Origin of the sequence: Azospirillum humicireducens, assembly GCF_001639105.2 — a bacterium.
GTDB classification, from domain to species: domain Bacteria; phylum Pseudomonadota; class Alphaproteobacteria; order Azospirillales; family Azospirillaceae; genus Azospirillum; species Azospirillum humicireducens.
The window spans coordinates 309118-421611 of the sequence record NZ_CP028907.1 but is presented as its reverse complement, the minus strand read 5'-3'; the positions used below and the strand labels follow the sequence as shown (position 1 = coordinate 421611).

The 112494-nt window shown below is 67.9% G+C and carries 107 protein-coding genes (1 of these 107 only partly in view); 40 read left to right on the top strand and 67 right to left on the bottom strand.

The genetic code is table 11. The features are described 5' to 3' along the window. A protein-coding gene (locus A6A40_RS29095; RefSeq protein ID WP_108549306.1) for an efflux RND transporter periplasmic adaptor subunit crosses the window boundary here: on the bottom strand, positions 1-1036 show its 5' portion. The gene continues 83 nt to the left of window position 1, outside the view; only the first 1036 of its 1119 coding nucleotides appear in the window; the start codon lies at positions 1034-1036; its stop codon lies off the left edge, out of view. Positions 1037-1126: 90 nt separating this feature from the next. Between A6A40_RS29095 and A6A40_RS29090 the strand changes: the two genes are divergently transcribed. Next, positions 1127-1768: a TetR/AcrR family transcriptional regulator gene (locus A6A40_RS29090; RefSeq protein ID WP_108549305.1), complete on the top strand. Its 642-nt coding sequence runs from the start codon at positions 1127-1129 to the stop codon at positions 1766-1768. Between the two features lie 50 nt (positions 1769-1818). Further along, entirely contained in the window at positions 1819-2292 is a 474-nt protein-coding gene (locus tag A6A40_RS29085; protein ID WP_108549304.1) for a YchJ family protein, read from the top strand. A gap of 22 nt (positions 2293-2314) precedes the next feature. Here the strand turns inward: A6A40_RS29085 and A6A40_RS29080 are convergent, their stop codons facing one another. The 5 genes from A6A40_RS29080 to A6A40_RS29065 form a co-directional block, all read right to left on the bottom strand. Then, entirely contained in the window at positions 2315-2944 is a 630-nt protein-coding gene (locus A6A40_RS29080; RefSeq protein ID WP_108549303.1) for a YitT family protein, read from the bottom strand. A gap of 17 nt (positions 2945-2961) precedes the next feature. Next, a complete protein-coding gene (locus tag A6A40_RS29075; RefSeq protein ID WP_108549302.1) occupies positions 2962-4134 on the bottom strand; it encodes an amino acid aminotransferase in 1173 nt (390 codons plus the stop codon). Positions 4135-4298: 164 nt separating this feature from the next. Beyond that, positions 4299-4454: a hypothetical protein gene (locus A6A40_RS31045; RefSeq protein ID WP_167562552.1), complete on the bottom strand. Its 156-nt coding sequence runs from the start codon at positions 4452-4454 to the stop codon at positions 4299-4301. A 22-nt stretch (positions 4455-4476) separates the two neighbouring features. Next, complete coding sequence (locus A6A40_RS29070) at positions 4477-4773, bottom strand: cytochrome C oxidase subunit IV family protein (RefSeq protein ID WP_236784129.1); 297 nt, start codon at positions 4771-4773, stop codon at positions 4477-4479. Between the two features lie 17 nt (positions 4774-4790). Continuing rightward, positions 4791-5390, bottom strand: coding sequence for a cytochrome c oxidase subunit 3 (locus A6A40_RS29065; protein ID WP_108549301.1), 600 nt, complete (start codon positions 5388-5390; stop codon positions 4791-4793). 220 nt (positions 5391-5610) lie between these two features. Between A6A40_RS29065 and A6A40_RS29060 the strand changes: the two genes are divergently transcribed. From A6A40_RS29060 to nirK, 6 genes are all read left to right on the top strand, one after another. Further along, positions 5611-6063 carry a c-type cytochrome gene (locus A6A40_RS29060; protein ID WP_108549300.1) on the top strand — a complete coding sequence of 151 codons (453 nt, stop codon included), beginning with the start codon at positions 5611-5613 and terminating at the stop codon, positions 6061-6063. Between the two features lie 13 nt (positions 6064-6076). Then, the gene (locus A6A40_RS29055; RefSeq protein WP_108549299.1) at positions 6077-7426 is read left to right on the top strand and encodes a cbb3-type cytochrome c oxidase subunit I; all 1350 of its coding nucleotides are present in this window, start codon (positions 6077-6079) and stop codon (positions 7424-7426) included. Positions 7427-7501: 75 nt separating this feature from the next. Next, entirely contained in the window at positions 7502-8311 is an 810-nt protein-coding gene (locus A6A40_RS29050) for a CbbQ/NirQ/NorQ/GpvN family protein (protein ID WP_108549298.1), read from the top strand. A gap of 28 nt (positions 8312-8339) precedes the next feature. Next, positions 8340-10256: a nitric oxide reductase activation protein NorD gene (locus A6A40_RS29045; RefSeq protein ID WP_108549297.1), complete on the top strand. Its 1917-nt coding sequence runs from the start codon at positions 8340-8342 to the stop codon at positions 10254-10256. 20 nt (positions 10257-10276) lie between these two features. Beyond that, the gene (mog, locus tag A6A40_RS29040) at positions 10277-10831 is read left to right on the top strand and encodes a molybdopterin adenylyltransferase (protein ID WP_108549296.1); all 555 of its coding nucleotides are present in this window, start codon (positions 10277-10279) and stop codon (positions 10829-10831) included. A 319-nt stretch (positions 10832-11150) separates the two neighbouring features. Further along, positions 11151-12218, top strand: coding sequence for a copper-containing nitrite reductase (nirK, locus tag A6A40_RS29035; protein WP_108549295.1), 1068 nt, complete (start codon positions 11151-11153; stop codon positions 12216-12218). A gap of 335 nt (positions 12219-12553) precedes the next feature. On the opposite strand, the gene A6A40_RS29030 is transcribed toward nirK, so the two are convergent. From A6A40_RS29030 to A6A40_RS29005, 5 genes are all read right to left on the bottom strand, one after another. After that, positions 12554-13831 (bottom strand): TRAP transporter large permease, encoded by a 1278-nt coding sequence (locus A6A40_RS29030; RefSeq protein ID WP_108549294.1) that lies wholly within the window; start codon positions 13829-13831, stop codon positions 12554-12556. Further along, complete coding sequence (locus tag A6A40_RS29025; RefSeq protein WP_108549293.1) at positions 13828-14346, bottom strand: TRAP transporter small permease; 519 nt, start codon at positions 14344-14346, stop codon at positions 13828-13830. Before A6A40_RS29025 ends, A6A40_RS29030 begins: the two co-directional genes overlap by 4 nt. Before the next feature lie 140 nt (positions 14347-14486). Further along, positions 14487-15461 carry a C4-dicarboxylate TRAP transporter substrate-binding protein gene (locus tag A6A40_RS29020; RefSeq protein ID WP_236784128.1) on the bottom strand — a complete coding sequence of 325 codons (975 nt, stop codon included), beginning with the start codon at positions 15459-15461 and terminating at the stop codon, positions 14487-14489. 514 nt (positions 15462-15975) lie between these two features. Beyond that, a complete protein-coding gene (locus A6A40_RS29010) occupies positions 15976-16542 on the bottom strand; it encodes an isoprenylcysteine carboxyl methyltransferase family protein (RefSeq protein ID WP_108549291.1) in 567 nt (188 codons plus the stop codon). Positions 16543-16544: 2 nt separating this feature from the next. Beyond that, positions 16545-17603 (bottom strand): type III polyketide synthase, encoded by a 1059-nt coding sequence (locus A6A40_RS29005; RefSeq protein WP_108549290.1) that lies wholly within the window; start codon positions 17601-17603, stop codon positions 16545-16547. 440 nt (positions 17604-18043) lie between these two features. On the opposite strand from A6A40_RS29005, the gene hypF reads away from it, so the two are divergent. Then, positions 18044-20284, top strand: a complete 2241-nt coding sequence (hypF, locus tag A6A40_RS29000) for a carbamoyltransferase HypF (protein ID WP_108549289.1) — start codon at positions 18044-18046, stop codon at positions 20282-20284. Between the two features lie 145 nt (positions 20285-20429). On the opposite strand, the gene A6A40_RS28995 is transcribed toward hypF, so the two are convergent. The 13 genes from A6A40_RS28995 to A6A40_RS28935 form a co-directional block, all read right to left on the bottom strand. After that, positions 20430-22715: an FkbM family methyltransferase gene (locus A6A40_RS28995; RefSeq protein ID WP_108549288.1), complete on the bottom strand. Its 2286-nt coding sequence runs from the start codon at positions 22713-22715 to the stop codon at positions 20430-20432. A gap of 104 nt (positions 22716-22819) precedes the next feature. Further along, positions 22820-23614: a Ni/Fe-hydrogenase, b-type cytochrome subunit gene (gene cybH, locus A6A40_RS28990; protein ID WP_108549287.1), complete on the bottom strand. Its 795-nt coding sequence runs from the start codon at positions 23612-23614 to the stop codon at positions 22820-22822. Between the two features lie 25 nt (positions 23615-23639). Continuing rightward, the gene (locus tag A6A40_RS28985; protein ID WP_108549286.1) at positions 23640-25454 is read right to left on the bottom strand and encodes a nickel-dependent hydrogenase large subunit; all 1815 of its coding nucleotides are present in this window, start codon (positions 25452-25454) and stop codon (positions 23640-23642) included. A 2-nt stretch (positions 25455-25456) separates the two neighbouring features. Next, positions 25457-26530 (bottom strand): hydrogenase small subunit, encoded by a 1074-nt coding sequence (locus A6A40_RS28980; RefSeq protein WP_174718559.1) that lies wholly within the window; start codon positions 26528-26530, stop codon positions 25457-25459. Between the two features lie 193 nt (positions 26531-26723). Further along, the gene (locus A6A40_RS28975) at positions 26724-27272 is read right to left on the bottom strand and encodes a HupE/UreJ family protein (RefSeq protein ID WP_108549523.1); all 549 of its coding nucleotides are present in this window, start codon (positions 27270-27272) and stop codon (positions 26724-26726) included. A 75-nt stretch (positions 27273-27347) separates the two neighbouring features. Further along, entirely contained in the window at positions 27348-28835 is a 1488-nt protein-coding gene (locus tag A6A40_RS28970; RefSeq protein ID WP_108549285.1) for a sigma-54-dependent transcriptional regulator, read from the bottom strand. Positions 28836-28851: 16 nt separating this feature from the next. Continuing rightward, a complete protein-coding gene (gene hypA / locus A6A40_RS28965; protein WP_108549284.1) occupies positions 28852-29193 on the bottom strand; it encodes a hydrogenase maturation nickel metallochaperone HypA in 342 nt (113 codons plus the stop codon). Next, a complete protein-coding gene (hybE, locus tag A6A40_RS28960; protein WP_108549283.1) occupies positions 29186-30022 on the bottom strand; it encodes a [NiFe]-hydrogenase assembly chaperone HybE in 837 nt (278 codons plus the stop codon). The genes hypA and hybE overlap by 8 nt, the downstream gene beginning before the upstream one ends. After that, on the bottom strand, positions 30019-30888 hold the full coding sequence (locus A6A40_RS28955) for a hydrogenase expression/formation protein (RefSeq protein ID WP_108549282.1): 870 nt from the start codon (positions 30886-30888) through the stop codon (positions 30019-30021). The genes hybE and A6A40_RS28955 overlap by 4 nt, the downstream gene beginning before the upstream one ends. Beyond that, complete coding sequence (locus tag A6A40_RS28950) at positions 30885-31313, bottom strand: thioredoxin domain-containing protein (protein ID WP_108549281.1); 429 nt, start codon at positions 31311-31313, stop codon at positions 30885-30887. Before A6A40_RS28950 ends, A6A40_RS28955 begins: the two co-directional genes overlap by 4 nt. A gap of 4 nt (positions 31314-31317) precedes the next feature. Then, positions 31318-31629 carry a HypC/HybG/HupF family hydrogenase formation chaperone gene (locus tag A6A40_RS28945; protein ID WP_108549280.1) on the bottom strand — a complete coding sequence of 104 codons (312 nt, stop codon included), beginning with the start codon at positions 31627-31629 and terminating at the stop codon, positions 31318-31320. Positions 31630-31644: 15 nt separating this feature from the next. After that, complete coding sequence (locus A6A40_RS28940; RefSeq protein ID WP_108549279.1) at positions 31645-32295, bottom strand: HyaD/HybD family hydrogenase maturation endopeptidase; 651 nt, start codon at positions 32293-32295, stop codon at positions 31645-31647. Between the two features lie 213 nt (positions 32296-32508). Next, positions 32509-33801 carry a hypothetical protein gene (locus tag A6A40_RS28935; RefSeq protein ID WP_236784127.1) on the bottom strand — a complete coding sequence of 431 codons (1293 nt, stop codon included), beginning with the start codon at positions 33799-33801 and terminating at the stop codon, positions 32509-32511. Positions 33802-34202: 401 nt separating this feature from the next. On the opposite strand from A6A40_RS28935, the gene A6A40_RS30865 reads away from it, so the two are divergent. Continuing rightward, positions 34203-34361 carry a hypothetical protein gene (locus A6A40_RS30865; protein WP_158279386.1) on the top strand — a complete coding sequence of 53 codons (159 nt, stop codon included), beginning with the start codon at positions 34203-34205 and terminating at the stop codon, positions 34359-34361. A 35-nt stretch (positions 34362-34396) separates the two neighbouring features. Here A6A40_RS30865 and A6A40_RS28930 read toward each other — a convergent pair whose 3' ends face one another. The 7 genes from A6A40_RS28930 to A6A40_RS28900 all read right to left on the bottom strand — a co-directional run bounded on the left by A6A40_RS28930 (position 34397) and on the right by A6A40_RS28900 (position 42109). Then, entirely contained in the window at positions 34397-35860 is a 1464-nt protein-coding gene (locus A6A40_RS28930; RefSeq protein ID WP_108549278.1) for a nickel-dependent hydrogenase large subunit, read from the bottom strand. A gap of 4 nt (positions 35861-35864) precedes the next feature. Beyond that, complete coding sequence (locus tag A6A40_RS28925; RefSeq protein WP_108549277.1) at positions 35865-36890, bottom strand: NADH-quinone oxidoreductase subunit B family protein; 1026 nt, start codon at positions 36888-36890, stop codon at positions 35865-35867. Then, complete coding sequence (locus A6A40_RS28920; protein WP_108549276.1) at positions 36887-38242, bottom strand: sensor histidine kinase; 1356 nt, start codon at positions 38240-38242, stop codon at positions 36887-36889. The genes A6A40_RS28925 and A6A40_RS28920 overlap by 4 nt, the downstream gene beginning before the upstream one ends. Positions 38243-38310: 68 nt before the next feature. After that, the gene (locus A6A40_RS28915) at positions 38311-38520 is read right to left on the bottom strand and encodes a DUF1656 domain-containing protein (RefSeq protein WP_108549275.1); all 210 of its coding nucleotides are present in this window, start codon (positions 38518-38520) and stop codon (positions 38311-38313) included. Next, a complete protein-coding gene (locus tag A6A40_RS28910; RefSeq protein ID WP_108549274.1) occupies positions 38517-40628 on the bottom strand; it encodes an FUSC family protein in 2112 nt (703 codons plus the stop codon). The genes A6A40_RS28915 and A6A40_RS28910 overlap by 4 nt, the downstream gene beginning before the upstream one ends. A 10-nt stretch (positions 40629-40638) precedes the next feature. Then, positions 40639-41568 (bottom strand): efflux RND transporter periplasmic adaptor subunit, encoded by a 930-nt coding sequence (locus A6A40_RS28905; protein WP_167562550.1) that lies wholly within the window; start codon positions 41566-41568, stop codon positions 40639-40641. Between the two features lie 94 nt (positions 41569-41662). Then, positions 41663-42109, bottom strand: a complete 447-nt coding sequence (locus A6A40_RS28900; protein WP_108549272.1) for a MarR family winged helix-turn-helix transcriptional regulator — start codon at positions 42107-42109, stop codon at positions 41663-41665. Between the two features lie 247 nt (positions 42110-42356). Here A6A40_RS28900 and mazG point away from each other — a divergent pair, with 247 nt between their 5' ends. Continuing rightward, a complete protein-coding gene (mazG, locus tag A6A40_RS28895; RefSeq protein ID WP_108549271.1) occupies positions 42357-43166 on the top strand; it encodes a nucleoside triphosphate pyrophosphohydrolase in 810 nt (269 codons plus the stop codon). A gap of 4 nt (positions 43167-43170) precedes the next feature. Here mazG and A6A40_RS28890 read toward each other — a convergent pair whose 3' ends face one another. The 5 genes from A6A40_RS28890 to crtI all read right to left on the bottom strand — a co-directional run bounded on the left by A6A40_RS28890 (position 43171) and on the right by crtI (position 49409). After that, positions 43171-44010, bottom strand: a complete 840-nt coding sequence (locus A6A40_RS28890; protein ID WP_158279385.1) for a sulfotransferase family protein — start codon at positions 44008-44010, stop codon at positions 43171-43173. 321 nt (positions 44011-44331) lie between these two features. Then, on the bottom strand, positions 44332-45477 hold the full coding sequence (locus A6A40_RS28885) for a glycosyltransferase family 2 protein (protein WP_108549269.1): 1146 nt from the start codon (positions 45475-45477) through the stop codon (positions 44332-44334). After that, positions 45474-46289, bottom strand: coding sequence for a lysophospholipid acyltransferase family protein (locus A6A40_RS28880; protein ID WP_108549268.1), 816 nt, complete (start codon positions 46287-46289; stop codon positions 45474-45476). The genes A6A40_RS28885 and A6A40_RS28880 overlap by 4 nt, the downstream gene beginning before the upstream one ends. 16 nt (positions 46290-46305) lie before the next feature. After that, a complete protein-coding gene (locus tag A6A40_RS28875; RefSeq protein ID WP_108549267.1) occupies positions 46306-47859 on the bottom strand; it encodes a phytoene desaturase family protein in 1554 nt (517 codons plus the stop codon). Continuing rightward, a complete protein-coding gene (gene crtI, locus A6A40_RS28870) occupies positions 47856-49409 on the bottom strand; it encodes a phytoene desaturase family protein (RefSeq protein WP_108549266.1) in 1554 nt (517 codons plus the stop codon). Before crtI ends, A6A40_RS28875 begins: the two co-directional genes overlap by 4 nt. A gap of 63 nt (positions 49410-49472) precedes the next feature. On the opposite strand from crtI, the gene A6A40_RS28865 reads away from it, so the two are divergent. After that, positions 49473-50945: an aldehyde dehydrogenase family protein gene (locus A6A40_RS28865; RefSeq protein WP_236784125.1), complete on the top strand. Its 1473-nt coding sequence runs from the start codon at positions 49473-49475 to the stop codon at positions 50943-50945. Between the two features lie 26 nt (positions 50946-50971). Continuing rightward, entirely contained in the window at positions 50972-51433 is a 462-nt protein-coding gene (locus A6A40_RS28860) for a DUF4126 family protein (RefSeq protein ID WP_108549265.1), read from the top strand. A gap of 13 nt (positions 51434-51446) precedes the next feature. On the opposite strand, the gene A6A40_RS28855 is transcribed toward A6A40_RS28860, so the two are convergent. Continuing rightward, positions 51447-52628 carry an acetyl-CoA C-acyltransferase family protein gene (locus A6A40_RS28855; protein WP_108549264.1) on the bottom strand — a complete coding sequence of 394 codons (1182 nt, stop codon included), beginning with the start codon at positions 52626-52628 and terminating at the stop codon, positions 51447-51449. Positions 52629-52659: 31 nt separating this feature from the next. Beyond that, positions 52660-53463: an enoyl-CoA hydratase/isomerase family protein gene (locus tag A6A40_RS28850; RefSeq protein WP_108549263.1), complete on the bottom strand. Its 804-nt coding sequence runs from the start codon at positions 53461-53463 to the stop codon at positions 52660-52662. Between the two features lie 250 nt (positions 53464-53713). On the opposite strand from A6A40_RS28850, the gene A6A40_RS28845 reads away from it, so the two are divergent. Further along, positions 53714-54961, top strand: a complete 1248-nt coding sequence (locus tag A6A40_RS28845) for an MFS transporter (RefSeq protein WP_108549262.1) — start codon at positions 53714-53716, stop codon at positions 54959-54961. Between the two features lie 10 nt (positions 54962-54971). Here the strand turns inward: A6A40_RS28845 and A6A40_RS28840 are convergent, their stop codons facing one another. Together A6A40_RS28840 and A6A40_RS28835 are read right to left on the bottom strand one after the other, a co-directional pair. Beyond that, positions 54972-55253, bottom strand: a complete 282-nt coding sequence (locus A6A40_RS28840) for a GNAT family N-acetyltransferase (protein WP_108549261.1) — start codon at positions 55251-55253, stop codon at positions 54972-54974. 53 nt (positions 55254-55306) lie between these two features. Then, positions 55307-56092, bottom strand: a complete 786-nt coding sequence (locus A6A40_RS28835) for an SDR family oxidoreductase (RefSeq protein ID WP_108549260.1) — start codon at positions 56090-56092, stop codon at positions 55307-55309. Between the two features lie 342 nt (positions 56093-56434). Between A6A40_RS28835 and A6A40_RS28830 the strand changes: the two genes are divergently transcribed. Beyond that, complete coding sequence (locus A6A40_RS28830; protein WP_108549259.1) at positions 56435-56629, top strand: hypothetical protein; 195 nt, start codon at positions 56435-56437, stop codon at positions 56627-56629. A 194-nt stretch (positions 56630-56823) separates the two neighbouring features. Then, positions 56824-57183, top strand: coding sequence for a hypothetical protein (locus A6A40_RS28825; RefSeq protein WP_108549258.1), 360 nt, complete (start codon positions 56824-56826; stop codon positions 57181-57183). A gap of 39 nt (positions 57184-57222) precedes the next feature. On the opposite strand, the gene A6A40_RS28820 is transcribed toward A6A40_RS28825, so the two are convergent. The 6 genes from A6A40_RS28820 to A6A40_RS28795 are packed head-to-tail and all read right to left on the bottom strand — an operon-like array spanning position 57223 to position 62775. After that, positions 57223-58032: a quinoprotein dehydrogenase-associated SoxYZ-like carrier gene (locus A6A40_RS28820; protein ID WP_108549257.1), complete on the bottom strand. Its 810-nt coding sequence runs from the start codon at positions 58030-58032 to the stop codon at positions 57223-57225. Between the two features lie 26 nt (positions 58033-58058). Continuing rightward, on the bottom strand, positions 58059-58973 hold the full coding sequence (locus A6A40_RS28815) for a quinoprotein relay system zinc metallohydrolase 2 (protein WP_108549256.1): 915 nt from the start codon (positions 58971-58973) through the stop codon (positions 58059-58061). Continuing rightward, a complete protein-coding gene (locus A6A40_RS28810) occupies positions 58958-59842 on the bottom strand; it encodes a triphosphoribosyl-dephospho-CoA synthase (RefSeq protein ID WP_167562549.1) in 885 nt (294 codons plus the stop codon). Before A6A40_RS28810 ends, A6A40_RS28815 begins: the two co-directional genes overlap by 16 nt. A 4-nt stretch (positions 59843-59846) precedes the next feature. Next, the gene (gene mch / locus A6A40_RS28805; protein WP_108549255.1) at positions 59847-60812 is read right to left on the bottom strand and encodes a methenyltetrahydromethanopterin cyclohydrolase; all 966 of its coding nucleotides are present in this window, start codon (positions 60810-60812) and stop codon (positions 59847-59849) included. Next, positions 60812-61729 carry an NAD(P)-dependent methylenetetrahydromethanopterin dehydrogenase gene (locus A6A40_RS28800; protein WP_108549254.1) on the bottom strand — a complete coding sequence of 306 codons (918 nt, stop codon included), beginning with the start codon at positions 61727-61729 and terminating at the stop codon, positions 60812-60814. The genes mch and A6A40_RS28800 overlap by 1 nt, the downstream gene beginning before the upstream one ends. Before the next feature lie 29 nt (positions 61730-61758). After that, complete coding sequence (locus A6A40_RS28795; protein WP_108549519.1) at positions 61759-62775, bottom strand: beta-ribofuranosylaminobenzene 5'-phosphate synthase family protein; 1017 nt, start codon at positions 62773-62775, stop codon at positions 61759-61761. A gap of 326 nt (positions 62776-63101) precedes the next feature. Between A6A40_RS28795 and A6A40_RS28790 the strand changes: the two genes are divergently transcribed. From A6A40_RS28790 to pqqA, 9 genes are all read left to right on the top strand, one after another. Continuing rightward, positions 63102-64370 (top strand): molybdopterin-binding domain-containing protein, encoded by a 1269-nt coding sequence (locus A6A40_RS28790; RefSeq protein ID WP_108549253.1) that lies wholly within the window; start codon positions 63102-63104, stop codon positions 64368-64370. Further along, the gene (locus tag A6A40_RS28785) at positions 64364-66031 is read left to right on the top strand and encodes a formylmethanofuran dehydrogenase subunit A (protein WP_108549252.1); all 1668 of its coding nucleotides are present in this window, start codon (positions 64364-64366) and stop codon (positions 66029-66031) included. Before A6A40_RS28790 ends, A6A40_RS28785 begins: the two co-directional genes overlap by 7 nt. Then, positions 66031-66942 carry a formylmethanofuran--tetrahydromethanopterin N-formyltransferase gene (fhcD, locus tag A6A40_RS28780; protein WP_108549251.1) on the top strand — a complete coding sequence of 304 codons (912 nt, stop codon included), beginning with the start codon at positions 66031-66033 and terminating at the stop codon, positions 66940-66942. The genes A6A40_RS28785 and fhcD overlap by 1 nt, the downstream gene beginning before the upstream one ends. Further along, positions 66939-67694, top strand: a complete 756-nt coding sequence (locus A6A40_RS28775; protein WP_108549250.1) for a formylmethanofuran dehydrogenase subunit C — start codon at positions 66939-66941, stop codon at positions 67692-67694. Before fhcD ends, A6A40_RS28775 begins: the two co-directional genes overlap by 4 nt. A gap of 97 nt (positions 67695-67791) precedes the next feature. After that, positions 67792-68931, top strand: a complete 1140-nt coding sequence (locus A6A40_RS28770; RefSeq protein WP_236784124.1) for an ABC transporter substrate-binding protein — start codon at positions 67792-67794, stop codon at positions 68929-68931. A 16-nt stretch (positions 68932-68947) separates the two neighbouring features. Continuing rightward, the gene (locus tag A6A40_RS28765) at positions 68948-69919 is read left to right on the top strand and encodes a PQQ-dependent catabolism-associated beta-propeller protein (protein WP_108549248.1); all 972 of its coding nucleotides are present in this window, start codon (positions 68948-68950) and stop codon (positions 69917-69919) included. A gap of 121 nt (positions 69920-70040) precedes the next feature. After that, positions 70041-70439 (top strand): hypothetical protein, encoded by a 399-nt coding sequence (locus A6A40_RS28760; protein WP_108549247.1) that lies wholly within the window; start codon positions 70041-70043, stop codon positions 70437-70439. Between the two features lie 309 nt (positions 70440-70748). Next, a complete protein-coding gene (gene fae, locus A6A40_RS28755; protein ID WP_174718558.1) occupies positions 70749-71276 on the top strand; it encodes a formaldehyde-activating enzyme in 528 nt (175 codons plus the stop codon). A 219-nt stretch (positions 71277-71495) separates the two neighbouring features. Beyond that, on the top strand, positions 71496-71795 hold the full coding sequence (gene pqqA, locus A6A40_RS32525) for a pyrroloquinoline quinone precursor peptide PqqA (RefSeq protein WP_418208642.1): 300 nt from the start codon (positions 71496-71498) through the stop codon (positions 71793-71795). Positions 71796-71841: 46 nt separating this feature from the next. Here pqqA and A6A40_RS28745 read toward each other — a convergent pair whose 3' ends face one another. From A6A40_RS28745 to A6A40_RS28735, 3 genes are read right to left on the bottom strand one after another with little or no spacing between them, the layout of a single operon-like run. Further along, positions 71842-72678, bottom strand: coding sequence for a RibD family protein (locus A6A40_RS28745; protein WP_108549246.1), 837 nt, complete (start codon positions 72676-72678; stop codon positions 71842-71844). Further along, positions 72675-73583 carry a RimK family alpha-L-glutamate ligase gene (locus A6A40_RS28740; RefSeq protein WP_108549245.1) on the bottom strand — a complete coding sequence of 303 codons (909 nt, stop codon included), beginning with the start codon at positions 73581-73583 and terminating at the stop codon, positions 72675-72677. Before A6A40_RS28740 ends, A6A40_RS28745 begins: the two co-directional genes overlap by 4 nt. After that, entirely contained in the window at positions 73580-74719 is a 1140-nt protein-coding gene (locus A6A40_RS28735) for an ATP-grasp domain-containing protein (RefSeq protein ID WP_236784123.1), read from the bottom strand. The genes A6A40_RS28740 and A6A40_RS28735 overlap by 4 nt, the downstream gene beginning before the upstream one ends. A 153-nt stretch (positions 74720-74872) precedes the next feature. On the opposite strand from A6A40_RS28735, the gene A6A40_RS28730 reads away from it, so the two are divergent. From A6A40_RS28730 to A6A40_RS28710, 5 genes are all read left to right on the top strand, one after another. Next, positions 74873-75676: an ABC transporter ATP-binding protein gene (locus tag A6A40_RS28730; RefSeq protein ID WP_108549243.1), complete on the top strand. Its 804-nt coding sequence runs from the start codon at positions 74873-74875 to the stop codon at positions 75674-75676. After that, positions 75673-76488 (top strand): ABC transporter permease, encoded by an 816-nt coding sequence (locus A6A40_RS28725; RefSeq protein ID WP_108549242.1) that lies wholly within the window; start codon positions 75673-75675, stop codon positions 76486-76488. The genes A6A40_RS28730 and A6A40_RS28725 overlap by 4 nt, the downstream gene beginning before the upstream one ends. Positions 76489-76898: 410 nt before the next feature. Then, a complete protein-coding gene (locus A6A40_RS28720; RefSeq protein ID WP_108549241.1) occupies positions 76899-78725 on the top strand; it encodes a methanol/ethanol family PQQ-dependent dehydrogenase in 1827 nt (608 codons plus the stop codon). Between the two features lie 96 nt (positions 78726-78821). Beyond that, the gene (locus tag A6A40_RS32035) at positions 78822-79415 is read left to right on the top strand and encodes a c-type cytochrome (RefSeq protein ID WP_236784122.1); all 594 of its coding nucleotides are present in this window, start codon (positions 78822-78824) and stop codon (positions 79413-79415) included. Between the two features lie 7 nt (positions 79416-79422). After that, on the top strand, positions 79423-80781 hold the full coding sequence (locus A6A40_RS28710; protein ID WP_108549240.1) for a quinoprotein dehydrogenase-associated putative ABC transporter substrate-binding protein: 1359 nt from the start codon (positions 79423-79425) through the stop codon (positions 80779-80781). A gap of 9 nt (positions 80782-80790) precedes the next feature. On the opposite strand, the gene A6A40_RS28705 is transcribed toward A6A40_RS28710, so the two are convergent. Next, on the bottom strand, positions 80791-81330 hold the full coding sequence (locus tag A6A40_RS28705; RefSeq protein ID WP_108549239.1) for a hypothetical protein: 540 nt from the start codon (positions 81328-81330) through the stop codon (positions 80791-80793). A 198-nt stretch (positions 81331-81528) separates the two neighbouring features. On the opposite strand from A6A40_RS28705, the gene A6A40_RS28700 reads away from it, so the two are divergent. The 5 genes from A6A40_RS28700 to A6A40_RS28680 all read left to right on the top strand — a co-directional run bounded on the left by A6A40_RS28700 (position 81529) and on the right by A6A40_RS28680 (position 85334). After that, positions 81529-82017: a DUF3280 domain-containing protein gene (locus A6A40_RS28700; protein WP_108549238.1), complete on the top strand. Its 489-nt coding sequence runs from the start codon at positions 81529-81531 to the stop codon at positions 82015-82017. A gap of 44 nt (positions 82018-82061) precedes the next feature. After that, entirely contained in the window at positions 82062-82502 is a 441-nt protein-coding gene (locus tag A6A40_RS28695; protein WP_108549237.1) for a dihydroneopterin aldolase, read from the top strand. 124 nt (positions 82503-82626) lie between these two features. Further along, positions 82627-84012: a DUF6513 domain-containing protein gene (locus A6A40_RS28690; RefSeq protein ID WP_108549236.1), complete on the top strand. Its 1386-nt coding sequence runs from the start codon at positions 82627-82629 to the stop codon at positions 84010-84012. Positions 84013-84021: 9 nt separating this feature from the next. Beyond that, the gene (locus tag A6A40_RS28685) at positions 84022-84600 is read left to right on the top strand and encodes a DUF447 domain-containing protein (protein WP_108549516.1); all 579 of its coding nucleotides are present in this window, start codon (positions 84022-84024) and stop codon (positions 84598-84600) included. Further along, the gene (locus A6A40_RS28680) at positions 84597-85334 is read left to right on the top strand and encodes a (5-formylfuran-3-yl)methyl phosphate synthase (RefSeq protein ID WP_108549235.1); all 738 of its coding nucleotides are present in this window, start codon (positions 84597-84599) and stop codon (positions 85332-85334) included. Before A6A40_RS28685 ends, A6A40_RS28680 begins: the two co-directional genes overlap by 4 nt. Here the strand turns inward: A6A40_RS28680 and fdhF are convergent. From fdhF to A6A40_RS28630, 10 genes are all read right to left on the bottom strand, one after another. Further along, positions 85294-88065, bottom strand: a complete 2772-nt coding sequence (gene fdhF / locus A6A40_RS28675) for a formate dehydrogenase subunit alpha (protein ID WP_108549234.1) — start codon at positions 88063-88065, stop codon at positions 85294-85296. The two genes, A6A40_RS28680 and fdhF, sit on opposite strands and share 41 nt — an antisense overlap. A 10-nt stretch (positions 88066-88075) precedes the next feature. Beyond that, complete coding sequence (locus A6A40_RS28670) at positions 88076-89833, bottom strand: NAD(P)H-dependent oxidoreductase subunit E (protein ID WP_108549515.1); 1758 nt, start codon at positions 89831-89833, stop codon at positions 88076-88078. A gap of 213 nt (positions 89834-90046) precedes the next feature. Further along, positions 90047-91084, bottom strand: a complete 1038-nt coding sequence (gene fba, locus A6A40_RS28665) for a class II fructose-bisphosphate aldolase (protein WP_108549233.1) — start codon at positions 91082-91084, stop codon at positions 90047-90049. Positions 91085-91106: 22 nt separating this feature from the next. Beyond that, the gene (tkt, locus tag A6A40_RS28660; protein WP_108549232.1) at positions 91107-93161 is read right to left on the bottom strand and encodes a transketolase; all 2055 of its coding nucleotides are present in this window, start codon (positions 93159-93161) and stop codon (positions 91107-91109) included. A gap of 54 nt (positions 93162-93215) precedes the next feature. Further along, positions 93216-94091: a phosphoribulokinase gene (locus tag A6A40_RS28655; RefSeq protein ID WP_108549231.1), complete on the bottom strand. Its 876-nt coding sequence runs from the start codon at positions 94089-94091 to the stop codon at positions 93216-93218. Positions 94092-94105: 14 nt separating this feature from the next. Next, positions 94106-95233 carry a class 1 fructose-bisphosphatase gene (locus A6A40_RS28650; RefSeq protein WP_108549230.1) on the bottom strand — a complete coding sequence of 376 codons (1128 nt, stop codon included), beginning with the start codon at positions 95231-95233 and terminating at the stop codon, positions 94106-94108. Between the two features lie 45 nt (positions 95234-95278). Further along, complete coding sequence (cbbX, locus tag A6A40_RS28645) at positions 95279-96199, bottom strand: CbbX protein (protein WP_108549514.1); 921 nt, start codon at positions 96197-96199, stop codon at positions 95279-95281. Next, positions 96196-96918 (bottom strand): ribulose-phosphate 3-epimerase, encoded by a 723-nt coding sequence (gene rpe, locus A6A40_RS28640; RefSeq protein WP_108549229.1) that lies wholly within the window; start codon positions 96916-96918, stop codon positions 96196-96198. The genes cbbX and rpe overlap by 4 nt, the downstream gene beginning before the upstream one ends. Further along, positions 96908-97348: a ribulose bisphosphate carboxylase small subunit gene (locus A6A40_RS28635; RefSeq protein WP_108549228.1), complete on the bottom strand. Its 441-nt coding sequence runs from the start codon at positions 97346-97348 to the stop codon at positions 96908-96910. The genes rpe and A6A40_RS28635 overlap by 11 nt, the downstream gene beginning before the upstream one ends. A gap of 15 nt (positions 97349-97363) precedes the next feature. Then, entirely contained in the window at positions 97364-98860 is a 1497-nt protein-coding gene (locus A6A40_RS28630) for a form I ribulose bisphosphate carboxylase large subunit (RefSeq protein ID WP_108549227.1), read from the bottom strand. 123 nt (positions 98861-98983) lie between these two features. Here A6A40_RS28630 and A6A40_RS28625 point away from each other — a divergent pair, with 123 nt between their 5' ends. After that, positions 98984-99931, top strand: a complete 948-nt coding sequence (locus A6A40_RS28625; protein WP_236784121.1) for a LysR family transcriptional regulator — start codon at positions 98984-98986, stop codon at positions 99929-99931. Between the two features lie 20 nt (positions 99932-99951). Here the strand turns inward: A6A40_RS28625 and A6A40_RS28620 are convergent, their stop codons facing one another. The 7 genes from A6A40_RS28620 to A6A40_RS28590 all read right to left on the bottom strand — a co-directional run bounded on the left by A6A40_RS28620 (position 99952) and on the right by A6A40_RS28590 (position 108855). Continuing rightward, the gene (locus A6A40_RS28620; RefSeq protein ID WP_108549225.1) at positions 99952-100323 is read right to left on the bottom strand and encodes a ribbon-helix-helix domain-containing protein; all 372 of its coding nucleotides are present in this window, start codon (positions 100321-100323) and stop codon (positions 99952-99954) included. A gap of 47 nt (positions 100324-100370) precedes the next feature. Beyond that, complete coding sequence (locus A6A40_RS28615; RefSeq protein ID WP_108549224.1) at positions 100371-102485, bottom strand: sigma-54-dependent Fis family transcriptional regulator; 2115 nt, start codon at positions 102483-102485, stop codon at positions 100371-100373. 224 nt (positions 102486-102709) lie between these two features. After that, positions 102710-104350 (bottom strand): molecular chaperone GroEL, encoded by a 1641-nt coding sequence (gene groEL / locus A6A40_RS28610; protein WP_108549223.1) that lies wholly within the window; start codon positions 104348-104350, stop codon positions 102710-102712. A 100-nt stretch (positions 104351-104450) separates the two neighbouring features. Next, the gene (locus A6A40_RS28605) at positions 104451-104807 is read right to left on the bottom strand and encodes an MmoB/DmpM family protein (RefSeq protein ID WP_085086548.1); all 357 of its coding nucleotides are present in this window, start codon (positions 104805-104807) and stop codon (positions 104451-104453) included. 34 nt (positions 104808-104841) lie between these two features. Then, positions 104842-105981, bottom strand: coding sequence for an aromatic/alkene monooxygenase hydroxylase subunit beta (locus tag A6A40_RS28600; protein ID WP_108549222.1), 1140 nt, complete (start codon positions 105979-105981; stop codon positions 104842-104844). A gap of 33 nt (positions 105982-106014) precedes the next feature. Next, the gene (locus A6A40_RS28595) at positions 106015-107073 is read right to left on the bottom strand and encodes an NADH:ubiquinone reductase (Na(+)-transporting) subunit F (protein WP_108549221.1); all 1059 of its coding nucleotides are present in this window, start codon (positions 107071-107073) and stop codon (positions 106015-106017) included. Positions 107074-107190: 117 nt separating this feature from the next. Next, positions 107191-108855, bottom strand: a complete 1665-nt coding sequence (locus A6A40_RS28590; protein WP_108549220.1) for an aromatic/alkene/methane monooxygenase hydroxylase/oxygenase subunit alpha — start codon at positions 108853-108855, stop codon at positions 107191-107193. A gap of 525 nt (positions 108856-109380) precedes the next feature. Here A6A40_RS28590 and A6A40_RS28585 point away from each other — a divergent pair. Genes A6A40_RS28585 through A6A40_RS28570 form a run of 4 tightly spaced genes read left to right on the top strand, consistent with a single transcriptional unit; the run spans position 109381 to position 112426 of the window. Further along, positions 109381-109773, top strand: coding sequence for a c-type cytochrome (locus A6A40_RS28585; RefSeq protein ID WP_108549219.1), 393 nt, complete (start codon positions 109381-109383; stop codon positions 109771-109773). A 32-nt stretch (positions 109774-109805) separates the two neighbouring features. Then, entirely contained in the window at positions 109806-110201 is a 396-nt protein-coding gene (locus A6A40_RS28580; protein ID WP_108549218.1) for a VOC family protein, read from the top strand. A 44-nt stretch (positions 110202-110245) separates the two neighbouring features. After that, positions 110246-110800 (top strand): twin-arginine translocation signal domain-containing protein, encoded by a 555-nt coding sequence (locus A6A40_RS28575; protein ID WP_108549217.1) that lies wholly within the window; start codon positions 110246-110248, stop codon positions 110798-110800. 54 nt (positions 110801-110854) lie between these two features. Further along, positions 110855-112426: a GMC family oxidoreductase gene (locus A6A40_RS28570; RefSeq protein ID WP_108549216.1), complete on the top strand. Its 1572-nt coding sequence runs from the start codon at positions 110855-110857 to the stop codon at positions 112424-112426. Positions 112427-112494 lie beyond the last annotated feature (68 nt).

Here is a 112494-nt window from a genome sequence, read left to right as displayed (position 1 = left end):
CCTTCAGCCCGCCGCCGATCAGCGCGAGGTCGCCGGCATAGGCGGCGACGCTGACCGGGCGCAGTTCCAGCCGGTCGTCAGGGGCGGCCAGCACCCAGACCGCCGGCTTCTGCTCGCGCTGGGTCAGCGCGCTGAGCGGCAGGCGGGCAACAGGCGCCCCGTGATCGGCGGCGGCGGTGACGGTGGCGGTCATGCCGAGCTGGACCGTCGGCGGCGGATCGGCCAGCGCGATCTTCGCCTGGAAGGTGCGGGTGCTGGCGTCGGCGCTGGGCGAGACCTCGCGCAAGCTGCCAGCGATGCTCTGGCCGGGGTGGGACCACAGCTCAACCGACAGTTTCTGCCGGGGCAGGGCGCCCACCTGCTGTTCGGGGATGTTGGCAACCGCCTCGAGGGCACCCAGCCGGGCGACGCGCAGGGCGGTTTGGCCGGATGCAACCACCTGGCCCGGCTCGATCAGCGTCGCGGTGACGATGCCGGCCTCGTCCGCCACCAGCGTCGCATATTGGGCGGAGTTGTTCAGGACCCGCAGCTGCGCCTCCACCTCCCGCACCTTGGAATCGGCCTTGTCGAGGGTCGTCTTGCGGCGGTCATATTCCTGCCGCGTCGTCCATTCGCCGTTGCGCAGGCTGGCATAGCGTTGGAAGTCGCTGCGCGCATTGGCCGCGTCGGCCTGCGCCGAGGCGAGTTGCGCCTGAGACGCGCGAATCTGCAGTTGAAGATCCGTGGGATCGAGGCGGGCGAGCGGCATGCCGGGTTCGATGCGGGTGCCGACATCCACCAGCCGGGCAGTGACCTTGCCGCCGACGCGGAAGCCGACATCCGCCTCCACCCGCGGCCGAATCACCGCCGGGTAGCGCACGCTGTCGACCAGCGGTTCGAGAGCGACCGTGGCGACCCGCACCGGCCTGACTTCCGTCTCGGCGGGAGTGGACGCGGAGTGCGTTTCGTTGCAGCCGGTCAACAAGCCCGCCACCGTCAGCATGGCGGCGGTCGCCATCACGGTGGACGCAAACCGTCGTTTGCGGAATTGGGCCATACCACGTCTCCCCACTGGACTGGACTGTATCGTACTGTTACCGTCCTACTCCGGCATCCGATCAACGTCAAGAGTGAACGGTACAGTTCAGTGCAGTCATTGCAGCAAAAAACCGCTCTACCGCCCGCGTCCCACGATGCGAAGGCGGAACAGATCCTTGCCGCCGCGCGGGAGGTGTTTCTGGAGCTTGGCTACGCGGCGACCTCCATGGATCAGGTGGCCCAGCAGGCGCGCGTCTCGAAAACCACGCTCTACACCCGCTTCCCCTCCAAGGAGGAACTCTACACGGCGGTGATCTCCGCCGAGTGTGAACGGAGCGGCCTGCAATTCATGCCGGAAATGTTCGATGGCCTGCCCCTGCGCGACATTCTGGTCCATGTCGGCCGCCGCTTCGTCGATCTGGCATGGTCGGAAGCGGCCATCCGCGTCCACCAGTCGGTGGCGGGGGAGGCGATGCGGATGCCGGAGGCGGCACAGCTCTATTACCGGGCCGGACCGGAGAAAGGCATCGCCAACTACGTCGCCTTGTTCACCCACATGGCCGAGCGCGGCGTGATCGTGACGGACGATCCGGCCTTCGTCGCCCGGCAGTTCCTGGCGGCCTTGCAGGGCGGTCCCTATTGCCAGATGGTGCTGGGTCTGCATCCCCATCCGACCGACGAGGAGCGTTACGCTTTCATAGACAAGGCGATCGACCTGTTCCTGAGCGGCGCGGCGCCTGCTACACGATAGCCTTTGCCGATTTTCCGCGGCTCCGGCCTTTTACGATGGAATGCCTGTCAATGTCCGCCTGTCCTTGCGGTTCCGGCCGCGCCCTCGACCTTTGCTGCGGTCCGATCCTGGCGGGGGAGCCCGCCCCCAGCGCCGAGGCGCTGATGCGCTCCCGCTACACCGCCTTCGTCCGCCACGACATCGACCATATCGAGCGCAGTTGCGCGCCGGAAACCCATGCCGGATTCAACCGTGACGATGCCGTTCGCGTGGCGGAGGAATGCGACTGGGGACCGTTGACCGTGATGAAGGCGGAAGAGAACGGCGACGACGGGATGGTCGAATTCTTCCTGACCTTCCGCCGCGACGGGGAGGAGTGGCCGCTGCATGAACGGTCACGCTTCCGCCGGGTGGATGGACGCTGGCTCTATGTCGACAGCGTGCTGAACCCCAAGGACCCGCCGCGCCGGGTGGTGAAGGTCGGCCGCAACGATCCCTGCCCCTGCGGGTCCGGGCGCAAGCACAAGGCATGCTGCGGGCGCTGACCTCGACGCCCGCAGCGGACCCTCAGCTCATCCCCAGATAGCGCCCCGGCTTGTGGTTGATCGCCAGCGTCAGGTTGACGATGGCGGCTCCCACCACCGACAGCAGCAGCCGGTCCGGCGCCAATACGAAGAAGGCGCCGGCCAGGATCGCCAGATCGACGCCCAGCTGGAAGTAGCCGGCGCGGATGCCGTGGCGCTCCTGCAGGTAGATGGCCAGGATGTTGACGCCGCCCAGCCCGGTGCGGTGGCGGAACAGCATCAGGAGGCCGGTGCCGCAAAGGCCGCTGCCGACCACCGTCGCATAGACCGGATCGAGATGGGCGAATCCCACCCATTGCTCGGTCAGGCGCGAGAAGATCGTGACCAGTGCCACCGCGATGAAGGTGCGCGCGGTGAATTTCCAGCCGAGCCGCTTCCACGCCAGCCAATAGAAGGGCAGGTTGATGACGAAGAAGATGATGCCGAACTGAACCTTGGTGACGTAGCTCAGCAGCAGGGACAGTCCGGCGGTGCTGCCGGTCAGCAGCATCGTCTTGGAATAGATCAGCATGCCCAGCGCGATGAACAGCGTGCCCATCAGCATGGCGAGCGCATCTTCATACAGCTGGTGACGGTCCACCGCCGCGGGTGGGGCCTGGAGGGTCGCGGCCATCCTGCTCGTCTCCCCGATCAGCGAAGGGCGGCGAACTTCGCGACCACATCGTCAACCTCGGCCGTCTTCAGGCCGGCGATGTTGATGCGGCCGGAGGTCGGCATGTAGATGGCGTGGTCGGCGCGCAGGCGCAGCACCTCGGCCTCGGTCAGCGGCAGCAGGGAGAACATGCCCTCCTGCTCCGCCACCGCCGTCAGGGCGGGGAAGGCACCGGCAAGGCCGGCGGCCAGCTTGCGGCGGATGCCGATGATGCGGGCGCGCATGCCGTCCAGTTCAGCGGTCCAGTCGGCGGTCAGCGCGGCGTCGCTCAGGATGGTGCGGACCACGGCGGCGCCATGGTCGGGCGGCATGGAATAGCTGGTGCGGGCAAGCGCCATCAGGTTCGATTTGGCGAGGTCGGCCGGCGCCTGGGTCGCGGCGACGGCGAAGATGGCGCCGGTGCGCTCGCGGTAGAGGCCGAAGGACTTGGACGATGACACGGCGACCAGCGCCTCCGGAACCGCGCCGATCAGGTGGCGCAGCCCCTCCGCATCCTCGTCCAGCCCGCGGCCGAACCCCTGGTAGGCGAGGTCGACCAGCGGCAGCACGCCGCGCGTCTCCAGCACCGCCGCCAGGGTCTTCCACTGGTCGAGCGACAGCGGCGCGCCGGTCGGGTTGTGGCAGCTGCCGTGCAGCAGGGCGACGTCGCCGGGCTGCGCCGCCTCGAAGGCCGCGACCATGCGGTCGAACAGAACGGTCTGGCCGGCGGTGTCGAAGAAGGGATGGCTGACCACCTCAAGCCCGGCGGCGGAGAAGATGCCGACATGATTGGGCCAGGTCGGCTGGCCGACCAGGACACGCGTCGACCCGCCGCGCAGAACAAGGTCGGCGGCCAGACGCAGCGCACCCGACCCGCCGGGCGTCTGCACGCCGGCAGCCGTGACCTTCATGCCGGCCTTGCCGCCCACCAGCGACCACAGACGTTCCAGATACAGCGCGTCGCCTTCCAGCCCCAGATAGGACTTGCTGTCCTGCCCGTCGAGCAGCAGGCGCTCGGCCGCCTTGACCGCACGGAAGACCGGGGTGCGCCCCTCCTCGTCGCGGTAGACCCCGACGCCGAGATCGACCTTGCCCGGCCGGGGATCCTGCTTGTAAAGCCCGATCAGAGCGAGCAGGGCGTCGTCGGGCTGGCGGGAAAGCGCATTGAACATGGCGGTTCGTCCGGTCCTTGCAGATGGAGTATGCGATGACGGGGCAATCAAGCGGCCCGGCTGCGGCGATCCTCCACGTTTGCGGCCCGGTGGACAATGTCGAAGTTCTCAACGGCGCATTGCCACCGTGCGACAGCTCCACGCATGAGGGGAAGGCGCGGCCGTCACTGCGTGAAGAACATCGCCGCGAACACGGCGGCGGTGGCAGCGATGGCTGTCACCAGTCCGTTGCGTCCCAGTGCCCGCTGGCGGTGGAGCGCTACCGCGAACACGATCACGGCAAGGCTGGCCAGAAGCAGGCCCAGCTTGACTTCGGTCATAGTCCGTCATCCTTGAAACTTGTCAGTGTTTCCCGATCCAGCCCAACGCCCCGGCCGAAGTGACCAGAAGGATGGCGCCGCACAGCAGCACCAGCCAGCCGGTCATCAGCAGTCGCCAGCCCGGTCCGGCCTGATCCAGTTCCAGGTAATGCAGCAGGATCTCCCGCCCCTTTGCCACGGCGAGCGCCAGCAACAGCGCCGCCCCGGCGACGCCGCCCCCGCCGCCGGCATCGCCATGGCGGGCGAACAGCAGGGTGACGGCGGTCAGGCCCATCAGCACCAGCCAGGACCGCGTCAGCCGATCGATCGTCTTGGGCATTCTCATGACCGGCCTCCTCAGCGGATCAGGTAGACGAGCGGATAGAGGATCACCCAGACCAGATCGACCATATGCCAGAAGGCGGCCCCGGTCTCCAGATTCTCCACCAGCGTTTCCGGTCCGGAGCAGGCGACCAGAAGAAGGATGACGATGCCCAGCACGACATGCAGGGCGTGGAAACCGGTCAGCAGGAAGTAAAGGGTGAAGAAGCTGTCGCTGTCGATGGTCAGCCCGGCGCCCAGCGTCGCCGAATACTCGACAGCCTTCACCGCCAGGAATACCGATCCGACCGCCGCCGCCACCGCCGCCGTCCGGCGCGCCTGCTTGACGGCGCCACGCCGACCGGCGGCGACGGCACGCGCCGCCAGATAGCCGCTGGTGACCAGCACCATCGTGTTCAACGCCCCCAGCGTGCCGTTGAGATGGGCTTGCCCCGCGGCGAAGGTGGCGGGGTCCAGCACGCGGGCGACCGCGAACCCCAGGAAAGCCGCGCCGAACACCGCAAGCTCGCTGAAGATCAGAATCCACATCATCAGGTTGCCGGGGAGGGCTGCAAGTCCGCCGGGCCGGTCCTGCGGAGCCGTCATCTCCCGGCCCGTCATCTCGATGTCGGCCATGTCCGATCCTTGTCATCATGTAGGCGAACGATAGGCCGACACCGCTCCGGCCGGCTTGACCGCGGTCAAGGAATGCCCCTCTGCCACGGTCAATTATTTGCCCGACCCGTGGCGGAAAGACGCTGCGACGCCCGGCTTCCGGCCCCCGGCCTCGCGCACCCAACGCCCTCCGAACCGACCCCACTCGACGAAAATTCGAGATTGCCAGGGATCCCGAGCGATGACCGAACGCTTCACCAAGGCGGCCGCGCGCAACATCTTCTATGGCGGATCGCTGTTCTTCTTCGCGACCTTCATCGCGTTGACCGCGCTCAGCCACAATTACATCGTCAAGACCAGCACGGATGAAAAGTCGCTGTCAGATGCCGTCATCCGCGGCAAGCATGTGTGGGAGAAGAACTCCTGCATCAACTGCCACACGCTGCTGGGTGAGGGCGCCTATTTCGCCCCCGAGCTGGGCAATGTCTGGCTGCGCTACGGCGGCGACAAGGATCCTGAAAGCGCCGTTCTGGCCCTGAAGGGCTGGATGGCGGCGCAGCCGACCGGAATAGAGGGGCGGCGCCAGATGCCGCAATTCCACCTGACCGACGGCGAGGTCGAGGATCTGGCCGCCTTCCTGGAATGGACCAGCCGGATCAACACCCAGAACTGGCCGCCCAAGCTCTCGGGCTGAGGAGATTTCCGTCATGAAGTACGAATCGCAGAAAGTCGCCCTCTATTACTTCGCGGCGGCCATGGGACTGTTCGCTGTGCAGATCCTGGTGGGTCTCCTGGCCGGGGTCGTCTATGTCCTGCCCAACACGCTGTCGGAGCTGTTGCCGTTCAACGTTCTGCGGATGATCCACACCAACGCGCTGATCGTCTGGCTTCTGATCGGCTTCTTCGGCGCCGCCTATTACCTGATTCCGGAGGAGTCTGAAACCGAGCTGCACAGTCCGAAGCTGGCGCTGATCCAGCTGGGACTGTTCGTCTTCGGCGCGCTGGCCGCCGTGGTCGGCTATGTCTTCCGCATCCATGAAGGGCGGGAGTTCCTGGAACAGCCGACCTGGATCAAGGGCGCCATCGTCGTCGTCGCGCTGATGTTCCTCTACAACATGACGATGACGGTCATCAAAGGCCGCCGCACGGTCATCACCAACATCCTGCTGGTGGGCATGTGGGGCATCGCCATCTTCTTCCTGTTCTCCTTCTACAACCCGTCCAACCTGTCGCTGGACAAGATGTACTGGTGGTACGTCGTCCATCTGTGGGTGGAAGGCGTGTGGGAGCTGGTGCTGGCCTCCATCCTCGCCTTCCTGATGATCAAGATGACCGGCGTCGACCGCGAAGTGGTCGAGAAGTGGCTGTACGCCATCGTCGGTCTGGCCCTGTTCAGCGGCATCCTCGGCACCGGCCACCATTACTACTGGATCGGCACGCCCGGCTACTGGCAGTGGATCGGCTCGCTGTTCTCGACGCTGGAGGTCGCTCCCTTCTTCACCATGGTCGTCTTCGCCTTCATGATGGTGTGGAAGAGCGGCCGCCGTCACCCGAACAAGGCGGCGATGCTGTGGTCGCTGGGCTGCGCGGTGTTCGCCTTCTTCGGCGCCGGGCTGTGGGGCTTCCTGCACACGCTGGCCCCGATCAACTACTACACCCACGGCACCCAGGTGACGGCGGCGCACGGGCATCTCGCCTTCTACGGCGCCTATGCGATGATCAACCTCGCCATCATCACCTACGCCATGCCCTATCTGCGCGGCAAGCAGCCCTACAACCAGATCCTCAACATGTGGAGCTTCTGGCTGATGAGCGGCGGCATGGCCTTCATGACCTTCGCCCTGACCGTGGCCGGCGTGGTGCAGACCCATCTCCAGCGCGTGCTGGGCATGGACTACATGGAGGTGCAGGCCCAGATCGCGCTGTTCTACTGGATGCGGCTCGGTGCCGGCGTCGCGGTGGCGGTGGGCGTGCTGGTCTACCTCTACGCCATCTTCGGTCCGGCCCGCGAGGAGCGGCCCGCCTCGATCCCGGCCAGCTACCAGCCGGCCGAGTGACGTCCCCTCCGGCCCCTGCGCTCCATCGGCCGTCCGATGCACGCAGGGGCCGTCTTTTTTTGGAGTTCCACCGCGATGCCCGACAGCGCCGTCCCGATCCAGCCGTCCGCCTCCTTGCCCTTCTATCAGCCGACCGGCGACGAGTGCGCGCTGTTCGAGCATGCCTACCATCACCGGCTGCCGCTGCTGCTGAAGGGGCCGACCGGCTGCGGCAAGACCCGCTTCGTCGCCCACATGGCGGCGAAGCTCGGCCGGCCGCTCTACACCGTGTCCTGCCATGACGACCTGACCGCCGCCGACCTGACCGGGCGCTACCTGCTGAAGGGCGGCGACACCGTCTGGGCGGACGGGCCGCTGACCCGCGCGGTGCGCGAAGGTGCCATCTGCTATCTCGACGAGGTGGTTGAGGCGCGCAAGGATGTCACCGTCGTGCTGCACCCGCTGACCGACGACCGGCGTATCCTGCCGCTGGACCGCACCGGCGAGACGCTGGAGGCGCCGCCGGGCTTCATGCTGGTGGTGTCCTACAATCCCGGCTACCAGAATGTCCTGAAGGCGCTGAAGCCCAGCACCCGCCAGCGCTTCCTCGCTGTCGAGTTCGACTTTCCGCCGCTTGAGCGGGAGATTCCCATCGTGGCGGCCGAAAGCGGACTGGCCGAAAACCGCGTCGCTCCGCTGGTCCGCCTCGCCAACGCATTGCGGGCGCTGAAGGGGCAGGATTTGGAGGAGGGCGTATCGACCCGCCTGCTGATCTACTGCGCCACGCTGATCCGCTCCGGCATGAAGCCCGAACGCGCCATCCGCGCCGCCCTGATCGAGCCGCTGACCGACGACCCGGACATCCGTGCCGGCCTGCTGCGGGTGGCCGAGGTCACGCTGGGGTAGGGGGTCGGTATCATAGGGAACAGCTGTCATGCTGGAAATCTTCGAGCCGGAAGAGACCGTCGGCCGTTTGTGGCACCGCCTGATCGGCGGGCGGTCGAGCTATCCTCACCATCCGGACGCGGCGGTGACGCTGGAGACGATGCGACCGCGGCTGGCCGTGTTCTTCCGCGCGCTCGGCGGCGATCGCGGGGTGCGGCTGGCCGCCGGAACCGCGGCGGTCTCCGGACACCGGCTGCCGCTGCTCGACCGCATCGGGCTGGGGGCGGAGCGGGTGGAGCGGTCGTCGCTCGACGGCGATGTCCTGCAGTTGCCGGCCGCCATCGACCTGTTCCCCGACCCGGTGCTGAACGAGCGGCTGTATGAATGGCTGGCAGCCTTCTTTGCCCATGCCGAAGCGGCGGCGCAGCCCGCCGACCCGCTGCAGGCCGACCTGCAGCTTCTGCGCAGCGCCGCGGCGACCACCGCGGCGCTGCTGCGCCATTGGCCGGGGCTGCGCCGCCTCCATGACGAGCTTGCCTGCGCGGTCGCCGCGGTCCGCCCAACACGCCGCCTGCCGCCGGTCGAGGCCGAGGTGGAGCGCGCCGTCCTGGCGCTGCTTGGTGCCGGCGCCGCGACCGCGGGAGCAACGCGGATGCTCGACCCGACGATCCCGCTGTCGGACTTCATCGCGCCCTATGGCTATGCCCGCCTGCTGCCGGTCCCGCTGTGGGGGCTGGTGGCGCCACCGAACGAGCGCTCGCTCGCCGCCTTGGCCGAGAGCCCTGGGGAGGGCGGACAGGCCGCGGAGGGCGACCAGCGCCGCCGTGCCGCGACCCGGCGGCAGACCGACCAGATCCAGCGCAACGATCCGCTGATCCTGAACCGCTTCGAAAAGATGCTGAGCCTCGCCGAGGCGCTGAACATCCCGCGCGCGGTCGATGACGACGATGCGGAGAACGCCCGCAAGGCAGCCGACGACCTCGACGAGATCGCCGTCGGCACCCACCAGCGCAAGGCATCGACCACGCTGAAGCTCGACCTCGACCTCGGAGCGCAGGCCGTCGACGACGCGCCGTTGACCGCGACCCTGACCTATCCCGAATGGGACCACCGCCGCCGGACCCATCTGCCGGACCATTGCCGGGTGGTGGCGGAGACGGCCCCGGCCGACGGCGAGGACTGGCGACCCGACGCCGCGGCCCTCCGCCGCATCCGGCAGGTCCGCCGCCAGTTCGAGGCCCTGCGCCCGAAACGCATGCTGTTCACCGGGCAGGCCGACGGCGACGAGCTGGACCTGACCGCCCTGGTGCGCAGCCGCGCCGATTTCCGCGCCGGGGGAAGCGGCAGCGACCGGGTGCATCAACAGGCCCGCAACGCCGCCCGCGACCTCGCCGTCGCCGTGCTGGTCGACGGCTCGCTGTCCACCGACGGCTGGATCGACGGCCGCCGGGTGCTGGATGTGGAGAAAGAGGCGCTGCTGGCCCTGACCCATGGCCTGACCGCCTGCGGCGACGACCATGCGCTCTATGCCTTCACCTCACGCCGGCGCGACTGGGTGCGTGTCCAGACGCTGAAGGACTTCGACGAACCGCTGGGGACCACCGTGACCCGCCGCATCGGCGCGCTGAAGCCCGGCTACTACACCCGCATGGGCGCTGCGATCCGTCACGCCGCCGCCCAACTGGCCGAGCGGCCGAACCGTCATCGGCTGCTGATCCTTCTGACCGACGGCAAGCCGAACGACGTGGATCATTACGAGGGGCGCTACGGCATCGAGGATACCCGCGAGGCCATCCGCGAGGCGCGGCGCGACGGTCTGGCCGTCTTCGCCATCACCGTCGATGCGATGGCCCGCGATTACGTGCCCTATCTGTTCGGACGCGGCGGCTATGCCATATTCCCGCAGGTTTCCCACCTGACGAAGGCGCTGCCGGCACTCTACCGGCAGGTCGCCTGCACCGCCTGACCCCTTGAGGACTCTGCACTATGACCGACGCCAATGCCGCAACGCCCGAACCGGTGAAGATCGGGATCGTCACCATCTCCGACCGTGCCAGCCGCGGTGTCTATGAGGACAAGGGCGGCCCGGCGATCCGCGACGAGCTGACGCGCATCGTCGCCTCGCCTTGGGTCGCGGAAGCGCGGGTCATCCCGGACGAATTGGAACTGATCGCAGCCACCCTGGTCGAGTTGTGCGACGTCGCCGGCTGCGATCTGGTCGTCACCACCGGCGGTACCGGCCCCGCCCCGCGCGACGTGACGCCGGAAGCGACGGAGCAGGTATGCGACAAGATGATGCCGGGATTCGGCGAACTGATGCGGTCGGTCAGCTTGCGGGTGGTGCCGACTGCCATCCTGTCGCGCCAGACCGCCGGCATCCGCGGCCGCAGCCTGATCGTCAATCTGCCGGGCAAGCCATCCGCCATCCATGACTGCCTGGAGGCTGTGTTCCCGGCGGTCCCCTACTGCCTGGACCTGATCGGCGCCGGCCGTATCGAAACCGACCCGGCCGTTTGCGTCGCCTTTCGTCCAAAATCCTGAGAGCCCATTTGAAAGACTGTCCAGAAAAACTCAATGCTATTCGATCGTCATTCCCGCGAAGGTGGGAATCCAGCCTTCGCAGGCGCTTGAACCGGAAGCCTGGATCCCCGCCTTCGCAGTGATGACGGATCGGAACAGCATCGGACCATGACGGATGTATTCAAACAGGCTCTAGCCGTCGAAGTCCTCATACTTAGCATGGAAATAAAAAGGCCTGCGACAAAGTTACGTGCAGGCCTTTCACTTGACGTCGGTCAAGAAGAGATATCGGGGTCTGGGTGATTATTACATCACAAGAAACAAACCCCGAGAATACGCCATGAAGACCTCGCACTCCCTCGTCACCGTCAGTGCCGCCACCCTGATGCTGCTTTCCGCCATCGGTGCCGCTTCGGCGGCGGACACGCTCTACGCCGACCCGAAGGTCAAGCAACCCACCCATAGCATCGTCATGGATCCGGCCGCAGTCCCCGCCCCGGAAAAGGCCGGAAAGCGGGCGCCGAAGACACACAAGGTCGCGCTGGTGACGACGGAAGTCGAATCCAAGCTGGATGACGGCACCACCTACACCTATTGGACCTTCAACAACACGGTGCCAGGCCCGATGGTTCGGGTTCGGGTCGGCGATACTGTCGATGTCACCATCGCCAACGCGGCGGAATCGACGATGAACCACTCCGTCGATTTCCACGCCGCGACCGGTTTCCTCGGCGGCGGCCAGATCACCCAGGTGGAGCCGGGCCAGACCAAGGCCTTCACCTTCAAGGCGCTGACCCCCGGCGTCTATGTCTATCACTGCGCCACTCCGATGGTCGCCCATCACATCTCCAAGGGCATGTACGGCCTGATCGTGGTGGAGCCGGAGGCCGGCCTGCCGCCGGTGGATCACGAGTTCTACGTGATGCAGCAGGAAATCTACGCCACCAAGGCCAAGAACCTGGCGAATGCCGAGGACGATTATGACGGTCTCGTCAACGAGCGCCCAAGCTATCTGGTGTTCAACGGCACGGTCGGCGCACTGACCAAGGACAAGCCGCTGAAGGCAAAGGTCGGCGAGACGGTCCGCCTCTATTTCGGCGTCGGCGGCCCGAACCTGACCTCCTCCTTCCATGTCATCGGCGAGATCTTCGACCGCGTCTACAGCATGGGCGGCCTGGAAAGCGAACCGGCAAAGGGCATCCAGACCGTGACCGTCGCCCCCGGCGGCGCCACGATGGTGGAGTTCAAGGTCGATTATCCCGGCAAATACGCCCTGGTCGATCATGCGCTGAGCCGCGCCACCAAGGGGTTGATCGGCATCCTGGAAGTCGAAGGCAAGGCTGACGACAGAATCATTCTGGACAAGACCGGCGACTCCCGCAAGCAGCTGGGGGAGATGCAGCACTGACGGGTCGGTTGGGCGGAAGAAGTCCCCCTCTCCCGCAAGGAGAGAGGGGCTCTTTCACCGCACATGCCACAAAAACAAAGAAGGGCCACCGTTTCCGGCAGCCCTTCCATTGTCTATCCGTGTGTCGTCGACACAAAGGCGCAGTCCTTAGTAGACCGAAATCCCCTTCACGGAGAAAGAGACCTCGGCATTGACGCTCGACGGCGAATGAGACGGACAATGAGACACGAGATCACCTCCTTTCTGTTGTTGGCGTACCGCACACCATATGGGTCGATCCACGCAGGCTGAAAGGCGATTTGCTGACCGCCCCGTTGTTACAATCGCCAGTCCCCTCACATCAGCGCGTTGGGCATGAACAGAACCAGGCCCGGCCACAGAAGCATCACCGCAACCAGCCCCACCACCGCCAGGACGAAGGGAATGGATTCGACGATGTATTCCTCGATGGGGCAATCCAGCAGGCTGCACACGGTGTACATCGCCACCCCCACCGGCGGGGTCATCGATCCCAGCGTGACGATGGTCATCATCAGGATGCCGAAATGCACGGGATCGACGCCCAGCGGCTGGACGATCGGCAGGAAGATCGGCGTCAGCAGAAGCACCAGCACCGTGCTTTCGATGAACAGGCCGGCGATGAACAGGAAGACCAGGATCAGGGCCACGACCAGCACCGGCTCCCGCGTCAGGTCGGTCATGGCGGCGGCGATGCTCTGCGGCGCCTGTTCGAAGACGATGGCGTAGCCGACCATGCCGGAGAACAGGATGATCAGCATGATCAGACCGGTATCGGTCACCGCTTCCACCAGCGCGTCGGCCAGCCCCTGCATGGTCAGTTCCCGATGGGCGAAGAAGCCGACGAGAAGGGCATAGATGACGGCGAAGGCGCCGACCTCCGACGGGGTGAACAGACCGCCGCGGATGGCAACCAGCAGGGCCACCGGGAACAGCAGGGCCCATTTCGCGTCGACCACCGCCGCCCAGACCGCCTTGGCGGTCGGCCGCTGGGTGGTGGCGGCGCGATAGCCGCGACGCCGGGCGATCCACCAGACGGTGGCCATCAGCACGGCCATCATCAGGAAACCGGGAACGATGCCGGCCAGGAACAGTCGGCCGATCGACACGTTGCCGACGAAGCCGTACAGGATCAGGCCCAGGCTTGGCGGGATGGTGGCGGTGATCAGCGAGCCCACCGCGATGACGGCCGAGGTGAAGCCCTTGGAATAGCCGCTGCGGATCAGGTCGGGCCCCAGGATGCGCGCCTCCATCGCCGCGTCGGCGACGGCGGACCCGGACACGCCGCCCATCAGCGTGGACAGCACGATGCAGACCTGGGCCAGCCCGCCCGACATCCAGGACACCAGCACGTTCGAACAGGCGATCAGCCGGTGGGTGATGCCGGTCCGGTTCATCATGTGCCCGGCCAGCACGAAGAAGGGGACCGCCAGCAGCGGGAAGCTCTGCGACGCGGTGGCGACCTGCTGCACCCCGATCGACATCGGGATGATCCCGTTGGTCAGGAAAAAGGTGAAGCCGGCGATGCCGATGGCGAAGGCGATGGGAACGCCCAACCCCATCAGGACGAAGAAGGTGACGGCGAGCAGGATCACGGCATCACCTCCTCGGCGACGGGGGTTTCCAACGGCGTGTTGAAGATCGGGCGCGGGGTCCGGCGCAGCCGGCCGATGGCGGCCACCGTCTGCCCCAGCAGGGTGAAGGACAGCAGCAGGCAGCCGACCGGCACCGCCGCCGTGACGAAGGCATAGCTGATGCCGCTGTCGCCGAACTGCCGCTCCAGATTCAGCATGGTCAGCTGATAGCCCTTGACCGCCATGGTCAGCAGGAAGGCCAGCACCACCAGCGCCAGCAGGATATCCAGCACCGCGCGCGGCCGAGCCGGCAGCCGCTTCACCAGATAATCGATGCCGATATGGGCATGCTTGCGCAGGGCGAGGTCGGCGCCGAGGAAGCTGGCCCAGGCGAACAGCAGCTGGGCGACGTCCACCGACCAGACCAGGGGATAGCCGAACCAGCGGCTGATGCCGGCCAGGAAGACCAGCAGGACGATGACGGCGAGCAGCGTCGTCGCCAACACCGCCTCCGCCTTGACATAGAGGGATTTCATTGCAAGGGGGTGCTCCGGTCCGGACCGCAGGGGTCGTCACCGCGGACGAAGGCTGCGAGCGTCGGTTGCTGGAGAGGGGAGCGGAAGCCGCCAAGGTGCGGCGCTCCCGCTCCCGGTCGAGGGAACCGGGATCGGTCCGGTCACTGCTTCAGCAGCGTTTCGACCTGCTTCTGCAGGTCGCCATAGCCGAGCTTTTCATAGACCGGCGCCGTGGCGGTGCGGAAGGGCGTCACGTCGATCTCGACGATCTGCATGCCCTTGTCCTTCATCTGCTTCTCGAAATCGGCAAGCGAATTCTCGGTCGCCTTCGACGCGCTGTCGCCGGCCTTCAGCGACTCCTCGCGCAGCAGCGTCTGCATGTCCTTCGGCAGGCCGTCGAACCAGGCGGCGCTGGTGACGATGCCGGTGATCAGGTTGATGTGGCCGGTCTTGGTCAGATACTTCGCCACCTCATACAGGCGGGAGCCGTAGATCGCCGGATCCTGCGCCTCGGCTCCGTCGATCACCTGCTGCTGCATGGCGGTGTAGACCTCCGACCAGGGCAGCGGCGTCGGCGTGGCGCCCATGGCGCGGATCGTCTCCATCCACACCGGCGCACCGGGGGTCCGGACGCGCACGCCGTTGAGGTCGGCGGGAACCTTCACCGGCTTGTTGGTCAGCATGTGGCGTTCGCCCTGCCACCAGTTGAAGGACAGCACCTGATGGCCCGACGACTTGCGCAGCTTCTGCACCCACTCCTCGAACATCGGGGAGGTCACGACCTTGCGGATGCCGCCATAGCCCTGGGCGACGTAAGGAGCGCCCAGCACGCCGAACTCCTTCACGAAGACGGCCAGCCGGCCGCCGTCCACCACAACCGCGACCGGGGCGCCGGCCCGCGCCTGTTCCAGCAGATCCTCGTCCTTGCCCAGCTGCGAGGCGGGGAACAGCCGGACGCTCATCTTGCCGGCCGACCGCTTTTCCACATTGGCCTTGAACTCCTCCAGGCCCTTGTAGAGCGGGTCCTGCGGCGACAGCGCCGTGTTGACGCTGAGCGTGTAATCGGCTGCCGATGCGCCGAACGAAACCAGGGACATCACCGAACCGAACAGCGCGGCGCGCACGGCCTTCGCCATGACAGACATCTCGTTTCCTCCCAGAAAATTGCACTGCCGGCGGCATGGATGCCGCCTTTGACCTGGTGCGTGGCCGGCCCGACGCCGGGTTGCCGGCAGAACCCCAATCTCGGGGCTCCAGCAGGGAAGGGAATGGCCGATGACCAGATTGTTCAAGAACTGGTATGGTAGTATGCCTGGATTGTCTTGGCAATAGCGTTTCCGGCTGATTATCCGTTTTGCTCGCAGGATGGTCGACGGACGGTCTGCGCGTGGAAGAGAGCCGGCAGCCGACCTATCGCAGCCGTGGCGTCATCCGGCTCACGGCGAAGCCCAGACCGCCCACCCAGCCGCTCCACCTCCGCCTTCACCTCCTCCAGCGCGTCTTCGGAGCGGGCGATCAGGCGGATGGAAGCCTGCCGGTAGGCGACGAAGGTCAGCGCCGTGGCAGGGCCGGCTCAGGCCGATGCCCCGGTGATGCCGACGACGGGGGAGTGAGGGAAGGGACAAGTGCCTTGTCCTGACAATGAAACGGTCAGGCTGCCGGCGGGATACGGCGGCGGCTCCACCTTGTCCAACGACCGGGGCCGCCGCCGGTTTCCTGGCGGTCGCTCAGCACCTCCTCCTCCACCCGGATGCGGCGGCGGGTGAGGGGAATGTTGAGCAGGGTGGCGACGACCGCGATCCAGACATTGCCGAACACCAGCGGCAGCACCGCCAGCTCGCCCGCCACCACCAGATAGTTGGGGTGCCGGACCCAGCGGAAGGGACCGCGGCGGACCAGCGGCGCCCCGTCCAGCGTGATGATCCGCGTCGTCCAGAAGCGGCCGAGCGTCACGACCACCCACCCCCGCCCGGCCTGCAGCAGCAGGAACAGCGCCAGCAGCCAGCCATCGATCGGGGCGTTTGCCGGAACCGCCAGGAACAGCGCCAGAAGCCAGCCCGCATGAAGCACGACGAACAGCGGATAATGGGCCGCCCCGACCTCCCGCGCTCCCTCGGCCAGCAAGCGGGCGGTGTTGCGGCGGGCGACCACCAGTTCAAGCAGCCGCTGGGCGGCGACCGCCAGCAGGATCGCCTGCGGCCAACCGACTGCCTCCATGGTCACAGGTCCAGCAGGGTGAGGCCGGCGGTGAAGCCGGGGCCGAGCGCCAGCATCAGATGCGGCCCCCTCGCTCCGGCGCGCATCCGGCGGTCGAGAACGAACATGACGCTGGCCGCCGACATGTTGCCGCAGTCGCCCAGCACCGCCCAGGACTCGTCCATCCCGGTGGTGGCAGGCTCCAGCACCTCGGTCAGCGCCTGCAGGACCTTGGCGCCGCCAGGGTGGCAGATCACCCCGGACAGATCCGCGCGGCTCATGCCGCGGCCGCTCAGGAACCGGTCGATCACCGGGGCCATCCGCTCGCGGATCAGGCGCGGGATATCCTGGCTGAAGACGACGCCGAAGCCCTCGTCCTCGATCCGCCACCCCATGATCCTCCGGGTGCCTGGCCAGGTGTGTTCGGCACTGTCGATCACGCGCGGGCCGAGGGCATCGTCCCCGGCCATCGGTGCCCGCAGCAGGGCGGCGGCTGCACCATCGGCGAACAGGGCGCTCGCCACCACATTGGTGGGGGAGGCCTCTTCCGGCCGGTGCGACAGGGTGCAAAGCTCGACCACCAGGAACAGCACGGTGCGCCCCGGCATGGCGCGCGCCATCATGCCCGCCCGCGCCAGTCCCAGCGCCCCACCGGCGCAGCCCAGTCCGAAGACAGGCAACCGCACCGTGTCGGGGCGGAAGCCCATGCGGTCGAGAAGAAGCGCCTCCAGACTCGGCGTCGCGATGCCGGTGGTGGTGGCGCAGACGATGGCGTCGACATCGGCCGGGCGCAGGCCGGTGGCGTCCAGCGCCTTGCCGGCCGCTTCCTCAAGCAGGTCCAGCGAGACCCGCTCGAACACGGCGGCACGCTCGCCCCAGCCGTGGGGCTCCAGATACCAGGAGAGCGGGCAGGCGGCATGGCGGGCGCGGATACCGGTGTTGGCAAAGACGGGAGCCAGCCGGTCGAAGTCGCGCAGGCGATGGGCGAACACCGTCCGGGCGACGGCCAGCGTCTCCTCCTGCTCGAAGCGGTGGGGCGGCAACGCGGTGGCGACCGCCAACAGCCGCGGATCGAGTGACATACTGCCTCCTGCATGCTGCCGCCGGTCGGAGCCTTCGGGGTTGGAGCGGCTTTCCCGCTCCTTCCGCCAACAGGTAGGGCGCAGGCGGGTTGCGCCAAGCTGCACCGTCTCAAAAGGCTATCGCCCTGAGCTTATGGTCCGACGGCAAAGGAAAAGGGCAGCCCTCCGAGGAGCGCCGCCCTCTCTTCTCAATCCATCGTCGGCTTGGCGGTCTTCCCGTGCTTGCCTGCGCTCATGGCGGCGTCTCCGTTCCGGTTCCGCGAACATCCTTCCTTCAACCGCCAGCCGCCGCGATCGTTGCGAAATCCCTTCTCCCCCCGACATCAACCCGCTGACGCCGCAGACAGGGGAAACGACGTTTCGCCGAAAGGCGGGAGAAGGTTAGGATGAGGGGGTTCGGCACCGCCGAAAAGCATCCAGAGGGCTTCCAAAGGGCTTCCATGTCCCCTGACGACGAACGGTTGAGGATCCGCGTGCGCGGGCGGGTGCAGGGGGTGGGATTCCGCCCGCATGTCCATGCGCTCGCCCGGCGCTTCGCCCTGACCGGCTGGGTGCTGAACGACCCGCAGGGCGTGCTGATCGAGGTGCAGGGCGCGGCCACCGCCGCCTTCCGCACCGCCCTGTCCGAAGAGGCGCCGCCGCTGGCCCGCATCGACGCGGTGGACTGCGAAGCCGTCGCCCCGCTCCCTGCCGAGAACTCCTTCACCATCCGCCACAGCGAGTCCGCAGGTGCCATCGCCACCGGCATCGGTCCGGACGCCGCGGTCTGCCCGGCCTGCCTTGCCGAACTGTTCGATCCGGCGGACCGCCGCTACCGCTATGCCTTCCTGAACTGCACCCATTGCGGCCCGCGCTACACCATCACGCGACGGCTTCCCTATGACCGGCCGCAGACGGCGATGGCCGGCTTTGCACTCTGCCGCGACTGCAGGACGGAGTACGAGGACCCGGCCGACCGCCGCTTCCACGCCCAGCCGACGGCATGCCCGGCCTGCGGTCCCCGGCTGTCCCACCCGCCGGAAGACATTCTGGCCGCCCTGCGGGATGGCAGGATCGTCGCCATCAAGGGGCTGGGGGGGTTCCATCTCGCCTGCGACGCCACGCGCGCGGACGCGGTGGAGCGGTTGCGGCGGGTCAAGCAGCGCAACGGAAAGCCCTTCGCCCTGATGGTCGCCAACGCGGAATCCGCCGCCCGCCATGTCCGCATGGACGACGACGAGCGCCGGCTGCTGGAGGGGGTGGCCCGCCCCATCGTCCTGCTGCGGCGGCGGGCGGATGGGCCGGAGCTGGCATCCGACATCGCCCCCGGTCTGGCATGGCTGGGCGTCATGCTGCCCTACACGCCGCTGCATTATCTGCTGTTCCACGAAGCGGCGGGACGGCCCGACGGCACCGGCTGGCTGCGCGAGCCGCAGGAGCTGACGCTGGTCATGACCTCCGCCAATCCCGGCGGGGAGCCTCTCGCCATCGGTAACGGTGAGGCACGGGAGAGGCTGGCCGGCATCGCCGACCTGATCGTCGACCATGATCGCGACATCGTGATCCGCGCCGACGACAGCGTGGTCCGCAAGCTGGCCGGCGCCCCCGCCTTCCTGCGCCGGGGCCGCGGCCATGTGCCGGAGCCGATCCGGCTGGCCCGTGCCGTACCGCCGATCCTGGCGGTCGGCGGCCATCTGAAGACTACCGTTTGCGTCACCCGCGGCGACGAGGCCTTCCTGTCACAACACGTCGGCGACCTCGACAACGCCGCGACGCTGGGCTTCCTGGAGGAGACCATCGCCCATCTGCTGCATATCCTGGGCGTCGAACCGGTGGCGGTCGCCCATGACAGGCATCCGGATTTCCAGTCCACCCGCTTCGCCGAGCGGAGCGGCCTGCCCACAGTCGCAGTCCAGCACCACCACGCCCATGTCGCCGCCGTGATGGCCGAACACCGGATCGAGGGGCCGGCGCTTGGCCTTGCGCTGGATGGTTTCGGGCTGGGGGAAGGCGGCGGATCCTGGGGTGGGGAGATGCTGCTGGTCGACGGCTTGCGGTCCGAGAGGTTGGGCAGTCTGGCCCCGCTCGCCCAGCCCGGCGGCGATGTCGCCGCCCGCCAGCCCTGGCGGATGGCAGCGGCCGCCCTGGTCCGCATGGGCCGCGCCGATGAGATCGTTCCCCGCTTTGCCGGCCATGGTCCCGCCGAAGGCGTGCGGCGGATGATCGAGCGCGGCATCAACGCCCCGCTCACCAGTTCCTGCGGACGCTGGTTCGATGCCGCCTGCGGGCTGTTGGGCGTCCGTGCCGTCGCGGGTTTCGAGGGCGAGGCGCCGATGGCGCTGGAATCGCTGGTCCGCCGGCCGCGGGTGGCGGAGGGGGCCTGGCGGATCGAGGACGGGGAACTGGATCTGACGCCCCTGCTGGAGCGCCTGCTGTCCGTTGCCGACGCCGCGGCGGGGGCGGATCTGTTCCACGGCACGTCGGCTGCGGCGCTGGTGGAGTGGACGCTGCCGGTGCTGCGCACGCGTGGCCTGAACCGGGTGGTGCTGTCCGGCGGCTGCCTGATGAACGCGGTGCTGGCGGAGGAACTGGTCGCCGGCTTCCGAGCCGCTCGCGTGGAGCCGCTGCTGCCGCGTCTGGCCCCAGCCAACGACGGCGGGCTCAGCCTCGGTCAGGCATGGGCTGCGTCCTTCGCCCTGTAGGAGGAGAGCGGCATCTGGACCGGCGCCCGCAAGCCGCGGCCGCGATCCGGGAGACTCCGTTGTTTCGGAACCTCCCGGATATGGGAACTCATGCGGAGCAATTCAGGCTTTTCAAGGGGTGCGGCGACGTTCTCCGATGCCCCGTTCAGAGCTTGGCAAAGCCCAGACCGGCGGCCCGAACCATCTCCGCCACCGCCGTCGGGTCCCGCCTCGTCGCCCAGCGATTGAGCGTGTTCATGCCGGTCGCCGGCAGGAACCGGGCGGTCTCCTCAACGCGCAAGGCCTCGTCGTCGATGGAGTGGAACCGGTAGCCGAGAGGACGCAGGATGGCATCGACCCTGTCGGCCGCCTCCCGATCCAGGCATTCGATCAGCAGGTCGGGGCCGCAGCGTTCCAGGATGCCGGCCATGCCGGCAAGCACCTGGGCCTCCGCCCCCTCCACGTCGATCTTCACGAGGTCGACCACCGTCTCGCCGGCAAGCCCCAGCAGATCGCCGCCGGTCAGTCCGGGAACGGTCTCGCTGGCGAAACCCTCCACCCCGGCCTGCCGGACGATTGACGCCCCGGAGGTGAGGAAATCGCCCGACGCCGTCCGCGACAACGTCACGTCGCCCGGACGGTCGAGGATCGCGGCATGAACGGCCAGCGCATTGCCGCAGCCGTTCGCCTCAAGGTTCTTCTTCAGCCGCGCCAGATTGGCAGGAACCGGTTCCACCGCAACGATGCGCGCCTCCGGCGCCGCCCGCGCCGCCATCAGCGAGTAGATGCCGGTATAGGCGCCGATGTCGAAGACGACCCGCGATCCGGCGGCAAGCGTCTGCCAGAGCCGCAGCGAGGCCGGTTCATAGCTGCCGCGCCAGCCCAGGCTCATGCAGACCAGATCGTCATTGTCGTCGAACAGGGCGATCGGCTCGCCGATCGTCGGCTCGATCTCCAGAAAGCCGTGGAAGGGGAACTGGCGGCTGATGGAAAAGAGGTCGCCGGGATCGACCGCCCCGAAGCCGCGCTGCCATATCCGGGTATCCTGCGTGGCGGCGTTGCGAATCTCAATCGCCGCTTCGCCATCGGGATCGAGGCCGTGCGCCTGCCGCGCCCGCTCCAACAGCTGGGTGGTCGAAGCCCGCCAGTCGGCACCGTTGCCCGCTCGCGGCCCGGTGGAATGCATTCCCCTGCGGTTCAGGAACAGCGGCGCGGTGATCTTCACGCATCGGGCATGGTTCCAGACCCGCAGGTAGTAGTCGACGTCCTCCCCCACATCCAGCGTCTCGTCGAACGGGGTCGCCAGTGCGACGGCGGTGCGGATGAAATGGCCCATCTGCAAGGTGACGTACGGATCGTGCAGCAGCAAGTCGGCCAGCGTCTCGATCCGCGGCAGTTGGGGCAGGCGGATTCGGCCCGTCACCGCATCCGATCCGGGCTGCTGGTCGAGGCTTTCCAGGATCAGCCCCCACACGGCGTCGGCGCGGTCGGTGTGCGGCGCCATCTGCTGGAAGGCCTGCGGCATCATCAGATCGTCGGCGTCCAGGAAGAACAGCCAGTCCGCCCCGCGGGACGCCGCCTCGCGCACGCCCTCGTTCCGGGCAGCCGACCGCCCCTTGGCGCCCGCGGTGTCGTCGATCATGACGCAGTCGAAATCGGTGAAGGGACCGGGATCGGTCTGGGCCGCGGCCATCACCGAATTGATCGCCTGCTGGTAATGCGCCTCATGCCCGGGGCCGACCGGGATGATCACCGCGCATTTGGCCTTCTCACCCGGCTCGGGCGCGCGGCGGAACAGGGTGGAACCGACGCGGAAGAATCCCGCCTGGGTGAATTCCTGCTGGAGCCGCTGTTCGGTGTACTTGTTGCAATGCATGCCGCGCGTCTCGGGAAGGAGATCGCTGCTCGACGGCATGATATATTCGAAATTCTGGGCGATGTAATCCTCGTCGACCGCGTAGAAGGGCGTGTTGACGACCAGATAGCCGCCCGGCCGCAGCGCGGCGAAAAGGCGGGGAAGCAGGGACTGCACCTCCGAGCGGGGGATGTGCTCGATCACGTCCAGCATCAGAATCGCGTCGAAGACGCCCCTGAAATCCCGTGCGGCCAGGAATTGCACCGCATCGTCGCAATGGACCTCCCAGCGCACCGCCGGGATGGTCTTCAGCGTCTCGCCGGCCAGGCTGTGTGCGGCATCGGAGAAATCGACACCCACATAGCGGTCGGCCTTGCCGGTCGACAGAAGGTAGCGGGCGCTTTCGGCACGCCCGTACCCGATCTCCAGCACATGGGCATTGGTCAGGGGAAGCTGATCGATCAGCCTGCGGTGGATGGCGGAGATGCCGCCAACCTCCCATTCCTCCATCCCGATTGCGCCGTAATGGAGCCGCTTGCCGGCGGCATCGCGGCCGGTGAAGTACTCGCGGGTGTAGAGCTCTTTCGCGAAACCCATGTCCGCTCCCCGGCGGCGTGATCGATACCCCATCGATACGCGCTGCCGGGGTATCGACGCAAGGGGGTCTCAACCGCTCCTGCCGGAGCGGCCGAGACCCAACCTCACCCCACAGGCGCCGCCTTCTTCGCCGGACGCTCATGCTCCTCGTCGGCCGGGGCTTCGGCGTCCTTGAAGGTGCGCACGCCGCTGATCATGGTGGAGATGATCGACTGGCGGGACATGATGTCCTCGCGCACCGCTGCATAGATGTGGACGATCACGAACAGCAGGATCGCCCACATGCCCATATGGTGCCAGGTGTGGACGTCCATGCTCTGGCCGAACAGCGGAATGACCCAGCCGAACAGCGTGTCCTGCCAGCTGCCCAGCCCGGCGCCTTCGCTGTAGAGCGCGAAGCCGGTGACGATCATGAAGACGCTGCCGACGGCGATGGCCCAGAACATGGCGAACTGCGCCAGCGGGTTGTGGCCGACATACAGCTTCGGCTTGCGCTCAAGGAACAGGTACCAGCGCGCCTCCAGGAACAGCTCCCCCCACCAGTGGCGGTCCCAGAAGGGAAAACGGAACAGTTGGCGGGCATGGTGGTTGCCGGCGAAGGCCCAATAGAGCCGGCCGATGAAGCCGATGGCGAAGATGTAGGCCGACGCGAAATGGACGAAGCGGATGTAGCCCATCAGGAAATTGGCGCTCGCCTCGCCCGGCATGCTCGGCAGCGGGTTGGCGATCAGGTAGCCGGTGACCGACAGCAGTGTGATCGCCAGCGCGTTGACCCAGTGCCAGACCCGCACCGGCACCTCATACACATAGATCGCCTTCAGGAAGCGGCCGCCGCCCGAAGCGGCGGATCCGTCCTCCTCCGGTGTCGCAACCGGCTTCGCATTGTCGAGAGGAGCCATGACTTAAATCCTCCTCGGTTGCCGGTCAGCGCACGGTGACGCGGGCCAGTTCGGCACCATCCGGCGCCATGACATGGGTGGAGCAGGCAAGGCACGGATCGAAGCTGTGCAGGGTGCGCAGGATCTCCACCGGCTCGTCCGGGCGGGCCATCGGCGTGTTGAGCAGCGAGGCCTCGAAGGCACCGATGTTGCCCTTGGGATCGCGCGGGCTGCCGTTCCAGGTCGTCGGCACGACGCACTGGTAGTTGTCGATCTTGCCGTCCTTGATCTTGATCCAGTGACCGAGCCCGCCGCGCGGGGCGGCGACGGTGCCGACGCCCTTGGCCTCCTTCGGCCAGGTCTTCGGATCCCATTTCTCGACATTGGCGGTGGCGGTGTCGCCGGCCTTGATGTTGGCGATCAGGGCGTTCCAGTCGTCCATCATCATGGTGCAGCAATACTGGCATTCCAGCGCGCGGGCCAGCGTGCGGCCGATGGTGGTCGGCAACGCCTGCTGCGGCGTGAAGTTCGTGCCGGCCAGTTTGTTGAAGGCACCCAGCGATTCGGTGATCTGGTCCTTCACGTAACCGACGCCCTGAGCATAGGCCAGGATGTAGCGGGGCAGGGGGCCGACCTCAACCGCATGGCCGCGCCAGCGCGGAGCCTTGATCCAGGAATATTTGGCGGCCTCGTCCAGCTCCTTGATGTCGGTGCGGGTGCCCTTGGTGTTGGCGCCCAATTCGAACTTGGCCTGGGTCACGCCGTCCCACGGGTGCAGGCCCTTGCTCTCGTCCTCGTAGTGATACCAGCTGTGGGCGACGAACTCCTGCACCTGGGCAGGGTCGCGCGGGTCGATGGGATGGACCTCGTTCCAGTTGCCGTTCAGGATGACGCCGCCCGGCAGCTGGCAGGTCGCATGGTCGTACGGCACCTTTTCGTAATCGCCGTAGTCCATGACGTTGGTCGCCGACAGGCCGCCGCCATAGAGCCAGTCCTTGTAGAAGCTGGCGATGGCGAGCACGTCCGGCAGATAGACGTTCTCGACGAAGGCCGTGGCCTCCTGGATGCGGGCTCGGATGAAGTTCAGCCGCTCCATGTTCAGCGGCGCGCCCGACGATCCGTTGCCGTCCATGTTGATGGCGCAGGGAACGCCGCCGACCATGTAGTTCGGATGCGGGTTCTTGCCGCCGAGGATGGTGTGGATCTTGACGATGTCCTTCTGGAGATCGAGCGCCTCCAGGTAATGGGTCACCGCCATCAGGTCGGCTTCCGGCGACAGCTTGTAGGCCGGGTTGTCCCAATAGCCGTTCTTGAAGATGCCGAGCTGGCCGCTCTCCACGAACTTCTTCAACCGGGTCTGGACGTCGCGGAAATAGCCGGGGCTGGACTTGGCATGACGCGGCGCCACCGCCTGCTGCAGCGCCGAGGTCGCCTGCGGATCGGCCTTCAGCGCGTTGACCGGATTGACCCAGTCGAGAGCGTGCAGGTGATAGAAATGGACGATGTGGTCATGGACCTGCAGCGTCTTCGCCATGATCTCGCGGATCAGGTGGGCGTTCTTGGGGATGCGGATCTGCAGCGCATCCTCCACCGCGCGGACCGAGGTCAGCGCGTGGCAGCCGGTGCAGACGCCGCAGATGCGCTCCACGAAGGCCCAGGCGTCGCGCGGGTCGCGGCCCTTCAGGATGACTTCGAGCCCACGCCACATGGTGCCGGTCGACACCGCGTTGCGGATGACATTGTTGCTGTCGACATTCACCTCGCAGCGCATGTGGCCTTCGATGCGGGTGACCGGATCGACAACGATGCGCTTGCCGCCGTTGTCCAGCGAGAAGCCGTTCGGGGTCTGGACGATGCCCATGGTCAGACGTCTCCCTTGTGCTGTGCGCGCTTCAGGGCGCTGACCGCCGCGTGGGCGGCGATGATGCTGCCGACGCCGATGGCGGCGGTGGTGCCGATCTCGTCGGCGTTGGCCTCGATCCCGAACTGGAGGATGTCGGACTGGCGAGCATACCAGGACCCCTTGTCCCAGAACCCGTCCTCCGAACAGCCGATGCAGCCGTGGCCGGACTGGATGGGGAAGCTGGTGCCCTCGTTCCAGCGGACGGTGGAACAGGCGTTGTAGGTGGTCGGACCCTTGCAGCCGACCTTGTAGAGGCAATAGCCCTTGCGCGCGCCTTCGTCGTCGAAGGACTCCACGAATTGGCCAGCGTCGAAATGCGGCCGGCGATAGCATTTGTCGTGGATGCGCTGGCTGTAGAACATCTTCGGCCGGCCCTGGCGGTCGAGTTCCGGGATGCGCTCGAAGGTCAGCATGTAGGTGATGACGCCGGTCATCACCTCGGCGATCGGCGGGCAGCCGGGGACCTTGATGATCGGTTTGTCGGTGATGACCTCATGCACCGGGGTGGCGCGGGTCGGGTTCGGGCGCGCCGCCTGGACGCAGCCGAAGGAGGCGCAGGAGCCCCAGGAAATGATCGCCTTGGCGTCCTTGGCGACCTTGCGCAGCTGGTCGGTGAAGGGCTTGCCGCCGACGATGCAGGACATGCCATCCTGGTTCAGCGGCGGATTGCCTTCCACCGCCAGGATGTAGTTGCCCTTGTACGTCTCCATCACCTCGTCGAGGATCGCCTCGGCCTGATGGCCGGCCGACGCCATCAGCGTGTCGTCGTAATCCAGCGAGATCATCGACAGCACCACGTCCTTCACCAGCGGGTGCGCGGAGCGGATGAAGGATTCCGAACAGCAGGTGCATTCCAGCCCGTGCAGCCACAGCACCGGCGTGCGCGGCTTGGTTTCCATGGCATGGACGATCTGCGGCACCAGTTCCGGCCCCAGCCCCAGGGCCGCGGCGGTCAGCGAGCAGTATTTCAGGAACGAACGGCGTGTGATCCCCTGCCGCCGCATCACCTCGTAGAAGGTTTCCAGCGTTGCCATCGGTTTGTTTTCTCCCGTCGGGCGGCACCGGCGTGCGAGGGTCCGGTGCGCTTCTCCGTCGGGCATAGGCAACAACCGTGCCGTAATACGAACATTTGGCAAAGCAACGGTTTCATGCCCGGACTGCCCTTGCCCCCTGGCAAGTTCCCGGCCGATCCGACGGCCGGGATGGCAGGAGAGTTGCCGACGATGATCAGGCGGCCTGGCTGTCTTCTTCCGGCCGGCCGACCAGCCGGTGGAGCGCCAGACCCAGCGCGATGCCGGCCGCATGCAAGCCCGCGGTGCTGGTCAGGAAGCCGGCGGCATAGCCCAGCGCCGCTGCGTCTGCCGGCATTTCCGCGCCATGGGCGAAGCCGTGGAACAGGCCGAAGGCCGCGGCGAAGGCCGCACCGATCAGCCCGTTGCGCGACATCGGCATGACGCACAGCAGGGCCAGTACGACGGTGGAGGCATAGATGGTGGGCTCGACCAGCGGCAGCTCGCCACCGGTCAGCGCGAACAGCCCGCCGGCCAGCATGGCGGCCAGGAACGCCCCCGGCACCGCCAGAACGGCACGGCCGCCGATGGTGGCGCCATAGACCCCGACCGTGACCATGGCGATCAGATGGTCGAGCCCGCCCAGCGGATGCGCGGCGCCATCGAGGAATCCGGCGCCGGCAAGATGGCCGGGATGGGCAAGGGCAGGCGTGGCCGCAAGCACGACGGCAGCCGCGACGGCGGCAAGACGAGTGGTTTTCGACATGGCGAACGGCTCCTCGGGGTTCTCGTGGTTCGGTGATCGGAACATGCCCTCTCCCGCCCCGGGAGAGGGGGGATACTAATGCCTCTGCGCCGGACCGCGCTCGATGCCGTAGCGTTCCAGCTTGGCGCGCAGGCCCATGCGGGACAGGCCCAGCTCGTCGGCGGCCTTGCTCTTGTTCCAGCGGCAGCGGACCAGCGTTTCCATCAGGATGCCGGCCTCAACCCGCTCGATGCGCGACTTCAGCGGCCCGCCCTGTCCGATCAGGTCGAGCGGCGGCAGCGGCCCGTCCTCGGGCGAGGCGGGGCGGGCGTTCAGCGCCGCTCCGCGCAGCACCTGGTCGGACAGCAGCTCCGCCCCCAGCGTGTCGCCCTCGCAAAGAACCAGCATGCGCATGATCTCGTTCTGCAGCTCGCGCACATTGCCGGGCCAGCCATAGGCCTCCAGGCAGGTCATCGTATCGGGGGCGAAACCGGCAACAGGCTTGCCATGGGCGGCCGACAGCCGGTCGAGGATGTGGCGGGCCAGAACCGGGATGTCGTCCGGCCGGTCGCGCAGGGGCGGCATGGTCAGCGTCATGGTGCTGAGCCGGTAATAGAGATCCTCGCGGAAACGTCCGGCCTTCACCTCGGCGGTCAGGTCGCGGTGGGTGGCGGCGACGACGCGGACATCGACCCGCCGCGTCTCGTTGGAACCCACCGGCCGGATCTCGCCCTCCTGCAGGAAGCGCAGCAGCCGGACCTGGAAGGCCGGGCTGATGTCGCCGATCTCGTCGAGGAAGATCGTGCCGCCGTCCGCCTGCTCCAGCAGGCCGAGGCGGTTGCTGTGCGCGCCGGTGAAGGCCCCCTTCTTGTGGCCGAACAGCTCGCTTTCCAGCAGGTCGTCCGGGATCGCGCCGCAATTCTCGCAGTAGAAGGGCTGATCGCCGCGCGGACTGCCGTAATGGATGGCGCGGGCCAGCAACTCCTTGCCGGTGCCGGTCTCGCCCAGCACCAGCACCGGCACGTTGAAGCCGGCCACCCGCTCCGCCTGCCGGCAGACTTCCTCCACCGGGCTGCCCTCGGCCCTGACCAGCCCGTCGAAGCGGTAGGACTGCCGCACCCGCTCGCGCCTAGAGGCCACGCGGGTCTCGGCGACGGGGGGCAGCAGCTTCAGCTCGTTGGTCAGCCGGTCGTGCTCGCGCTGCAGCTGGTACATCTTCGCCGCGCTGCGGGCGGTCAGCAGCAGATGGTCGGGATGCCAGGGCTTGGTGATGAACTGGTGGATGCCGGCGGTGTTGATGGCGCCGATGATGTCCTCGGGGTCGATGTAGCCGGTGATGACGATGCGCACCACCTCCGGCCAGCGTTCGCGGACCTGGGTCAGGAACTCGACGCCGCTGACCTCCGGCATCCGCTGGTCGGAGAAGACCACCTGGATCCATTCGGTTTCCAGCAGGCGTAGGCCCTCGTCCGCCGACAGGGCGGTGAAGACCTCGAACTCCTCGTCCAGCAGGCGGGCGATGACCTCGACGGAGCGCGGTTCGTCATCCACCACCAGGATGCCGGGGCGGGTGGTGTCGGTCATCGCACAGTCTCCTCCGTCATTCGACCTCGAGATCCTTGATCGTCATCTCGGTGCCGCCGTTGGGGTGCAGCCGGCTGCCGCCACAGTGTGGACAGGGCGACAGCCGGTCGTCCAGATCCACCGTGTCGCTGCAGTCAAAGCACCAGCCGCGGCCCGGCACATCCAGCACCACCAGTTCCGCCCCCTCGGCCAGGGAACCGCGTGTGACCACATCGAAGCCGAAGCGCAGCGCCTCCACCTCCACCCCGGCGAAACGCCCGATCTCCAGACGCACCTTGCTGACCCGCCTGAAGCCGTTGGCGCGCCCGGCCTCCTCCATCGCCTGGAGCAGGCTTTCGCAGAGCGCCATCTCATGCATCGCCGGCCTCTCCCGAACCCATGCCAAGCAGCGCCCGGCGCGACGGGCGCACCGGGTCGGCCTGGACCGGTACGGGATCGGGCGGCGGAGCGAGTTCCACCTCGCGCCGGCGCCGGATCTCGGCGGATTGCTGGGCGCCGTCCTCTCGGATGGCGGGGTCGAAGAGGGAGACCAGCGCCGCCGAGGCCGTCTCCGTCGCCTGCAGCATGGAGGCGAACTCGAACATCGGCGAAAAGAGCGAACAGGCCTTGTATGCCCCCACCCCCTTGCGGTTGGCATGGACGAACTCATACCGTCCGGACGGGAACTCGATCAGTTCCTTGGCCCCCGGCACCAGCCCCGACCAGTCGTCCCCCTCGCCCGGCAGCAGGACGAGGTTCAGGAACCACGGCGTGACCAATGCGCCCAGCCAGCGCTCGTCATGCCGGCGGAAGCCAACCGCCTTCACCGCCAGCGCATCGTTGACGATGGGCAGGCCGCGCATCTGCGCGGTGTGGATCTCGCGGAAGGCCGCCTCCAACCGAGCGATGGTTTCCACCGGCTGGGCGGGCGGGGCGGGGAGGGCGGGCAGCGGCGCTGCCGCCGTCTCCGCCACGTTGGCGTCGCCGTCCAGCGCCATGAACTGGTCGCGGGCACCGTCGCAGACCGGGCAGCGCCAATGGCCGGGCAGGGCGGCGAAGGCCGTACCGGGCGGCACCTGCCAATGCTCGCATCCCTCGGCCGGGTCGTAGACATGCCAGCAGATCTTGCATTCCATCCGCGTCGCCGCACCGATGCGGGTCGCGTCGCCGAGATAGGATCCCTCGAAGCGCGAAGCTGCCAGGCTCATCGCACCCGCTCCAGGTCGGTCGCCAACGCATCGAGGATCTCCGCCAGCCGTTCGGCGCTGTCGGCGATGTCCTCCACCGCGGCGCAGACCACCGCCGGCACGTCGACGATCTCAACCGTGTCGAGGATCAGCGTATCGACCGAGTTGTAGTAGCGCACCCACCAGACATTCGGCGTCGCGGTGGCGGTGACGCGGCAATTGCCGTACCCACGCGATAGAATGGTGGTGGCACCGACACCCAGCCGCTGCTCGATGAAAGCGAGGTCCTCGGGCGTGTGGGGCAGCAGGCTGAAATTCACCGCATGGGGCACGTCACCCCGGCGCCATGCGGCGCTGCGGTCCAGCAGCTCGGTCAGGATCGGCATACCGTTCATCAGCCCGCCAGGCGCGGAACCCGAGGCTGCGGACGAAACCGGTGTGAAGGCGCGGTTCACCGCCACCCTCGGGAAGCTGCCGACCAGCAGGCCTTCTCGCGCAGCCCCGTCGCCAAAGGCACGCACGCGCCAGACACCGGCCAGCGACGCCTCCTGAATCTCCAGCCGGTCGCCGGCCCGTTCCACCTTGACCGCGACCTCGCCCTCGCCCAGCGCCTCGTCAACCAGGGCCAGAACAGGAGCCTCGAGATCGTCGAGCGGGACGCGGATCTCCTCGCCGGCCGACCAGCGGGCCAGCGCGTCGTGGATGCGGATCAGCACGACACGGGCGGCGGCGGCTTGGACAGGATCGGCGACCTCCGGCAGGTGCGGTTCATAGACGCGCATTCCCGACGGCATCGGCAGATACTCCAACCCGTCTTCGCTGGCATCGGGCTGGCTGCCGGGACCGAAGCCAACCGGCGGGTGGGTCATGCCGAACAGGGAACTCATGCCGCACCGCCTTCCAAAGCGCCGTCCAGGATCTCGCCGATCCGCTGCAGGTAATCGTCCCAGTCGCGCACCCGCGGGATGCTGCCCAACAGCCGGTCCCCGCGCAGGAAGACCAGGGCCGGCAGGCTCATCATGCCGGTCAGCGCCAGGATCGCGCGCTCCGCCGCCTCGCCCGCCACCGCTGGGGTCAGGCGCGGATGCAGAGCGCGGACCAGCTCCGGCAGGATGACGGCAACATCGGCGGTCTCCGCATTGCCCTTGCCATGGCCGGGAAGAAAGATCACCCAATCCTTGGCAGGATCGTCCAGCCAGGGGCGGTCGTCGCCATGGTCGAGCCGCGGATACCCATGAACGTCGGTCAGCAGATCGACCAGCGGCGGCAAGGGCAGGCGCGGTTTCGCGAGCGGGAGTGCAAGGTCGGTCACGGCGTCAGGCCTCCGTCAGGCCGGCCGCGCGGGCCGCCTCCAGGTGGGGGGGAAGGGTGGGTTCACGGCCGGTCAGGTCGGCGAAGGCGCTATCCAGCGCTTCCCCGTCCAGCGCCGCGGCCATCGCGGCCAGCGCATCGAGAATCTGCGACGCCTCCTCAGGCTCCAGCAATCGGCGGGCAGCGCCCAGGAAGCCGAGCACCCAATCGCCGGGACCGGCCTCGGGAACCAGCGACAGGTCGACGGCCGATCCGTCCTCCGCCCGGCCGACGATACCGTCGACGACGGTCAGGCGCAGGGGAATGCCGATGCACATGTTCGCCGGCCCCCCTCACGATGCGGTAGCGGACAGCGCCGCCAGCACGCGGGGGTCGCCGATGCGGCAGGCGTCCTCGGCGCTGGGCCGACCGCCCTCATAGGCATCGCGGGAGATGGCCGGGGCGGCGATGTCGGCAGCGGCGTTCCGTGGCGTTCCGTCCACGCCGAACTCGTCGCGCAAAAGATCCAGAATGACGGCAATGGTCGGGTCAACCTGCGCCGCCACCGTATCGGTCAAGCCGCCACCGTAATCCTCCAGGCATTCCGGCTGCACGCCGACCAGGATCAGCCTCTCCGGACAGCGGCCGAGAAACATGGCGCTCGCCAGAACCTCCTGGAACCCGGTCTGGTGCAGGCTCATCTTCTTGGCGCCCAGGAAGGCAGGCACATCGTCGCCGTGGAAGACCCGGCGGGTACCCGGAGGCAAGCCATAGTCGATGGCGTCGACCACGATCAGAGCGTCGGCCGTCTCCAGATGCGGCAGCAGGTACAGCCCCTGGGTGCCGCCGTCCATCAGCGTGACCGCGTCGGGAAACCGCCAATCGGCGGCCAGACGCTCGACGGTGCGGACGCCGAAACCTTCGTCGGCCCACAGGATGTTTCCGATCCCCAAGACCAGGATTCGCACCGCTTCGCGGCCTCCTCCGTCCCCCGTTCCGTCCATTCCCTTGCCCCGGCATTGCCCCATGCACCGGCGTCCAGACGCCGAGACTTGTTCTTACAAGTTTCATGCCAGGATCGGCCATAAGGCCAGCCCATTGATCAACCTACATATTTCTCCATGCATCGCTCGGCATGCCAGCGATTGCGGACATCAACATTACAGCGCGCCTGGAAAGTGGCAATATACTTGCCAGTCTGGCTGGATGATTGCCGATCAGTGCCGGCGCGTCAGCTTTGCCGATCGCTGTATCAACTCGCGCTCGGTCACATGCTTCATATGCTCCGGAACGTCGGTTTCCCCTCCGATCAACGGGCCGGCGACATAGGAAGCGCCCGCCTCTTCGGCAACCCGCAGCATCGTCGCCGTACGGATACCGTCGACGAAGAAGAGCATTCCGTGCCGGCGCACATGCGCACCGAGAGTGTTGATCCGATTGGCCGCCCGTATCTCCGGTTCACCGGGCTGGATGGTGACTCCCAAGCCACGGACGCCCGCCTGCGCAAAGGCCGCGAGGTTCGGAACGCCATCGTCGATGAGAACGAGGATCGCCCGGCAATAGGGCTTCAGGATGGTCGTGATCTCGGCCACGCGACCATAGGGAACCCCAGGCGGCACCCCGCGCAAAACGAAGACCATGAAAGGAAGGAGATGAACAGGAATTTCATGGCAGATGGCAAGATAGTCCCGCCGGTAGCGGCCGATCGAAAGCGTCGAAAAGCCAACGGTTACATTCTGCATATAGCGGAAGCTGTTCTGATACAGTTCTCCGTATATCTCGATGGATCGCCGAAGAACTTCGACATCCGATTCGAATATGTGCTCTTCAAGACGCATCTCGTCGTTGGACAACGCGCTGAGTTGTCTCTTCGTGGCGCCATCGGGGTGGCAGACATAGGTGGATAGAACCTTGTGCGACACGTCGAAGACCGGACGGAAACAGATGCCCGGCAGGAAAGCCACCAACTCGGACGCCACCGTTGGGGCGGCCGGACGCCCCTCGTCCGCCTCTGTGACGGACTTCGGCGATGCCGCACTCTGCACCAACAAATTCGCCATCAATTGATCGAGCGTCGTCATTTCTACGGCCAGATGTCCATCGATCTCGGTCACGATGCTGCGCACGGCTATCCGGCTGGTGTCCGCGCTTCCCAACATAATCCGGTGGAGTTCGGCAACGATCCGGCCGGAGATGAGTTCACCGGCCTGCCGGTCCAATGTGGCGAAAACAACCAGATAGTTTGCTTCATCTGCACGCAGCCAGACATCGGTTGGCGCCAGATGCCGATCGAGCAGCCGTTCGGTCTGGTCGTGAACGCGCGCCTTGACGCTGTTCCAACGGTCGCCGAGTTCCGTTCGCAGCGCATTCAAGCCGACCAATTGGATGGAGCCGGCGGCATGACGATTCCCGCCGGCCAACAGTTGCCGCAGCCGCACTATCGTCTGCGTAGGGATCGCAACGGACTCTTCGGCGCGATTTTCCTGTCTGACGAGTGTCTGGTCTGTCATGGCGGCAACCTCCTCCTCCGGAACCGAAGACTTCGGTCGTCGGTTTGGCTCACTGAAGAAATCCGGATGCGTGTTATCTTAGATAATGTGCTTCTCGATCAAAAAATCCACTGATCGGGAAGTCATTTTCCAAGACGTCTCTAAGACCAGCCGATTGCGAATAGATTCGACGATGCAGACTCATTCTTAGGTTTCAGCATTCCCGGACATTTTCGCGAGAACCCCCTAAAGAATCCCACTGGGATGGCATAAGTGAAAACCTGTATCGCGTCGCATCGGTCATTGCTCCAATTTGCTTCCGCAAAAGGCCACGAGCAGGCGCAGACACTGCCCGGACACCGGCGCGTTCCGTCGCCATGCCCCGCTGGCGGGCGGCGGCCATTGTTCGCAGGATCGGAACGGTGAAACCGGAAACCCGGCATTTTTCCCGGACCGGCAACGGCTTAAAACCACCCCATCAGAACGCATCCACCAAACCGATGGAGGTCGGCATGGCCCGGCTGGTTTCACTCCTGATGTTTGTCGGCATCATGTCCTATGCGACACTCATCATCTCCTGACGCCATCAGGATCCGTTTTTTCCAACCGATACAGGTCAATGCACCGTGCAGACCATGCATGGATCGAAGGACCGGACGATGTGCTGCACCGACAGCGGCGTGCGCTCTCCCTCCTGCACCGGTGCGCCGACCAGAGCCTGTTCCAGCGGTCCGGGCACCCCGTCGAGGTCGCGGGGAGAAAAATTCCAGGTCGTGGGCGCGATGATCTGGTAACCGGCGATGCGCCCGCGCTCCACCCGAAGCCAATGGCCGAGTGCGCCACGGGCGGCCTCGGTCAGGCCGACCGCCTGGGCATTGTCGGGCATCTCCACCGTCGCACACCAGGGACCGTTGGGCTCGATCGCGCGCAGCCAGCCTTCCATGGCACGGACGGTACGGGCGAGTTCCAGCAGGCGGGCGACCACCCGGCTGTAAACCGATCCGCCATCCTGCGCCACCAGCGCCCGGATCAGCGGATGGCCGTCCACCAGTTGCCGCGCAATCGCACCGGTCTCATAGGGAAGTCCGGCCAGCCGCGGCGCCTTGCACCAGCTGTATCCCTCCTCGTCCGCCCCATCCGGCACGGTCGAGCCGGCGAAAGGCGGGTGGGGGCGCTCCCGCCCGGCCATGCGGCTGAAGCGGTGATGCTCGGTCACCTGATCGGCGTCGAAGGCGGCGTCCCGACCGTCTGCAAAGGTGCCGCGACGGTAGAGATGCCCGCCGTCGGTCTCCGGATAGGCGCCGTGACTGAGAAACCGGCCATAGGCGCGGCCGAGATGGGCGAGGCGCAGATCCTCCGCGACCTCAAGGAACAGACGGAAATCGCCGGCCGGGCCGGAGAGACGCCAGCGCTCCAAATCCTCCGGAGCCGCAAGCTCCAGAATGCGGTCCAGCGGGGCGCCGAACAGGCTGTCCTCCAGGAAGCGGCGGAAAGCGCCGACGGTGGCGAGCAGCCGCACCCGGTCGCGGGCATCCGCCGCGCGGGTCACGCCGCCGGGCTGGAGCGTCAGCGTGTGCGGCCACTTGCCGCCCAGGATGCCGAGCACATGGAAAAGCTCCGCCCGGGCCGCGGTGGCGCCACGCACGGCGCTGCCCTGCGCCGCCTTGAAGCGCGCCTCCGCCCGCTCGAACCAGGAGCGGCCTTCATAGGCGGGCCGGGCGAAGTCGGGCATGAAGAACAGGTGGAAATGGGTCAGGTGATCGGCGGCGTTCTCCGTCGCCATCATCAGGTTGGTCGCCAGCATGCCGTTGCGCGGTATCTCCACCCCCATCACCCCGGCCAGCGCCAGCGCCGCCGCATGGCTCTGCGAGACGGAGCAGATGCCGCAGATGCGCGGCGCCACCACCAGCGCATCCATCGGGTCGCGCCCTTCCAGAATGCGTTCGAACCCGCGGAACAGGGGAGAGTTCACATAGGCGGCGGAAACCCGTCCGCCATCGATCTCGAGTTTCACCTCAAGATCGCCCTCCACACGATTGAAAGGACCGACGATCAGGCGTCGTTTCGGCTCTTCGCTCACCGGTTCAGCCTTTCCGGGTGGGGCGGACGGTGGGCGGCACGACGATGCGGTCGGCGGCGGCATTGCGGCGCACCCGATCCGGCGTCGCCGCCTTGGCCAGGGATGCCAAAGCCACGAACCACGCCTTCGGCATGTCGGTCGGCAGGCCGATCGGGATGCCGGCGAATTTCGGTGTCTGCTGGAACGGATGCCCCGGCTCCTCGAATCCGGGTGCGGTGCAGTTGATGCAGGCGGAGCCGCCGCGGGTGCAGGACCCCTCGCCGTTCCACAGGCGGGTGTTGCAGTCGGCATGGGCCTGGGTGCCCAGGCAGCCGAGATGCTCCATCAGACAGCCAAGGTCCGACGGCTTCTCCGCACTCGCCTTGTACTCGTAATACTCGTTGCGCGGACAGCCATGGTGGACCAGATGGTCGGCGTAGAAGCGCGGGCGCTGGTAGAGGTCGAGATCCTCGGCCTTCAGGGCATTCTCGGCCAGCAGCATAAGCGTCTCTGTCACCCAGTTGGGATGGGTCGGGCAGCCGGCGACATTCACCACCGGCAGGCCGTCGCGCGCACGGAACTCTCCGCCCAGCGCTCCACCGCGCAGCGTCCCCTCATACTGCAGGCCGCAGGCATCGGCGATGTTCTCCCCGGCCGCGGTGATGCCGCCATAGGCCGCACAGGTGCCGACGGCCAGCACCGTTCCGGCGACGGCGGCCAGATCGCGCACCCAGTCGATGGTGGGCCGCCCGGTCCCCGCCAGCACATGGAAGCGCCCGGTCCCGTTCGGCCCGCGCAGAAGCGATCCCTCCACGCACAGCACGTCCAGCGGCTCCGCTCCCGACAGGATGCGCTCGAACAGATCCAGCGCCTCCGCCCCGGTTTCCTCGGAGAGGCTGGGATGCCAGAGCAGATGGATGCCGGCCGTCCCGAACAGCGTCATCAAATCCGGAGCTTCGGCGCAGAGCAGCGACATGGTGCAGCCCCCGCAGCCGCCCGATTGCAGCCACAGCACCGACAGCGGACGCTCTCTCAACGTTTGTCCGTTCATCTTGCGGCTCCATCCTTGCGCCCAGCCGCCGGCAGGGTCAGGGTGAACAGCGCTCCGCCGTCGGGATGATTGGTTGCCGCCAGCGCGCCGCCATGGTCGCGCACCAGCTGGTAGCTGATCGAGAGGCCGAGCCCGGTGCCCTTGCCGACCGGCTTGGTGGTGAAGAACGGGTCGAACACCCGGCCCAGAATCGCTTCTGGAATGCCGTGGCCGGTGTCGCGGATGGTGACGACGACCTCCCCGGCCTCCTCCCGGCCATGCAGTTCCAGCCGCTTCACCGTCGCACCGGCCATGGCGTCGATGGCATTCTGCACGAGATTCATGGCGACCTGATGCAGATGGCCGGGATGGCCGGCGATGTCCAGCGTCTCCGGCAAGGTGAAGACGACGGTCAGATCCGGCATCTGCGCCTTCGCCACCCAGGTCACGGCGGACCGAAGAAGTGCCGTCAGATCGAAGCGTTCGGAGGCGTGCTTCTGTTCCGACGAGAAGCGGCGCAGTTCCGCCACGATGTCGCGCACCCGCTCCGTCCCCTCCAACATGCCGTCCAGCGTCGCCGCCGCGTCGGCACGGGCACGGTCGATGCGCAGCTCCTTGCGCAGCGCCGCCAGTTCGGCAGTGCCGGCGCCCTCATGCACGCGGTCAAGATAGGCGGTCAGCCGGTCGACATAGCGTCGCATGGCATGGGCGTTGCCGTAGACGAAGGAGATCGGATTGTTCAGCTCATGCGCCACGCCGGCGACCAGCCGGCCGAGCGAGGCCATCTTTTCCGAATGCACCAGCTGCTGCTGGGTCTGCTTCAGCCCTTCATGGGCGGAGGCGAGGTCGCGGTAGGCGCGCCGCAGCTCCCCGATCGGCCGACCGACCAGCACCAGCCCGATGGCATGGCCACGCTGGTCGTAGCGGACCGTGCTGTTGACCGCGACGGGGAAAGGACCGGTCGGCCCCCTCAACGACAGCTCCACGTCGCTGCCGCCCTCGCGCTGAAGGGCGGCGCTGCACAGCTGCGCGAAGGCGCGATGGGAGGCGAGGTCGAGAAAGTCGCGCAGCAGGCGGCCGGTCAGCTCCCGCCCCGTACAACCGAGCGCCCGCTCGGCCGCCGGGTTGGTCTGCTCGATCCGGCCGTCGCGATCGCAGGCGATCAGCACGTCGGTCATGGAACCGATAACGCTGGCGATGAAGGCCTGCGCCTCCTCCAGCTCGGCATTCTTGCGCTCCAGCTCCACCTGCTGCGCCACCAGATTGGCGTAAGTCTCGTCCATCTTCCGGATCACCTCGATCCAGGCGCTCTCGGCGTCGGCATCGGGCAGAATGCCGGGAATGGAAAAGGGCTGCGACAGGGGGGCGGTCATTGGCTCAGCCTAGCACGCTCCGCCCGTTTCGGGTGTGGAGGATTTCGCCAGGCACCGCGCGCACCGCCTCAGGCGGTCCAGGCCGACCACAGCCCGGCCAAGCCGCTCAGAACCAGCACATAAAGCGCGAAGTCGAACAGCGGCGGGTGCCAGACCCAGCCATAGGCGCCGACCGCGCGCAATCCCCGGCGCAGCAGAGCAGACACCGCCCAGGCCGCCACGGCCAGCAGCAGCAGCGGGGGAAGAAACAGGCCGTAGACGTCGATCTCGCCGATCATGCGCGTGCCCTCTCAGGGAAATGCATCTCGTCCGCCGGCCCCGGAGCGTCGAAGGCCGCGTCGGGGAACAGGCTGCGCCGCAGGGACGCCAGCGCCACCACCGCACGGTCGCGCTCGGGACCGGAAGGCGCGGCGGCGATTGCCGACAGCAGTTCGTCCATGCTGCCCAGCAGTTCGGCAGGGGCGGGGTCGGGACGCTTGGCCGACAGGGCACGGAAATGGGCGGCCACGCCGCGCAGAATCCGGTCCAGCACCGGCCCGGCGTCAGCGCCGAGCACCCGCCGGACCCGCTGAAGCTCCACCACGTTCAACCCGACCCGCAGGTCGCGTACGGCGTCGATGGCATCCACATCCACCGAACCGCCGGCCTGCGCCAGCCGGGCCGACAGCAGCCCGACACGGTCCAGCATGCGGCTTTCGAAACCATCCGCCGACGGAGCGGTCCTGCGGCCGGCCAGATCGGCGATCTCGCGCCAGCCGACATGCAGCAGGCGCCGGGCGCTCCAGGCTGCACCGACCGACCGGCACAGGCGGGTGACCAGCATGGCGGTGACGATGCCGACGATCTGTCCGGCGCTGCTGTTCAGGAAGGAGGCGAAGTCGCCGGTTCCGGTGTCGAGCAGGCTGAGCGAGCCGCCGACGCCGAAGATCAGCGCCATCGCCTTGCCCATCGTCGCCGGCCGGGCGACGAACACGCCCAGTCCCACCAGCGTCGGCGCCAGACAGAGCGCCAGGATGGGGAAGCTGTCGAAGGACGGCAGAACCACCAGCAGGTAGAAGGCGGACAGCGGCATCGACGCCAGCGTATAGACCAGAAAGAGACGGATTCCCGGCACCGGATCGTCGAAGGATGCGAAGAAGCAGGTGAAGACCGCCACCATCATCGCCGCCGCCGACCCCGTCGACCAGCCGGTCAGGATCCAGAAGGCGCAGATGACGGTGATCCCCAGCAGCGCCGCCGCCGCCGACCACAGGGCCATGCCATGGTCGAGGTGGAAGACGCCGCGCGACCTCTTGCGCGCCAACGGATCCAGATGGTCGGGCAAGGCATGGTCGCCGGAGGCGATATGCGCCCGCAGGTCCCGGCAATCGCGGTGGATTTCCACCAGGGACCGCAGGCGCCGGATGAAGCTGAACCGGGTCGCCGCCTCCCAATCTCCGGCCGATCCGGCGGACTCCTCCGCCTCCAGCCGGTCGAGCCGGGCTACCAGCCGGCCGGCCTCCGCCGGATCGGCGCCGGCCCCTGCCGCGATCCAATTCCGCACGGCGGCCAGCACCGGAGCCACATCCGGCGGCAACGTGCCGTCCGTCCGGCGCAGCGCGATCAAGCGGTCCTGAACAGCGGTCAGCACCGGCAGCAGATACACCATCCGGTCCTGCAGAGCCCGCATCGGCCGGGTCATCCAGCGCAGATCGGAGGTGTCGTAGGGCAGGTGGGTGGTCATCACCCGCAACTCGGTCAGGTCGCTCGCCATCTTGTGGCGGTCGCGCAGCCGGGCATCCATTTCCGCCCCGTCCATCGCGTCGAGCGTCCAGCGTTCCGCATCGCGCAGCGCCGCGTCGAGCTTGCCGAGCAGGACCGGCCCCATGCCGCGCGGCAGCACCACGCTGTGGATGACGGTGGCGCAGACGATGCCCAGGATGATCTCCTCCACCCGGGCGATCCCTGTGTCGAAGATCGCCTCGGGATTGGCGACGCCGGGGAAGACGATCAGGCCGGCGGTGTAGCCGGACAGCATGAAGATGTAGCTGCGCGGCGTGCGGTCCAGCAGCGAGACGAACAGACAGCCGCCGACCCACAGCCCGACCGCCAGCGACAGCAGTTCCGGCGCGTTGATCAGCTCGACCGTCAGGATGATGGACGCGATGCTGCCGATCACCGTGCCGACGACACGGAAGACAGCCTTTGAGCGGACGGTTCCCGACAGCGGGCTCGACACCACATAGGCGGTCAGCATCGCCCAGAAGGGGCGCGGCAGCCCCATGCCGAAGGCGATGTAGAGCGCCAGCATGGAGGCCGCGAAGGACTTCAGCGAGAAGACCAGCTCGTTGAAGGTCGGCGCGGCCGGCAGGGAGAGGGCAGGGGCGGGGTTGGGGGATTTCGGCATCGCGATGCGCTCATCGCCCCGCCGGCAGCACGGCGACCTTCGGCGCACCGCCGGGAGTAGCGTCAGGAGCGCCGATGACCGACACCGTCGCGGTGCGTCCGGCCACCAGCTGCAGCGACTCCGGCACCTCGTCCAGCGCGATGCGGACGGGGATGCGCTGGGCCAGACGTACCCAGTTGAAGGTCGGGTTGACGTTGGCCACCAGCCCGGCGCCTTCCGCCCGGTCGCGGTCGACGATGGCGCGGGTGATGCTGTCGACCCGGCCGCGCAGCTCGGCATCCGTCCCCATGATCCGCACGGAGACGGGAGCCCCGGCATGGATGCGCGGCAGCTTCGTCTCCTCGAAATAGCCCATGACGTGGAAGGAGTGCCGGTCGATCAGCGCAACCACCGCCTGCCCGGCGGCAACGTAGTTGCCGGTCTTCAGCTGAAGGTTGGTGACGTATCCGTCGACCGTCGCCTTCACCTCCGTCCGCTCCAGGTTGAAGCGCGCGAGGTCGAGCGCCGCATCGGCCTGTCTGGTGGCTGCCGTGGCCTTGGCCATCGCCGCCATCACCTCCTGCCGCTGAGCGGTGGAGACGACGTTGTTGCCCAACTGCTCGTAGCGACGGGCTTCGGCACTGCGGTAGGACTGCTCGGCCCTCGCACTGTCGAGGTTCGCCTGCGCCTGTTCCACCGCCAGCCGGTAACGGCCGGGGTCGACGACGAAAAGCACGTCGCCCTTATGAACCGTCTGGTTGTCGGTCACCCGGACATCGGTGACCAGCCCGGCGACATCGGGCGACACCTGCACGATGTCGGCACGGACTCGGCCGTCGCGGGTCCAGGGTTCGTTCATGTAATAGTCCCACAGCCACAGGCCGCCACCGACCGCGGCCAGGGTTATCAGCAGGGTCACGGCAATCCGGGCCACGGTCCGCAAGGAAGGCAGAAAAGTCACGGTCTTGGTTCCTCAATCACCGCACCGATCGGACCGGCGGCGGGGCTTTGGCAACGGATTCCGCCTCGCCGCCGGGATCGCGCCACGGTCGGGTCTATTCGCGCTTGGCGTTGGATTCGATGGTGGCGAGCACGCGATAGCAGGCCTCCACGTCGGCCTCCGTCGCGCCCGCCATCAGGCGCTGGCGGACGTCGTTCAAAGCGTCGTTCACCTGGGCCAACAAGTGTCGGCCGGCATCGGTCATGTGCAGGGTTTTCGCCCGCCGGTCGCAGGCATCCTCGCGCCGTTCCAGCAGCCCCGCGGCCTCCAGCCCGTCGAGCAGCCGGACGAGCGACGGTCCCTCGACCGCCATTTCCTCCGCCAGTTCGCGCTGGCGCAGCCCGTCGCCGAGTTCGGCCAGCAGCATCAGCGGCGTGATGGCCGAGCTGGAGAATCCGCTGTCCGCCAACACCCTGTTCGCCGCCCGCCGCCACAGATGGGAGGCGCGGAACAGGTGCAGGCCGAAACTGGGAGGAAGGCGCAGAGGCTTATCTTGTAGCATTCCTATTTAATAGGTTTGCTATCTAAATCCGGCAAGTGCCTCCGGCGCTGCGAAAGCCGCGGCTGCCGCATGGCTGGTCTGAGGTGCCATACGCACACAAAAAAAATTTTCCATAACCAATCTTATGTGTTTTTTGCCTGTGCGCGCAAAGTGGGAATGTCAGCGTCCGGTCCGCGCAACTTCCCCCGGCTGCGTCGGTCGGTTATCGTCGCGGACTTTCCTCCCCGTATCCCGGAGACCGTAGGACATGACCCGCAACATCGACCGGCTGCTCGACGTGATGGCGCGGCTGCGGAATCCCGACGGTGGTTGCCCCTGGGATCTGGAGCAGACCTACCGCAGCATCGCGCCGCACACCATCGAAGAAGCCTATGAGGTCGCCGACGCCATCGAGAAGGACGACAAGGTCGCCCTGCGCGAGGAGTTGGGCGACCTTCTGTTCCAGGTCGTCTATTACAGTCAGATGGCGCGCGAGGAAGGGCTGTTCGACTTCGACGAGGTGGCCGGCGTCATCACCGACAAGATGATCCGCCGCCATCCCCATGTCTTCGGACCGGAAGAGGTGAAGTCCTCCGACCAGCAGACCTCGCGCTGGGAGGATCACAAGGCCGCCGAACGCGCGGCCAAGGCGGCGGAGGAAGGCCGGGCGCCGTCGGCGCTGGAGGGCGTGATCGCCGGCCTGCCCGCTTTGACCCGCGCCCTGAAGCTGCAGAACCGCGCGGCACGGGTCGGCTTCGACTGGACCGACGCCCGCGACATCCTCGACAAGATCGAGGAGGAGGTGAAGGAACTGCGGGCGGAGATGGATGCCGGATCGGCCCAGGAACGGGTGGCGGACGAGTTGGGCGACCTGCTCTTCGCACTGGTCAACCTCGCCCGCCGGCTGAAGGTGGAGCCGGAGACGGCGCTGCGCGGCACCAACGCCAAGTTCGAGCGCCGCTTTCACCGGATCGAGGCGCTGCTGTCCGCCCAGGGCCGCAAGCCGCAGGATGCCACGCTGGACGAGATGGAAGCCTTCTGGCAGCAAGCCAAGCGCGAGGAACGCGGGGAATCCTGAGCCGTCAGTAATCCCAGCGCTCGAAGGCGAAGGCCCACTGCCGGCGCACCGCGCGGCGGGCCTGATCCTCCAGATCGTGGCACGCCCGCCGGTAATCGCGCACGCCGGCCAGATAGCGCTCCATCCGTGGTTGCGCCGGATCGAACGGACCGAGGCCGAGCCCGTCATAGGTCCGGCGCAGAGTCGCCAACGGATCGGCGATGAAGCGGTCATAGCGGATTTCAGCCAGCCGACCGGGCGGCAGCAATGCCCGGTCGCGGTCGAACCGGGCCATCATCGCCGGATAGAGGTCCAGAACCAGCGCGTCCACCGCCCGCGGGTCGTAGGATTGCAGCGAGAATTCCCGCAGCAGGGTCAGCAGCATGCGACGGGTGGAGCTGAAAACCTCGTAGGGGTCGCGGTGGATGTGGAGGAAGACAGCATCGGGGCGCAGGGCCAGCAATTCCCCCACCCTGGCGGTATGGGCGGGATTCTTGATCAGCAGGCGCCGGCTGCCCGAATAGAGCTGCAGCTTGGTCAGGTAATGGTCCATCCGGCGGCGCCACAGTGCCACCGCCTCCGGACGGCAGCCCTCGAACAGAACGCCCTGGCGGAAGGCGCGGTAGAGGTGCCTGGGGAAGAAAATGCCATGGTAGTAGGACAGCGGCTGCATCAGCGCCAGGGCCAGTTCGTCCTCCTGCGGGGCGGTCGGGTCGATCGGCATCGGATCGATGATCCGGTCGGGCGGCAGCCACGCCTCCAGCCGCGAGCGCCAGAAGGATGTCAGGCCGAGGAAGCCCCAGGGAAGGCCTACCGCCAGCGGGTCGGGAGCGGCGAAGCGCTCGTCCTGGGCCAGCAGGTTCAACAGATGGGTGGTGCCCGCTCCGCCAGTGGCCGAGGATGAACAGCGGCGGCGGTACCGCCCCGGTCTGCCCCATGCCCAGCCCCCTGCCAAGCCCCCTGCCCGACCACCCGGCCAGCCGCTCCACCCGTTGCCGCTCCACCCGTTGCCGCTCCAGCAGGTCCAGCGGGGCTCGGATGGCCGCGGCACCGGCTGCCGTCACCACCCGGTGCAGATACGGCAGCTCCACCCCGCCGCCCTTGACCACCACCGTCGCCAGCGTCGCGGCGTCGGCGCCGGCCAGCGGGTGGAAGATGCGGTGGGCGCGCCGGCGCAGCCAGGGCGTCATGATGCCCCCGGTCCGGTCGGATAGGCCCGCCCGCGCCATTCCGATGGCCGGCCATGGCGGGCGCGCAACAGCGCCGACCATTGGATCGCCAGCATGATCAGGATGCCGACCGGGTGCAGAAGGGCGCCGACGACACTCTGGCGGAAGCGGATCAGCAGCAGGAGCCGGAACAGCAGTCCCGCCGCCGCCGCAAGCCCCGCCATGACGACGGCTCCGTCCGGCAGCGGGTCCAGCGCCGCCCAGCCCAGCAGGATCCAGGGCAGGACATGGCCGCCAAACAGCAGAAGGGTCCAGACCGGCAGGGCGGCGGGGGTCGCCATCCCTTCCGTCGCGTTCTTGGTGAAGCCGGACCACACCTCCCGCCAGCCGCGATACATGCGGCAGCGGGCAAGGCCGCTGGCGTCGAACAGGTCGGTTCCCTGCCCCGCCCGGCGGAAAGCGCGCGGCAGTGTCACCCCGTCATGCAGCGACGCCGATATCGCCGCATGGCCGCCGGCCTCTTGGTACGCCTCCCGCCGCACCGCAATCAGCTGGCCGCAGGCGGCGCCGAACCGCGGATCGCCCGACAACCGCATCCCCAGCATCGGCAGATAGCCCAGCAGCAGCACATGGATCAGCGGGATCACCAGAGCTTCGGCCAGCGTCCCGGTCTCCTGCCGCGGAAACCCACTGACCAGACCATGCCGGCCGGACAGCAGGGCGCCGCAGGTCAGGCGGGCGGCGTCCGGAGCAAGCCGCACGTCGGCATCCTGGAACAGCAGCACCGGATGGCGCGCCAACGTGGCGAGCGTCTGACAGGCATGCTGCTTGCCCGACCAGCCCGGCGGCAGCGGCGGCGCGCCTTCCAGCCGGACGCGGGGATCCCGCGCGGCGATCGCACGAACGATCTCCGCGGTTCGATCGGTGGAGTGGTCGTCCAGCACCACCACCTCCACCTCGACGCCTTTGCTGAGCAGGGCCGCATCCACGGCGGCGGCGATGCCGGACTCCTCGTTGCGGGCCGGGATCAGGATGCTCACGGCCGCCCCCGAGGGCGGAGCGGCCTTGGGGCGGCGGTAGAGCAGCAGGTTCACGCCCCCCAGCAACAGAGGCAGCAGTGCCAGGATCAGCGACAGCCCGGCAATCAGGATGATGACACTCATGGCCGTTTCACCTCCTGCCGCACAGCCCGCCCCTGACCATCGCCATGCGCCGGGGAAAACGACTGCCCGCGGGCCAAGGCCCGCATCCGGCGCCACAGGTCATAAACCCCGCCGATCCCGACCGTTCCCTCGATCAGCGACAGGAAGCGCGCCGGCTCCCGGCTCTGTGCATCGAGCGCAAGCTGGTCCATCACCGTCTCCAGCCTTTCCTCGAGCTCTGCCGCGATCTCGGGAACCGCCAGACCGGCGAAGATCGCGGCGTCCATCGGTTCGCCGAACCGCATCAGTGCCTCGGGCGTGCGTTCGTCCCAGAACGGGTATTCGACAGCCAGCGGCACCACCAGGGCCGACGGCATGCGGCGGACCAGATGGGCGATGCCCGGCCGCAGACTGACCGGGCGACGGCGTGGATCGGTGAAGGCCCCCTCCGCCGTGATCCACAGCATGGCGTGCGGATCGGCCAGGATCTGTTCGGCTTTGCGCAGGAAGGCGACGGCGCCGGCGCGGCCGGGCTCCAGCCCGAACAGGCCGATGCGCCGCATGAAGCGGTAGCGGCGCAGCATCTCCGCATCGATCGGCCCGTAGCCCGGCCGCTTTCGGAAGCGGGTCGTTCCCATCACGATCAGCAGCGCGGGGTCCCACCAGGACGGGTGGTTCAGATAGACGATGACCGGCCTGCCGGGCGGCAGAACCGGCCAGCCCGGCCGCGCCAGCCGCACCGCATGGAAGCCGCGCCGCAGCCTCCGGGCCATGACGCCGCCGAAAAACCAGCAGAGCAGCCGGGACCGTAACGCGACCGGATCGTCCGTCATCACCCGCCCGCCTGTCTCAGGCGACGGCGCGGGCGGGGCCGGCTTGGGAACCGTCCTGCAGGCCGCCGCGCAGGTCGCGATCCAGGCTGTCGGCGGCGATCCAGCCGGACATCAGCACCATCGGCATGCCCGGCCCCGGATGGGCCGCCCCCCCGGCCAGATACAGCCCCTCCACGTCGCGCGACCGGTTGCCCGGCTTGAAGGCGCCCATGAAGCGGCCATGGCTCGCCAAGCCATAGATGGCGCCGTTCAGCACCTTGTAGCGGTCGTGGATGTCCTGCGGGGTCAGCACATGCTCCACCCGGATGCGGTCCTCCAGATCGGGCATGCCGGCGGTGCGCTTCAGCTTGTCGAACACCACGCGCCGGTATTCCGGCAGCATGCGCGTCCAGTCGTGGTGCGGGCGCAGATAGGGGGTGTGGACCAGCACATACAGCGCCTCGCCCCCCGGCGGGGCGACGCCCGGCTCGGTGCGGGCCGGGGCGGCGATGTAGCAGGTCGGGTCGAGCGCCGGCTCGCCGCGGCGGTAGATCCAGTCGAACTCCTCCGCCGGGTCGCGGGAAAAGACGAAGTCATGGTGCAGCAGATGGTCGTAGCCGCGGTCGAGCCCCAGATAGAACACCACGCCCGAACAGGCCGGCTCGTAGCTGCGGCGCTTGGCGAAGCGCTTGGCCGGCTCGCCCCCGACCAGTTCCCGATAGGTGCGGATGGAATCCATGTTGGACACCACGGCCGACACCGGAATGCGCTCGCCCGCGTCGGTCTCCACCGCCACGGCGCGGCCGGCCTCCACCTCCAGGCGGCGGACGCCGGTGTTGGTGCGGATCTCCACGCCCAGCCGCCGCGCCACCCGTTCCAGCGCCACCGGAACCGCACGGGTGCCGCCCATCGGATACCAGACGCCGTCGTTGGTCTGCATATGCGCGATGGCACACAGCACCGCCGGGGAGCCATAGGGCGACGACCCGACATACTGGGTGAAATGGTCGAGCATCTGCGCCGCCCGCGCGTCCGGCACATGGCCGCGGATGGTGCCGGCCACCGTGCTGCCCATGCGCAGAGCCAGCACGTCCGACAGGGTGCCGGCGTTCAGGCTGTTGCGGACGTTCAGCGTGTCGCCGAGATCTTCCACCGACTTCCAGAAGAAAAAGCGTTCGGAGATGCCGTGCAGCCGTTCCGACAGCGCCTGGAAGCGGCGATAGCCCTCCCCCGCCCCGCGGCCGGGCGCCAGCCGGTCGAGTTCGGCAGCCATCCTGCCGATCTCCTCCGACAGGTCCAGCACGGTGCCGTCGTCGAAGAAGCAGCGCCATTGCGGCTCCAGCCGGACCATCTCCAGCTCGCGGTCCAGGTCGCAGCCGGCCTCCTCCAGGATGCGGCGCAGGACACGCGGCACCGTCAGGATGGTCGGCCCCATGTCGAAGCGGAAGCCGCCCTCCTCCAGCACGGCGGCCTTGCCGCCGACCCAGCCGTTCTTCTCCAACAGGGTCACCTTGTGCCCGCGCGCCGCCAGCACCACCGCCGAAGCCAGCCCGCCGAGCCCACCGCCGATCACCGCGATCCGATCCGTCATGCCATCCCCCCTGCAACGGCCTGCCGCAGCATGCCGGACAATCCCATGGTCTTTGTGCGCCACGGCGTCGGCAGGCCCAGTTCCTGGGCCAGCAGCCGCGACGTGATGCGCGCGCCTTCGAAGATGACCGGCAAGCCGCTGCCGGGATGGGTGCCGCCGCCCACCAGATAGACGCCGTCCAAATCCTCGAACCGGTTGCGGGGGCGGCGGTGCAGCATCTGGTCCAGGCTGTGCGCCAGATTGAAGGTGGCGCCGCGATGCACCGCGAACTGGCTTTCCCAGTCGGCCGGGGTGATCACCCGTTCAACCCGGATGCGGCGCTCGATGTCGCCCAGCCCGAAACCGGCCAACCGGTCGAGCACGGCGCGGCGGTAGCGCGGCGCCTCCGCCTGCCAATCGATGTGGCCGCGCTGGTGGCCGACCGGCACCAGGATGTAGAGCGTGCTGCCGCCGGGCGGCGCCAGGGCCGGGTCGCTGACGCAGGCGTTCTGCACATAGATCGACGGCTCGCGCGGCAGTTCCCGGCATTCCTCGATCTCCGCGAGGTTGCGGGCGTAGTCCTTCGCCAGATAGACGGTGTGGTGGTCCAGCCCGTCCACCATGCCCTCGATGCCGAGATAGAGCATGAAGGTGGAGCAGGAGAATTTCTTGGTGGCGAGCCGCGCGTCGCTCCAGCGCCGGCGCAGATCGTCGGGCACCAGCGTCGTCATCGCCCGCGCGAAGTCGGCGTTGATGACCAGCGCGTCGGCCGGATAATCGCCGGCCTCCGTCCGTACCCCGACCGCGCGGCGGCCCTGGAACTTGATGTGGCGCACCGTTTCGTTCAGGCGGACGGTGACGCCCAGGCCTTCGGCGACGCGGCGCATCGCCGCCATCACCGCATCCGTCCCGCCGCGGGGGTGGAAGATGCCGTGCTCGTGCTCCAGGAAGGACAGGATGGTGAACAGGCTGGGGCAGCGGAAGGGCGACATGCCCAGATACTTGCTCTGGAACGAGAAGGCGAGGCGGATGCGCGGGTCCTGGAAATAGCGGGAGAGATCGCGGTCGACAGACCGGTGCGGCGACAACTTGCCCAGAGCCTTCAGCATCGGCAGCGTCGCGAGCGCCCAGGGGCTGGAGAAGTCGGATTCCAGGACGGGACGGAAACGTTCCATCTTCGCACGGTTGTCGGCCAGGAAGCGCGGCAGCCCTTCGGCATCCCGCGGGCTGAGCCTGGCGATCTCCGCCATCAGCGCCTTCATCTGGGCGTGGACACGCAATTCCCCGCCGCCCTCGAACACCAGCCGGTAGAGCGGATCCAGGCGGATCAGGTCGACCTCGTCCGACAGCCGGCTGCCGCAGGCCTCGAAGATCTCCTCCAGGATGCGGGGATAGAGGAAGAAGGTCGGACCACTGTCGAAGCGGTATCCGTCCATCGAGAAGCCGGCCGACCGACCGCCGATGCGGTCCTGGCGTTCCAGCACCGTCACCTTGGCACCGGTGAGCGCCAGGAGCATCGCGGATGCCAATCCGCCCGGTCCTGCACCGATGATCACGACTTGTCGTTCCATCCGCTTGCCAAACGCTCCTGCGCTGCCGACATCTGTCGTGACGGTTACGGAGCTGGGTCGGAAATGGATCACAACAATAGCCCCACCTCTACAGTCGTAATCCATTGGCAATATGAAGTTTTTGCGCCAACGCCGGAACTCCGGTCGGCGTGGGCGGCGACCGATATTTCATCGCGACTTTCGGTCGTCCGCGGACTTCGCCGCCGGATCGCGACCGACGCGGAACGACTTGTGCAGGCATTGGCGACGCGCCCCGGCCGGACAGCGGTGGAAAGCGTGGGCGCCGAACTGTTGCCTCTGGCTGAGGCCTGCCGCTTCCTGGAACGCGAGGCTGCCCGGCTGCTGGCTCCGCGGCGGTTGGGGCGGCGCGGCCGGCCGGTCTGGCTTTTCGGGGTGGAGGCGGAGGTGCGCCGGGAGCCCTTCGGCACTGTCCTGATCGTCGGCCCATCCAACTATCCCCTGCTGCTGTCGGGGGTGCAGGCGGTGCAGGCGCTGGCCGCCGGCAACGCCGTGCTGGTCAAGCCGGCGCCGGGATGCCGCGCGCCGATGGACCTGTTGGCGGGCTGGTTGATAGAATGCGGATTGCCCGACGGGCTGTTCCGCGTGCTGGACGACTCCGCCGACGCTGTCGGCCACGCCATCGAGGCCGGAATCGACAAGCTGGTCCTGACGGGATCGGCCGGCACCGGGCGGGCGGTGGCGGAACGGCTCGCCCGCCATCTGGTGCCCTCGACCATGGAATTGTCGGGCAACGACGCCGTCTTCGTGCTGCCGGGCGCCGATACGGAGAGCGTCGCCCGCGCCCTGGCCTTCGGCCTGCGGCTCAACGGTTCCGCCACCTGCATCGCGCCACGGCGGGTCTTCGTGCCGCGCGAACTGGCGGCGGGGCTGGAGGAGGCGCTGGGGCGCCATGCCGCATCCATCCCGCCCACCCCGGTCCCGGCTCCGACCATGCGCCGGCTCGCCGCTCTGGCGCGGCACGCGGTGGCGGACGGCGCCCGCCCGCTGTCCGGCCTGCCGGAGAAGGACGAGGGATCGATGGCGCCGCTGGTGCTGACAGATGCGCGGCCCGACATGACCCTGCTGCGCGAGGAGCTGTTCGCTCCCGTCCTCTCGCTGGTCCCGGTACGCGACATGGAGGAGGCGCTGGCCGGCGCGGCGCTCAGCCCCTATGCGCTGGGTGCCTCGGTCTTCGGGCCGGTGGCGGAGGCGCGGGCGCTGGCCCTGCGGCTGGATGCCGGGACGGTGACGGTCAACGACCTGATCGTGCCCACCGCCGACCCGCGCCTGCCCTTCGGCGGACGCCATGCCAGCGGCTGGGGCGTCACCCGCGGGGCGGAGGGGCTGCTGGAGATGACGCAGGTGAAGGCCGTCTGCGTCCGCACCGGCCGGCAACGCCCGCATTTCGACCCGCCGCGCGACGGCGACGAGGCGTTGATGCTGGCGGCGCTGCGCCTGCTCCATGGCGGCCCCGGCACCCGCGCCGGGGCCATGCGGCGGCTGGTCCAGGCCGTGAGACGCCGCCTCACGTCATAACCACAATCCGATGGACCGCGCTGCCGATGCTTGCCCTGATCCTCGCCTTCCTGATCGGCGCCGTCGCCGGTTCGCGCACCCTGCTCGCCCCGGCGGCGGTCAGCTGGGCCGCCTATGCCGGCTGGCTGGACCTGTCCGGCAGCTGGCTGTTCTTCCTTGGGCACCCAGTGTCGCCCTGGGTCTTCACCGCGATGGCGCTGGTGGAACTGATCGTCGACAAGCTGCCCACCACCCCCAGCCGCAAGCTGCCCTTCCCCTTCGCCAGCCGCATCGCCGGCGGGGCCATAGCGGGTGCCGCCATCAGCGCCGATGCGGGATTCTGGATCGGCGGACTGGTTGCCGGCGGCGTCGGAGCCGTCGCGGGGACACTGCTCGGCTATGCCGCGCGGATGCGCTTGGCCGCCGCCTTCGGCCGCGACCGCCCGGCCGCTCTGCTGGAGGATGCCGTCGCGCTGGCCGCCGCCATCCTGATCGTGGCGGCGGCTTGACGGCAAAGCCTCCTTACACCCGTTCGAAGACGGCGGCGATGCCCTGCCCGCCGCCGATGCACATGGTGACCAGGGCATAGCGGCCGCCGATGCGGTGCAACTCGTGGATGGCCTTGACCGCGATGATGGCGCCCGTAGCCCCCACCGGATGGCCGAGCGAGATGCCCGAGCCGTTCGGGTTCACCTTGGCCGGGTCGAAGTCCAGTTCACGCATCACGGCGCAGGCCTGGGCGGCGAAGGCCTCGTTGGATTCGATCACGTCCATGTCGGCGACCGACAGGCCGGTGCGCTCCAGCACCTTGCGGGTCGCCGGGACCGGGCCGATGCCCATGTGGTCGGGCTCGACACCGGCATGGGCATAGCCGACCAGACGAGCCAGCGGCTTCAATCCCAGCGCCTGGGCACGGCGGGCGTCGGCCAATACCAGGGCGGCGGCCCCGTCATTGAGGCCGGAGGCGTTGCCGGCGGTGACCGACCCGTCCTTCTTGAAGACCGGCTTCATCTTCGCCAAGCCTTCCAAGGTCACGTCTCCGCGGACATGCTCGTCGGTGTCGAAGACGACGGTGCCCTTGCGTGACGGGATCTCGACGGGAACGATCTGGTCCTTGAAACGGCCCTCGGCGATCGCGTGGGCGGCGCGGCGCTGGCTTTCCGCCGCCAGGGCGTCCTGCGCCTCGCGGCCGATGCCATAGCGGGCGGCGACATTCTCGGCGGTGACGCCCATGTGAATCTTCTGCCACGGATCGTGCAGGATGCCGTTCATGTAATCGACCAGCGCCCCGTCGCCGAGACGGGTGCCCCAGCGGGCGCCGGGAACGAAATAGGGGCCGCGGCTCATCGATTCCGCGCCGCCGCCGATGGCGATGTCGCAGTCGCCGAGCGCGATGGCCTGCGCCGCCGAGACGATGGCTTGCAGGCCCGAGCCGCAGAGCCGGTTGACGTTGAAGGCCGGCACCTCGATGGGAATGCCGGCGTCGATGGCGGCGACGCGGCTGAGATAGGCGTCGTTGGTCTCGGTCGGGATGACGTTGCCCATCACCACATGGCCGATGGCATCCACCGCGGCACCGGAACGATCCAGCGCCGCCTTGACGGCGACGGTGGCGAGCCGGGTCAGCGGCACATCCTTCAGCGTGCCGCCGAAGCCGCCGATGGCCGTGCGGGCGGCGCCGACGATGACGATGTCGTTCTGCATGCTGGGTCCACTTCGCGGGCGCAGGAGAGGGTCAGCGGCCGGTGAAATTCGGCCGCCGCTTGGCGGTGAAGGCGGCGATGCCTTCGCGGAAATCCTCGGTGACGGCAGTGGCGAGGAAGCGGTCGCGCTCGGCATCCAGCTGCCCGTCCAGCGTCCGGTCGAAGGACTGCCGCATCAGGTGGCGGATACCGGAATAGGCGACGGTCGGCCCGGCGGCGAGCCGTTCGGCCAGCTTCGCCGTCTCCGCCGCCAGATCGGCGGCCGGCACCACCCGGTTGACCAGCCCGATGCGCAGAGCTTCGGCGGCGTCGATCACCTCCGACAGCATCGCCAGCTCCATGGCGCGGCGCAGCCCGACCAGACGCGGCAGATGGAAACTGCCCGATCCGTCCGGCGTGGCGCCGATGCGGGCATAGGCCATGGTGAATTTGGCGTCGTCGGCGGCGATGCAGAGATCCGCGGCGGTGGCGAGGCTCATGCCTGCACCCGCCACCGGCCCATGCACCGAGGCCAGCACCGGCACGTCCAGCCGGTCGAGGATGCGCACCGCTTCGTGCAGATGGGCGATGATGGCGCCGGCCACCGCGGGCGCTGCGGCGGGGTCGTCGTTGAAACGGCCGACATCGCCGCCGGCCATGAAGCCGCGGCCGTTGCCGGCGATGACCAGCACACGGGTCAGCCCCTGCCCGCCTTCATCGGCCACGCTGCGGCAGGCGTCCAGCAGGGCGGCGGCGGTAGGCTCGTCCAGCGCGTTCAGCACGGCGGGGCGGTTCAGCCGGATCCAGGACACGGCCCCCTCGCGGGTGAGAAGAACCGGCGGGGCGGTGTCGGACATGATGGCGTCTCCCGGATATCTACCTGGAAGAAGGTATGTTACCGGACGGTATGCAATGTCAACGGTCAGGTTGCCCCAATGGTAAACTGACCCATCGGCGCTGCGGACCAAATCCGGGACTTGGCTGTTGGACATGAGGTCAGGGCAGCGGCCCTGACCGGAAAACGCAGATGTGGAGTCCCGTCATGCACCATCGCCTCCCCACTTTTTTACCGGCCACCATGCGCTGACGACGGACGGGAGGTATGGCATGACATCGGTTGCGCGTTCGGTCGCCTCGCTGCTGCTCGGCGTGGCTTTCCTGATGCTGGGGAACGGTGCCCTGTCCACCCTGATCGGGCTGCGCCTGTCGGCGACGGAGTCCGGGCCCACGGCAGTCGGGCTGATCACGGCGGCCTTCTATGCCGGGCTGACGCTGGGGTCGCTCTACGCCCACCGCGTCATCGCCCGCGTCGGCCATATCCGGTCCTTTTCCGCCTTCGCCTCGATCGTCTCGGTGTCGGCTCTGGCCCATGCGCTGTTCGTCGACGTGCCGTTCTGGGCCTTGCTGCGGCTGGCGCAGGGCTTCTGCATGGCCGGCCTCTACATGTGCATCGAAAGCTGGCTGAACGGCACCGCGACGAACGAAAGCCGCGGGCAGATGCTGTCGGCCTACATGGTGACTTTGTATGGCGCTTCGGGCATCGGACAGCAGCTGTTGCGGCTGGACGACGAGGCCGGGGTCCGGATCTTCATGATCGTATCGATCCTGATGTCGCTGGCCCTGGTGCCGGTAGCCCTGACGCGGACCACGCCGCCGCAATTGCCGAAGGTTTCCTCCTTCGGTGTCCGGCGGCTCTACGAGAGTTCGCCGCTGGGGGTGGCCGGCGTCTTCATCAGCGGGGCGATCACCGGGTCGATCTATGGGTTGGCGCCGGTGTTCGGTGCGGCTTCCAGCTTCGGGGTGTCGGGAACGGCGCTGTTCATGTCGGCGCTGATCCTGGGCGGCATGGCCCTGCAATGGCCGCTCGGCAAGCTGTCGGACCGGTTCGACCGGCGCACCGTGATCATCGGTCTGTCGGCCGCACTGTCGCTGACCAGCCTTGGAATGATCGCCGCCGCCGGAATGGACCAGCCGCTGGCCTTGATGCTGGTCGCGCCGCTGTTCGGCGGCCTGTCCTTCACGCTCTATCCCGTCTGCCTCGCCCACACCAACGACTATGTGCGGCGGGAGGATCTGGTGTCGGCCAGCGGCGGCCTGATCCTCGCCAACTCCATCGGCGCCATCATCGGGCCGCCGCTGGCATCGGCGATGATGTCCGCCGGCGGGCCTGAGGGGCTGTTCGCCTTCATCGCCGGTGGCGCCCTCTGTGCCACGCTGTATGGCCTGTGGCGCACCCGCGTCCGCCCGCCGCTGCCGGCCGAGGCACAGGCGGCCTTCCGCGCCCTGCCCCAGACCACGCCGACGGTCGGCCCGCTGGACCCGCTCGGCCCCCTGAAGCCGCCACTGCCGCAATAATGGACCCAACCTACTCCACGAGGTCGGCGTAGTCGGGATGGCGCTTGATGTAGCCCTCGATGAAGGAGCAGAGCGGCAGCGCCTTCTTCCCCTGGGCGCGGACATCCTCCAGGGCGCCCTTGGCCAACGCCGACCCGACACCCTTGCCGGACATGCTTTCCGGAACGTGGGTGTGGGTGAAGACGATCTTGTCCTCCCGCAGCTCGTACTCGGCCACCGCGGTGGCGCCGTCGATGGTCAGCTCGTAGCGGTTGAGCTGCTCGTTGTTCCGCACGGTTTCAGTCACGCTCATGGGAGTTCCGCCTTTTCCGACCGGTCGTTTGATGTCCAACAAATGCCCGAACCTCAGCCGACCATCAAGGATTCCGCCCCGTCGATCCACACCGGCGTGCTGCTGATGTGCTTGGCCCGGTCCGACGCCAGGAACAGGGCGAGTTCGGCCACGTCGACGCTGTCACCGGATTTTCCGCCGGTCAGAGGAACCTTGCCCTCGGGATACTCGATCGGGACCCGCAGGGACTCGAGGTTGCGGGACCGGGTGTTGTCGGGGATTTCCGTATCGACGATGCCGGGGCAGATGGCGTTGACGCGGATGCGGTCCTTCGCCAGTTCCAGCGCCAGCATCTTCACCATCGCGACCTGGGCGGCCTTGCTGCAGGAATAGGCGGTGGCGCCCGTGTTGCTGAACACCCGCGTGCCGTTGATCGAGGCCGTGACGATCACCGACCCGCCGCCCGCCTTCTTCAGATGCGGAACGGTATGGTGCAGCGTCAGGTAGGTGCCGCGCAGGTTGGTGTCGATGGTGCGGTCCCATTCCTCCGGCGTCAGTTCGTCGATGGCCGCCCAGACGCCGTTGATGCCGGCATTGGCGAAGACGATGTCGATCCGCCCATATTCCGCCGCCAGCCGCTCCACCGCCTGCCGCATCGCCGCGTCGTCGCCGACGTCGGCGGGCAGCGCCAGCGCCTTGCCGCCGGCAGCCACGATCTCCTCGGCGGTCTTGCGGATCTCGTCCTCGGTGCGGCTCAGCACCCCGACGCTGGCTCCCGCCCTGGCGAACAGCACCGCAGACGCCTTGCCGATGCCCGACCCGGCGCCGGTGACCAGCGCGACCTTTCCCGACAACTCCATGACCTTCGACTCCACCCAAGACCAATGAGACGGGAAAGCCAACCATGGGACCGCCGTTCGGTTCCCGTCTTGCACCCGTGTCGTCGGGTCTTGCGGTCCTGGCCAGGCCAGGCTGTACGGCCCAGGAAGTGCGAACGATCGTTGAATCGGGACAGTGGATGTGGTCCTGATCGTCATGCACACCTGTTCATGCACAGATGGCCGTGCATATTGGGGATGTCTTACATCAGATGCCTTGACTCGGCCCCCCGCCTGTTGTGCAGTGCAACATAACCATGAAATGAGCCCGAACGGCGGAGGTCAAACGGGGTCGCCCGCAACATTCCTGACTCTGGAGATGTCATGATCGAGTTGCTTTTCGTGGTCTGCCTCGTGTCCAGCCCCGACCGCTGCACCATCGAACGTCCATCGTTCCAGGAGCCCTTCTCCAACGTGATGACCTGTTCGCGCAACGGCATGTTCCGCGCCGCCGAGTGGGCCGAACAGCACCCGAAATACACGGTCCGCCGCTGGAAGTGCGAACCGCGTCAGGTCTGATCCTGCGGATGCCTCCCGCCGCTGACGCGGCCCCCTTGGCCCTCTCCCTCGCGTCCACTCCGAAAGAGGCCCCACTCCTTTGGAGTGGACGAGCTCATTCCGTCCCGATGATTGTTATGCAGGGAAACCATCACGGATGAACCGTCGCGGCTTTCCGCCTGCGACCCATAGGCAAGAGGGGGAGAATTCCGGCCATGCCAGTCCGCATCGCGCTTGTCCTCGCGGCAATCTTCCTCGGAACGGCCCCGCCGTCAGCGCTTTCCGCCGCTGCCGGTCCGGCCAACGACTACCCCACGGCGGCGCGGGCCGATTACGTGATCGCCTGCATGGCGGCAAACGGCCAGTCCCACATCGTCATGGAGAAATGCGCCTGCAGCATCGACGCCATCGCCGACCGCATCACCTATGACGACTACACCGCCATCGAGACGGTGAAGGTGATGACCGACCTGCCGGGCGAGCGGGCGGGGATCTTCCGCAGTTCCGGTTGGGCCAAGGACCTGATGGACCGCTTCCGTCAGGCCCAGGTCGCCGCCGACCGCCAGTGCTTTTGAGGCAAGTGCTTTTGAGGCGCGCCTCTTTGCGGTTCGCCGTCAGCCGCCCCCGGCCGCCAGCGGAACCGTCCGGCTGAAGGTGGCGCCCTTGGTGTCCTTGGCGGACACCTCCAGGCTGCCGCCCTTTACGGGAACGAAGCTGAAGCGCAGATTCGGGTCCTCGCTGATCGAAATGTCGGTGTCCGCCTCCAGCACCGTTTGCCCACCGATGCGGATGATGATCGACTGGATGTAATGGGCGGGGATGTAGGTGCGGCTGACCTGATCGAACTGAAGGCCGCTGGCGTTGGGATGGCTGATCAGCAGTTGCGCGTCGGCCGGGACGCCGGCCCCGACGGTCTCCGGCAGTTTCACCTTGATGCGGCCGAGCCGCGCCATCGCTTCCTGCGGGTCCTTGAGGGCCGGCGCGGAACAGCCGCCGGCCGCCTTCACGAAAGCCCGCGTCATCAACAGGCGCCCGTCCTGCGTCTCGCCCACGGCGCGGAGGTTGGTGTACTCGTTGACACGCAGGCGGGTCTCGATGCTGCTGCCGGCGCTGGCCGGGCCATAGCGGAAGGTGGCCGCCAGCGGCACCGGGTTCTTGTCCACCAGCAGCGACAGCGACTTCAGGCGAAGGGAAGGATCGACCTCCACCCGCACCGGCACCAGCGCCGCGTCGTGGGCGCGCGCCGGGGCATCGATCCGCATCCGGTCGCCGGCCTCCTCGACCGGACGGTCCTTGAAATACATGTCGCGCAGCAGGTCCCAGCGCGCGGCATCCTCCACCGCATCGGTGGCGGCGAGCGCAGGCATGGACAGCAGCATCAGGCCCCCCGCCAGCAGCGGAGCCCGCATCGGACGTCCGGTCATCGCTTCCTCCCTCCCGTATCGCGCTCCTATTCCCATTCCAACTCGGCGAAGGTCGCCGTCACGTTGCGCGGATTGTACACGTCGAACAACAGCCAGCGGTGCCGTTCCTCCTCCGCCACATGCGCGACGGCCTCCTGAATGCTGCCGCCGGCCTTCTGCACCCGCCGCACCCCCTCCACCAGCGTGGTGAGGTAGCGCCGCAGGGGATCCAGCGCACCCGGCCAGTCGACAACCGCGGGGCCGTGGCCGGGGACGGCGCGCAGCGCCGGAATGCGCTCCAGCGCGTCGATCACGCGCAGCCAGCCCACCGCGCTGCCGTCCACCGCCGGCAGATGGTCGAGAAACAGCAGGTCGCCGGCGAACAGTGTCCCGGTCTGCCGGTCGAAGACGGTCAGGTCGTTGTTGGTGTGCGCCGTCGGATGGGCTGTCAGGACGATGATGCGGCCGCCAAGGTCGATCAGCAACTCCTCCCGCACCGGCCGGTCCACCCGCAGCGGTGCGATCCCGGCCGCCGCCTCCGCCCCCAGTTCGTCGGCCAACCGGCGCCGGTAGACCTCGATGCGGGCGGCCAGCGCGTCGCGCAGGTTGGCGTGGCCGACGACCGGAACCCCGTCGAAGGCGGCGTTTCCGAACAGATGGTCGGGGTGCATGTGGGTGTTGATGACGACGACCGGCAGCTTGTCGGTCCGGGCGTCGATGGTCTCGCGCAGGCGGCGGCCAAGCTCCGGCGTGCCGCCGGTGTCGATCACCGCCACGCCGCTGCCGCCGACGATGAAGCCGATGTTGGCGGTGTCGCCGCGATTGTCCGGCGCCGGTTCGGCGATGACGCCCTGATGGACGAAGATGCCGGGCGCGATCTCCGTCACGGCGAGCGGCTCCGCCCATGCGGGCGCCGCGGTGGCGACCGACACCATGGCGGCAAGGATCAGGCGGACGCCCATGCCACCCTCCCCCTCGGGGTCTCCCCGGCGCCGCCCGACCGGTCCCCATCCTCCAGCCAATGGGCAAAGAGGCTGGCGACGGTGAGGTCGGCGGAGGTGCCGGGGTTGATGCCCTGCCATTTCAGCCTTGCGTCGAAGGCGAACAGGTGGTCGTGCCGGACGGCGTCCGACGTTTCCGCCGCCAACTGCCGGCGCACCTCCTGCGCCTCGGCCATCAGGCCCGCCGCCACCGCCTCCCCCTGCTTGCGCAGGACGTGGCTGTCGGGGAAGGCGGTCAGGAAGTCCAGATAGACCGCTTCGGCCATCGATACGGCATCCTTGCCAGTGAAAGCGAGCGCACGGGCAACGCCGATCCCGAACACGTCGCGGTAGCCATCGGCATATTGGGCGGCGATGCGGTCGCGCGAGCGCGCCGCGGCCATGGCGGTACGCAAATCCACCGTCGCAGGGCCGGCGACGTCATGCTCCGCCGCGCGGCCCAGCCCGCCGGGTGACGCAAGGCGGATCGCCTCATAAACGGCTTCGGCGTCCTGCACGCTCAGCTCCTCCAGCACGGCGCACACCCTGTCGTGGAGCGGACAGGTCGGCGGCATCTCCGCAGCACGCGCCAATGGGGCGGTCAGAAGCAGGATGCCGAGGTTGGTGTTGCAGTTCACCGCCGCCCGCGTCGCCCGCACCGCCCGAAGGATCCGCTCCCCCACCGATGCGCCCGGCCGTGCGATTTCCGGCGCCGCAACATCCGCCGACAGCAGGAAGTCCGCCACCGTCATGCCGTGGCCGGCGGCATGCACATGGACGTTGCCGGGCTTCAGCGCCATCACCTCCACCCGGCAGACGGCCATGAACAGCTCGGCTATGCCGGGAATCACCCCATCACCCCCCGAAGGACCGGTCGAGCATGCCCGACGCAAGATGCCCGCCATGGAAGCTGCGGCCGGACTCCAGCGCCGTCACCACGGCGCGGGCCGGCGCGAACAGCAGCGGGTCGATGGCATAGAAGTCCTTGTTCACCGCAGCGAACACCTCGGCGAAGGGGCGCCCGTAGTCGCGCGATTCCGTGCTGGGCAGGCGCTGCGCCAGATCGGCGGCGGCATCGTCGGGGCCGGTGACGAACAGCTGGACGGTGCCGCCGAACAGGATGGCGTCGTTGGTCCGCCCCATCGCCTCGACGAAGCCCTTGCCCGGCGGCGGCAGGGGGGCGACGCCGATGCCGTCGACGACGTCGTGCAGCGGAAAGCCCAGCGCATGCACCTTGTGCAGGGCGACCTCCAGCACGCGGGCGACGATCTGGACGGTGCCGGCGAGGCTCGCCGTCGGGGTCAGCACCAGGGTCAGCCGCTCCGGCGCCACTCCGCAATCGGCGGCGATCCGCTCCACCAGCAGGGCCGGCGGAACCGTGCCGCTTTCCAGGACCAGGACGGCATGGTCACCGCTATCGCCGTAGCCCAGCTCGTCGAACAGCGTCTCCTTGCGGGCCATGGCGCGTCCGGGTCCGGAACCCAGCGCGAAGAAGGACCCGGCTTCGTCCTTGTGCGACAGGCTCCACCCCGCATATTGGCTGCCGAGGCAGGCGAGCACCGGGTCGGTGCTGTGCACCGCCACCTGGAAGGGCCAGCGGTCGGATTGGGTGTCGGCCTGCAGCGTCACCCGGCCGAGGCCGCCCATGCACAGCTCGGCGATGCGGCGTCCGGCCTCCAGCCCTCCCGGCCGGGCGATCCCGCCATCGACGACCGTCGCACCGGCAACGCGGTCGATGCCGATCCGCAATTGCGCCGCATCGGCGACCAGTGCGGCGGCGAGCGGGGCGGAGAGTGCCGACAGGCTGGGGCGATCCTGCATCACGATGCCTTTCCGGCGATGGTCCGCGCCGCGTCCATGGCGTCCTGGAAATCGAAGGCGACGGCGGTGCCGCCGGTCTGCATCCGCTCCAGCAGATGGTGCTGGACCTTGAACTTGACGTTGCCGATGGCGAGCGCGCCGATGCCGACGGCGCCGGATGCGGCGCCGGATGAGGTGGGCAAGGCAACCCCGTCGTCCTGCACGCCGACGCCCTCCACCCCGGCCGGCGGCACGGCGTTGATGTCAGCCGCCACCCGCAGGCGCGTGGCCGCGCGCAGATCCTCGGCGGACAGCACCGTGATCCCGGCCTTGCCGCAGGCCAGCACCACCTCCGCCCGCTCCAGCAGAGCCGCCTTGCCGCCGCTCGCCGTGTCGGCGCAGGACAGCGTCACGCCATAGCGGCGCCCGAACTCCTCCGCCTTGCCCTGCACCGCCGACACGCCGCGGTGGCTGACCAGGGTGACGTTGCCGCCTGCCTGCGCGGCGATCAGCCCGGCGATGCCGCCGACCACGCCGGTCGCGCCATAGACCTGGACGTCCAGCCCGCTGAGACCGTCCAGCCCGGCCCGCCGCAGGGCACGCTCCACCACCGCGACCATGGCGGCGGCGGTGGTGAAGGCGCCGGAGGGGTCGGCGAAGACCGAGATCTGGAAGGGCGGGAACATCGCCTTGCGGGCCACGTCGAGCATGTCCAGCGCCATCGCCGCATCGCGCCCGCCGATGAACAGGCCGGTGCGCGCCGCGTTCTTCGGGTCGCGGGAGAACATGGCATCCTGGGTCAGGGCTTCGACCTGCGCGGTCTCGATGCCGGTGTAGGGGACCACCATGTCGATACCGGCATCCACCGCCATGTTGACGTCGAACGGGCTGACATTCGCCAGCGGCGTGATCATGTGCAGCACGTAAGGGGCGCTCATGCCTGCCTCCCTTCTGTTGTTCACCTCTGCTATTCGCCCGCCGCCCTCCGGGCCGCAGGCACGAAGCCCGTCCCGGCGTTCACATTCTCCACCGTCGCGCCGACATTCCGGCCACGGCAGAACAGGACCTCCAGCGGCGATCCGGCCCAGCGGTCGCGCATCTCGCCGGCCAGCCGCTCCGCCGACGCGGCATCGCCGACGATGGCAAAGCCGGTCGGCCCCCAGGAGCTCTGGCCGAGGCCGGCGATCCCCTGCGCCTCCAGCCATGCCAGCACCTCCGCCACCAGCGGGCTGGTGAAGCGTCCGCCCTGCGCCGGGGCGAAATGGTCGCCGACGGTGCGCTGAAGCTCCCCCACAGCCCGGCCGAACGCCTCCACGTCGCGCTCCGCCAGGGCCGGGAGCGCCACCATCAGCATCAGCCGGCAGAGATGGGCCGCGGCATCCGGCGGAAAGGGCGGCAGCCGCCGGAAGGCGTCCGCCTCCGGCGCGCCGTGCAGTCCGTGCCCGCCGCGGTGGAGCAGAAGCAGGATGCGCCAGTCCTCGGGAAACTCGGCCCGCGCGATCAGCGGGGGCGCCGCATCCAGCCCGCCCCGGCCGCCGTCCAGCAGCACGCCGCCCTGCTCGAAGGCCGCCAGCCCGATGCCGGACCGCGCCCCCCGTTCCAGCGTGCGGGCCAGTTCGCGGGCGGCGGTGCGGCGCCCCTCCAGGCAGACCAGCGCCGCCGCGACCGCAAGGTCGGTCTGGGTGCCGGAGCCGAGCCCGACATGCGCCGGGATCGCCTCCTCCACCGTCACGGCGACCAAATCGGAAAGCCCGGCTTCCCGGCCCAGCCGTTCGATGCTGCGCCACACACGCTCGGCAGACGGGCCGTCGACGGTCAGCCGGTCGGCCGGGCGGATACGCAGGGTGATCGCCGGCCGGTCGATGGCGATACCCAGGCTGCCGAAGCGGCGCCCAAGCCCGCCATTGAGGTCGACGAAGCCGGCATGTAGGCGCGCGGGCGCATGGACCCGCACCTCCCCTATCCGATTGCGCTGGTGGCTCATCTGCATTCCCTTTGCGCGGGTCCCGGCACAATGTTAGCGTTGCAAACAAAATTGTCCGTAGCGCGAACGAGTATCTGTGCGCAGTAGCCCGAATGGGTGCGGATTCCCTGGAAGGAAATTTGGTCATGAATGGATCGACAGGCATGTCCGAAGCCGGCCATGTCGGAACAACAGCTTTTCCGTTCAGGGGCCGATGCTTGGACGGCTCCCAGCGAAGACGACCGCACATTTGAAATCCACCGCATGGGCTGCCCGCAATAGTTCCTGCGACCTATGCGACCCACTGCGAATCCAGGTTCATTCTCCGCTCAGGCGATTGGCGGGCCATGACCTTCCACCCCGAAATCCTCTGTCCGTTCTGCGGCCTGGGATGCGGCGACATCGGGATCGATCGGGACGATTCCGGCATCGCCCCCCGGCCCAGCGGCTGCCCGCAGGCCGACCGGCTGTTCCGCCGGCCCATGGCGGTGGCGACGGACGCCCGCATGGCCGGCACCCCCGTCGCCATGGACAGAGCCATCGCCGAGGCGGCGCGGCTGCTCGGCGCCGCGCGTGCGCCGCTGATCGCCGGGCTGGCCACCGATGTCGAGGGCGTGCTCGCCGCATTGACGCTCGCCGCACGCATCGGGGCGACGGTGGACCATGAGCGGTCCGACGCCCTGTTCCGCAACCTCGCGGTCCTGCGGCGCTTCGGCTGGTCGGTCACCACGCTGGCGGAGCTGCGCAACCGCTGCGACCTCGTCCTGGTCGTCGGGCCGGATCCGGCCGCCGCCTTCCCGCGCCTGTGGGAACGCTGGGTGGCACCGGCACCGGCCTTCGTCCCCGGCGGCGGCCGGAGCGTCGTCTTCCTGGGCGGGAAACCGCTGCCCGAGACCGTGCAATGCCTTGCCGGCCAGATCGAAACGCAGGGCATGGAGACCGACCCGCAGCCGGACCTCGCCACCCTGGTTACGAGACTGAGGACCGCACTGGCGGGCCGGACGGCGTCGAGCGATGCCCGGATGGCGGAACTGGCGGCCCGGCTGCGGGCCGCGCGCTATGCGGTGGTGGTGTGGGCGGCGGGGCTGTTCAACGGACCTCAGCCGGACCTGATCGTCGAAGCGCTGGCCCGGCTGGTCCGCACCGTGGACGGTACGACGCGCTGCGCCGGCCTGCCGCTGTCGGGTGCCGACAACCTGATCGGCGCCAACCAGGCCTGCACCTGGCGAACCGGCTTTCCTTTGCGCACCGGCTTCGACGCGGGCGCGCCGTTGCACGATCCCGACAGGTTCGACTGGCGGGCACGGCTGCGCGATGCCGACGTGACGCTGTGGATCTCCGCCTTTCGGCCCGAAGTGCCGGAGTTCGGCACCAGCGGCAGCGTCATCATGCTGGCGCCGCCGGAGACGGCCATCGCGCCCGAACCGGCGCTGTTCATCCCGGTGGGGACGCCGGGCATCGACCATGCCGGCGACGTGTTCCGCGCCGACAGCGTGGTGGCTCTGCATGCCGGCGCGCTGATCGACCGCGGCCTGCCCAGCGTTGCCGACGTGATCGGCCGGATGCTGGCGGCGCTGGAGCAATCCGCCGATACCAGGGAGAAAGCCGGATGCTGACGAAGCTTGCCGGCGGGCGGCTGTTCGACCCGGCCAACGGCCGGCATGGCGAGGTCGCCGACCTCTGGCTGCGCGACGACCGCATCGCCGCCGATCCGGGACCGGGTGCTGCGCCCGACGCCACCTATGACCTGACCGGAAAGGTGGTGATGGCCGGCGCCATCGACATCCACAGCCACATCGCCGGCGGCAAGGTCAACCTCGCCCGCCTGCTGATGGGGGAGGAGCACGAACACCACCGCTTCGCCGGCAGCGCCTGCGGCTGCGGCGGCGGCAGCGGGCTCGCCACCCCCTCCACCCACACGACCGGCGCCCGCTACATCGAGATGGGCTTCACCGCCGCCTTCGAGCCGGCGATGCTGGGCTCCAACGCCCGGCATGCGCATATGGAGATGGGCGACATCCCCTACATCGACACCGGCGGCTATCTGGTTCTGGGCAGCGACGATTTCCTGCTGGACCTGATCGCCACCAATGCCGGGCAGGCAGCGATCAACGACTATGTCGCCTGGATGCTGACCGCGACCCAGAGCCTTGCCGTCAAGGTGGTCAATCCCGGCGGCATCAACGCCTTCAAGTTCAACGCCCGCAGCCTCGACCTGGACGAGCCCGGACCCTATTACGGAGTCACCCCGCGCAGCGTCCTGACCGTGCTGGCCCGCGCGGTGTACGAGTTGGGGTTGCCCCACCCGCTGCATGTCCATGGCTGCAACCTGGGCGTTCCCGGCAACGTCGCCACGACGCTGGACACCATCCAGGCGGCGTCCGGCCTGCCGATGCACATGACGCACATCCAGTTCCACAGCTACGACACGGAGGGCGACCGCAAATTCTCCTCCGGCGCCGCGGCGCTGGCGGAGGCGGTGAACCGGACGCCGACCCTGTCGGTGGACATCGGACAGGTGATGTTCGGGCAGACGGTGACCGCGTCGGCCGACACCATGGCGCAGCGCCGCACCGCGCCGCTGGCCCACCCGCGCAAATGGCTGGCGATGGACATCGAATGCGACGCCGGCTGCGGCGTGGTGCCGTTCCGCTACCGCGACAACTCCTATGTCAACGCGCTGCAATGGGCGATCGGGCTGGAGCTGTTCCTCCTGCTGGACGATCCCTGGCGGGTGTTCCTGACCACCGACCACCCCAACGGCGCGCCCTTCACCTTCTATCCCGAGCTGATCCGGCTGCTGATGGACCGCGATTACCGGCTGGCCAAGCTGGCGGAAATCCACCCCGACGCGCCGGCCCACACCACGCTGGGCTCGATCACCCGCGAATACACGCTGGCGGAGATCGCCGTCATGACCCGTGCAGCGCCGTCGCGCATCCTGGGCCTTGCCGACCGCGGCCATCTGGCACCCGGCGCCTCGGCCGACGTCACCGTCTATACCGACCGGCCCGACCGCCGCGCCATGTTCGAGCGGCCGGATCTGGTCTTCAAGAGCGGCCGGCTGGTGGTGCGCGACGGGACGCTGGTGGCGATGGCCCAGGGCTGCACCCATGTCGTCCGCCCCGGCTTCGACGACCTGATCGAGCGCCGCATCGCCCGCCATTTCGACGAGCGCCTCGGCTTGTCCCTCAAGCATTTCCGCATCCGCGACGAGGAGATCCGCCACGGCGCCGGCCCCCTCCTCCACCCCTGCCGGCGGCGGGAGGTGCCGTGATGGCGGAGTTGCAGATCAACGGCGTGCGCATCGAGGACACCTTCGCCGAAGCCTTTCCGATGACCTACACGCGCCTCGTCATCACCGCCGACACGCCCGCCTGGGTCGATGCGGCGACCTCCAGCCTGACCGGCTTCGCCACGTCCGTCATCGGCTGCGGCTGCGAGGCGGCGGTGGAACGGCTGCTGACGCCGGAGGAGACGCCGGACAGCCGGCCGGGGGCGGCGGTGATGATCTTCGGCATGTCGACCGGCGACCTTGCCAAGCATGTCGTCAACCGGGTCGGGCAATGCGTCATGACCTCGCCAGGCTCCGCCTGCTATGCCGGGCTTCTCGACGGCGCCAAGCGCATCCCGCTCGGCGGCGGCCTGCGCTATTTCGGCGACGGGCATCAGATCGCCAAGACGTTCGGCGACCGCCGCTTCTGGCGCCTGCCGGTGATGGATGGGGAGTTCGTCTGCGAGGACAGCGTCGCCGTGGGCAAGGGCATCGGCGGCGGCAATTTCCTGATCCTGGCCGCCAGCCACCGCCAGTGCCTTGCCGCGGCGGAGGCGGCAGTGGCAGCGATCCGGCCGCTTCCCGGCATCATCCTGCCCTTCCCCGGCGGGGTGGTGCGCTCGGGCTCCAAGGTCGGGTCGAAATACAAGGCGCTGATCGCCTCCACCAACACCCGCTTCTGCCCGACCCTGCGGGCGGTCGAACCCGAAACCCTGCTGTCGCCCGATGTCGAGGCGGTGCTGGAGCTGGTACTGGACGGCACCGACGAGGCCACCATCCGCACCGGCATGCGCGCCGGGATCGCCGCAGCCGTTGCCGGCGGGACGGGTGCCGGCGTGCTGGCGATCACCGCCGGAAATTACGGCGGCAAGCTGGGGCCGCATCACTTCCATCTGCACAAGGTGATGGCATGAGCGGCCTGTCCCTGACCTATCGCGGCGACGCCGGCATCATGGTGGACATGTCCGCGCTGCTGCCGGAGCGGCTGGCCGGGCTGACGGCCGATGCCATCGCAGGGATGCCGCTGCCCTGCGGCGGCGGGTCGGCCCGGATCGGCGACCTGTTCGAGCTGTCGGCCGGCGACGCGGCGGAGGGACTGCTGATCCGGCCGGGCGGCGCCATCCTGCACCGGGTCGGCGCCGGCATGACGATGGGCCGCATCCTGGTCGCGGGCGACGCCGGCAACCATGCCGGTGCCGGGATGATCGGCGGACTGCTGCGCATCGACGGCAAGGCCGGCGACAGCCTGGGCGGCGTCCTGCCCGGACTGCCCCTGGGGATGCGCGGCGGGCTGATCAGCGTCGGCGGCGATGCCGGAGACCGGGTGGGCGAGCGGATGCGACGCGGGATCGTCGTCGTCGACGGCCGGGCCGGCGCCTACTCCGCCGCCTTCACGGTCGCCGGCACGCTCGCCGTCGCGGGCGGCTGCGGTCCGCATCCGGGCTTCGGCATGCGGCGCGGCACCCTGCTGCTGGGACGGCCGGCGAGCGCGGCGCCCGATGGCTTCGCCGACGGCGGCACGCGGGACTGGCTGTTCCTGCACCTGCTGCGCCGGGCGCTGGAGGGCACCGGAAGCTGGTTCGAGCGCGCGGGCACCACCCGCGCCCATCGCTTCATCGGCGATCTTGCGGAAGGAGGGCGAGGTGAGATTCTGGCCGTTGTCTAGGCGACGCTCCGACTTATCGAAGGCCACGGGACGAAGGCGCCTCATCGCCGCCCTGCCGCTCGCGGCACTTCTGTTTACGGCGCCGGCAGGAGCGGTCTTGGGCCAGGACTCCGGCGGGCAGGCGATCCTGATCGGCTTTCTCGGCCTGCAGGAGGACCCGCGCACGCCGGCCAGCTTCCTGGAACCGGTGGCGACCGACGAGGGGCTGCAGGGCGCCCGGCTGGCGCTGGCCGACAACAACTCCACCGGCATGTTCATGAACCAGAGCTTCCGGCTGGTGGAGCAGCTGCTGCCCCAGGACGGCGACCTTGCCGCCGGGCTCAAGGCGCTGGCGGACGAGGGCGTGCGCTTCGTCGTCGCCGACCTGCCGGGCGATGCGCTGATCCAGGTCGCCGAAAGGCCGGAGGCGCGGTCGATGCTGCTGTTCAACGCCCGCGCACCCGACGACGCGCTGCGCAACGAGCAGTGCCGGGCCAACATGCTGCACACCGCCGCCAGCCGGCGCATGCTGGCCGATGCCCTGGCGCAGTATCTCGCCTGGAAGAAATGGACGGGCTGGAGCCTGCTGATCGGCCGCGATCCCGGCGACGCGCTCTATGCCGACGCGGTGCGCCGCGCCGCCAAGCGCTTCGGCGGCCGGATCGTCGCCGAGAAGGGCTGGACCTTCGACACCGGCAACCGCCGCACCGACACCGGCGTCACCACCATCCAGTCCGACATCCCGCTCGCCACCCAGGGGCCGGACTACGACGTGCTGGTCGTCGCCGACGAGGCGGGGAATTTCGGCGACTACCTCGACGGCCGCACCTGGCATCCTCGGCCGGTGGCCGGCACCCAGGGACTGACCGCCACCGCCTGGTCGCGGGTGAACGAGCAGTGGGGCGGCACCCAGTTGCAAAGCCGGTTCGAGAAGCTGGCCGGCCGCTGGATGCTGCCGCGCGACTACGCCGCCTGGCTGGCGGTGCGCAGCGTGGGAGAGGCGGCGACCCGCACCGGCGGCGCCGGCTTCGACGACCTCGTCGCCTATCTGCACAGCCCCGATTTCGAATTGGCCGGCTTCAAGGGCGAAGCCCTGTCCTTCCGCAAATGGGACGGCCAGATGCGGCAACCCATCCTGATCGCCGGGCCGCGCATGCTGGTCTCGGTGTCGCCCCAGGAAGGGTTCCTGCACCCCGTGACGCCCCTCGACACGCTCGGCGACGATGCGCCGGAAAGCAAATGCCGTTTCAACCGTTGAAGAGGCGGACCACCCCATGCGTTCCTTGCTGTGCACCATTCTGTTCCTCGCCGCCCCGGTCCTGATCGCCGAGCCGGTGCTGGCCGAAACCATTTTCGTGTCCAACGAGAAGGACAACCAGATCGCCGTCGTGGACGGCGACAGCCTGCAGATCACCAACAAGATCAAGGTCGGCCGCCGCCCGCGCGGCATCACGCTCAGCGCCGACGGAACGCAGCTCTATGTCTGCGCCGGCGACGACAACCGTGTCGATGTGCTGGACATCGCCAGCGGCAAGGTGGTCCATTCCCTGCCCTCCGGCCCCGATCCGGAGCTGTTCGTCCTCTCCCCCGACGGCAACCGGCTGTATGTCGCCAACGAGGACGACAACATGGTGACCATCATCGACATCCCCAGCCGCAAGGCGGTCGGCAACATCCAGGTCGGGGTGGAGCCGGAAGGCATGGGCATCAGCCCAGACGGCAAGATCCTGGTCAACACCTCCGAAACCACCAACATGGCGCATTTCATCGACACCGAGAAACGCGCCGTCGTCGGCAACGTGCTGGTCGACAGCCGGCCGCGCGTCGCCCGCTTCAGCGACGACGGCAAGCATGTCTGGGTGTCCAGCGAGATCGGGGGCACGGTCAGCGTCATCGACGCTGCCACCCGCAAGGTGGTGAAGAAGATCCGCTTCGAGGTCACCGGCGTCCGCCGCGAAGCGATCCAGGCGGTCGGCATCCAGATGACCCGCGACGGCAAGCGCGCCTTCGTGGCGCTCGGCCCCGCCAACCGGATCGCCGAAATCGACACCGGGAGCTTCGAGGTTAAGCGCTATTTCCTGGTCGGCCAGCGCGTCTGGAACCTCGCCTTCTCGCCCGACGAAAAGCGGCTCTACACCACCAACGGCATCAGCAACGACCTGTCGGTGATCGACCTGGAGCGCAACAAGGTCATCAAGAGCATCCCCGTCGGCGGCGCGCCCTGGGGAGTCGTCGTCAAGCCGTGACCGGTTCACGCCGGGACAGGCGACCGGCTCACGGAACCGGCGGCCGCAGCGCCCGGTTGAGGGGAAAGGCCGGGTACGGCGGCGGCTGTCGGCGACGGCCCGGCCCTAGGGAGGTAGACTCATGACGATGAAGCTCTCCAGCGGCCCGGTCCGCGCCCTGGCCGGTGCGGCCGCCATCGGGGCCGGCATTTTCGGCGTGGCTGCCTTGGCCCCAGCGGCCTTCGCCCAATCCACCACCGGCACCACCACGCAGAACGCCCCGGCGGCGACCGAGGGACAGCTGCCGCCGGACTCCCTGCCCGGCCAACGCCAAGGCGCCATCGGCGGCACGCCGGTGCCTCAGGGCAGTTCCGGCACATCGGGCGGAACGACCACGGGAAGCGGCGCCGCGTCGCCGACCGGGCAGTTGCCCGACACATCGCTCCAGCAGCAGCGGCAGGGCACCATCGGCGGCGACCCGGTGACGCAAGGTGGAGCAGGAGGAAAGAGCGGATCGAGCGACACGCAAGGACAGCAGTGACGCCAACTCCAAGCCCGATCGCAGCCGCCGCAAAGATGGGGTAACGACAACCCTGCGGTCATGCCCTCCCAGTCGATCCTGGTGCGGCACAAAGACGGCGGCTGCGATTTCAAGGTACTCCGGACCCCTTTTGTGAGTTTGTAGAGCAAACCAACAAACTGGCATAATGCCCAGCGTGACCGACGCCGGGACCTCACCGACAATCCAGACGCCGCGTTACCGGCGCCTCACCTGGATCGAGCTGGCCGGCGTGACCGCATGACTGCGGCGGTCCTCCAATGATTTTCAAGAACATGGGAGAAAACGGCGATGGGCATGTGGCAGGGGTCATCCCCGAAAATCAATCGCGTGCTGGTGGGTGAGTCTCTGGTCGGCGACGGGAACGAAGTGGCCCACATCGACCTGATCATGGGGCCGCGCGGCAGTGCCGCCGAAACCGCATTCTGCAACGCGCTGACCAACAACAAGGACGGCTTCACCAGCCTGCTGGCGGTCATCGCCCCCAATCTCCAATGCAAGCCCTCGACCATCCTGTTCAACAAGGTCACCATCAAGGGCGCGGAACAGGCCGTCCAGATGTTCGGCCCCGCCCAGCACGGCGTGGCGAAGGCGGTCGCCGACTGCGTGGCCGAGGGCACCATCCCGCAGGACGAGATCGACAATATCTTCATCTGCGTCGGCGTCTTCATCCATTGGGAGGCGAAGGACAACGCCAAGATCCAGGACTACAATTACCGCGCCACCAAGGAAGCCATCGAACGCGCGGTGTCCGGCTATCCGACCGCCAAGGATCTGCAGAACCAGAAGGACACCGCGAAGCACCCGTTCGCCGCCTGAGTTCTCACCAGGACTCCTTCGGCGTGAAAGCCCCCCTCCCCCCGTGGGAGGGGGGCTTTTGCGATGGGGACTCGCGGCGGCCGCCTTGCTTGGGCTGAGCAGCGACAAAGGACCGAATACCTTCCGCCGTCGAACCATTCCGCTTCCTTCCATGCGCGGAAGATTGAGACCGGGCGCCGATAACTGACTTGCGGGAATTTCTCCTCAAATAAAAAGCCAATGCGATGTTGCGCCAGATCAGCGCCTAACAGGTTGATTTATTCCAATTCCAATGAAGTTCCGCCGCGCAGTTCATTTCGCATCGCACAAAGAACTAGCCTAAATTCTCACTTCGCTATCCGTTCGGGTGATGGTCGTCCTGGGACATCACCGGTACCATTTCCTAATGGGCCTCATGGCAATCATGCCGATCTGCCCATTCCAGCGGAGGAAACGGACATGAAGACCTGGCGCAAGCCGACGACCGCCGAAATCCGGGTCGGCACGGAGATCAACGCCTACGCCTGCGCCGGCCTGTAACCGGCGCAGCACCTTCCCACCCAAAACAAGCGTTTGCTTCGGCCACTCAGGCCGGCTGCGGCTCGAAATGGGCGAAGAATTGCCCGGTGCCGTCCGGCGCGCTGGCGTCGTAATGCAGCGCGCAGAGCCGCAGCCGACCGGCATCGCCCAGTTCCGGCCCGGCCAGCATGCTGTGGAAGCTCTCGCCGCCGAGCAGCCGATGGGCGGTGGTCAGGTACAGGCGTGAAAGCCTGCGGTCGCGCATCATGGTGTCGAGCATGCGCGGCCCCGTCAGCAGATAGACGCTGCGCAGTCCCCGCCGAGCCAATTCATCGACCAGAGGCCCGCCCTCCACCGACGCTCCCGAACCGGCGACCAGCACCTCGTGGCCGGCGGCGCGCCAGTGCGCGACACGTTCGGCCGGCGCCGCGGCGCCCGTGGCGATGAGCACACGCTGACCATGGCGCGCTGGCGAGTCCGGCATCGGGAAATTCAGGCTGGCGCTGGCGACGACCACAGCCGGCTGCGGGGGCAATCCGTTGTCTATCCGCCATCGGGCGAGGTCGCGCGCCGCCTCCTGCATCCCCACCTGCAGAACATCGTCCAGCCGTCCGGCCGCCAGATCGCGCAGGTAGCCCCCATGGGTAACGAAGCAGTCCGCCTGCGCCTGTAGCTCCTGGAACAGGCGGAAATCGTTGCCGCTGACCAGCCCGGCGGGCAGGCGGCTCTCCCCGGTGGCGGGATCGCGCAGGGCGATGCGCCCGTCCAGGCTGGCGACGAAACTGGCATAGACGAAGGGCGCTACGGCACTCCCGCGCTCATGCAGACGATGGGCGAGATAGGCGCCGCCGATTGCGACTTCTTCGGGCGGACCGGGGAACAGCCGGAGCATGCGGGCGGTCATTGCGGCCCCCGCGATGCGGCGGCCTCGACGCGGCCGAGGAAATCCGCCGCCAGCGCGTCGGCGATGTCGGCGTCGCTGACCGACTGCAGCCCCTGCCATGCCGGCATCGAGTTCACCTCCAGAACCAGCCACTGTCCATCGTCGCCGGGGGCGGAAATCAGGTCGACTCCGGCATAGCCGGCACCGACCGCCGCGGCGGCGCGCACCGCCAGATCGGCCACCGCACCCTCCGGCGCCAGGGCTTCGCAGCGCCCACCCTGACGGACGTTGGTGATCCAGCTGCGGCCGTGGCGGATCATCGCCGCCACCGCGCGCCCTCCCACAACGAAGACCCGGCAGTCGCGCCACTCGCCCTCGCGGCGCGGCGGCACGAAGGGCTGCAGGTAATAGACGCCGGCCACCGCTTCCGGCTCCGGCACGTCGTCCGGACGCGGCAGGCGGCGCAGGCCGCGGCCCTGGGCACCGAACAGCGGCTTCAGCACGCAGTCCGGCCAAGCCCCCGCCACCGCGCGCGCCGTCGCGGCATCCTGCACGGCGACGGAAGGCGGCGTCGGCAACCCGGCCTGGGCCAGCAGGAAGCTGGTCATGCTCTTGTCCACGCAAGCCTCGATGGCGCGGGCGGAGTTGTAGACCGGCACCCCCAGCCGGTCGAGCGCATGCAGCACCCCCAGCCGCAGCGTCACCTGTTCGAAGCTGCCCTGCCCGACCACCCGCACGAAGGCCCCCGCCGGCAGGGCATCGCCGAATCCCGGCAGCAGCAGACCCGTCGCCGTCCGCCCGACGGCGAAGCCGCAGGCGCTCAGCGGCACGCGGCGGCATTCGACGCCGCGGCGCATCATCGCCTGCTCCAGCCTTGCGGCGTGCCAGTCGGCGCCATCGGTGAACAGGGCGACCGCACCGCTCATGCCGCCGCCGCCAGGGCATGCAACCGGAACAGATCCCGTGCGCGCCGCCCGGCAAGGCGGCGGGCCTCCACCACACCGGCCGCATCGGCCAGAACGGTGCAGAACGGCGCTCCCGGCAGGACGTGAGCCGGGCTGCGGGGACGGTCGGCGGTCCAATCCGGCCAGCGCATGCCACCGTCCAGGCGAACCGGTGTACGCGCATAGACGACCAGGGCGGCGCGGCAGCCGGACAGCGCCGGCAGTTCCTGCGGCAGATCGCCGGAGCAGGCGGCCATATGCAGCCCGAGCAAACCCGGCATCGGCGGACGGTCGAACAGGTCGAGCGTCGCCCCCGGCCGCGGATTGATCTCCAACAGGCACCAGCCGCCCGGTCCGGCCAGGAAATCGGCGCTGTTGAGCCCGACCAGCCCAACCTCCGCAGTGATGCGCGAGACGGCGGCCGTCATGCCTGCGGCGGCCCCCCTGTCTATCGGCACCACCGGCAACGGTCCGACCGCGCCGCCATAGCGAAAGGGCTGCCGGGGCGCAGGGGCCACCCATTGCCGGCTGAAGCCCACCGGCAGCACCCGCCGGCCATCGGCCAGGAAAAGCAGGGACACCGGCCGTCCCGGCACACGGCGCTGGAGATAATGTCCCGCCGGCACCCGCCGACCGGCTGGCCGGATATGGCCGCCGCCGCTGGCACCGGCGTGCTTCGTCAGCCAGCCCCCGCTGTCAACCGGCGGCGATGTGGCGATGTCCGGATGCGGAATGCCGAGACGGCCGAGCAGAGCGGCAAGGGCAGACGGGTCCTTGAGCATTGCCACCGTCGCGGCGCTGTTGCCGATGACCGGCCGATCGCGTTCCAGCGCCTCCAGCAGGTCCGGCCTGTCCTCGAACCCGGCGCCATAAACCAGCGGCACCCCGCGCAGATCGGGCGCCGCCAGGACCCGCCCCAGCGCCGGACCGGGAAGGCGCAGCCGCCGCGACGGCAGGGCGAAGCAGCGGTTCGCCATCGCCTCCGTGTCCGTGTCGGCGAACAGGTCGAGGGCGGTCACACTCATTCCGCTGCGGCCTGCACTGCCGGCCAGGGCGCGCGCCGACAGAGCCACCAGCAGGACGTCACTCTTCGGGAGTATGGTCTGGGTCAAGCTCACGTCCCGGCACGAAAGCGCCTTGAACATTCATCCGCAATCCCAACAATCATGCGGCGACGCCATCTTTGCAATCACCCTTCCGAACAACGGCGCATGCCGCGCATCCCACCACCAATCGGGTGAGGACGGGGTTATGGCCTGGGGGAAGACAGGATGTTCGAGGCCGTGGTTCTTCCGGAGTCTCCGTCGATTCCCGCAATTCAAGGATCCGCCGCCGGGGCTGTGGCCGCCTTGGCCGTGGAGGATCTGAGCCACAGCTTCGGCAAGCGCATGGCACTGGACCATGTGTCCTTCACCGTGCCGCCGGCCGGCTTCACCATGCTGCTGGGGCTGAACGGCGCGGGAAAGACCACGCTGTTCTCGCTGATCACCCGGCTCTATTCCGGCCGCAGCGGCGACATCCGCATCTTCGGCTTCGACCTGCGGCAGCAGCCGACCCGCGCGCTGGCGCGGATCGGCGTGGTGTTCCAACAGCCGACGCTCGACCTCGACCTCACCATCCGGCAGAATCTGCGCTACCATGGCGGCCTGCACGGCATGCGGCCATCGGACTGCGAAGCCCGCGCACGCGAGGAGTTGGCCCGCATCGGCCTGTCCGACCGCGCCGACGACAGGGTGCGAGCCCTGTCCGGCGGACAGCGCCGCCGGGTGGAGATCGCCCGCGCCCTGCTGCACCGCCCGAGCCTGCTGCTTCTCGATGAGCCGACGGTCGGGCTCGACGTGGACTCCCGCCGCCACATCCTCGCCCATGTCCGCGCGCTCTGCCGCGACGAGGGGCTGGCGGTGCTGTGGGCCACCCACCTGATGGACGAGGCGGCGGACGAGGACTCCGTCATCGTGCTGCACCAGGGCCGCCTGCGCGCCTCCGGAAGCGTCCTGGCGGTCTGCGCCGGAACCGGCATGGCTGCCCTGCCCGCCGCCTTCGCCGCCCTGACGGCGGAGGAGCGCCGCTCATGAGTGCCGCCACCTACTGGTACTGCCTGCGCAGCATCATCGTGCGCGAGGGCCTGCGCTTCCTGCACCAGCGCGAGCGCTTCTTCGCCGCACTGGTCCGGCCGCTGGTCTGGCTGGCGATCTTCGCCGTCGGCTTCCGCGCCGTGCTGGGCGTGTCGATCATCCCGCCCTACGAGACCTACATCCTCTACGACGAATATGTCGTGCCCGGCCTGGTCGCGATGATCCAGCTGTTCAACGGCATGCAGAATTCGCTGTCCATGGTCTACGACCGCGAAATGGGCAGCATGCGGACGTTGCTGGTCAGTCCGCTGCCGCGCTGGTACCTGCTGGTCGCCAAGCTGCTGGCCGGCGTCGCGGTGTCGATCATGCAGGTCTATGTCTTCCTCGGCATCACCTGGCTGTGGGGGGTGGAGCCGCCGCCGCTGGGCTATCTCGCCGTCCTGCCGGCGCTGGTGCTGAGCGGGCTGATGCTGGGGGCGCTGGGCCTGCTCCTGTCCTCCTTCGTCAAGCAGCTGGAGAATTTCGCCGGGGTGATGAATTTCGTCATCTTTCCGATGTTCTTCGCCTCCTCCGCCCTCTACCCGCTCTGGCGAATTCGGGAAGGCAGCCCGACCCTGTACCTGATCGCCGCCTACAATCCCTTCACCCAGGCGGTGGAACTGATCCGCTTCAGCCTGTATCTCCGAGTCGACGTCGCCGCTCTGCTGTGGGTGGCCGGCTGCCTCGCACTGTTTCTCGGCGCTGCGGTGCTGGCCTATGATCCCGGCCGCGGATTCTGGGCAAGACGGGGCGGACCGGCTGAGCAGGCCTGACCGCGCGAACGCCAGCTCGGCAAGGCTCTACATTTGGATTACCACTTTCAGAACAAAGCATCCGTTCTTTCGCTTTGCCCAAAAACTTTCGAACGGCAGCGGAAAACAATCTTCACAGACTATCTTTATTTGATCAGACTGACTGTCGGCATCACCAACATAATGCGGGGCAGTTCAGAACCCCGCCAAGGGCCGTGCTCCGGCACTTGATACCGGCACGCCTGGATGCCGGCCCCATTGGGATTGGGAACTTCGGGTGCCGATGCACCTCCGACGCCGACTGATCGACATCACGCGCCAACGAAGGAGGGAGACCGCCCTCTCAACGGACCGTTCAATCGCCACCGCCGCCTGTCGCCGCACAGTCCATGGGACCACGGGCCACCCTTTAAAAAAACGGGAGGAAACAGATGAACCCCTTTGTGCGCTGTCTGCTCGTCACCGCCGCGATCCAGGCGGCCACCGCCACGGTCGCCCATGCCAATGAAGACACCCTGAAAAACCAGAAGGATCCGGCCAACTGGGCGATGCAGCTCGGCAATTATGCCGGCCAGCGCTACAGCACGCTCGACCAGATCACCCGCGACAACGTGAAGAACCTGCGGCCGGTCTGGCAATTCTCCACCGGCGTCCTGCGCGGACATGAGGGCGGTCCCGTGGTGGTCGGCGACACGATGTACATATCGACGCCCTTCCCCAACATCGTCTACGCGCTGGACCTGAACGACAACGGCCGCATCAAGTGGAAATATGAACCCAAGCAGGACTCCGCCGTCATCCCGGTGATGTGCTGCGACACCGTCACCCGCGGCGTCGCGGTGGCCGGCAACAAGGTCTTCCTGGGTCAGGCCGACAACACGCTGGTGGCGCTCGACGCGCAGAGCGGCAAGATGCTGTGGTCGGCCAAGAACGGCGATGCCAGCAAGGGCGAAACACTGACGGCCGCCCCGCTGGTCGTCAAGGACAAGGTCTATGTGGGCATCAGCGGCGGCGAGTTCGGCGTGCGCGGCCATCTGACGGCCTACGACATCAACAGCGGCAAGATGGTGTGGCGGGCCTATTCGACCGGTCCCGACAAGGACGTGATGATCGACCCGCAGAAGACGCTGATGATGGGCAAGCCGATCGGCGAGCCCGACCTCGGCATCAAGACCTGGCCGGCGGACCAGTGGAAGATCGGCGGCGGCACCACCTGGGGCTGGTACACCTACGATCCCGACCTGAACCTGATCTATTACGGCACCGGCAACCCCGGCACCTGGAATCCGGCACAGCGCGCCGTCGACAAGAACCGGGCCAAGAGCGACAACAAATGGTCGATGACCATCTTCGCCCGCGATGCCGACACCGGTCAGGCGAAATGGGTGTTCCAGAAGACGCCGTTCGACGAGTGGGATTATGACGGCGTGAACGAGAACATCCTGGCCGACATCACCATCGGCGGCCAGCAGCGCAAGGTCCTGGTCAACATGGACCGCAACGGCTTCGGCTATACGCTCGACCGCAACACCGGCGAGCTTCTCGTCGCGAAGAAGTTCGATCCGACCGTCAACTGGGCGACCGAGATCGACATGGCGACCGGCAGGCCCAAGGTCGTCGACAAATACAGCACCTTCGCCCAGGGCGAGGACACCAACACCACCGGCGTCTGCCCGGCGGCGCTCGGGTCGAAGGACCAGCAGCCGGCCTCCTACTCGCCGGACAGCGGCCTGCTCTACGTGCCGACGAACCACATCTGCATGGATTACGAACCGTTCAAGGTGGAGTATTCGGCAGGCCAGCCCTATGTCGGCGCGACGCTCAGCATGTATCCGGCCCCGAACTCGCACGGCGGGATGGGCAACTTCATCGCCTGGGATCCGGCGGCCGGCAAGATCGTCTGGTCGAAGCCGGAACGCTTCGCGGTTTGGAGCGGCGCCCTGACGACCAAGGGCGGCGTCGGCTTCTACGGCACGCTTGAAGGCTACCTGAAGGCCTTCGACCTGCGTGACGGCAAGGATCTCTACAACTTCAAGACATCGTCCGGCATCATCGGCAACGTCAACACCTACACGCACAAGGGCAAGCAGTACGTCGCGGTGCTGTCGGGTGTCGGCGGCTGGGCCGGTATCGGGCTCGCCGCAGGGCTGACCGGCGAACAGGAAGGCCTTGGCGCCGTCGGCGCACACAAATCGCTGGGCGAATACACCCAGCTTGGCGGCACGCTGACCGTCTTCGCCCTCCCGGACAACCAGTAAACCCGTAGGCGGGGCGCCGGTCCGCAAAGGGACCGGTGTTCCGCCCGTTTCATGCTGATGGCACAGACGAACAAAGGCAGCGGGAGAGACAGTGAGATGCCCAGATACCTGATCGGGCTGTGCGCCGCTCTCGGGTTCACCGCGACGGTGACCCTCGGCAGCGCATTCGGCCAGCAGGATGCCGCACAGAAGCCGGCGCAGGATCAGACCGCAACGAACAATCAGACCGCAACCAATCAGACGGCCCAGACCGACCGATCCCGGACCACCCAGGCCGCACAAAGCGAAAGCACTCCGCAGGAAGCAAAGGTCGCCGAACCGGAAGAACTGGTGAACGACGAAGGGGTGCCGCTCTATTCGGTGCAGGATGGCAAGGTGGATCAGGGGACCTACAACGGCTACCGGCGCTATGCCTCGTCCTGCCATGTCTGCCACGGGCCGGACGGGCTGGGATCCTCCTTCGCACCTGCCCTGACCGACTCGCTGAAGCGGATGGATTACTGGCAGTTCACCGACGTGGTGACCAATGGCCGTACCAATTTGGGGGCCACAGGCGACCGGGTGATGCCCACCTTCGGCACCGATCCCAACGTGATGACGAATCTCGCCGACATCTACCGCTATCTGAAGGCCCGTTCCGACGAGAAGATCGGCCGCGGCCGGCCGGTGCGGTTCAAGTCGGCATCGTGAGGCCGGCATGATCCGCCCGCCGGTCCTATCCCTTATGCTGGCCGCCGTGCTCTGTGCGGCGGTCCCCGCCGGCCGCCCGGCCTTTGCTGCTGAGGGCATGCCAATGGAGATGCTGCGCGTCTGCGCGGACGCCAACCTGCTTCCCTTCTCCAACGACCGGCAGGAGGGGTTCGAGAACCGGATCGCCAAACTGATCGCCGACGAGCTGAAGATTCCGCTGACCTTCACCTGGTGGCCGCAGACCATCGGTTTCGTCCGCAACACGCTGCGCACCCGGCAATGTGATCTGGTGATGGGGACGGCGGTCGGCGAAGAGCTGATGCAGAACACCAACCCCTATTACCGCTCCACCTATGCGCTGATATACCGTAAGGATTCAGGGATCACCGCGCAGACGCTGGCCGATCCGTCGCTGCAGGGTGCGCGCATCGGCGTGGTCGCCCGCACGCCGCCGTCGGCGGTGATGCTCCGCCACGGGCTGACCAACCTGGAGCCCTACCAGCTCGACACCGACACGCGCACCCACCATCCGGCCCAGCAGGCGGTGGAGGATGTCGCGGCGGCCCGCACCGACGCCGCCATCGTCTGGGGTCCCATCGCCGGTTTCTTCGCAGCCCGGCAGTCCGTGCCGCTGGCGGTCGTGCCGCTGAGGGACGAACCGGGCGCCTCGCCCTTCCAATACATGATCTCCATGGGCATCCGCCCGGACGAGCCGGACTGGCGTCATTGGCTCAATGACTTCATCGTCCGCCGCCAGGGCGACATCGACCGCATTCTCGCGGAGTATCATGTTCCGCTCGCCAATGCCGACGGGTCGATCCGGGCGGATGCCCATGGAGGGGCGGCGGCCGATACGGCGGTGCCGGAACCGGATGGCTACCGCATGGCCGACTACCGATCCCCCACCCCGCCCACCCTGCGCGGCGCCGAGACCGTGGGACCCGAGGACGTCGCGCGGCTGGCCCAGGCCGGAGCGGTTCTGGTCGATGTGCTGCCCACCCCGCCGAGACCCGGCGGGCTGGCACCAGGCAGCCGCTGGGTTCCGCCGCCCCATCGCAGCCTGCCGGGAGCCCGCTGGCTGCCGAATGTCGGTTACGGAGCCCTTTCCGCCGATCAGGAGACCTATTTCCGCAACAGCCTGGAGGCGCTGACCGCTGGCGACCGCAAGCGTCCGCTGGTGGTGTTCTGCCAGCCGGACTGCTGGATGAGCTGGAATGCCGCCAAGCGGGCGGTGGCGCTCGGCTATCAGTCGGTCAAATGGTATCCGGCAGGCGCCGACGGCTGGGTTGCCGCCGGCCGCGACCTCGTGACCGTCGAGCCCGAACCGGGGTTCGAGAAGCGGCCCGAACCCAAGATGGCGAATTGAGTGCTGCCCTCAGGACAGAAGCGCCGACAGCATGCGCGCGATCTGGCCGAGCCGCTGTTCGATGCGGGCCGGCTGCTCGCACACCGCGGTCTGCGCCCGGCGGCGGTCGTCGAGGATGCGGCGGTCCCAGGCGATGGCGGCCTTGATCTCCTGCGCGCGGGCGGCGTCGGCCGACGCGGCGTCGAGCTCGCGCAGGGCGGCGGCGATGCGCTCGCGCATGGCCCGCTGATGCTGGGCATAACGCTCGATGGAGGCGATGGCGGCGGTGCGCTGGCGGTCCAGCGTCTGGAAAGCCCCGGCGAAGATCAGAGCAAGCCTGCGGTCATGCTCCTGCTCGGTCCCCTCCCGCACCGGGCCGGCCAGAGCGTTCGCTTCCGCTTCAAGGCTGGCGGGATCGATGCCGTCGTCGGCCGCACGCCGGACCAGGGCCGCGATGGCAGAGTCGCGCTGCCACTCGTCCCCCAGCCCGTCGATGGCCGGACCGTCCCAGACCGAAGCCGGCGACAGGGCCGGGACCAGAACCTGCGGGCAAGGCCAGTCGGGATTCATCTGACCCGAAGCAGTCGGTTGGGCCGCCGCAAGAGCGGGCGAGCCCGAGATCAGGGCGGCAACAAAAGCCGCAGCAGGGATGGAAGAGAATCGATGCATGCCGAGAATGATGGCAACACCAACGATCCGGTACAATCGGAACCGCTGCGCAAAAGGGGAAGCCCGATGGATCATGCGGGGAGGAGGATCGGAGCCGCTATGATCGCAGGGCTCGCCTTCTGTCTGGCAACGGGCTTCACGGGCGCCGGAACCGCCTGGGCGCGGACGCTGGTGCTCGATCTGGAGCTTGAGGACAGCAGCGGCGAACCCCGCTCGGCCGAGCATGCGGAGCGTTTGAAGCAGGTCAGTGCGGAGCTGCGCCGGGCGCTGGATGCCAAAGGCTATGACGTGATCGACGATTCCACCACGGCAGGGCTGGTGCCGCCGGGAACGCAGATCCGGACCTGCAACGGCTGCGAGACCGACATCGCGCGCGCCGCCGGCGCCGATCTGGTCGTGTTCGGCGTCGTCCGCAAGGTCAGCAGCCTGATCCTGTGGATCGTCGTGGCGGTCGAGGATGTCGGCACCGGCCGCGCTGTGACGACGGCGCGCGGCGACATCCGCGGCGACAATGCCGCCGCCTGGTCGCGCGGCGTCGCCTGGCTGGTCGAACACCGGCTGGCGGAGCATGCGCCGGCCAAGCGATGAGCAGGGCGGCTGCAAGAGGACTGGCGGCGGGGAGGCCTCAAACAATGCCGGACGATTCACAAAGCGGTTACAGCAGAATCACGAACGTCCTGCGGCCACCGCGCACCAGCGCCGTCATGCGGCGCTACGACCTTGTCCTGAGCGACTATGTCGGGGAATTCCGCATCGGCGTCTGGGACCACGAGAAGACGCGGACCCAGCGCGTGCGCGTCAGCCTGACCGTCACGGTCGAGGTGCCGAACCGGCCCTTCGTCGACGACCTCGACGCCGTCGTCTCCTATGAATATCTGATCCGGGGCGTCGAGGCCTTCCAGCGCAGTCCGCACATCCAGCTGCTGGAGGTTCTGGCCGAAAAACTGCTGGCACTGTGCCTGTCGCCACCACAAGCCGTCTTCGCCAGGGTCCAGGTGGAAAAGCTGGAGATCGTTCCCCAGGCGGCCGGCGTCGGCGTGGTATTGACCGGCGCGCAGGACCGGTCACAATGAACAGCATTGCAAGCAATGGGGATACTATGACCGGAATTCGGGTCGTGAAGCCGGGCGGCAGCCTGTGGAACGGCCCTGCCCTGCGCTCCTTGCCCGTTACCCTGGCGGCGGAGCGGGAGGCGGCATGGCCCGACGCATCCTTTTCCTGACCGGCTCCCTGGCTGAGAACCGCTTGCGTCAGGTGCTGGACTCGCTCGCCCCCCTGCCCTTCGAGACGGCCATCGTCAATCTCGGCGTCAAGGTCGCGGCGCTCGCCACCACCGAGATCGTCCTGCGGCGGCTGGACTCCGCGCGCGGCGCCGATCTGATCCTGCTGCCGGGCCGGTTCCGCGGCGACCTCGACGCCCTCACCATTCATTTCGGCACCAGGGTCGAACGCGGCCCCGACGAGCTGGAGGATCTGCCGCAATACTTCCAGCGGCAGGCCCGCCCGCTCGACCTCAGCCGCCACGACACCCGCATCTTCGCCGAGATCGTCGACGCGCCCTCGCGCGACACCGCCGCCATCCTCGCCAAGGCGGCGGAGCTTCGCGCCGACGGCGCCGATGTCATCGACCTGGGCTGCCTGCCCGACACGCCCTTTCCCCATCTGGAGGAGGCGATCGGCGCGCTGCACGGCGCCGGCTTTGCCGTCAGCGTCGATTCCCTGAACCCGGAGGAACTGCGCCGTGCCACGGGGGCCGGCGCCGATTACCTGCTCAGCCTGACGGAGGAGACGGTCCACCTCGCCGACGAGGGCGATGCGGTGCCGGTGCTGATCCCGACCACCCCGCCGGATCTCGACAGCCTGGGGCGGGCCGTCGACGCCATGACCCGCCGCGGGCGGCGCTTCCTGGTCGATCCGATCCTGGAGCCGATCCACCACGGCTTCACCGATTCCCTGCTGCGCTATCGAGCGGTGCGGGAGCGCTGGCCCGATGCCGAAATCCTGATGGGCATCGGCAATGTGACCGAGCTGACCGACGCCGACACGTCCGGCATCACCGCGGTGCTGATGGGGGTGGTGTCGGAGCTGCGGATCGGCAATGTGCTGGCGGTGCAGGTCAGCCCGCATTGCCGCCGCGCCATCCGCGAATTCGACGCGGCCCGGCGCCAGTTCTTCGCCGCCCGCGCGGCACACAGCATGCCGCGCGGCTTCGGCACCGGCCTGCTCTGTCTGCGCGACCGCCGACCCTTCGTCCGCAATGCCCAACAGATCGCCGAGACCGCGGCGCAGATCCGCGATCCCAATTACCGGGTGGAGGTCAGCGCGGAGGGCATCCACCTCTACAACCGTGACGGCCACCAGCGCGCCACCGATCCGTTCGACCTGTTCCCGACGCTCGATCTCGGAACCGACACCGGCCACGCCTTTTATCTGGGGGTGGAACTGGCGCGGGCACAGATCGCGTGGCAGCTCGGCAAGCGCTACGCCCAGGACAGCGAATTGCGCTGGGGTGTGGCGACGGACGAGCCGCAGGACGACCCCACCGGCTTCCACGCCATCGGCCCGACCAAGCGAGGCGGCTGACCCATGCCCATGATCCGCGAGACCATCATCACCACCACCGGCGCCGACGGGCAGCCCCTTGTGGCGCCGATGGGGGTGACGGTGGAGGCATCCGGCGACGGGGAACGCTTCATCCTGGCCCCGTTCCGGCCGTCACGGACGCTCGACAACCTGCTTGCCTACCGTTGCGCCGTCGTCAACCACACCGACGACGTCCGCATCTTCGCCGGCTGCATCAGCGGGCGGCGGTGCGACTGGCCGACCGTTCCGGCGGAGCGGATCGACGCGCCCCGTCTGGCCGACTGCCTGTCGCATGAGGAGATCGTGGTGGCGGAGGTGGAGGACGACCCGGTCCGCCCGCGCTTCCATTGCCGGACCGTCCATGCCGCGACGCACGGCCGTTTCCGTGGCCACAACCGGGCGCAGGCGGCGGTGATCGAGGCGGCGATCCTGGTCAGCCGGCTGCATATGCTGCCCGCCGACAAGATCGAGCGGGAGGTCGGATACCTCTCCATCGCCATCGGCAAGACCGCCGGTCCGCAAGAGTTGGAGGCCTGGGGCTGGCTGATGGAGCGCATCTCAGCTCACCGCAAAGGGGAGGAGTCATGACCGGGTGGCTCGCCAGCGTCGCCGACAGGGCGGAAATCCCCCTGATCCTGCCGGCTGGTCCCGACATCCTGGACCTGAAGGATCCCGCCGCCGGAGCTTTGGGAGCGTGGGCGGTGGACGACATCGCCGCGACGGTGCGCGAACTGGCGGCCCTGCCCGACCGTCCGCGGCTGAGCGCCACCATCGGCGACCACCCGATGCGGCCCGACGCGGTGGAACCGGCGGCACGGTGGATCGCCGCGACCGGGGTGGATTTCGTCAAGATCGGCTTCGCACCGGATGGAGCGCCCGACCGCTGCATCGACGCGCTGGCACCGCTCGCGGCGGACGGGGTGCAGCTGGTCGCCGTTCTGTTCGCCGACCTGTGGCCGCCGGACCCCGGCTGCCTGCCCATCGACCGGCTGGCATCCGCCGGCTTCCGCGGAGCGATGCTGGACACAGCCGGCAAGCGCCACGGGCTGCGCCACCACTGGCACGACGCGCAGTTGTCCAGCTTCGTCTGCTGCGCACGGGCGCACGGGCTCCTGACCGGTCTGGCCGGGTCGCTGCGGGCTGCGGACATCCCGGCCCTCTCGGCCCTGTCGCCCGATTACCTCGGCTTCCGCGGCGCGCTTTGCGGCGGGGAGCGCACCGCGGGCATCGACCCGCAGGCGGCGGCGCGGATCGCCGCCGCCATGACCGGATCGTCCGGGGCTACTCCGCCGCCTCGGCCATCTCAGCCCTCTCGATCCTGATCGCGCAGTATTTGAACTCCGGGATCTTGCCGAAGGGATCGAGCTGCGGGTTGGTCAGCACATTCGCCGCCGCTTCCGCATAGGCGAAGGGGATGAAGACCAGCCCGACCGGCATGCGGTCGTCGATGCGGGCCTTCAGCCGGATGGTGCCGCGCCGGCTCGACACCAGCATGTAGTCGCCGGTCCTCATTCCGGCTCGGGTCAGGTCGTGAGGGGAGACATAGGCGACCGCCTCCGGCTCCACCGCGTCGAGCACGCTCGACCGCCGGGTCATCGATCCGGTGTGCCAATGCTCCAGCTGTCGGCCGGTGGTGAGCACCAGCGGGTATTCGAGGTCCGGCGTCTCCGCCGGGTTGATCGGCCGCGCCGGCACGAAGCGACCGCGCCCGGTCTTGGTGGGAAAGCCGTTGCCGAAGACGATGTCGTGGCCGGGCTGGTCCGGGCCGTCGACCGGATAGGTGACGGAGCCTTCGCGCTCCACCCGCTCCCAGGTGATGTTGGCGAGCGACGGCATGGCGCCGACCATCTCCGCGAACACCTGCGATACGTGGGTGTAGTTCCAGTTCAGCCCCAGCCCGCGCGCCATGTCCTGGATGATCCACAGATCCTGGCGTGCCTCGCCCGGCAGCGGCACCGCCGCGCGGCCCATCTGGACCTGCCGGTTGGTGTTGATGACGGTGCCGTCCTTCTCCGGCCAGGCGGAGGCCGGCAGCACCACGTCGGCATACTTCGCCGTCTCGGTCAGGAAGATGTCCTGCACCACCAGATGGTCCAGCATCGCCAGCGCCTCGCGGGCGTGGGTCACGTCGGGATCGGACATCGCCGGATTCTCGCCCTCGATGTACAGGCCCCTGATCCGGCCGTCATGGACGGCGTCCATGATCTCGACCACAGTCAGGCCGCGCTTGCCGTCCAGCTTGGTGCCCCAGTAATTCTCGTAGAAGGACTGGACCTCCGGATCCTCGACCGACTTGTAGTCGGGGTAGAACATCGGGATCAGGCCGGCGTCGGACGCGCCCTGGACGTTGTTCTGGCCGCGCAGCGGGTGCAGGCCGGTGCCGGGGCGGCCGATCTGGCCGGTGACCAGCGACAGCGCGATCAGACAGCGGCTGTTGTCGGTGCCGTGGATGTGCTGCGACACGCCCATGCCCCAGAAAATGATGGAGGCCTTGGACCGGGCGAACAGACGCGCCACCGTGCGCAGGGTGGCGGCGGGAATGCCGCAGACCTTCTCCATTTCCTCCGGCGGGTAATCCTTGACCGTCTCGGCCAGCGCCTCGAAATCCTCGGTGTTGGCCTGGACATACTGGCGGTCGTACAGCCCCTCCGCGATGATGGTGTGGAGGATGGCATTCAGCATCGACACGTCGCGGCCCGGCGTGAACTGCAGCATGTGCGTGGCGTGGCGCGCCATCGCCAGCCCGCGCGGGTCCATGACGATCAGCTTCGCCCCGCGCTCCGCCGCGTTCTTGAAGAAGGTGGCGGCGACGGGATGGTTCTCCGTCGGGTTGGCGCCGATGATGACGATGACCTCGGCATCCTCCGCCGCCATGAAGGGCGCCGACACCGCCCCCGACCCGACGCCCTCGATCAGTGCCGCCACCGACGAGGCGTGGCAGAGCCGCGTGCAATGATCGACGTTGTTGGTGCCGAAGCCGGTGCGCACCAGCTTCTGGAACAGATAGGCCTCCTCGTTCGACCCCTTGGCCGAGCCGAAGCCGGCCAGCGCATTGCCGCCGCGCTCGTCCCGGATCTTGCGCAGGCCGCCGGCCGCCACCGCCAGAGCCTCGTCCCAGCTCGCTTCGCGGAAATGGGTGAAGGGGTTCATCGGGTCGATGTCCACGTCGTGCTTCGACACGCCCTCCTTGCGGATCAGCGGCACCGTCAGGCGGTCGCCGTGATGGGCGTAATCGAAGCCGAAGCGGCCCTTGACGCACAGGCGGTTCTGGTTCGACGGGCCGTCCTTGCCATCGACGGCGACGATCCTGTTGTCCTTGATCTTGTAGGTCAGCTGACAGCCGACGCCGCAATAGGGGCAGACGGAGTCGACCTCGCGGTCGGGCGCATTGGTGTAGACGCCCTTCTCGTCCACCAGGGTGGCCGGCATCAGGGCGCCGGTCGGGCAGGCCTGCACGCACTCGCCGCAGGCGACGCAGGTGGACTGGCCCATCGGGTCGTCGAAATCGAAGACGATCTTTTCCAGATGCCCGCGCGCCGCCATGCCGATGACGTCGTTGACCTGGACCTCGCGGCAGGCGCGGACGCACAGGTTGCAGTGGATGCAGGCGTCGAGCTGGACCGCCATCGCCGGGTGCGACATGTCGTCGGTCTTGTTCGGCCGGTCCACGGTGGGGAAACGGCTGCCGGCAATCTCGACCTTGTCCGCCCAGTTCCAGAAGGTGGAGTTGGGGTCGTGCGCGGTCTCCCGCTCCGGCTGGTCGGCCAGCAGCAGTTCGAAGACCAGCTTGCGCGATGCCTTGGCCCGCTCCGACGCGGTGCGCACGGTCATGCCGGGCTTCGGCTTGCGGATGCAGGAGGCGGCGAGCACGCGCTCCCCCTCGATCTCCACCATGCAGGCGCGGCAGTTGCCGTCCGGGCGGTATCCCGGTTCCGGCCGGTGGCAGAGATGCGGGATCTCGGTGCCCAGGCGCGTGGCGACCTGCCAGATCGTCTCGCCGTTCTTTGCCGTGACCTCGGTGCCGTCCAGGGTGAACGTGATGCCGTGGGACATGTCGGTCTCCTTACCCCTGCGATCCGGTTGCGCCCTGGGCCGAGCCTTGGGCCGTGCCCTGGCGCGACACGAAGTCGTCACGGAAATGCTTCATCACCAGCTTGATCGGGTTCATTGCTGCCTGACCCAGGCCGCAGATCGAGGCATCGCCCATCACGGTGGCGAGCGCGGTCAGCAGTTCCTCGTCCCATTCGGGCTCGCTGATCAGGCGCACGGCCTTCTCGGTGCCGACCCGGCAGGGCGTGCATTGGCCGCAGCTCTCATCCTCGAAGAACTTCAGCAGGTTGAGCGCCACGTCGCGCATGTTGTCCTTGTCGGACAGCACGACGACGGCGGCCGAGCCGATGAAGGAGCCGTGCGGCTCCAGCGTGCCGAAATCGAGCGGGATGTTCGCCATCGATGCCGGCAGGATGCCGCCGGACGGACCGCCGGGCAGATAGCCCTTCAGCGTGTGGCCGTCGGCCATGCCGCCACAATATTGATCGATCAGTTCCTGAAGGGTGATGCCGGCCGGGGCCAGCTTGACCCCCGGCTCCTTCACCCGGCCGGAGACGGAGAAGGTGCGCAGCCCCTTGCGCCCGTTCATGCCGTGGCTGGCGAACCACGCCCCTCCTTTCTCCAGGATCTCGCGGACCCAGAACACCGTTTCGATGTTGTTGATCAGGGTCGGACGGCCGAACAGGCCGACCACCGATGGGAAGGGCGGCTTGTGGCGAGGCAGTCCGCGCTTGCCCTCGATGCTCTCCAGCATCGCCGATTCCTCGCCGCAGATGTAGGCGCCGGCACCGCGGCGGAGATGGATGCGGGTGTGGCGGGCGAAGCCGGCGGCCTCGACCTTCGGGATTTCGCGCAGCAGGATTTCCCGGCATTGCGGGTATTCGTCGCGCAGGTAGATGTAGACGTCGGTCGCCTCCACGGTCCAGGCGCCGATCAGCATTCCTTCCAGGAAGCGGTGCGGGTCGCGTTCCAGATGGAAGCGGTCCTTGAAGGTGCCGGGCTCGCCCTCGTCGCCGTTGATCGCCATCATGCGCGGTCCCGGCTCCGCCCGGACATAGCGCCATTTCAGGCCGGTGGGGAAGCCGGCCCCGCCCAGGCCGCGGATGCTGGAATCCTCCAGCATCTTCAGCACGGCATCGACATCGCGCGCACCGTTCAGGCATTCGGCCAGCATCTTGTAGCCGCCGCCGCGGATGTAGTCGTCGAAGCCGAGATAGTCGGGAATGTCCGGGTGGACATGGCCGTGAGCCACGGCATCGAGCACGCTGTCGACCGTCGCGTTCTCGTGCGGGGCATGGCCGATCGCCACGACGGGGGCATTGTTGCAGCCGCCCATGCAGGGTGCGCGCACGACGCGGACCTCGCGCTCGTCGACACCGGCCTTCAGCGCCTCGTGCAGCTGTTCGGCCCCGGCCAGCGCGCAGCTCAGGGAGTCGCACACACGGATGGTCAGCTTCGGCGGCGCCGGCTCTCCGTCCATCACGATGTCGAAATGGGCGTAGAAGGACGCCACCTCGAACACCTCGACCAGCGCCAGCTTCATCTCCTTCGCCAAGGCGGCGAGATGGCGGGCATGCAGGCAGCCGTAATGGTCCTGAAGCAGGTGAAGATGCTCGATCAGCAGATCCGGCTGACGGGACCGGTCGCCGAGAAGCGCCCGTATCTCGTCAAGGCTGACGGGATCGACCTGACGGCCCTTCTGCTGGTCGCGCGTCTTGCGGCGGCCGGAGCCGGGATGGATGCTGCGGGCAGGAACGCCGCCCGGCGGGATCGCGCTGATGATCGGAGCGCTGAAGTTCGGGGGGAATGCGGTCACGGCGTTTCTGGCCTCTGCTGGATATTCCGCGAGTCTGGGTGTCGCGATCCGAGTTCCTGGCGTTTCGTATACCAGATGCCACGGTAACGCATCATTCGCTGAAAGTCAGCATGCTAAATTATATTCGCCGTTGACCGGATGGGAATGTCGGATGGGATGAAGGTGGGATCAGGCTGCGCGCGCGGCCATGCGCTCCAGCGAAAGGGGAACGATCCGGTCCGCCTGCCCGGCCGACCCGAAGGCCTCGAACCGCTCTCGGCAAAGCATGCGGGCGGCCCTGGTCGCTTCGGCCAGGAACTTGCGCGGGTCGAACTCCTCCGGCCGCGTCATCATCGCACGGCGCAGGCTGCCGCTCATGGCAAGGCGGATGTCGGTGTCGATGTTGACCTTGCGCACACCGTTGCGGATGCCTTCGCGAATCTCTTCCACCGGGACGCCGTAGGTCTCGCGGATGCTGCCGCCATGGGCGCGGATGATCTCCAGCCACTCCTGCGGCACGCTGGAGGAACCGTGCATCACCAGATGGGTATCGGGAATGCGGTCGTGGATGGCGCGGATGCGGCCGATGGCCAACACCTCGCCGTCCGGGCGGCGGCTGAACTTGTAGGCGCCATGGCTGGTGCCGATGGCGATGGCGAGCGCATCCACCCCCGTCCGCGCCACGAAATCCGCGGCCTGCTCCGGATCGGTCAGCAACTGGTCGCGCGACAGCGTGCCGACGGCGCCGGATCCGTCCTCCTCCCCCGCCCGGCCGGTCTCCAGAGAGCCGAGGCAGCCCAGCTCGCCCTCCACCGAAACGCCGACGGCGTGCGCCTGCTCCACCACCTGCCGGGTGACGCGGATGTTGTAGTCGTAGCCGGCCGGCGTCTTCATGTCGTCCAGCAGCGAGCCGTCCATCATCACGCTGGTGAAGCCGGAACGGATCGCCTGCTGGCAGACGGCCGGGCTGGCGCCATGGTCCTGGTGCAGGCAGACGGGAATATGCGGCCACATCTCCACCGCCGCCTGCACCATATGGCGCAGGAACGGCTCGCCGGCATATTTGCGCGCACCGGCGGAGGCCTGGAGGATCACCGGGCTGGCGCAGTCGTCCGCCGCCTGCATGATCGCCTGGATCTGTTCCATGGTGTTGATGTTGAAGGCCGGCACGCCATAGCCATGGTCGGCCGCATGGTCGAGGAGCTGTCGGAGGGAGATCAGGGCCATCGCGGGAGGTCTCCGGTTCAGGTCAGGACTGGGGGGAGCGGAGACGTTGGGCGCGGTCCGCCACAACCTCCGCCGTGATGCCGAAATGGCGGTAGAGGTCGGCGGCGGGAGCGGACTCGCCGTAGCGGTCGAGGCCGACCACGTCGCCGTCCAGCCCGACATGGGCGCGCCACAGCCCGGTCGCCCCGGCCTCCACCGCCAGCCGCGGAACGCCGTCCGGCAGCACGGCACGGCGCCATGCCGGATCCTGGCGGTCGAAGACCTCGCAGCAGGGCATGGAGACGACGCGGGCGGCAATGCCGCGGCCGGCGAGCAGCCGCCGCGCCTCCATGACGATGGCGACCTCCGAGCCGGTGGCGATCAGCACCACGTCAGGACGTTCGTCGTCAACCAGCACATAGCCGCCGCGGGCGGCATCGCGGATACGCCCGGTTCCCGGTTGGGCCGGCAGGGTCTGGCGCGACAGCAGCAGCGCGGTCGGCCCGCCCGCCCGCTCCACCGCGGCCCGCCACGCGACGGCGGTTTCCAGGGCATCGCAGGGGCGCCAGACGTCGAGGTTCGGCATCAGGCGCAGGCTGGCGGCATGCTCCACCGGCTGGTGGGTGGGGCCGTCCTCGCCCAGGCCGATGCCGTCATGGGTGAAGACATGGACGACGCGCAGCCCCATCAGCGCCGACAGGCGCAGGCCGTTGCGGGAATAGTCGGAGAAGGCCAGGAAGGTGCCGCCGAAGGGCAGAAAGCCGCCATGCAGTGCGATGCCGTTCATCACCGCGGCCATGGCGAATTCCCGCACGCCGTAATGCAGGTGGCGCCCGCCACTCCCCCGCCAGTCGGTGAGATTGGAGCCGGTGAGGTCGGCCGATCCACCCAGCAGTTCCGGCAGCAATTCCGCCAGCGTCCCGATTGCCTGCTGGGAGGCCTTGCGCGTCGCCATCGGTTCCGCCCGCTCGGCAACGGCGGCGATCCAGGCATCGGCGGATTCGGCGAAGTTCTCCGGCAGGTCGCCGCGCATGCGCCGCAGGAACTCGGCCGCGGCCTGCGGGTGGGCGTCGGCATAGGCATCGACCCTTGCCTGCCAGTCGGCCTGTGCCGCCGCACCGCGCCGCCGCGCGTCCCAGCCGGCACGCACCTCGTCCGGCAGCTCGAAGGGCGGCGAAGTCCAGCCGAGCGCAGCCCTGGTCGCGGCGACCTCCGCCGAGCCCAGCGGCGCGCCATGCACCTCGGCCGAGCCGGCCCGGTTGGGCGAGCCATGGCCGATCACCGTCCGGCAGCAGATCAGTGTCGGCTTGCCGCAGGAGGTCAGCGCCTCGTCGATGGCGGTGTCCAGCGCGTAGGCATCGTGGCCGTCCACCTCGCGGATCACCCGCCAGCCATAGGCTTCGAACCGGCGCGGCGTGTCGTCGGTGAACCAGCCGGTGACGGGGCCGTCGATGGAGATGCCGTTGTCGTCGTAGAAGACCACCAGCTTTTCCAGCCCCAGCGTGCCGGCCAGCGAACAGACCTCGTGGCTGATCCCCTCCATCAGGCAGCCGTCGCCGACGAAGCAGAAGGTCCGGTGATCGACGATACGGTGCCCCGGCCGGTTGAACTCCGTCCCCAGCAGCCGTTCGGCCAAGGCCATGCCGACGGCATTGGCAAGGCCCTGCCCCAGCGGCCCGGTGGTCGTCTCCACCCCCGGCGTGAGGCCATGTTCCGGATGCCCCGGCGTGCGCGAGCCGAGCTGCCGGAAGCGCCGCAGTTCCTCCATCGGCAGGTCGTAGCCGGTCAGATGCAGCAAGGCGTAGAGCAGCATCGAGCCATGCCCGTTCGACAGCACGAAGCGGTCGCGGTCGGGCCAGCGCGGGTCGGCCGGATTGTGGCGCAGATGGCGCCTCCACAGCGCCTCGGCGATGTCGGCCATCCCCATCGGCATGCCGGGATGGCCGGAGTTCGCGGCCTCCACCGCATCGACGGCGAGCATGCGCAAGGCGTTCGCCAGCAGGCGGCGTCCGGAACCACGGTCGGGTGTGTCGGCAGGCGGCAAGGCAAGCCGGTCCTGTTCGCGGACCTCGACGGCCGCGGTCATCGACGCGTTCATGGTTGGTGTCCTTCCCCGGTGGGTGTTCTTGCGGCGGCAGGAGGGGCGCCCCTCTCAGAACGCCTTCTTCTTGCGGTCGACCAGTTGCCAGATCATCGGCGTGAAGATCAGCTGCATGGCCAGCGCCATCTTGTCGCCCGGACACACGATGGTGTTGGGCCGGGTCATGAAGCTGTCCTTCAGCATCGACAGCAGATAGGGGAAGTCGATGCCCTTCGGCCGGGTGAAGCGGATGACCAGCATGCTCTCGTCCGAGGTCGGGATGTCGCGGGCGATGAAGGGATTGCTGGTGTCCACCGTCGGCACGCGCTGGAAATTCACGTCGGTGCTGCTGAACTGCGGGCAGATGTACTTCACATAGTCCGGCATCCGCCGCAGGATGGTGTCGACGATGGCCTCTTCCGAATAGCCGCGCATGTTGCGGTCGCGGTGGATCTTCTGGATCCATTCCAGGTTCACGATGGGCACGACGCCGATCTTCAGGTCGGCGTGGCGGGCGAGATCGACGCGATCGGTGCGCACGCAGCCGTGCAGGCCCTCGTAGAACAGCATGTCGGTGCCGGGCTCGATCTCCTCCCAAGGCGTGAAGGTGCCGGGGTCCTGGCCGTAGGGTTCGGCCTCCTTCTCGTCATGCAGGTATTTGCGGGTCCGGCCGCCGCCGGTCTCGCCATAGCTGCGGAACAGGTCGTCCAACTCCTCGAACAGGTTGGCGTCGGGACCGAAATGGCTGAAGGTCGAATGGCGGTCCTCCTGCGCTTCGGCGACCTTGGCGCGCATTTCGCGGCGGTCGTAGCGGTGGAAGCTGTCGCCCTCGACGATGGCGGCGGAGACCCCCTCCCGCCGGAAGATCTGCTGGAAGGTGCGGGTAACGGTGGTGGTCCCGGCGCCGGAGGAGCCGGTGACGACGATGATCGGATGACGGGCCGACATTGTGCGCTCCTCCCTCAGCCCAGCGCCGCGGATTCGGGCGTCAGGAACAGCGACCGGCTGCCGAACAGCGGGGCGCTGAAGGCCAGCTCCTCCCCCCGGTCGTAGGCGGCGTGATAGGCGACCAGCCGCTCAACCTCCGACTTCGATCCCAGGATCACCGGCACCCGCTGGTGCAGGGCCATCGGCTCGATGTCGAGAATCCGTTGCCGTCCGGTGCTGGCCGCCCCGCCCGCCTGCTCCACCAGCATGGCGATGGGGTTGGCCTCGTAGAGAAGGCGCAGCCGGCCCGGCTTGTGGGTGGGGCGGGCGTCGCGCGGATAGAGGAAGACGCCGCCCCGGATCAGGATGCGGTAGACCTCCGCCACCAGCGACGCGATCCAGCGCATGTTGAAATCCGCCTCGCGCGGGCCGGAACTGCCCTTGATGCACTCCTCGACATACTGGCGCACCGGCGGTTCCCAGAAGCGGGCGTTGGAGCTGTTGATGGCGAATTCGCAGACATGGTCGGGGATGCGCATGTGCGGATGGGTCAGGGTGTAGGCGCCGATCTCGCGGTCGAGCGTGAAGCCGTGCACGCCCTCGCCGAAGGTGGCGACGATCATGTCGGCCGGCCCATAGAGCGCGAAGCCCGCCACCACCTGCCGGGTGCCGGGCTGCAGGAAATGCTCCACCTCCGGCTCCTCCACCCCGTCGGGCGCCTTGAGAATGGAGAAGATGGTGCCGACCGTCAGGTTGACGTCCACGTTCGACGAGCCGTCCAGCGGATCGAAGGCCAGCAGATAGCGGCCGCGCGGGTATTCGCGGGGGATGCGGTAGGGCTCCTCCATCTCCTCCGACGCCATGCCGCAGAGCTTGCCGCCATACTCGCAAGTGCGCAGCATGATCTCGTTGGCGATCAGGTCCAGCGGCTTCTGCGTCTCGCCATGGACGTTGACGCCGGGTTCGGGCGCCGGTGCGGCAAAATGGGCGGTGGCCGGCTGGCCGGCCGACGGCGTCAGCGACCCGCGGGCGGCGGCGCTGGCGATGAACTTGCACGCGGTCTGCACGTCGTTGAGCAGCGCGGTCAGGTCGGTGTCGGCCCCGCCGCGGCGGCGCTGGTCCTCGATGATGAACTTGCTGAAGGTCGTATGACGGTGCGGCATCGGTTCCCCCTCTCTCGTGTTTTGTGCGGCCGGCTTTTTGCCGGCCTATTGTGTGAAGACGCGGCTTTGGCGGATGTCCTCCTCGGCGATGGTCAGCAGGTCATTGGCGGCGATGGCATTGCCGCGCGCCTCGAACAGGCGGTTGGCCTGACGCAGGCGGGCGCGGTCCAGCGCGTTGCGGATGGAGCGGGCGTTGGCGAAGCGCGGCTGGGCCATGCGGCGCAGGATGTAGTCGCCCATCGCCCGTTCCGCCTCCGGCGCCAGGCGGTACTGCATGCCCTCCGTCATCAGCCGGGCGATCTCCAGCAGTTCCGCTGCCTCGTAGTCGGGGAAATCGACATGATGGGCGATGCGCGACGCCATGCCGGGGTTGGAGCGGAAGAAGACCTCCATGCGGTCGCGGTAGCCCGCCAGGATCACCACGAGGTCGTCGCGGTTGTCCTCCATCACCTGCAGCAGGATTTCGATGGCTTCCTGGCCGTAATCGCGCTCATTCTCCGGCCGGTAGAGGTAATAGGCCTCGTCGATGAACAGCACGCCGCCCATGGCGCGCTTCAGCACCTCCTTCGTCTTGGGCGCGGTGTGGCCGATATACTGGCCGACCAGATCGTCGCGGGTGACGCTCACCACATGATCGCGCCGGATATAGCCCAGCCCGTGGAGAAGCCCGGCCATGCGCCGCGCCACCGTCGTCTTGCCGGTGCCGGGATTGCCGGTGAAGCACATGTGCAGCGACGGCGGCTCCGCCCGAAGGCCGATGCTGCGACGCGCTCGCTCCACCAGCAGCAGGGCGGCGATCTCGCGGATGCGGGTCTTCACCGGCAGCAGCCCGACCAGTTCACGGTCCATCCCCGCCAGCATTTCGCCGATGCCGGACTCGCGATAGAGCGCGTCGAGATCGACGGACGGCGCGTCGGACGACCGGCTTCGGGTTTCCGGGGCGAGAAGGTCAGCCGCGTCGCTCATGCCGCCCTCCATTCCGGTTCGGCCATCAGCGCGGCGCGCATCCGCCCGACCACGCCGCGATAGCCGCCATCGGCGTCCGGCGCGCCGAAGATGGCGGAACCGGCGACGAAGATGTCGGCCCCGGCATCGGCGACGGCGCGGATGTTGTCGGGCTTGATGCCGCCGTCCACCTCCAGCCGGATGGCGTGGCCGGTGCGCTCGCGGTGGCGGTCGATGCGGCGGCGGACCTCGGCGATCTTCTCGAAGGCCGACGGGATGAAGGACTGCCCGCCGAAGCCGGGATTGACTGACATGACGAGAATCAGGTCCAGCCGGTCCATCACATGGTCCAGATGCGCCAGCGGTGTCGCCGGGTTCAGAGCCAGCCCGGCACGGCAGCCCTGTTCGCGGATCAGCGCCAGGCTGCGGTCGGGATGCTCCGACGCCTCGGGGTGGAAGCTGACGATGTCGGCGCCGGCCCTGGCGAACAGCGGCACCAGCGCATCGACCGGCCGCACCATCAGATGAACGTCGATGACGGCGCTGGTGCGCGGCCGGATGGCGGCGCAGACCAGCGGGCCGATGGTCAGGTTGGGGACATAATGGTTGTCCATCACGTCGACATGGACGACCTCGCATCCGGCCTCCACCACCCGCTCCACCTCCTCGCCCAGCCGGGCGAAATCGGCGGAGAGGATCGAGGGCGCCAGAAGATTGCCCGGTCCTATCTCACGCTCCATGACGGGTCTCCCCGCCATAGCGGTCTCCCGGCGGACGGCCGGTGGCATAGCTGCGCACCGTGTAGCCGATGCGCCGCCCCGGCCCCTCCGACCGCAGCAGCTCGAAACCGGGCTCCACGGCCGGGCGGTTGATCAGGTAGGACATGCGCACCGTCTCGAACCCATAGGAGCTGTCGAAGGCGAGGACCTTGACGTACTGCTCGGGATGGGCGGTGCGGCAGGCATCGATCTCCATCATCACGCCCTTGGCGTCGCGCAGGTCGAACATGGGGTTGCCCCACATCGTCCAATAGCTGTTGCGCGGGTGCGGGTCGTCGGTGAACTCCACCGCCACGGCCCAGCCCTGGTCGAGGGCGTATTGCACCTGTTTGGTGATCTCCTCGTCCGTCAAATCCGGCAGGAAGGAGAACTGACCCTGTGTCAATCGCATGGAAAACTCTCCTTCTCACATCGCCGCGGTGGGGGTGGGGACGTAATCGACGCTGTCGGTGGAGGCATAGTCGAAGGTCACGTCCTTCCAGGTGTCGAGCGCGGCGCGCAGCGGGGCGCACCAGCGGGCGGCGTCGCGCAGGATTTCCGGCCCCTCGTTCCAGATGTCGCGGCCTTCGTTGCGGGCCTTGACCATCACTTCCAGCGCAACGCGGTTGGCGGTGGCGCCGGCCTGGATGCCGTCCGGATGGCCGATGGTGCCGCCGCCGAACTGCAGGATCACGTCCTCGCCCAGATACGTCAGCAGCTGGTGCATCTGCCCGGCATGGATGCCGCCGGACGCCACCGGCATCACCCGCTTCAGGCCGGCCCAGGGCTGGTCGAAGAAGATGCCGTGCTGCAGGTTCTGCGGCACATGGGTCTCGCGGCAGGTGTCGTAGATACCGCGGATGACATTGGGGTCGCCTTCCAGCTTGCCGACGACGGTGCCGGCATGGATGTGGTCGACGCCGGCCATGCGCATCCACTTGGCGATGACGCGGAAGGATACGCCGTGGCTCTTCTGCCGGGTGTAGGTGGAATGGCCGGCACGGTGCAGGTGCAGGATCATGTCGTTGCGCCGCGCCCATTTCGCCATCGACTGGATGGCGGTGTAGCCGATCACCAGATCGATCATGACGATGACGCTGCCCAGTTCCTTGGCGAACTCGGCGCGTTCGTACATGTCCTCCATGGTGGCGGCGGTGACGTTCAGATAGGTGCCCTTGATCTCCCCGGTCTCGGCGATGGCGCGGTTGACCCCCTCCATGCAATAGAGGAAGCGGTCGCGCCAATGCATGAAGGGCTGCGAGTTGATGTTCTCGTCGTCCTTGGTGAAGTCGAGCCCGCCCTTCAGCGCCTCGTACACCACGCGGCCGTAATTGCGGCCGGACAGCCCCAGCTTCGGCTTCATGGTGGCGCCCAGCAGCGGCCGGCCGAAATTGTTCAGCCGCTCGCGCTCCACCACGATGCCGGTCGCCGGGCCCTGGAAGGTCTTCAGATAGGCGACGGGGATCCGCATGTCCTCCAACCGCAGGCCCTTAAGCGGCTTGAAGCCGAAGACGTTGCCGATGATCGAAGCGGTAAGGTTGGCGATGGACCCTTCCTCGAACAGGTCGAGTTCATAGGCGATGTAAGCGAAATACTGTCCTGGCGTGCCGGGCACCGGATCGACGCGGAAGGCCTTGGCGCGATAGCGCTCGCAGTCGGTCAGGCGGTCGGTCCACACCACGGTCCAGGTGGCGGTGGAGCTTTCGCCGGCGACCGCCGCCGCCGCTTCCTCCGGATCGACGCCGTCCTGCGGCGTGATGCGGAAGACGGCGAGAACGTCGGTGTCCTTCGGTTCATAGTCGGGCTCCCAATAGCCCATCTGGCGGTATTTCAGCACGCCGGGCCGGTAGCGGGCCTTCGGGTCGCTGACAACCCCATCGGCGGCCGTCCGATCCGTTGGAAGAGTCGTCGATACGTAGTTCATCGTCTTCACCTTGGCGGTGGCGTTCGGTTCGTTCCGATGAAAACGTTAGCCCCACCTACTATTGAGGAAAATTCAAATACACAGCACAGTATGGATAGGGATTCCTGATGAATGGGCTGGCCGATGACCATCCAGCATGCCACGCTGCGCCAGCTCCAGATCTTCACCGCCGCCGCCCGCAGCCTGTCCTTCGCCCGCGTGGCGGAGCGGTTCGGCCTGACACCCGGCGCGGTCTCGTTCCAGATCAAGCAGGTGGAGGGTCATTGCGGCTTCCCGCTGTTCGAGCGGGTCGGCCGCGGCGTCGTGCTGACGGAGGCCGGGCGCGACCTGCTGGAGCATGCGACGTTGATCCTCCAGGCGCTGGACAATGCCGACCGGCGGATGCAGGCGCTGAAGGGGGTGACCGGCGGCAACGTCACCATCGGGCTGGTCAGCACTGCCAAATACATCGCTCCGCACATGGTCTCCCGTTTCCAGGCGGAGCGGCCGGGCGTGTCGATCCATCTCCAGGACGGCAACCGGCGGGAGGTCAACGCGATGGTCGCCAAGGGCGAGGTCGACCTTGCCATCATGGGCCGCCCGCTGGACGAGGAGGAGTTGCTGGCCGAGCCCTTCGCCCGCCATCCCAGCATCATCATCTGCGCGCCGACCCATCCGCTGGCCGACGCCCCCGCCCTGCGCCTGTCCGATCTGGCCGGCAGCGGCTTCATCGCGCGGGAGGAAGGGGCCGGCACGCGGGCGCTGACCGAGGCCTGTTTCCACGGGCAGGGCTTCTCGCCGCGCATCGTCATGACCTCCAGCAGCAACGAGACGATCAAGCAGGCGGTGATGGCCGGCATCGGCATCGCTCTGCTGTCCCGCCACACCGTGGATCTGGAACTGGCGCTGGGCATGCTGCGCGAGCTGAAGGTGGAGGGGCTGCCGTTGATGCGCTCCTGGTACATCGCCCACCGCCGCAGCCTGCCGCTGCTGCCGGTGCATGCGCAGCTGCGCAGCTACCTGCTGGAGCGTGGACAGGCGATCATCGACAGCATCCAAGCCGGCCACCGGGCGCTCGCGTCCGGCAGGTGACATGCCGGCCGGCGGCAGCTTCACGCGTCATCGGACAGCCGCCGGTCCCGCTGGAAGGCAAGGACCGACCCGCCGCCATCCGATGCGGGAACCGCAACCCTCGCCTGCCCGCCAGCCTCGGATACGGAGCCGGGAGCCATGGTCAGATAGCGCACGCAGCTGACACGCAGGAAGGAGGCGAGATTCTGGATCGTGCCATGGACCTCCACGACCTCGTCATGCAGGGTGACGATCAGGCGGTTGGTGGTGATCCCCTGCTCCGCCGCGATGTCGGCGAGAACGTTCCAGAACAGGTTCTCCAGCCGGATGCTGGTCACCATGCCATGGATGCGGACCGAGCGGGACCGGGCCTCGTACAGGATGGGGTCGGTGTTGACGAAGATCTGGCACATGCACCGGCCCTCCCTGGAGCGATTACGCAGTCCTGCGGCAGGTGGGGTCAGGCACGGGCGGCGCCCATTCCCTTTCCAATAGCCTCGCGCCGGATGCCGTGCTGGCTCAGCTTGCGGTACAGGGTGCTGCGCGAGATGCCCAGCACCGCGGCGGCGTCCGACAGGTTTCCCCCGGTGGCGGCGATCACATCCTCGATGGTGCGCTGCTCCGTCACCGTCAGGGACATGGCCGGCGGGGATATGGACGGCAGGCCGGGAGACGCAGGCATCGGCATCGGTGGACCCGCCAGGGGCCAACCCTCCGCGTCCACGCCGCCGCAGCCGTCCCGCAATTCCTCGGGAAGATCGCCGACATCCACCAGTCCGCCGGTGGACAGCAGGACCGCGCGTTCGACCAGATTCCTCAATTCCCGGACATTGCCCGGCCAGTCATAGCGGTGCAGACGCTCCAGCGCCGCCGCCGAGAAGCGGACCGGGTCGCGCCCGTGCCGGTCGGCCAGCAGGTCGTTGAAATGAGCGATCAGGCGCGACACGTCGCCCTGCCGTTCCCGCAGCGGCGGCACCCGCAGGGCGGTGACGGCCAGACGGTGATACAGATCGCGGCGGAAGCGGCCGGCGGCCACCTCCTGGCGCAGGTTGCGGTTGGTCATGGCGAGCAGCCGGACCGACACCCGGCGCGGCGTGCTGTCGCCGATACGGTAAAGAACCCCCTCCTCCAGCACCCGCAGCAGGTAGGGCTGAAGGTCGAGCGGCAGTTCGCCCACTTCGTCCAGGCACAGCGTGCCGCCGTCGGCCAGTTCGAAACGGCCGGTCCGCCCCTCCGCCGCCGCCCCGGTGAAGGCACCGCGCACATAGCCGAACAGCTCGCTGCCCAGCATCTCGCGCGACACGGCCCCGCAATTGAAGGGAATGAAAGGACCGCCGGCCACCGCGCTGTGGCCGTGGATCGCGCGTGCGAACAGCTCCTTGCCGACACCGGTCTCCCCCTCGATCAGGATGGGGACCGGCAGCGGCGCCAGCCGTTCCCCCTGGCCGATCACCGCGCGCAGGCTGTCGCTGGCTCCGACGATGCCGCCGAAGCGCGACCGTGCATGGTCGGTCTCGTCGGACGCCGTGCGGCGGCCGGCAGGCAGACGGCAGGAGGCCGCACGGGGAATGACCAGCAGGGTGCCTCGCCGCTCGCCATCAAGCATCAGGGGCCGGACCCAGTCGGCGGGCACGGGAAGTCGGCTCTCCGCCGGATTGGCCCCCGCCATATCGGAGATCCCGACGATGGGCAGTCTCGTTCCGCGGCTGAGCTGAGGCAGGTCGGAGCCGAGGCTGGCCTTCAGCAGATGTGCCGCCTTGCGGCTGGCGTAGAGCAGGCGACCCCGCGCATCCAGCGCGATCAGCCCCTCTCCGGCATATTTCTGGCTGTCCTCCAGGCAGGCTTCCAGCAGACGGACATGCTCCGCCTCGGTCTGGCGGGCGAGGTTCCATTCCACCTGCCGGGCGGCGACCACCGCCAGAGCTAGCGCCTGGGCGCTGAATCCCTGCTTCAGTCCGGAGATGTCGAGCAGCCCGACGACCGACCCGTCCAGCGGATCGTGGATCGGCGCACCGGCACAGCTCCACCCCTTGATGCCGGCGCAGTAATGCTCCGCCGCCTGGACCAGCACCGGCGTCTTGGACGCCAGCGCCGTGCCGATGCCGTTGGTCCCGGCGCAGCTCTCGCTCCAATGGCCGCCGCAGCCCAGGCTGATGTCGCGTGCCGCGCTCAGCGTCGCCCGGTCGCCCGCCGCCTCCAGCACCACGCCGTTGGCGTCGGTGATCAACATCACCGTTCGCGTGCCGGCCAGAAGATCCGCCGCCTCCGCCAGCGTGGTGGCCGCGGCCTGCAGGAGTTCGCGATTCTCCCGCCTCAGGGCTTCGACATGGTCGGCACCGACGACCGGCGCCGCGTCCGCCCGCGCATCGACCAGAAAGCTCTGGCACCGTGCCCAGGATCGGATGACCACGTCACGGACCGGCAGGTTTTCCTGCCGCGATCCGGAAACGAAATCCTCCCACGCCTTCATCGTCGCCCGTTCGCCAGTCAATTCGCCATGGGCCAGCGCATGGAACGCCGGACCGGATGACGCAACGGCCGAACGGCCGATGGCGACCTCTTCCTTGGCCAACACTGCCCCCTCCCTGCTTCCCGGCGTCTTTTGCTGTTTTGTTGCCCGTGCGCCGATTGTCCTTCGGTCCGGATGCGGAGGCCGGCCCCGATCCTCCGCATCAGGGATTGTTCGTATAAGAAACCATAAGCCGAACCGAAGCGGGAGCGGTAGTAGCGGAATACTCTATGGCTTTTTTTCCGAGCCCCTTTCCCCGAAGGTGGAGGTTTTCTGCCACCGGATCCGGTTCAGGCGCGCCCGTAGCGCTCCATTCCGCCGCCGCGGGCGGGGCCGGCGGTGGGATCGACTTCGTCGGGGATGTCGGCGATCAGGGTGTGGGTGGTCAGGACCAGCTTGGCGACCGACACCGCGTTCAGCAGGGCCAGCGTGGTGACCTTGGCCGGGTCGATGATCCCCGCGGCGAACAGGTCGCCGAACCGGCCGGTGCGCGCATCGAACCCGACCCTCTCCGGAAGCTCGGCAAGGCGGGCGGCAATACCGGACCCGCCCAGTCCGCCATTCTCCGCGATGCAGACCAGCGGCTGCAGCATCGCCCGCTGCACCAATTGCACCCCGGCCCTTTCGCCCTCCCCCACATCCGCGGCCAGCCGGTCGAGCAGTGGGGCGATGCGGGCCAGCGCGGTGCCGCCGCCGGGCAGCACCCCGTCGGACAGCGCGGCACGGGCGGCAGCCAGCGAATCCTCCAGAAGCTGAGCCGTGCGCTTCTGTTCCACCGGCGTGGCACCGCCGACCTCGATCAGGGCGGTGCCGTGCGTCAGCTTCGCCAGCCGCTGGGACAGCTTGTCCCGCTCGATGTTGGGCGGCGCCTCCTCCCACTGGCGCCGTACCAGCGCGCGGCGGGCGGCCAGCGCGTCCGGATTGCCGTGGCCGCGCAGGATGGTGGTGCGGCCGGCGGACACCTCGATGCGGTCGGCGCCCCCCAGATCCTCGGCCGTCACCCTGTCCAGGCGTCCGCCCAGGTCGCGCGCGATCACGCGCCCGCCGGTCAGGATCGCGATGTCCTCCATCGTCGCCTGACGCCAGTGACCGAATTCCGGCGGATTGATCGCCACCACCGTGGCGCGTCCATCGCGGCGCAGGTCCATCAAGGCGGCCACCACCTCCGGCGCCAGGCTGTCGGCCATGATCAGCAGCGGCCGCCCCCCGGCGGCGATGCGGTCGACCAGGTGCAGGACCGGGGCCGGATCGGCGATCTTGTGGTCTGTCATCAGGATGTAGGGCCGTTCCAGCACCGCGGTCTGGCCGGCGGGTTCGGTCGCCATGTGATGGGACAGGAAGCCGCGGTCCAGCACCATGCCCTCCAGCACATGCAACGCGGTCGGCGCGCCCGGCTGGCCATATTCGATGTCGATCACCCCCGCCATCCCCACACGGCGCAAGGCGTCCGCCACCAGCCGGCCGAGCGCCGGATCGGTCGCCGCGACCGTCGCCACCTGCTCCAGCTGCGCATCGTCCGTCAGCGGCCGGGCCATGTTGCGCAGACGGTCGACGACGAAGCCGCAGGCGCGCTCCATCCCCTCGACCAACTCGACCGAACCATGACCGTCCGCCAGCACGGCGACGCCATCCTGGATCAGCGCATCGGCCAGCACGGTGGCGGTGGTGGTGCCGTCGCCGGCCACATCGTTGGTCTGCTTCGACACCTCGCGCACCACCTGGGCGCCCATATTCTCGAAGCGGCAGGGCAGCTCGATCTCGGCGGCGATGCTGACGCCGTCGCGGGAGATCATCGGCGTGCCGATGGGGCGGTCGATGATCGCATTCGTCCCCTTCGGCCCCAGCGTGCCGCGCACCGCCAGCGCCAGCTTGCCCACCCCACGGGCAAGCGCGGCCCGCGCCTCGGCACGGTGCAGCATCATCTTCGGCATGGCGTCTTTCCCTCCCATTCTTGATTTTGCGGATTTGAAAAGAGGCGGAGCCCGCTGGACCTGACACGGACCCCGCCCTCCCGAGGCCATTCGCCCGAGGTCATTCGTAGGCGAGCGCGTCATCCATGTTGCCGAAGAGGACGACGGTGTCCTCATCGATCATGACCATGCGGCCATAGTGGGTGGAGGTGGAGATCTCGAAGATGTGCGGGGTCATCTCGCGGCCAAGCGCCTCGCCGATCTCACTCATTTTGAACTCGATCTTGCCTTCGCCGTCGATGCGGATCATCGCCGGCAGATAGGTGACGGTGATGCCGGGCTTGCTCTCCATCACCTCGGCGATGCAGCGCGCCTCGACGCTGTCGTTCATCGTCACGCCGCACTGGTGGGAGATGGTGCCGTCCTGGGTGATGTCCTTCAGCGGCTTGAAAAGCTGCTGCACGGTGGTGACGCTCATGGTTTTCGTCCTTTTGGCGGAAATGCGGGATGGCTTACTCGGCCGCGGCGTCGGTGATCGCGGGCGCGGAGGCGGGCTGCCCGACCTCCGCCAGCGGCAAGGCTGGCAGGTCGGCGTCGATGCCGATCTCGCGCCCGATGGCGGCGACGCGGTTGCGCGCCCGGTCGAACGCCTCGACGAAGCTGGCCACCTTCACCCTGGGCAGCGACCACAGCGGCTGGAGCTGCAGCGCCGCCTTCACCGCCAGCCCGGCATGGTGGGCGAACCAGCCCTGGACCACCGCGCGGTTCGCCTCGCCATGCGCCGGGTCGCGCAGCAGCAGGGCGAACAGTTCCACCGCGTTGGCGAGGTTGCGTTCATAGTCGGCCTCGGCCGCCGAGATGACCGACGGGGTGGAGAAGTCGTTCTGCGCCGCGGCCACCTGCATGACGAAGCCGCTGCGGAACAGTTCGCCGACCAGCGGTTCGAACACGAGGTTGATGGCAAAAACCTGTTCCAGGAAGTCGGTGGCGGCGCGGATATGCTCCACCGCCTCACGGCAGGGCTGCCAGATCGGGTCGTCCATCCAGTGCGCCTTGCCGGCGTCGAGGTCGAAATTCCCGATGTCGCTGCCGACCTCCGCCAGATAGAGCGTCAGGTCCTGGGCAAAGCGCAGCTTGTAGGATGCGTTGGTCAGGATGGCGTTGTTCACCATCTGGGTATAGCCGTAACGTTGCGCCCGCATCAGCGCGGTGCCCAGCCCATATTCGGCATGCTTGAAGGCGCCGACATGGTTCTGGAGCACGGCGACCCAGGCCTTGTCGAAGCGTTGCGGCGCGCCGGCGCGGCGCGCGTTCTCCACCACGTTCTGGATCATGCCGACGATGGTGGACTGGCGCTGGTAATGGGTGCGTTCCCATTCCTGGTCGGGCGCGCGGAAGCCGTGCCAGTCGGCGCATTTCAGCGCGGTCCAGTCCTTGGAATATGTGGGCGTGCCGTCGCCGAAGGAGATGATCCAGTTCTGGAGCAGATAGCGTTCCGGATCGGGCTGGACATCGACCGTCACATCCTCGTAATGGGTCGCCTTACGGCCCTTCGGCTCGAAGTAGTTGTAGCGGCGGCTGTCCGAACCCGGAAAGACCTTGGCCCCGGCGGCAGCGGATGTGACTGTGGTTTCGGTTTCCTGCATGGTCATCGTCTTTCCTCCCGTATTTGCAAAAGCCCGGGCTCAGCGGGTGGCGGGGGTGAATTTGTCGAAATAGACGCGCGCGGACTCGACGCCGGCCATTTGCAGGACCGGCAGCACCGCGTCGATCATCGGCGGCGGCCCGCAGGAGAAGACGTCGGCCTCCTCCACCTCATCCATCTCGGACAGGTGCCGGCGCAGCACCTCGTGGATGAAGCCGGTCTCGCCGGTCCAGCCGTCGCCCTCCTCGGCATGCGACAGGGCGGGGATGAAGGCGAAATCCGGCAGAACGCTGGCGAACTCATCGAACAGGTCGAGGTGGAACAGGTCCCGGCGGCTTCGGGCGCCGTAGAAGAAGCGCACCGGCCGTGTCTCGCCGCTGTCGGCCTGATCGCGCAGGATCGACAGCAGCGGCGCCATGCCCGACCCGCCGCCGACCAGGATCATCGGCCCCTCCCGCCCCTCGCGGCGGAAACAGCTGCCGTAGGGACCGCGCACGCTCACCCGGTCGCCGACCGACAGGCCGCCGTCCAATTGGCGGGAGAAGGCGCCGTCCGGGTATTTCTTGATGATGAACTCCAGCCGGCTGCCGTCCGCCGGCGGGTTGCCCATCGAGAAGGAGCGGGTCAGGCCGTTGCCGGGCAGCGTGATGTCGGCATATTGCCCGGCCCAGAACTTCATCGGCTGGTCGAGGTCCAACGCGATGGCGACGATGTCGTGGGTCAGCGGCTCCACCGCCGCCAGCCGCGCGGTGAAGTCCTTCACCGGGATGGAGCGGGACAGCAGATCCTCGTCGTAATTCAGCAGTTCCACCGCCACGTCGCTGTAGGCCAGCGAGCGGCAGAGCAGGATGTGGTTGCTGTCGCGCTCCGGATCGGAGAGCGCGAAGGTGGAGTATTTCAGCATCTCCACGTCGCCATCGATCAGCAGGCATTTGCAGGCGGAGCATTGCCCCTCCTTGCAGCCATGCATCAGCGAGACGCCCTGGCGGAAGGCCGCGTCGAGGATGGTTTCCCCTTCCGCGACCTCCATGTCGATGCCGACCGGCTCCAGCCGGACGGTGTGGACGGCCGGGCTGTTCTGTAGCGCTTGTGCGGTCATGGTCTGTCGATCTCCGCGGTGATGTCCGCCGGTAAAGTCCGCAGGGGATCCCGTTCCCCCTCTCCAGCCGGAAAGGGGCCGGAAAGGGGGGGCGGGCCCGAGTGAAGGAGCGGGAGATCAGACCCGGCGGATCTTGAAGCCCTTGCGGTACTCCTCGACATGTGCCTGCCGCTGTTGCGGCGTCATTTCACGCAGGGCCAGCAGCGGGCTGCGGATGGTGTGGCCGCGCACATGGTCGAGCGTCCACATGTCCTTCTCCTCGAAGGACAGATGCGGCTGGGCGATCAGCGTCTTGCCGTCGGGACGGACGAAGCCCATGTCCTGGATGGCGTCGGCGAGGTCCCAGCCGTCATAGACCTCCTCCCACTGGCGCCGGCCGGAGAAACGGCCCATCGCCGGGGTCGGGCGGCCCTGATATTCGGCGGCGAAGGCCTCCTTGTGGGTCCAGCGGTCGACCTCGGAGGCGTAGGTGAAGAGTTCTCCATCCACCTCGTCGACCGTGAAGTCCTCGCGGATGACGCAGGGCACCAGGCTCGACCAGCAGCGATGCGGATAGACGTAGCCGGTGTCGGCGAAGGTGATCGGCACGCTGCCGGGCTTGCTGAGCTTGGCGTAATTCTCCCACCAGACGCCGAACTCGTCGTACCAGCCCGGATACTTGCTTTCGAACCACTCGAAGTCGCGCTCGGTCATCGCCTCGATGCGCCAGAAATTGGCCCACCAGCCGGCGGAGAAGAACTGGGCGATCTTGTGGACGTAGTTCTTCTTGACGATGCTGTCGAAGGCTTCGTGAACGTCGTCATGGTGGATCTTGATGCCGTATTTCTCCAGCGGCAGCATGTAGGTGCGGTAGTAATCCTCGAAGATCCAGCGGTGCCACAGCTCGGCGTAGGATTCCTTGTTCTTGTCGCGGTGCTTGGTGCCGTATTCGATGATCGTGCCGATGGCGGCGTCGACAATCATGTGGTTCTGCCAGAAGGAATAGCGGATGTCGCGTTCCAGCAGCAGGTGGTTGTCCGGCTCCTTCAGCACCGACATCAGCATGGAATGGCCGTTGCCGATGTGGCGGGATTCGTCGCTCTGCACCGACAGGAAGACGGTGGGCAGGGCATAGTCGCCGTTGCGCGCCGCCTCCGACGGCATGGCGACGAACAGAGTGTTGGTGAAGGCGGTCTCCGCCACGACCTGGAGGTAGATGTTCGATGCGGTGATGGCGTCGCCGGTCAGGAAGGCCTCACCGAACTGCCGGCCGATGGTGGTGGCGTAGCATTTGCCGAACGCCTTTTCGGTGATGTCGAAGCCGGCCGGGTCGATGTAGTTCTCCATGTACCATTTCTTGAGGTTCATCTGGATCGTCGAGTGCCGGAACTCGTCGATCATCTGCATGGTGAAGCCGGTGCGCAGATCGTCGCCCGGCGCCAGCTGGCCCAGCGTCGCCATCGACCGCGCCGCCGAGATTTCCGGGAAGGGGATGATCGCCAGGAACAGCTTCATCCACTCGATCCAGCGCGGCTCGACATTGCGGAACATGTCGCCGCGCAAGGCGGCGTCCAGCGCGCCATAGACGCGGTTGTCCTTCTCCTCCTGCATCGGAAAGTAGGAGCGCAGGACCTGCTTCATCGGGTCGCGCGGCGCCTTGGAAATCTTGTAGTCGGTCGGGAAGGCCATCGCCTCCTTGACGTAGGACGGCGTCCAGCCGAGATCGGCAACACGGCGCGCCGCCTCGGTGATGCCGATGCCCTTCTGGCTGGTGATCTTGTTCAGCGTCAATCCATCCGGCATGTCGTCTCTCCCCATGATTTTGATGATGGTGTTCCGATGGTCTGGCTAAAGGATCGGGCCTGAAGGATCGCGTCGTTCGCCGGTGCCGGGCGAATCGCTGCCGGGCAAAGTCGTGCCGGCCTGCCTATGGGATGCCGACGGCGTGATATCCGAGATCGTCCGGTTTCAGGCCGATTGCGTCCGCCGAACGGGGGCGGCTGCACCGTCGACCCTGTAAAGCAACGGCCATGCCAAGCCGGCAAACGGCGGCGGCAAACCGATTTCAAAGAACGTTCGCGTTGCGCACTGTCCCATGATGAGACGATCTGTCGCGGGCGGGTGTCTCAAAACGAAACAGTCGGGACACCCGATACCGACGACCTCCCGGGAAAACGTCCCGCCTCCAAGCTCCCGGCAGTTGCCCGCAAGGTGGCATGACGCTTGCTGTTCCCAGTCAACGGCGCCGCTCCGGCCACCTGGTCCGGCAAAGACAAGCGCAGGCGCCTCCCCATGCATCGGGAGGGATTTTGAAAGATGAGGCATGCGATGCACGCGAAACTGTCGCCGCACCGCTGGGTGATGCTGCTGCTCCTGCTGTCCATACCGGTCTCGCCCTTCACGCGGAAATCCGCGGCGGCGGAAGGCGAGACGCTGTTCCGGCAGCAATGCGGAGCCTGCCATACGGTGAAGAAGGACGGCGGCCCGCGCGCCGGACCGCCGCTGTTTGGCGTCATCGGCCGCAAGGCCGGCTCGGCGGCCGGCTTCAAATACTCCGATGCACTGCGCGGCGCCGGCTTCGCCTGGGACGCCGGCCATCTGGAGCGCTGGCTGGCGAATTCGAACGAGTTCCTCCCCGGCAGCTACATGAATTACCGGCAGGAGGACGGCAGCGTCCGCAAGAGCATCGTCAATTTCCTGGAAACCAGCGCCACCCGCTGACCCGGCCCCACAACGACATCGCAGGAAGCATCATGGCCAAGATCATCCACATGATGGTGCGCGTCCTCGACGAACAGCGGTCGCTGGACTTCTACGCGAAAGCCTTCGGGCTGGAGCCGGCCGAACGGCTGGCCTTCGACGGCTTCACGCTGATCTACCTGCGCAATGCGGAGAATGATTTCGAACTGGAGCTGACCGTCAACCACGACCGCACCGCGCCTTACACCCACGGCGACGGCTATGGCCACATGGCGGTCGCGGTGGACGATCTGCAGCGGGAGCACGCCCGGCTGTCAGCCTTGGGCTTTCCGGTAACCCCGGTGAAGGAGTTCGCCCCCGGCGGCACGTTGCTGGCCCGCTTTTTCTTCGTCACCGATCCGGACGGCTACAAGACCGAAGTCCTGCAACGCCACGGCCGCTACCGCTGAGTTTTGACGACAAGAACAAACCACTTGGGAAGGAGACGTCGATCATGCGCGTTCTCGACAAACGGACACGCTTCAACAGGCGGAATTTCCTCAAAAGCTCGGCCGCCTCGGTGGCGGCGGCGGGCGCGGTCTCCAGCGGTGTCGTATCGATCGCGTCAACGCCGGCTTGGGCCGATGCGCTCACGGCGATCAAGCCCGACGCTGCCAGAACGCTTCTGGTGATGGTGCGCGATCTCTATCCGCACGACAGGCTGGGCGGCGCCTATTACGAGAAGGCGCTTGCCTCCATGGACCAGGAAGCCGCCAAGGACGCGACGCTGGCCGACCAGCTCAATGAAGGCGCCGTGGCGCTCGATACCGCCGCGCGCAGGCTGCGCAGCGCTCCCTATGCCGCCATCCCGGCCGAAGCGGATCGCGTCACGGTGCTGAAATCCATCGAAACCACCCCGTTCTTCCACAAGGTCCGCGGCGACATGGTGGTCGCCCTCTACAACCAGCCGGAGGTGTGGGCGAAGCTCGGCTACGAAGGGGCGTCCGCCGAATATGGCGGCTACATCCACCGCGGCTTCGACGATCTCGACTGGATCAAGGACGCCTGACGCGACCTGCCTCAATGAACGCCCACAAAAGTCCGAAACGGGGAGGACCGAGACATGGCTGCGAAATTCTCATTGGACGACGACGGCGTCGTGGTGGTGATCGGATCGGGTGCCGGCGGCGGCACGCTGTCGAATGAACTGGCCCAGAAGGGGATCAAGGTCGTCTGCCTGGAAGCCGGCGGCCGCCACGAGATTCAGGATTTCGTGAACGACGAATGGAAGAGCTTTTCGCAAATCTCCTGGCTCGACAAGCGGACCACTTCGGGCGCCTGGCGGGTGGCGAAGGACTTCCCCAACCTGCCGGCCTGGATCGTCAAGGCGGTCGGCGGCTCCACCGTCCATTGGGCCGGCGCCTCGCTCCGCTTCCAGGAGCATGAGTTCAAGGCGCGCACGACCTATGGCGCGGTGGAGGGGGCCAACCTGCTCGACTGGCCGGTGACGCTGGCGGAGATGGAGCCCTACTACGCCAAGGCCGAGTTCAAGATGGGCACGACCGGCACCAACGGCATCCCGCGGCTGCCCGGCAACAACAATTACAAGGTGCTGGCGGCCGGCGCCAAGAAGCTGGGCTACACCGATTTCCACACCGGCAACATGTCGATCAACAGCAAGCCGCGCGATGGCCGCGGACCCTGCCAGCAGATCGGCTTCTGTTTCCAGGGCTGCAAATCGGGTGCGAAATGGTCCACCCTGTACACCGAGATCCCCAAGGGCGAGGCCACCGGCAACCTCGAAGTCCGGCCGAACGCCCAGGTCCTGAAGGTGGAGCATGATGCCAGGGGCCGGGTCAATGCCGTGCTCTATGCCGACGGCACCGGCGCCATCCAGCGGCAGAAGGCCCGCATCGTCGCGGTGGCCGGCAACTCCATCGAAAGCCCACGCCTGCTGCTGAACTCCGCCTCGACGATGTTCCCGGACGGGTTGGCGAACTCCTCCGGTCAGGTCGGGCGCAACTACATGCGGCACATGACCGGTTCCGTCTATGCCGTGTTCGACCGGCCGGTCCACATGTACCGCGGCACCACCATGGCCGGCATCATCAAGGACGAGTCCCGCTTCGACCCGCGGCGCGGTTTCGTCGGCGGCTACGAGATGGAAACGCTGTCGCTCGGCGTGCCCTTCATGGCCGCCTTCCTCGATCCCGGTGCCTGGGGCCGTGATTTCAGTTCGGCGCTGGATACCTACGACCATATCGCCGGCATGTGGCTGGTGGGGGAGGACATGCCCCGCGAGACCAACCGCGTCAGCCTGCACGGCACCGAAAAGGACAAGTTCGGGCTGCCCATTCCCAACGTGCATTTCGACGATCACCCCAACGACATCGCCATGCGCACCCACGCCTATGGGCGCGGCTCGGCGGTCTATGACGCGGTGGGTGCTGTCCGGACCATCCACACCCCGCCCTACCCGTCCACCCACAATCTCGGCACCAACCGGATGAGCGCGAACGCCCGCGACGGTGTCGTCAACAAATGGGGACAGGCGCACGACATCAAGAATCTGTTCGTGTCGGACGGCAGCCAGTTCACCAGCGGAGCATCGGAGAACCCGACCCTCACCATCGTCGCGCTGGCGATCCGGCAGGCGGAGTATATCGCCGACCATATGACGAAGCGGGAGATCTGAGGAAGACGGTCCAAATGCAAAAAGCGCCCCGGTTCGGGAGAACCGGGGCGTTTTTCGATGTCTGCGAA

What these genes read in the sequence shown, in the direction of transcription:
- A6A40_RS29085 (WP_108549304.1), top strand. Translation starts at nt 1,819, where the DNA reads ATGTCCGCCTGTCCTTGCGGTTCCGGCCGCGCCCTCGACCTTTGCTGC.
- A6A40_RS29080 (WP_108549303.1), bottom strand. Translation starts at nt 2,944, where the DNA reads ATGGCCGCGACCCTCCAGGCCCCACCCGCGGCGGTGGACCGTCACCAG.
- A6A40_RS29075 (WP_108549302.1), bottom strand. Translation starts at nt 4,134, where the DNA reads ATGTTCAATGCGCTTTCCCGCCAGCCCGACGACGCCCTGCTCGCTCTG.
- A6A40_RS31045 (WP_167562552.1), bottom strand. Translation starts at nt 4,454, where the DNA reads ATGACCGAAGTCAAGCTGGGCCTGCTTCTGGCCAGCCTTGCCGTGATC.
- A6A40_RS29070 (WP_236784129.1), bottom strand. Translation starts at nt 4,773, where the DNA reads ATGCCCAAGACGATCGATCGGCTGACGCGGTCCTGGCTGGTGCTGATG.
- A6A40_RS29065 (WP_108549301.1), bottom strand. Translation starts at nt 5,390, where the DNA reads ATGGCCGACATCGAGATGACGGGCCGGGAGATGACGGCTCCGCAGGAC.
- A6A40_RS29060 (WP_108549300.1), top strand. Translation starts at nt 5,611, where the DNA reads ATGACCGAACGCTTCACCAAGGCGGCCGCGCGCAACATCTTCTATGGC.
- A6A40_RS29055 (WP_108549299.1), top strand. Translation starts at nt 6,077, where the DNA reads ATGAAGTACGAATCGCAGAAAGTCGCCCTCTATTACTTCGCGGCGGCC.
- A6A40_RS29050 (WP_108549298.1), top strand. Translation starts at nt 7,502, where the DNA reads ATGCCCGACAGCGCCGTCCCGATCCAGCCGTCCGCCTCCTTGCCCTTC.
- A6A40_RS29045 (WP_108549297.1), top strand. Translation starts at nt 8,340, where the DNA reads ATGCTGGAAATCTTCGAGCCGGAAGAGACCGTCGGCCGTTTGTGGCAC.
- mog (WP_108549296.1), top strand. Translation starts at nt 10,277, where the DNA reads ATGACCGACGCCAATGCCGCAACGCCCGAACCGGTGAAGATCGGGATC.
- nirK (WP_108549295.1), top strand. Translation starts at nt 11,151, where the DNA reads ATGAAGACCTCGCACTCCCTCGTCACCGTCAGTGCCGCCACCCTGATG.
- A6A40_RS29025 (WP_108549293.1), bottom strand. Translation starts at nt 14,346, where the DNA reads ATGAAATCCCTCTATGTCAAGGCGGAGGCGGTGTTGGCGACGACGCTG.
- A6A40_RS29020 (WP_236784128.1), bottom strand. Translation starts at nt 15,461, where the DNA reads ATGGCGAAGGCCGTGCGCGCCGCGCTGTTCGGTTCGGTGATGTCCCTG.
- A6A40_RS29010 (WP_108549291.1), bottom strand. Translation starts at nt 16,542, where the DNA reads ATGGAGGCAGTCGGTTGGCCGCAGGCGATCCTGCTGGCGGTCGCCGCC.
- A6A40_RS29005 (WP_108549290.1), bottom strand. Translation starts at nt 17,603, where the DNA reads ATGTCACTCGATCCGCGGCTGTTGGCGGTCGCCACCGCGTTGCCGCCC.
- hypF (WP_108549289.1), top strand. Translation starts at nt 18,044, where the DNA reads ATGTCCCCTGACGACGAACGGTTGAGGATCCGCGTGCGCGGGCGGGTG.
- A6A40_RS28995 (WP_108549288.1), bottom strand. Translation starts at nt 22,715, where the DNA reads ATGGGTTTCGCGAAAGAGCTCTACACCCGCGAGTACTTCACCGGCCGC.
- cybH (WP_108549287.1), bottom strand. Translation starts at nt 23,614, where the DNA reads ATGGCTCCTCTCGACAATGCGAAGCCGGTTGCGACACCGGAGGAGGAC.
- A6A40_RS28985 (WP_108549286.1), bottom strand. Translation starts at nt 25,454, where the DNA reads ATGGGCATCGTCCAGACCCCGAACGGCTTCTCGCTGGACAACGGCGGC.
- A6A40_RS28980 (WP_174718559.1), bottom strand. Translation starts at nt 26,530, where the DNA reads ATGGCAACGCTGGAAACCTTCTACGAGGTGATGCGGCGGCAGGGGATC.
- A6A40_RS28975 (WP_108549523.1), bottom strand. Translation starts at nt 27,272, where the DNA reads ATGTCGAAAACCACTCGTCTTGCCGCCGTCGCGGCTGCCGTCGTGCTT.
- A6A40_RS28970 (WP_108549285.1), bottom strand. Translation starts at nt 28,835, where the DNA reads ATGACCGACACCACCCGCCCCGGCATCCTGGTGGTGGATGACGAACCG.
- hypA (WP_108549284.1), bottom strand. Translation starts at nt 29,193, where the DNA reads ATGCATGAGATGGCGCTCTGCGAAAGCCTGCTCCAGGCGATGGAGGAG.
- hybE (WP_108549283.1), bottom strand. Translation starts at nt 30,022, where the DNA reads ATGAGCCTGGCAGCTTCGCGCTTCGAGGGATCCTATCTCGGCGACGCG.
- A6A40_RS28955 (WP_108549282.1), bottom strand. Translation starts at nt 30,888, where the DNA reads ATGAGTTCCCTGTTCGGCATGACCCACCCGCCGGTTGGCTTCGGTCCC.
- A6A40_RS28945 (WP_108549280.1), bottom strand. Translation starts at nt 31,629, where the DNA reads ATGTGCATCGGCATTCCCCTGCGCCTGACCGTCGTCGACGGTATCGTC.
- A6A40_RS28940 (WP_108549279.1), bottom strand. Translation starts at nt 32,295, where the DNA reads ATGGACGGAACGGGGGACGGAGGAGGCCGCGAAGCGGTGCGAATCCTG.
- A6A40_RS28935 (WP_236784127.1), bottom strand. Translation starts at nt 33,801, where the DNA reads ATGACAGACCAGACACTCGTCAGACAGGAAAATCGCGCCGAAGAGTCC.
- A6A40_RS28925 (WP_108549277.1), bottom strand. Translation starts at nt 36,890, where the DNA reads ATGAACGGACAAACGTTGAGAGAGCGTCCGCTGTCGGTGCTGTGGCTG.
- A6A40_RS28920 (WP_108549276.1), bottom strand. Translation starts at nt 38,242, where the DNA reads ATGACCGCCCCCCTGTCGCAGCCCTTTTCCATTCCCGGCATTCTGCCC.
- A6A40_RS28915 (WP_108549275.1), bottom strand. Translation starts at nt 38,520, where the DNA reads ATGATCGGCGAGATCGACGTCTACGGCCTGTTTCTTCCCCCGCTGCTG.
- A6A40_RS28910 (WP_108549274.1), bottom strand. Translation starts at nt 40,628, where the DNA reads ATGCCGAAATCCCCCAACCCCGCCCCTGCCCTCTCCCTGCCGGCCGCG.
- A6A40_RS28900 (WP_108549272.1), bottom strand. Translation starts at nt 42,109, where the DNA reads ATGCTACAAGATAAGCCTCTGCGCCTTCCTCCCAGTTTCGGCCTGCAC.
- mazG (WP_108549271.1), top strand. Translation starts at nt 42,357, where the DNA reads ATGACCCGCAACATCGACCGGCTGCTCGACGTGATGGCGCGGCTGCGG.
- A6A40_RS28885 (WP_108549269.1), bottom strand. Translation starts at nt 45,477, where the DNA reads ATGAGTGTCATCATCCTGATTGCCGGGCTGTCGCTGATCCTGGCACTG.
- A6A40_RS28880 (WP_108549268.1), bottom strand. Translation starts at nt 46,289, where the DNA reads ATGACGGACGATCCGGTCGCGTTACGGTCCCGGCTGCTCTGCTGGTTT.
- A6A40_RS28875 (WP_108549267.1), bottom strand. Translation starts at nt 47,859, where the DNA reads ATGACGGATCGGATCGCGGTGATCGGCGGTGGGCTCGGCGGGCTGGCT.
- crtI (WP_108549266.1), bottom strand. Translation starts at nt 49,409, where the DNA reads ATGGAACGACAAGTCGTGATCATCGGTGCAGGACCGGGCGGATTGGCA.
- A6A40_RS28865 (WP_236784125.1), top strand. Translation starts at nt 49,473, where the DNA reads ATGGATCACAACAATAGCCCCACCTCTACAGTCGTAATCCATTGGCAA.
- A6A40_RS28860 (WP_108549265.1), top strand. Translation starts at nt 50,972, where the DNA reads ATGCTTGCCCTGATCCTCGCCTTCCTGATCGGCGCCGTCGCCGGTTCG.
- A6A40_RS28855 (WP_108549264.1), bottom strand. Translation starts at nt 52,628, where the DNA reads ATGCAGAACGACATCGTCATCGTCGGCGCCGCCCGCACGGCCATCGGC.
- A6A40_RS28850 (WP_108549263.1), bottom strand. Translation starts at nt 53,463, where the DNA reads ATGTCCGACACCGCCCCGCCGGTTCTTCTCACCCGCGAGGGGGCCGTG.
- A6A40_RS28845 (WP_108549262.1), top strand. Translation starts at nt 53,714, where the DNA reads ATGACATCGGTTGCGCGTTCGGTCGCCTCGCTGCTGCTCGGCGTGGCT.
- A6A40_RS28840 (WP_108549261.1), bottom strand. Translation starts at nt 55,253, where the DNA reads ATGAGCGTGACTGAAACCGTGCGGAACAACGAGCAGCTCAACCGCTAC.
- A6A40_RS28835 (WP_108549260.1), bottom strand. Translation starts at nt 56,092, where the DNA reads ATGGAGTTGTCGGGAAAGGTCGCGCTGGTCACCGGCGCCGGGTCGGGC.
- A6A40_RS28830 (WP_108549259.1), top strand. Translation starts at nt 56,435, where the DNA reads ATGATCGAGTTGCTTTTCGTGGTCTGCCTCGTGTCCAGCCCCGACCGC.
- A6A40_RS28825 (WP_108549258.1), top strand. Translation starts at nt 56,824, where the DNA reads ATGCCAGTCCGCATCGCGCTTGTCCTCGCGGCAATCTTCCTCGGAACG.
- A6A40_RS28820 (WP_108549257.1), bottom strand. Translation starts at nt 58,032, where the DNA reads ATGACCGGACGTCCGATGCGGGCTCCGCTGCTGGCGGGGGGCCTGATG.
- A6A40_RS28815 (WP_108549256.1), bottom strand. Translation starts at nt 58,973, where the DNA reads ATGGGCGTCCGCCTGATCCTTGCCGCCATGGTGTCGGTCGCCACCGCG.
- mch (WP_108549255.1), bottom strand. Translation starts at nt 60,812, where the DNA reads ATGCAGGATCGCCCCAGCCTGTCGGCACTCTCCGCCCCGCTCGCCGCC.
- A6A40_RS28800 (WP_108549254.1), bottom strand. Translation starts at nt 61,729, where the DNA reads ATGAGCGCCCCTTACGTGCTGCACATGATCACGCCGCTGGCGAATGTC.
- A6A40_RS28795 (WP_108549519.1), bottom strand. Translation starts at nt 62,775, where the DNA reads ATGAGCCACCAGCGCAATCGGATAGGGGAGGTGCGGGTCCATGCGCCC.
- A6A40_RS28790 (WP_108549253.1), top strand. Translation starts at nt 63,102, where the DNA reads ATGACCTTCCACCCCGAAATCCTCTGTCCGTTCTGCGGCCTGGGATGC.
- A6A40_RS28785 (WP_108549252.1), top strand. Translation starts at nt 64,364, where the DNA reads ATGCTGACGAAGCTTGCCGGCGGGCGGCTGTTCGACCCGGCCAACGGC.
- fhcD (WP_108549251.1), top strand. Translation starts at nt 66,031, where the DNA reads ATGGCGGAGTTGCAGATCAACGGCGTGCGCATCGAGGACACCTTCGCC.
- A6A40_RS28775 (WP_108549250.1), top strand. Translation starts at nt 66,939, where the DNA reads ATGAGCGGCCTGTCCCTGACCTATCGCGGCGACGCCGGCATCATGGTG.
- A6A40_RS28765 (WP_108549248.1), top strand. Translation starts at nt 68,948, where the DNA reads ATGCGTTCCTTGCTGTGCACCATTCTGTTCCTCGCCGCCCCGGTCCTG.
- A6A40_RS28760 (WP_108549247.1), top strand. Translation starts at nt 70,041, where the DNA reads ATGACGATGAAGCTCTCCAGCGGCCCGGTCCGCGCCCTGGCCGGTGCG.
- fae (WP_174718558.1), top strand. Translation starts at nt 70,749, where the DNA reads ATGGGCATGTGGCAGGGGTCATCCCCGAAAATCAATCGCGTGCTGGTG.
- pqqA (WP_418208642.1), top strand. Translation starts at nt 71,496, where the DNA reads ATGCGATGTTGCGCCAGATCAGCGCCTAACAGGTTGATTTATTCCAAT.
- A6A40_RS28745 (WP_108549246.1), bottom strand. Translation starts at nt 72,678, where the DNA reads ATGACCGCCCGCATGCTCCGGCTGTTCCCCGGTCCGCCCGAAGAAGTC.
- A6A40_RS28740 (WP_108549245.1), bottom strand. Translation starts at nt 73,583, where the DNA reads ATGAGCGGTGCGGTCGCCCTGTTCACCGATGGCGCCGACTGGCACGCC.
- A6A40_RS28730 (WP_108549243.1), top strand. Translation starts at nt 74,873, where the DNA reads ATGTTCGAGGCCGTGGTTCTTCCGGAGTCTCCGTCGATTCCCGCAATT.
- A6A40_RS28725 (WP_108549242.1), top strand. Translation starts at nt 75,673, where the DNA reads ATGAGTGCCGCCACCTACTGGTACTGCCTGCGCAGCATCATCGTGCGC.
- A6A40_RS28720 (WP_108549241.1), top strand. Translation starts at nt 76,899, where the DNA reads ATGAACCCCTTTGTGCGCTGTCTGCTCGTCACCGCCGCGATCCAGGCG.
- A6A40_RS32035 (WP_236784122.1), top strand. Translation starts at nt 78,822, where the DNA reads ATGCCCAGATACCTGATCGGGCTGTGCGCCGCTCTCGGGTTCACCGCG.
- A6A40_RS28710 (WP_108549240.1), top strand. Translation starts at nt 79,423, where the DNA reads ATGATCCGCCCGCCGGTCCTATCCCTTATGCTGGCCGCCGTGCTCTGT.
- A6A40_RS28705 (WP_108549239.1), bottom strand. Translation starts at nt 81,330, where the DNA reads ATGAATCCCGACTGGCCTTGCCCGCAGGTTCTGGTCCCGGCCCTGTCG.
- A6A40_RS28700 (WP_108549238.1), top strand. Translation starts at nt 81,529, where the DNA reads ATGATCGCAGGGCTCGCCTTCTGTCTGGCAACGGGCTTCACGGGCGCC.
- A6A40_RS28695 (WP_108549237.1), top strand. Translation starts at nt 82,062, where the DNA reads ATGCCGGACGATTCACAAAGCGGTTACAGCAGAATCACGAACGTCCTG.
- A6A40_RS28690 (WP_108549236.1), top strand. Translation starts at nt 82,627, where the DNA reads ATGGCCCGACGCATCCTTTTCCTGACCGGCTCCCTGGCTGAGAACCGC.
- A6A40_RS28685 (WP_108549516.1), top strand. Translation starts at nt 84,022, where the DNA reads ATGATCCGCGAGACCATCATCACCACCACCGGCGCCGACGGGCAGCCC.
- A6A40_RS28680 (WP_108549235.1), top strand. Translation starts at nt 84,597, where the DNA reads ATGACCGGGTGGCTCGCCAGCGTCGCCGACAGGGCGGAAATCCCCCTG.
- fdhF (WP_108549234.1), bottom strand. Translation starts at nt 88,065, where the DNA reads ATGTCCCACGGCATCACGTTCACCCTGGACGGCACCGAGGTCACGGCA.
- fba (WP_108549233.1), bottom strand. Translation starts at nt 91,084, where the DNA reads ATGGCCCTGATCTCCCTCCGACAGCTCCTCGACCATGCGGCCGACCAT.
- tkt (WP_108549232.1), bottom strand. Translation starts at nt 93,161, where the DNA reads ATGAACGCGTCGATGACCGCGGCCGTCGAGGTCCGCGAACAGGACCGG.
- A6A40_RS28655 (WP_108549231.1), bottom strand. Translation starts at nt 94,091, where the DNA reads ATGTCGGCCCGTCATCCGATCATCGTCGTCACCGGCTCCTCCGGCGCC.
- A6A40_RS28650 (WP_108549230.1), bottom strand. Translation starts at nt 95,233, where the DNA reads ATGCCGCACCGTCATACGACCTTCAGCAAGTTCATCATCGAGGACCAG.
- cbbX (WP_108549514.1), bottom strand. Translation starts at nt 96,199, where the DNA reads ATGAGCGACGCGGCTGACCTTCTCGCCCCGGAAACCCGAAGCCGGTCG.
- rpe (WP_108549229.1), bottom strand. Translation starts at nt 96,918, where the DNA reads ATGGAGCGTGAGATAGGACCGGGCAATCTTCTGGCGCCCTCGATCCTC.
- A6A40_RS28635 (WP_108549228.1), bottom strand. Translation starts at nt 97,348, where the DNA reads ATGCGATTGACACAGGGTCAGTTCTCCTTCCTGCCGGATTTGACGGAC.
- A6A40_RS28630 (WP_108549227.1), bottom strand. Translation starts at nt 98,860, where the DNA reads ATGAACTACGTATCGACGACTCTTCCAACGGATCGGACGGCCGCCGAT.
- A6A40_RS28625 (WP_236784121.1), top strand. Translation starts at nt 98,984, where the DNA reads ATGACCATCCAGCATGCCACGCTGCGCCAGCTCCAGATCTTCACCGCC.
- A6A40_RS28620 (WP_108549225.1), bottom strand. Translation starts at nt 100,323, where the DNA reads ATGTGCCAGATCTTCGTCAACACCGACCCCATCCTGTACGAGGCCCGG.
- groEL (WP_108549223.1), bottom strand. Translation starts at nt 104,350, where the DNA reads ATGCCGAAGATGATGCTGCACCGTGCCGAGGCGCGGGCCGCGCTTGCC.
- A6A40_RS28605 (WP_085086548.1), bottom strand. Translation starts at nt 104,807, where the DNA reads ATGAGCGTCACCACCGTGCAGCAGCTTTTCAAGCCGCTGAAGGACATC.
- A6A40_RS28600 (WP_108549222.1), bottom strand. Translation starts at nt 105,981, where the DNA reads ATGACCATGCAGGAAACCGAAACCACAGTCACATCCGCTGCCGCCGGG.
- A6A40_RS28595 (WP_108549221.1), bottom strand. Translation starts at nt 107,073, where the DNA reads ATGACCGCACAAGCGCTACAGAACAGCCCGGCCGTCCACACCGTCCGG.
- A6A40_RS28590 (WP_108549220.1), bottom strand. Translation starts at nt 108,855, where the DNA reads ATGCCGGATGGATTGACGCTGAACAAGATCACCAGCCAGAAGGGCATC.
- A6A40_RS28585 (WP_108549219.1), top strand. Translation starts at nt 109,381, where the DNA reads ATGCACGCGAAACTGTCGCCGCACCGCTGGGTGATGCTGCTGCTCCTG.
- A6A40_RS28580 (WP_108549218.1), top strand. Translation starts at nt 109,806, where the DNA reads ATGGCCAAGATCATCCACATGATGGTGCGCGTCCTCGACGAACAGCGG.
- A6A40_RS28575 (WP_108549217.1), top strand. Translation starts at nt 110,246, where the DNA reads ATGCGCGTTCTCGACAAACGGACACGCTTCAACAGGCGGAATTTCCTC.
- A6A40_RS28570 (WP_108549216.1), top strand. Translation starts at nt 110,855, where the DNA reads ATGGCTGCGAAATTCTCATTGGACGACGACGGCGTCGTGGTGGTGATC.